Genomic DNA, 109,013 nt, shown 5'->3' on the forward strand with positions numbered 1-109,013 from the left:
GTCACCGGCGTTGAAATGTTCCGCAAGCTGCTCGACCAGGGCCAGGCCGGCGACAACATCGGTGCTCTCGTTCGCGGTGTGAACCGTGACGGCGTTGAGCGTGGTCAGATCCTGTGCAAGCCGGGTTCGGTCAAGCCGCACAAGAAGTTCATGGCTGAAGCCTACATCCTGACGAAGGAAGAAGGCGGCCGTCATACGCCGTTCTTCACCAACTACCGTCCGCAGTTCTACTTCCGCACGACGGACGTGACGGGCATCGTTTCGCTGCCGGAAGGCACGGAAATGGTTATGCCTGGCGACAACGTGACGGTTCAGGTTGAGCTGATCGTTCCGATCGCGATGGAAGAAAAGCTGCGCTTCGCAATCCGCGAAGGCGGCCGCACCGTCGGCGCCGGCATCGTCGCTTCGATCATCGAGTAATCGACTTTGGGAGGCGGCCTCGGGCTTCGGTCCGAGGCCGCTTCGCGTTTTCTGCTGCCTCTGGTGCAAGCCAGTCGTGCAGTTCGGGCAGAGCTCGGCATTTCGGTCGGTTTGACCGATTGACGGGAGGCCGTTTGCGGTGTATGTCGCCGGCCACGATCAGAATCGAGCGGTGATTTGCGCCGCGGATTCTCAGCGCTGCAGTTTTGAAGGCCTGGCAACGGGTCGAGTTCGGCAGGGCTCCTCAGGAATAGAAGAGTGACAGCGGCATCCAGGATGTCGCTGTGATTTTTGAAAATTTGGGGCCGGCCAGTCATGGTAATTCACTGTCTCTGCGTATGCGGGACGCAAGAAAAGAAACAAGGACAAGTCGAATGAACGGCCAGAATATCCGCATCCGCCTCAAGGCGTTTGATCACCGGGTTCTCGATGCCTCCACGCGCGAAATCGTGCAGACGGCAAAGCGCACCGGTGCCAGCGTCCGCGGCCCGGTTCCGCTCCCGACACGCATTGAAAAATTTACCGTCAACCGTTCGCCTCACGTCGACAAGAAGAGCCGCGAACAGTTTGAAATGCGCACGCATAAGCGCCTGCTCGATATCGTTGATCCGACCCCCCAGACCGTGGACGCGCTGATGAAGCTCGACCTGGCTGCCGGTGTCGACGTCGAGATCAAGCTCTAAGAAGGAATTCCGGCGAGAGCCGAAATAACAAGGAAGGTACGTGGCAAGACCTGCCAACGACTTCTCGAAACGGGAAACCCGAAGGTTCGGAAGGGCCGGAGTGGAATCCTTAAACAAAGAGGAAAGGTCAGGATCGCGAGATCCCGTCCGCGACTCTCAAGAGGAATGAACCAATGCGTTCAGGTGTGATTGCACAGAAAGTGGGAATGACCCGCGTCTACAACGACGCCGGCGAACATGTCCCGGTAACAGTTCTGCGTCTCGACAACGTACAGGTCGTGGCTCAGCGGACTGCCGACAAGAACGGCTACGTCGCGCTGCAGCTCGGTGCCGGCACGTCCAAGGTCAAGAACACGTCGAAGGGCCTTCGCGGTCACTTCGCAGCCGCGAGCGTTGAGCCCAAGGCCAAGCTCGTTGAATTCCGCGTCTCCGAAGACAACCTCATCGACGTCGGCTCGCAGCTGACCGCAAGCCATTTTTCGGCTGGCCAGCTCGTCGATGTCACCGGCACCACCATCGGTAAGGGTTTTGCCGGTGCGATGAAGCGCCACAACTTCGGTGGTCTTCGCGCGACCCACGGTGTTTCCGTTTCGCACCGTTCGCACGGTTCGACCGGTTCCAACCAGGATCCGGGCCGTGTCTGGAAGGGCAAGCGCATGGCTGGTCACATGGGCCAGACCCGCGTCACCACCCAGAACCTCGAAGTCGTTTCGACCGATGAAGATCGTGGTCTCATCCTGGTAAAGGGCGCAGTTCCCGGCTCCAAGGGTTCCTGGATCATCGTCCGCGACGCCGTGAAGTCGGCGAAGTAAGGGAGCCAAGCACATGGAATTGAACGTCAAGACCCTCTCGGGCACGGACGCCGGCAAGGTTTCTCTGTCTGACGAAATCTTCGGCCTGGAGCCGCGTGAAGACATCATCGCCCGCATGGTTCGCTACCAGCTGGCCAAGAAGCGTCAGGGCACCCACAAGGCCAAGACCCGCGCTGAAGTCTCGCGCACCGGTGCGAAGATGTACAAGCAGAAGGGCACCGGCCGTGCTCGTCACCATTCGGCTCGCGCCCCGCAGTTCCGCGGCGGTGGTAAGGCTCATGGCCCGGTTGTTCGCAGCCACGCCCATGACCTGCCGAAGAAGGTTCGCGCCCTTGCTCTGCGTCACGCTCTCTCGGCCAAGCTGAAGTCGGAAGACCTGATCATCGTTGACAATCTGGTTGCGGCTGAAGCCAAGACCAAGGCTCTCGTCGGCACCTTCGCGTCGCTCGGCCTCACCAACGCTCTCGTCATCGGCGGTGCCGAAATCGACAGCAACTTCAAGCTCGCTGCCGCAAACATCCCGAACATCGATGTTCTGCCGGTTCAGGGCATCAACGTTTATGACATCCTGCGCCGCGGCAAGCTCGTCCTGTCGAAGGCTGCTGTGGAAGCTCTGGAGGAGCGGTTCAAATGACGGATCTTCGCCACTACGACGTGATCGTGTCTCCGTCGATCACGGAAAAGTCGACCATGGTATCTGAGAACAACCAGGTTGTCTTCAACGTCGCCAAGGGCGCCAGCAAGCCGGAAATCAAGGCTGCTGTCGAGGCTCTCTTTGGCGTCAAGGTCACCGCCGTCAATACGCTGCTCCGCAAGGGCAAGACAAAGCGTTTCCGCGGCTTCATCGGCAAGCAGAAGGACGTCAAGAAGGCGATCGTTACGCTCGCTGAAGGTCAGTCCATCGACGTGTCGACGGGCGTCTGAGGTAGGGAACAAGAACAATGGCATTGAAAAGCTATAATCCGACGACCCCGAGCCAGCGCCAGCTGGTCATCGTCGACCGCTCTGGCCTCTGGAAGGGCAAGCCGGTCAAGGCGCTGACGGAAGGTCTGAACAAGAGCGGTGGTCGTAACAACCTCGGCCGCATCACGGCTCGCTTCATCGGTGGTGGTCACAAGCGCACCTATCGTCTGGTCGACTTCAAGCGTCGTAAGTTCGACGTTGAAGGCACCGTCGAGCGTCTGGAATACGACCCGAACCGCACCGCCTTCATCGCGCTCGTCAGCTATGCCGACGGCGAACAGGCCTACATCCTGGCTCCGCAGCGTCTTGCTGCCGGCGACAAGGTGATCGCTTCCGAGAAGGCTGTCGACGTAAAGCCCGGCAACACCATGCCGCTGCAGTACATCCCGGTCGGCTCCATCATCCACAACGTGGAAATGAAGCCGGGCAAGGGCGGTCAGATCGCCCGCTCTGCAGGCACTTACGTTCAGCTGGTCGGCCGTGATGCCGGCATGGCAATCCTTCGCCTGAACTCGGGTGAACAGCGTCTGGTCCCGGGCTCCTGCCTGGCCACCATCGGCGCCGTTTCCAACCCGGACCACGGCAACATCAATGATGGCAAGGCGGGTCGTACCCGCTGGCGCGGCAAGACCCCGCATAACCGCGGTGTCGTCATGAACCCGGTCGACCACCCCCATGGTGGTGGTGAAGGCCGCACGTCGGGTGGTCGTCACCCGGTTTCCCCGTGGGGTAAGCCCACCAAGGGTAAGCGGACCCGCTCGAACAAGTCGACCGACAAGTTCATCATGCGCTCGCGCCACCTGAAGAAGAAGTAAGAGAGGTAGTCAGAAATGGCTCGTTCAGTATGGAAAGGCCCGTTCGTTGACGGCTATCTTCTCAAGAAGGCTGAGAAGGTTCGTGAAGGCGGCCGCAGTGAAGTGATCAAGATGTGGAGCCGTCGCTCCACCATCCTGCCGCAGTTCGTCGGTCTCACCTTCGGCGTCTACAACGGCAGCAAGCATGTGCCCGTCTCTGTCAACGAAGACATGGTCGGCCACAAGTTCGGTGAATTCGCTCCCACCCGGACCTATTACGGTCACGGTGCGGACAAGAAGGCGAAGAGGAAGTAACGATGGGCAAGGCAAAAGCCGAACGCCGGCTGAAGGACAACGAGGCGCAAGCCATTGCGCGCACGATCCGCGTCAGCCCCCAGAAGCTCAACCTGGTTGCCGCGCTCATCCGCGGCAAGAAGGTCGAGCGCGCTCTCGCTGACCTGGAATTCTCCCGCAAGCGCATTGCCGGCACGGTCAAGAAGACCCTGGAATCGGCAATCGCAAACGCCGAGAACAACCATGACCTCGACGTCGATCAGCTGATCGTCGCCGAAGCCTATGTTGGCAAGTCGATCACCATGAAGCGTTTCCACGCTCGTGGCCGCGGCCGCGCATCGCGCATCGAAAAGCCGTTCTCGCACCTGACGATCGTCGTGCGCGAAGTCGAAGCCAAAGGGGAGGCCGCATAATGGGTCAGAAAATCAATCCGACAGGTTTTCGCCTGGGCATCAACCGCACTTGGGATAGCCGCTGGTTCGCGGACAATGCCGAGTATGGCAAGCTGCTGCACGAAGACCTGAAGATCCGCGCTTACCTGATGGAAGAGCTGAAGCAGGCCGGCATCGCCAAGGTGGTCATCGAGCGTCCGCACAAGAAGTGCCGCGTCACGATCCACTCGGCGCGTCCGGGTCTGATCATCGGCAAGAAGGGTGCGGACATCGAGAAGCTTCGCAAGAAGATCTCGTCGATGACGAACTCGGAAACGCACCTCAACATCGTTGAAGTGCGCAAGCCGGAGGTCGACGCAACGCTCGTTGCCCAGTCGATCACCCAGCAGCTCGAGCGTCGTATCGCGTTCCGTCGCGCCATGAAGCGCGCCGTACAGTCGGCCATGCGTCTGGGTGCCGAAGGCATCAAGATCACCTGCGCCGGTCGTCTCGGCGGTGCCGAAATCGCTCGTACCGAATGGTACCGCGAAGGCCGCGTTCCGCTTCACACCCTGCGCGCCGACATCGACTACGGCACGTCGGAAGCAGAAACCGCCTACGGCATCTGCGGCGTCAAGGTTTGGATCTTCAAGGGCGAAATCCTTGAGCATGATCCGATGGCGTCTGAGCGTCGTGCACTCGAGGGCGATGCCCAGGGTCCGGCAAGCCGTGAACGCGGTGATCGTGGCGACCGTCGCCGCGAGAACGCTTGATTGAACGCTGGCGAAAGATAAGCTCGGAGAAGTAAGAAAATGTTGCAGCCAAAGCGTACAAAGTACCGCAAGCAGTTCAAGGGCCGCATCAAGGGCGTCGCCAAGGGCGGTTTTGATCTGGCATTCGGTGAATTCGGCCTCAAGGCTCTGGAACCGAACCGCGTGAATGCTCGCGAAATCGAAGCAGCCCGTCGTGCGATCACGCGCTACATGAAGCGTGCGGGCCGTGTGTGGATCCGCGTATTCCCTGACGTTCCGGTCACGGCTAAGCCGACCGAAGTTCGTATGGGTAAGGGTAAGGGTTCGGTCGAATACTGGGCATGCAAGGTCAAGCCCGGCCGAATGATGTTCGAGATCGACGGTGTGTCCGAGGAGATCGCTCGCGAAGCGCTTCGTCTGGGCTCGGCCAAGCTCTCGGTCAAGACGCGCTTCGTACAGCGCATTGCAGAGTGAGGATCAAGCCGATGAAAGCCGCAGACGTACGCGCCATGAGCGCCGATCAGCTGAACGACGAGCTTGCCAAGCTGAAGAAGGAGCAGTTCAATCTGCGCTTCCAGAAGGCGACGGGCCAGCTTGAAAAGTCTTCCCGCATCCAGGAAGTTCGTCGTGACATCGCACGCGTGAAAACCATTGCCCGCCAGAAGGCGGCAGAAGCCAAGGCCTAAGGACCAGAAGAATATGCCGAAACGCATTCTGCAGGGCGTAGTTGTCAGCGACAAGAACGACAAGACCGTCGTTGTTCGCGTCGAGCGTCGATTTGCACATCCCTTGCTTCAGAAGACCGTTCGCCGGTCGAAGAAGTACAAGGCCCATGACGAGAACAACCAGTACAAGACCGGTGACGTCGTTTCCATCGAGGAATGCGCACCGATCTCCAAGGACAAGCGCTGGACGGTAATCGCCGCCCAGGCTTAATTTACGGACTTTCTGCGCAAGGGCTTGCACCTTGCGCAGAAATCTGTATGAAGCAGGCCACTGGCTGAGAACGCTCGGAATCGGGCGTTCTTTTTGCTTTGAGCGCACGGAAGGTCCCTTATGGGAAACCACCCTGTATTTATCTTCCCGCGCACTCTCGAAATTTATCATAAGCCCGGATAGGGGGCGTATGCCCAACCGTTCGGGTTACAACAAGAAGGCGACCTGACATGATTCAGATGCAGACTAACCTCGACGTGGCGGATAATTCCGGCGCACGTCGTGTCATGTGCATCAAGGTGCTGGGCGGCTCCAAGCGGAAGTACGCTTCGATCGGCGACATCATCGTCGTTTCGATCAAGGAAGCGATCCCGCGCGGCCGCGTGAAGAAGGGTGACGTGATGAAGGCGGTTGTCGTTCGCACCGCCAAGGACATCCGTCGCGCCGACGGCAGCGTCATTCGATTCGACAACAACGCAGCTGTTCTTATCGACAACAAGAAAGAGCCGATCGGCACCCGTATCTTCGGACCGGTTCCGCGCGAACTCCGCGCCAAGAACCACATGAAGATCATCTCGCTGGCTCCAGAAGTACTGTAAGGGAGCGGGAAGCGATGAATAAGATCCGCAAGGGCGACAACGTCGTCGTACTCACCGGCAAGGACAAGGGCCGCACTGGCGAAGTCCTCCAGGTTCTGCCGAAGGAAGATCGCGCCGTGGTGCGCGGTATCAACATGGTGAAGCGCCATCAGCGTCAGACTCAGACGCAGGAAGCCGGCATCATCAACAAGGAAGCATCCATTCACCTGTCGAACATTGCCATCGTCGGCAAGGACGGCAAGCCGACTCGCGTCGGTTTCTCGGTCGTCGACGGCAAGAAGGTGCGTGTGGCCAAGCGTTCGGGAGATGTCATCGATGGCTGAGGCAAAGTATGAGCCGCGGCTCAAGACCGAGTATGTAACGCGCATTCGTGCAGCGCTGCAGGAGCAGTTCTCGTTCTCCAACGAGATGCAGATCCCGAAGCTCGACAAGATCGTCATCAACATGGGCGTGGGCGAGGCAACTGCCGACTCCAAGAAGCCCACGGTTGCAGCGGCAGACCTCGCAGCGATCGCCGGCCAGAAGCCGGTCATCACGCGCGCCCGTAACTCGATCGCCGGCTTCAAGGTCCGTGAAAACATGCCGATCGGCGCGAAGGTTACCCTGCGCGGCGCCCGCATGTACGAATTCCTGGACCGCCTGATCAATATCGCGCTTCCGCGCGTTCGCGACTTCCGGGGCCTGAACCCGAAAAGCTTTGACGGCCGTGGCAACTTCGCCATGGGCATCAAGGAGCACATTGTGTTCCCTGAGATCAACTACGACAAGGTTGATCAGATGTGGGGCATGGACATCATCGTTTGCACGACGGCAAACACGGACGACGAAGCACGGGCTCTCCTGAAAGAGTTCAACTTCCCGTTCCGCACGTAACCGTAACGACGAGCGTAGAAAAGGAACTTCCATATGGCGAAGACAAGCGCAGTTGAAAAGAACAAGCGCCGCCGCAAGTTGGTCGGTCAGCACGCCGCAAAGCGGGCCGCGCTGAAGGCGATCATCATGAATCAGTCGCTCCCGATTGAAGAGCGGTTCAAGGCAACATTGAAGCTGGCAGATCTGCCGCGCGATGGTTCCAAGACCCGTATCCGCAACCGTTGCGAAGTGACCGGCCGTCCGCGTGCGTTTTATCGCAAGCTCGGCATGTCCCGTATCGCACTCCGCGACCTCGGCAATTCCGGCAAGGTTCCGGGCATTGTCAAGTCGAGCTGGTAAGGAGACGCGCAAATGACGATGACTGATCCGTTGGGCGATATGCTCACCCGCATCCGCAATGGCGCCGCACGCCGCAAGAGCTCGGTCAGCACGCCGGCCTCGAACCTGCGCGCCCGCGTTCTCGATGTTCTGCAGGCCGAAGGTTACATCCGCGGCTACAGCCAGGTCGATTACGGCAATGGCAAGTCCGAGCTCACGATCGAACTGAAGTACTACGAAGGTGCTTCGGTCATTCGCGAAATCGGCCGCGTCTCCAAGCCGGGCCGCCGAGTTTATGTCTCGGTCAAGTCCATCCCGCAGGTCGCGAACGGCCTCGGCATCACCATCCTTTCGACTCCGAAGGGCGTGATGGCCGATCACCAGGCTCGCGAACAGAACGTTGGTGGTGAGGTTCTCTGCTCTGTCTTCTAAGACAGCGCAGGGGAACTCCATAGCGAACAGACAGGATAAAAACTATGTCTCGTATCGGTAAGAAGCCCGTTCCGGTTCCGGCTGGCGTGACCGCCTCTGTCGAAGGCCAGAAGGTCTCTGCAAAGGGCCCGAAGGGTGAACTCTTCTTCGTCGCAAACGACGAAATCTCCGTGAAGCTGGAAGACAACGCTGTTGTCGTTCAGCCGATCAACAACACCAAGGATGCTCGTTCCAAGTGGGGCATGTCCCGCACGATGGTCGAGAACATCTTCAAGGGTGTCAAGGACGGTTACGAGCGCAAGCTCGAAATCAACGGCGTCGGTTACCGTGCCGCCCTGCAGGGCAAGAACCTGCAGCTGGCTCTCGGCTTCAGCCATGACGTCGTATACGAGCCGCCGGTCGGCATCACGATCGCTGTTCCGAAGCCGACCGAAATCGTCGTGTCCGGCATCAACAAGCAGCAGGTCGGCCAGGTTGCCGCCGAGATCCGCGAATATCGCGGTCCGGAGCCCTACAAGGGCAAGGGCGTCAAGTATGCCGAAGAGCGGATCGTCCGCAAAGAAGGCAAGAAGAAGTAAGGATCGCGCGAAATGGCAAGCAGAAAAGAAGCACTTGTTCGCCGTGCGAACCGCGTACGGCGTCAGATCAAGGCGGTGGCAAATGGCCGTCCGCGTCTGTCGGTACATCGCTCTTCGAAGAACATCTACGCTCAGATCATCGACGACGTTGCCGGCAAGACCCTTGCCGCTGCTTCGACGCTCGATGGCGGCCTGAAGGGCGAGCTCAAGACCGGCGCCGACACCGCAGCAGCAGCTGCCGTTGGCAAGCTGGTTGCAGAGCGTGCCGTCAAGGCTGGCGTGAAGGAAGTGGTCTTCGACCGTGGCGCCTTCATCTATCACGGCCGCATCAAGGCCCTGGCAGAAGCTGCCCGCGAAGGCGGTCTGTCCTTCTGATAAAGAATTTCCGCCTGAGCTTGCGTTCGGGCGGATATCCGGCCTATAGAGCCGGCCACACCGGATTCCACCTTGACCCGTCAGGGCAGGGTGGAACTTTGCGTAATCTGCCGATTGCACCCGGAAAAGAAAAAGGAAAAGGACAATGGCACAAGAAAAGCGTGGTTCGCGCGAAGATCGCCAGAACCGTGAAGAACGCGATAGCGAATTTGTCGACAAGCTGGTCGCCATCAACCGCGTCGCCAAGGTAGTCAAGGGTGGCCGTCGCTTCGGCTTCGCCGCCCTCGTCGTCGTCGGCGACCAGAAGGGCCGCGTTGGCTTCGGCCATGGCAAGGCACGTGAGGTGCCGGAAGCCATCCGCAAGGCCACCGAAGCTGCCAAGCGCGAACTGATCTTCGTTCCGCTGCGTGACGGCCGCACCCTGCACCACGACGTCAATGGTCGCCATGGCGCTGGTAAGGTTCTCCTGCGCGCCGCCAAGGCCGGTACCGGTATCATCGCCGGTGGCCCGATGCGCGCCGTGTTCGAGACGCTCGGCATGCACGACGTTGTCGCCAAGTCGACCGGTTCGTCGAACCCGTACAACATGGTTCGCGCCACGTTTGACGCTCTGAAGTCTCAGGTTCATCCGAAGGACATCGCTGCTCAGCGTGGTCTGAAGTATGCAACCCTCCAGGCTCGCCGCGCTGCCTCTGGCAACGCTGCTGACGAATAAGAGGAGTCGGATCCATGGCTAAGGCTACGAAGAAGACTGAAGCAAAGACGATCACGATCGAGCAGATCGGTTCGCCCATTCGCCGTCCGGCAATCCAGCGTGCAACGCTGGTGGGTCTGGGCCTCAACAAGATGCACCGGGTCCGCACCCTGGAAGATACGCCTTCCGTTCGTGGCATGATCCGTGCTGTCCAGCATCTCGTTCGCGTCGTCGACGAGAAGTGAGACGGGGGAAGTCATCATGAAACTGAATGAAATCAAAGACAACGAAGGCGCTTCCAAGGACCGTATCCGCGTAGGTCGCGGTATTGGTTCCGGCAAGGGCAAGACCGGTGGTCGTGGTGTGAAGGGTCAGAAGGCTCGTTCGGGCGTCGCCATCAACGGCTTCGAAGGCGGCCAGATGCCGATCTATCGTCGCCTGCCGAAGCGCGGCTTCACCAACATCTTCGCATCGGAATACGTCACCGTTTCGCTCGGCCGTATCCAGACCGCGATCGATGCTGGCAAGCTCGACGCCAAGTCGACGATCGATGCAGCGGCTCTCAAGGCAGCCGGCGTCATCCGTCGTCCGAAGGACGGCGTTCGCATCCTCGCCGACGGCGAGCTGAAGGCGAAGATCTCGGTCGAAGTTGCCGGCGCCTCCAAGGCCGCCGTCGAGAAGATCGAAAAGGCCGGCGGTTCGGCCAAGCTGCTCGAAGCAGCCAAGGAAGCCGCTGAATAAGTGACAGACAATCGCCCGGGGTGCTTCACACCGGGCGATTTTGCTCCCATATGTGAGCCTCACGATCCCAGGACGGAATGGACGTCGTTTCGTCTTCCGGGTCATCTGGAAAACAAGGGTGTGAGGCATGCGGTTGCTCGCCAACTTCTCCCCGCGCCCTGTTTTCTTAAAAAACAGTTTGAACGAACAGCCTACGGCAGCGAAAGTCGCGTCGATCTAGGTTTGCGGAGAATTTTATGGCTTCTGCAGCGGAACAACTGGCCTCGAACCTCAACTTCTCGACTTTCGCCAAGGCGGAAGATCTGAAGAAGCGCCTGTGGTTCACTCTGGCCGCATTGCTGGTCTATCGCCTCGGCACGCATATTCCGCTGCCCGGCCTCAATCCCGAAGCTTATGCCCAGGCCTTCCAGGGCCAGTCGGGCGGCATTCTCGGCCTTTTCAACATGTTTGCGGGCGGCGCTGTCCAGCGCATGGCGATCTTCGCGCTCGGCATCATGCCCTATATCTCCGCCTCGATCATCGTTCAGCTCATGACCTCGGTCGTGCCCGCTCTGGAGCAGCTGAAGAAAGAGGGCGAACAGGGTCGCAAGATCATCAACCAGTACACCCGCTACGGCACCGTTCTGCTCGGCGCGCTGCAGGCCTATGGCATTGCAGTGGGCCTCGAGTCCGGCCAGGGTATCGTGGTTGACCCAGGCATCTTCTTCAAGGTGTCGACCGTTCTGACGCTGCTCGGTGGCACCATGTTCCTGATGTGGCTCGGTGAGCAGATCACCTCGCGCGGCATCGGCAACGGCATTTCTCTGATCATCTTCGCCGGCATCGCCGCTGGCCTGCCGACCGCCATTGCCCACACGCTCGAACTCGGCCGCACCGGCGCGCTCTCGACCTTCCTGATCTTTGCGGTCATCATCGTCGCCATCGGCGTCATCGCGCTGATCGTCTTCGTCGAACGAGCCCAGCGCCGCCTTCTGATCCAGTATCCGAAGCGTCAGGTCGGCAACCGCATGTTCCAGGGCGACACCTCGCACCTGCCGCTGAAGCTCAACACTTCGGGCGTCATCCCGGCGATCTTCGCATCTTCGCTGCTGCTGCTGCCCGCAACTGCCGCAGGTTTTGCCGGCACGTCGCAGATGCCGGCCTGGGCGACCACGATCATTGCCTCCCTCAGCCACGGCCAGCCGGTCTACATGCTGATGTACGGCGCCCTGATCGCCTTCTTCGCCTTCTTCTACACCGCGATCGTCTTCAACCCGAAGGACACGGCCGACAATCTGAAGAAGCATGGCGGCTTCATCCCGGGCATCCGCCCCGGCGACCGCACGGCCGAATACATCGACTACGTGCTGACCCGCATCACGGTCATCGGCGCGATCTATCTGGTCTTCGTCTGCATTCTTCCCGAAATCCTCATCGCACGCACCGGCATCCCATTAGCCCTTGGTGGTACGTCGCTTTTGATTGTTGTCAGCGTCACCCTTGATACTGTAGCACAGATTCAGGGACATCTGATCGCCCAGCAATATGAAGGCCTGATCAAGAAGTCGAAGCTGCGTGGAGGAAAGAGGGGACGATGAGACTGATTCTGTTAGGACCGCCGGGCGCGGGGAAGGGGACCCAGGCCCAGCGGATCGTGGAGAAGCACGGCATCCCGCAGCTCTCCACAGGTGACATGCTTCGTGCCGCGGTTGCCGCCGGCACGGAGGTTGGCAAGCGCGCCAAGGCCGTCATGGACGCCGGCAAGCTCGTTTCCGACGAGATCGTCATCGCCATCGTTTCCGAGCGCATCGATGCGCCCGACTGCGCCAATGGCTTCATCCTCGATGGTTTCCCGCGCACGCTCGTTCAGGCGGACGCCACCGAAGCCATGCTGTCCGGCAAGAATCTCGACCTGTCGGCCGTGATCGAGATCCGCGTCGACGACGAGATCCTCGCCGACCGAATCGCCGGCCGCTACACCTGCGCCAATTGCGGCGCCGGTTATCACGACGAAAACCTGAAGCCGAAGGTGGAGGGCGTCTGCGACAAGTGCGGTTCCACCCACTTCAAGCGTCGTCCGGACGACAATCGCGAAACGGTACGCACCCGCCTTCAGGCCTACTACAAGGAAACCTCGCCGCTGATCGGCTATTACCACGCCAAGGGTAAGCTGCATTCGGTCGACGGCATGGGTGAGATCGATGCCGTCACCGGCGAGATCGAGGCCATCCTCGCCGGGCTCTGAACCCGGCGGATTCCAAGAATCTTCGCGGGGCCGGTTGCTTTTGGTGACCGATTCCGTTAAAGACCGCGCCAACTCGCGACATGACTGCGATCGGCGCGTTCTTCCAAAACGCTGGGAGACCGGGTTCGATCGTTTTGGTTTGTCGAGAACCCGATTTGTAATTGCGGTCCATCTGGGCCGTGTAACGAGACACCACTTGCCGGATGGCAACTGGAAGCAAGGAGAATAGGCGTGGCACGTATCGCTGGCGTCAACATCCCGACTGCGAAGCGCGTTGTTATCGCGCTGACCTATATTCACGGGATCGGCCCGAAGTTCGCACAGGAAATCATGGAGAAGGTCGGTCTTCCGGCTGACAAGCGCGTTCACCAGCTGACCGACGCTGAAGTTCTCCAGATCCGCGAAACCATCGACCGCGATTACCAGGTCGAAGGTGACCTGCGTCGCGAAACCGCGATGAACATCAAGCGTCTGATGGACCTCGGCTGCTACCGTGGCCTGCGCCATCGTCGTGGTCTGCCGGTTCGCGGTCAGCGCACGCACACCAACGCCCGCACCCGCAAGGGTCCGGCGAAGGCGATCGCTGGTAAGAAGAAGTAATTTTTCGTGGCATTGGGAAAAGGCAGTGGGCAGCAGGGTGACCTGGTGCCCACTGCCTTCATCCTGTTGCCCCGATTGGTGTAGCCGCTGGCATTACGGCGGTGCTTAGATCAACTGAAAGGAAGACCATGGCCAAGGAAGCCGCACGCGTCCGCCGTCGCGAACGCAAGAATATCTCGTCGGGCGTTGCCCACGTCAACTCGACCTTCAACAACACGATGATCACCATCACCGACGCACAGGGCAACGCCATTGCCTGGTCGTCTGCTGGTGCCAAGGGCTTCAAGGGTTCGCGTAAGTCGACCCCGTTTGCTGCCCAGATCGCTGCTGAAGACTGCGCCAAGAAGGCCCAGGAACACGGCATGAAGTCTCTGGAAGTGGAAGTCTGCGGTCCGGGTTCGGGTCGTGAATCCGCTCTGCGCGCCCTTCAGGCTGCCGGCTTCATGATCACGTCCATCCGCGACGTGACCCCGATCCCGCACAATGGCTGCCGTCCGCGCAAGAAGCGTCGCGTCTGATCATCCTTCGTCTTGCCGGGCGGGCGTTTCGCCTTCCCGGTGCTTCTCATATTCGGCCGTCACGATTGAATGGTGATGGCGAACGGAAGGTAAAATCATGATTCAGAAGAATTGGCAGGAACTGATCAAGCCGAACAAGGTGGAATTCTCCTCCTCCGGCCGCACCAAGGCGACCCTCGTCGCCGAGCCGCTCGAGCGTGGTTTCGGCCTGACGCTCGGCAACGCTCTGCGTCGCGTTCTCCTGTCGTCGCTTCGTGGTGCAGCTGTTACGGCTGTCCAGATCGACGGCGTTCTGCACGAGTTCTCGTCTATCCCGGGCGTTCGCGAAGATGTCACCGACATCGTCCTGAACATCAAGGAAATCGCCATCAAGATGGACGGCGACGATGCCAAGCGCATGGTTGTCCGTAAGCAGGGTCCGGGCGTCGTCACCGCTGGTGACATCCAGACCGTCGGCGACATCGAGATCCTGAACCCGAACCATGTGATCTGCACGCTCGACGAGGGCGCAGAAATCCGCATGGAGTTCACGGTCAACAACGGCAAGGGTTACGTCCCGGCCGAGCGCAACCGCGCGGAAGATGCTCCGATCGGCCTGATCCCGGTCGACAGCCTCTACTCGCCGGTCAAGAAGGTGTCCTACAAGGTGGAAAACACCCGCGAAGGACAGGTTCTCGACTATGACAAGCTGCTGATGACCATTGAAACCGATGGTTCGGTCACCGGTGAAGATGCAGTTGCTTTCGCAGCCCGCATTCTCCAGGACCAGCTCGGCGTCTTCGTCAACTTCGACGAGCCGCAGAAGGAAGTCGAAGAAGAGTCGGTTACCGAACTCGCCTTCAACCCGGCTCTGCTCAAGAAGGTCGACGAACTGGAGCTTTCGGTCCGTTCGGCGAACTGCCTGAAGAACGACAACATTGTCTACATCGGCGATCTGATTCAGAAGACCGAAGCAGAAATGCTGCGCACGCCGAACTTCGGTCGCAAGTCGCTCAACGAAATCAAGGAAGTTCTCGCTTCCATGGGCCTGCACCTCGGTATGGAAGTACCGGCATGGCCGCCCGAGAACATCGAAGATCTCGCGAAGCGTTACGAAGACCAGTATTAATAACAGTGAAGGCAGCCTCTAAGCCTGCCTTTCCCCGTCAAACTGCGGGCGAATGCCCGTATGTGTCAGGAAACGGCAGCCTCTGAGACAGAGCCTGCACTTAAAGGAGAATAGCAATGCGCCACCAGAAAGCCGGCCGCAAGCTGAACCGTACCGCCAGCCATCGTAAGGCGATGTTCGCCAACATGGCTGCTTCGCTCATCACCCATGAGCAGATCGTCACCACCCTGCCGAAGGCGAAGGACCTGCGTCCGATCGTCGAGAAGCTGGTCACCCTCGGCAAGCGCGGCGACCTGCACGCTCGTCGTCAGGCCATCTCGCAGATCCAGGATCAGGATGCCGTCAAGAAGCTCTTCGACGCCATCGCGACCCGTTACGCCACCCGCAACGGCGGCTACCTGCGCATCATGAAGGCCGGTTTCCGCCAGGGCGACAACGCCGCTATGGCCGTCATCGAGTTCGTTGAACGCGATGTCGACGCCAAGGGCGCAGCCGACAAGGCCCGCGTCGCCGCTGAAGCCGAAGCTGAAGCAGCGTAAGTTTCTTGCCCGCAAGGGAAGGATGAAAAAGCCGGGTGAGCGATCACCCGGCTTTTTTGCGTCTGTTCTACGAATTCGTCTATGATCGGCCGATATGCTTCGTCGCAGCTACACGGAGGCCCCACTTTGGCGGGTAGGATACGCAAAGCGGCCCAATCTTGCGTGGACGCGGTGCTTCTTCGGCTTTCGAAGTCGACCAGGATTGATGGCCTTTGGCTTGGGGCTTTCTGTGACGAAGATCAGGGCGAAGTGCTCGTGCGCGTCCAAAACGCCCTTGCTTTGATCAAAGCCCACGATGCCAAACGATACCAACGGGCAATTGCATCTTTCGACAGAATTTGGGTGTTCCCCCTCTTCGGACCGGTAGGGCAGTACGTTCCTGAACAGAGAAGATGTCTGCTCGATCCTGTCTTCGTCCTCTCTTCGTCGGTGGAAGTTGTCGCATCAACTTTGGTGCACGAGGCAACGCATGCAAGGCTAATCAATGCTGGCATCCCCTACACCTATGAAAATCGCCACCGGGTGGAGAAAGCATGCATCAGACAAGAGTTGGTGTTCGCCTGCAGGGTTCCCGGCGCTGAAGACTTGCGCAGACGTATCAACGAGAAGCTGCTTAGCAACCCTGAATTCTGGTCACGCGAAGCTTCTGCCATGCGCTTTCGTGAGGCCTACGAATCGGGTGGAGGCCTTCCAAAATGGCTTCGCAGAAGGCTATCCAAATCGGCGTGAAGTGCGACTAAGCCGATTTCCTCAGCCGTAGTTCTCTGATCCTCATCGCGTCCCCCAAGCCCTCACAGGAGATGGAACCGGCTGATGTCCAGCGCAGCAAGAGACGTCTCAATTGCCGAGCCATCATCCATGTAAACCTCCAGCTCATGGAGCTTTCCCTCGACGACATGCATAAGGACATTAACTGAAGGCCGATGATCCACTCCTTCCGTATCGAAGTAGCATCCCTCCGTGGGAACCCTCGTCTGTACTTCGGCGAGTGGACCTGACACCCGAAATTGGACACTACCGGCTGAGTCGATAGCCGACGCTTTCGCTGTTTCCAACTGGTTTCGCAACGCTTCTACACCAGGGAAATCTTTCGTCAGCAACAACTCAATGAGCTGACGTTCGTTCTTTGTCAGATCACGCCATACCTGAGACATTGCCCGTCCTCCAAAAGATCGTCAAAAGACTGAGCACCGGCAAGCATACACGAAAAGTTGAGCGACAGCCTCGCGACCGCCGTTTCGCCGTTGATCTGCGTCAATTCCGATTTTTCTGTCAGCGCTACCGTCGGCCCATCGAATTATCGATTTAGGAGAGGGTTCTCAAATGGTTGACGCATCCATTTTCAGCAACGACAGGGACAAGCTCATCATTCCCCCGCTGTCGAGTTTTTACGACCGTATCGCCCAGCCCATGGCATGGTCGATCTTCCGTCTGGCTGTGGGCGGCCTGCTGGTCATCGAAGGCTGGCCGAAGATTTTGGCGCCCTTCGCCCAGGTCGGCTTCGTCGAAAAGCTCGGCTTCTATCCCGGCTGGCTTTGGTCGCCGACGCTGGCTCTGCTGCAGGTCGTGGGCGGCCTGTTGATCGCGCTCGGTCTCTTCACCCGCCCGGCAGCACTCGCCAACGGCGTCATGCTGGCCATCACGCTTTATTTCCACGTCAGCCACCCCTATGGCGATGCCTTCCTGACCCAGGCGGGCATGGACGCTCTGAAGGCTGGCAGCGACTTCTTTACTCCGGAGGCACTGGCCAGGCTTGCCGATGGCGGCCATGGCTTCCTCCATCAGGTCCAGGGCAAGGCCGAACTTGCCTCGCTCTTCTGGACCGGCGGCGCCTTCCTCTTCGCCGCCTTCGGTGGCGGTTACCTCTCGCTCGATCGCCTGCTGTTCAGAAAGCAGTTCTGATCGCGCCGATACTGCCCCTCAAACACCCGGCGGGCGACCGCCGGGTGTTTCCGGTCCGGCCGGGCGGGCAACACTGCACTCTACCGCACGCCCCATCAGAAACGCCCGCTCCACCGCATTGTCGCTAAGGTTCGCCGCCCGCTCGAACGCCGCCCGCGCCTTCTCCATCCGACCCAGGCGAGACAGAAAATCGCCCTTTGCTGCATGCAGGGGTAGATAGTCGCTAAGCTGCGGTTCCGCCTCGATCTCGATCAACAATGCCAGACCCGTTTCCGGTCCGAACGCCATGGCATGCGCCACCGCCCGGTTCAAAGCCACCACGGGCGAGGGGACACGTTGCAGCAGCCGGTCATACAGTTTGGCACTTCTGTCCCAGTCCGTATCCTCAAACGTCACCGCCCGCGCATGCACGGCTGCAAGCGCCGCCTGCAGCGCATAGACGCCATCCTCGCCGCCCAGTCGCGTCACCCTCGCCAGGCCGTCCAGACCGCGCTGGATCAGCAATCGGTCCCAGAGCCGCCGGTTCTGCGTTTCCAGTGTCTGCGCGCTGCCATCAGGTGCCACCCGTGCCTTGAAGCGCGAGGCCTGCAGTTCCATCAGTGAAAGCAGTGCATGCGCTTCCGGCTCTTCGGAAGCAAGCCCCACCAGGATGCGTCCGAGCCGCATTGCCTCCTCGCAAAGCTGCGTCCGAATCAGGTCTTCGCCCCGGCTTGCCGCATAACCCTCGTTGAAAACAAGGTAGATCACCTCCAGCACCGAGGCGAGGCGGGCATCGCGCGCCGCGCCCACAGGTACCTCGAAGGCCACGTCGCCCTCGCGCAGGATCTTCTTGGCCCGAACGATCCGCTGCGCCACCGTCGTTTCCGGAGTGAGGAAGGCCCGGGCGATTTCCTCCGTTGTCAGCCCGCCGATGACCTTCAGCGTCAGCGCCGTACGCTGGTCGCGGGAGAGCAGCGGATGGCAGGCAGTGAAGATCAGCGACAGCCGCTCGTCGCCGATCTCGTCGTCGAGTGCGGCCTCGATGGCCGCATGCTCGTCTCTGCGGCCGGTCTCGATGTCATGGGAAAGCGAGGCCTCGTGCCGCGCCATCATCCGCCTCCGGCGCCAGAGGTCGACCGCCCGGCGTTTCGCTGTGGTCATCAGCCAGCCGCCCGGGTTGGGCGGGATGCCGGAGGTCGGCCATGTCGCAAGTGCTGAAACCAGCGCCTCCTGCGCCAGCTCCTCGGCAAGGCTCAAGTCCCCGACATATCTTGCGAGCCCGGCCACGAGCCGGACCCGCTCCATCCGATAGATGCCTTCGATGTCCCGGGCGATGGCTTCGCTCCTCTCGAGCGAAACCGAAATCGCATCTCCGTCTCGTGTCATGAGGCGGAGTATGGACTGGCTGCCCGTCCGGTCAACCGAAGACATCGCGTTCAGGCGTCGACGCTGGTCGTGTCGCCGGCTGCGGCCGCCGGGTCCATCCAGAAGATCTCCCAGACATGCCCGTCCGGATCCTCCACCGAGCGGCTCCACATGAAGCCGTGATCCTGCGGCGGGTTGGGATCGGCACGTCCGCCGGCGCTGCTTGCCGCGCTGACCACCCGGTCGACATCCGCATGGGCATCGACGGTCAGCGCCAGAAGCGTCTGGCTCGTCGCCTTGGCGTCTGCAATCGGACGGCTGGTGAAGGTCCGGTAAAAGTCATGCGTCAGGATCATCACCCCGATCGTGTCGCAGAGCATCATGCAGGCCGCATTCTCGTTGGAGAATTGCGGGTTCTTCGTCGCCCCCAGCGCCTCGTAGAAGCGGGTGGAGACGTCGAGATTGCTGACCGGCAGGTTGATGAAGATCATCTTGGCCATGAGGACTCAGCCCTTGGACTTCTGCTGGGCGGCCAGACCTTCCGCCGCGCGGTCATGGCTCGCCTGGCCCTCGGGTGTGGCGATTTCGGCGAAATCTTCCATCTCATAGAAGGGCCGGATCTCGATTTCGCTCGGCCCCAGCATCGGGTTGGGGCAGCGTTTGACCCAGGCGACCGCCTCGTCCATGTCCTTGACCTCCCAGATCCAGTAGCCGGCGACCAGTTCCCGCGTCTCGGCGAAAGGACCGTCGATCACCCGGCGGTCCGGACCGTCGAAGGCGACCCGCTTGCCCATCTTGGACGGCTTCAGCCCGTCACCCGAAAGCATGATGCCGGCCTGGACCAGTTCCTCGTTGAACTTGCCCATGTCCTCGAACAGCTTCGGCGGCGGCATGATGCCTTCTTCGCTGTCTTCCGTCGCCTTGACCATCACCATCACACGCATGTCGTATCTCCTCTCGTTCTGAAGGACCGCTTTTGCGATCCTGCCCCTCAACGAAGCAGAATGTCAGGATTCGACACGAGCGAGAAAAAAAACTTTAGCGGCGCACTTGCTTGCTCAATCTGTCGACCAGCAGCGCGGCAAGCGCGATGCCGGCCAAATAGGCGAGGATGTTCCAGAGCGAGAAGATCCGGCCGAACAGAAGAGCGCCTGCAAGCGTCAGCCGGAAGGCGTCGAGCCATGGGGTGTGATAGAGCCGAAAGACCTCCACCGCGATCGCGATCAGTGAGGCGAGGATCACCGCAAGGCGCGGTCGCTCGGGCAGGGCAACTGTCACAAGCAGATAGACCATCATCCCCCAGAGCATCGAACCGCCATATTTCACCAGTCCATAGGGCAGACCGGCTTCGTAACCGGTGAGGCGGAGCGTGGTGCCGGCGCCAATGGTCACGAGCGCGGCAAGGAGCCGCCACAGGCGCGGCTTGGTGATGGCGTTTGATCCGGTCATGCCGCTTCTGTATCCACGGGACGGCAAAACGCAAGAGAACGAGCAGGGGAGGCGAGATGAGCACAGTTACGTCTGGAGGACGCCTCGTCAGTCTGGAAAGCCTCGATCGCCTGCTGATCGATCCGCCGCCCGCACCTGCACTCTCGGGCTTCAGGCGATTCTGCGTGGAACTCCTGCTGTTCGGCATCAAGGAGGCGCGCGCCTGCCTCTTCGCCGGTCTCTTCTTCGTCTCGATCTTCGTGACGCCCCGCGAGGGCCTCTTCGGCATCCCGCGCTACGATCTGCTGCTTCTGATCGCGCTCGCGATCCAGGTCTGGATGGTCTGGGCCAAACTCGAGACCCTCGATGAACTGAAGGCGATCTGCCTCTTTCATGTCGTCGGCTTCGCGCTTGAAGCCTTCAAGACCTCGGGCGCAATCCAGTCCTGGTCCTATCCCGATTTCGCCTATACCAAGCTCTTCGGCGTCCCGCTCTTCTCCGGCTTCATGTATGCCGCTGTCGGTAGCTACATCATCCAGGCCTGGCGTTTGCTGCATGTCCAGATCCACCATCATCCGCCTTACTGGATGGCAAGTCTGGTGGCGCTTGCGATTTATGCCAACTTCTTCACCCATCACTATATCGGGGACTATCGCTGGTATATCGCCGCGCTCGCGATCGGCCTCTATGCCCGGGCGACCGTCGTCTTCCGGCCCTTTGACCGCGACCGCCGCATGCCGCTCATTCTCGCCTTCATCCTGATCGGCTTCTTCATCTGGCTGGCCGAAAACATCTCGACCTTCTTCGCGGTCTGGCACTATCCCAACCAGATCGGCGCCTGGTCGACCGTCCACATCGGCAAATGGAGTTCCTGGACGCTGTTGGTGATCATGACCTTCACCATCGTCGCATCCCTGAAGCACATCCGCGAGAAGATCTATATTCCGCAATAGAAAGGCACGTTTGCCGGCCCGTCACGCGGTGAGCGACAGCTCCGAAAACACCTGGTTCCGCCCATTGGCCTTGGCCATGTAGAGAAACTGGTCGGCGGCATTGAGCTGGTTGTCGACCGGCTCCCGGATCTGGACATTGGCGAGACCGAAGGAGGTGGTGATTGAAATCTGCGTCCCGTTGCGCAGTTCGATCGTCATGGCCTCGACCGTGCGGCGCACGCTGTCACAGAAATCATGCGCCGCCTTGTCGCTCAGCCCGCGCAGATAAAAGGCGAACTCCTCGCCCCCGAGGCGGGCTGTCATGTGAGGCGTCCCCTCGATCGCCTCGTGCAGGCACGCAGCAACCCGGCGCAGCGTATCGTCGCCGGCCTCGTGGCCGTGCGTGTCGTTCACCTTCTTGAAGAAATCGATGTCGAGCAGGGCGACGGCGCTCTCCACGCCCAGCGCCTGATCCTCCTGCATCATCGCGGCGACGGTCTCGAAGAAATGACGCCGGTTCGGCAGATTGGTCAGCTGATCCCGTTCGGCATAGTAGCGAAGGCGCTTGATCAGCTTGATCGTGTCGACATTGCTGTCGATGCGACACTGGAACTCTTCCGGCATCAGCGGCCTGTAGATGAAATCATTGGCACCGGCCTTGAGGAAGAGCGAACTCACGCGGCGATCGCTGGACGACGTCACGCCGATGATCCGGAGCTGCGAATAGGCCGAATTCTCCCGGACACGCTTGACCAGTGTGTAGCCGTCCATGTCGGGCATGTTGTAGTCGGTGATCAGAAGCTCGACATCCTTCTCTGCCGAGAGGATCGTCAGCGCCTCGGCGCCGGAGCGGGCTTCACGAACGTCGAAATTGTGCCTGGTCAACAGGTCGACCAGGCTCTGGCGCACGCTGCCCTGGTCGTCGACCACGAGCACTTTCACGTCGGCATTTCCCAGCACCCGGATGACCGTCTGCATCAGCCGGCCGATCGAGTTCTCCTCGTCCTTCACGCAATAGTCCAGGAGTTCCATCTGGACATAGCGGCTCTGCGCCTGCGGATCATGCGTCGCGGTGAACACGATCGCCGGGATGCCGGCCTTATCCAACGTCGCGAGGATATCCTCGTCGTGCCCGTCCGGCAGATGAAGGCCGGTGATGGCGAGAGTGAAGCGTGTCGTCGAAAATGTGCGCCGGGCCTCTGCAAGGCTCGTGCAATGGACGACGCTGGCCGTCGTGACCGCTTCGAGCCGGGACACGATGAGGTTTGCGACGGCAAGAGAATCCTCAATGAGCAGGATCGCCTCGACCCTCGCCGCAGGAATGCCGCGAAACGGGGCTGCGCCCCATCCGATGATGGGACCGGCATAGGTTGAGAGTTCCGCTTGGGCTTTCATGTCGGGCCGTCCTCCTGACGATCGCGGCGCAACTTGGACCCGTTGGGTTAATGCAACCTCAATATACATCCACCACAATTGAGAGTGGCGGTGTTGGCCGACGCCGGGAAACGGCCTTCAGGATCGCGCCGTGGCGCGCTTCGCTCGGCGCCTTGCCATGATCTTCGGGCGCACGAGCCGGTAGCCGAGAAGAACGGTCGCAACCGCCAGGTAAAAGGCGGGCTCGGCCGAAATCACCTTGAGTGACAGGACATAATGAAGCACTGCGACGATCAGCACCGGATAGACGAGTTTGTGCAGCCGGTTCCAGCTTGGCCCGAGCCTTCGGATCGAGGCCTGGTTCGACGTCAGCGCCAGCGGTATCAGCATCAGAAGGCCCGCCATGCCGAGCATGATGTAGGGCCGCTTCAAAATGTCGCCGGCGATTGAGGACAGTATCAGGCCGCGGTCGAGCGTCAGGTACACGGTGAAATGCGCCAGGACGTAGTAGAAGGCGATCAGACCGAGCGCACGACGGTAACCGATGAGGTTGATGCCGAACAGATCGCGCAACGGCGTAATCACCAGTCCGAGACACAGGAAGCGCAGCGCCCATAGCCCGAGAAGATGTTCGAACGCACGGACCGGGTCGGCCCCCAGTCCGCCGAAGATGCCGAGATAGAAGGCGTAGAGCCCCGGCATCAGTCCGACGATGTAAAGCAGCCAGATCGACGCCGGCTTGTAGCGGGCGGGCAGGGCCGGCAGGGTCAGGCTCGCCATCAGTAGAACTTCGCCAGGTCCATGCCGGCATACAGTCCGGCGACCTCATCGGCATAACCGTTGAACGGCAGCGTATCGATGCGCGCGCCGCCGAACAGCCCGTCCGCTTCGCCGATCCGCCGTTCCGTGGCCTGGCTCCAGCGCGGATGATCCACCGCCGGATTGACGTTGGCATAGAAGCCATATTCGGATGGCTGCAGCTTGTTCCAGGTCGACGGCGGCTCCTTGTCGGTCAGCGTGATCTTCACGATCGACTTGATGCCCTTGAAGCCATATTTCCACGGCACCACAAGCCGGATCGGCGCACCGTTCTGGTTGGGCAGCGTCTCGCCATAAAGGCCGGTCGCCAGGATTGCCAGCGGATGGCGCGCCTCATCCAGCCTCAGGCCCTCGACATAGGGCCATTCCAGTGCCTGGAAGATCCCGGCCTGTCCCTGCATTTCCTCAGGGCGAACAAGCGTTTCGAAGGCGACGTATTTCGCCGAGCCGAGCGGCTCCACCCGGTCGAGCAGTGCTGAGATCGGGAAGCCGATCCACGGGATCACCATCGACCAGGCCTCGACACAGCGCATCCGGTAGACACGTTCTTCCATCGGGAATTCCTTCAGGATCGTCTCGATGTCGATCACCTGCGGTTTGGCGACCATGCCCCCGACCTCGATCGTCCAGGGACGCGTGTTGAGCGAGCCCGAATTGCGCGCCGGATCTTCCTTGCCCGTGCCGAATTCATAAAAGTTGTTGTAGCTCGTTACGTCCTCCTTGGACGTCAGCTTGTCGTCGACCTTGTAGGCGCTCGGCTTGGCCGAAAGCGGCTGGATGAGCTGCGCAGCGCCCGCAATGGAGGGCAGCGCGGCTGCGGTCACGCCGCCTGCTGCCGCTGCGATGAACGCGCGACGCTTGAGATAAAGCGACTTCGGCGTGATGGCGCTTTCAGCGATGGGGGTAGGGCGGTAGCGGGACATGATCGACCTCGTAAAGCTCCGGTATGCCTTCGATATGACATAGGAGACGTGCGGCAGGAAAACAGAGTTTCATGTCCGGGAAAAGAAGTCGGGCAGGAACAATTTCGTGTAGGAGAAACCGAAGCGTGAGGTGTAAGAAACGCAGATCCGGCGCGACGGATGTCAGTCGCACCAGCTCAGCTTGTGACCTTCCCAGCGATGGGCAAGCCCCTGCGCGATCAGCGTGTCGCCGATGGAATGTCCGTCCTGCATCACCACCCTGAGCTTGCGACCGTACCGATCCATATCGCGCCGCTCCTGTTGCTCGAGCGTCAGGCCGCTGCCGTTCAGCGTCTGCAGCAGGGCGACTTGCGCCTGAAGGCCCAGCTGTCTCTCCCGCTCGCAGGCCGGCTGGGCAATTTCCGGCGTATTGATGTCAGAGATCCGGTATTTCACGCCGGCGAACCAGAAGGTGTCCCCGTCGACCACACAGTTGATCCGGGTCGCGGATGTGCAAATCGAGAACTTGCCGCTGATGGGTTCTGCCGCCGAAGAAACGGAGCCCGTCGTCGAAAAATCGATCATGCCGGCAGCGTCGGCGACCAGTCTTGCTGGCGCCACACCGGGACTGGGCAGTATGCCGACATAGATCGCGCCCACGCCGAGAAGCGAGAGCGCGGCAAGGCGCATGGGGATGAAGTCAATGAGGCGCCGCTGTGATTTGGGCGGCGGCGGTGGTCCGGCCAGCTTCTGCCGGGCATCCTTCAGCAACAGCACGCGGGCGGGTTTCCGGGTCATCATGACGCCTCCTTCGCCGTTAAAGATTAGGAGAGAGGTCTTGCCCCGGGCTTAACGCGATCACTCAAATGCGATCAGTTCCGCGGGATCGCGGCCGCCAAACCGTACCGAATTGCCGGATGGAGCTAGTGACAGCGGAGGGCGCTTGGCTTAGACCAGTTCCAAAATGGCCGCCTTGCCTTGGCGCCGAGGGTGCAGGCATGGCGGCGAACAAGCCATCGAGGTGACACCCATGCCCGCCTATCGTTCGAGAACCACCACCCACGGCCGCAACATGGCCGGTGCCCGCGGCCTCTGGCGCGCGACCGGCATGAAGGACGGCGATTTCGGCAAGCCGATCATCGCGGTCGTCAACTCCTTCACCCAGTTCGTGCCCGGCCACGTCCACCTGAAGGATCTCGGCCAGCTCGTTGCCCGCGAAATCGAAGCCGCAGGCGGTGTTGCCAAGGAGTTCAACACCATCGCCGTCGACGACGGCATCGCCATGGGCCATGACGGCATGCTCTATTCGCTGCCCTCGCGCGAGATCATCTCCGACTCGGTCGAATACATGGTCAACGCCCACTGCGCCGACGCCATGGTCTGCATCTCCAACTGCGACAAGATCACCCCCGGCATGCTGTCCGCTGCCATGCGCCTGAACATCCCGGCCGTCTTCGTTTCGGGTGGCCCGATGGAAGCCGGCAAGGCGATCCTGCAGGGCCGCAAGGTCGCGCTTGACCTCGTCGACGCCATGGTTGCCGCTGCCGACGACAAGATCACCGACGCCGATGTCGACGAAATCGAAAAGAACGCCTGTCCGACCTGCGGTTCCTGCTCGGGCATGTTCACCGCCAACTCAATGAACTGCCTGACCGAAGCCCTCGGCCTGTCGCTGCCCGGCAATGGCTCGACGCTCGCCACCCACGCCGATCGCAAGCGCCTCTTCGTCGAGGCCGGCCACCTGATCGTCGATCTCGCCCGCCGCTACTACGAGCAGGACGACGAAAGCGTCCTGCCGCGCACCATCGCCTCCAAGGCTGCCTTCGAAAACGCCATGGCGCTCGACATCGCCATGGGCGGTTCGACGAACACGGTCCTACACATTCTGGCGGCCGCCCATGAAGGCGGTATCGACTTCACCATGGACGATATCGACCGCCTGTCGCGCCGCGTGCCCTGCCTGTCCAAGGTCGCACCGGCCAAGCAGGACGTCCATATGGAAGACGTTCACCGCGCTGGCGGCATCATGCGCATCCTCGGTGAACTCGACCGCGGCGGCCTGATCAACCGCGATTGCCCGACCGTGCATGCCGAGACCCTCGGCCACGCCATCGAGCGCTGGGACATCACCCGCACCAATTCCGAGACCGTCCGCGAATTCTTCAAGGCCGCGCCCGGTGGCGTTCGCACCACCCAGGCCTTTTCCCAGGCTTCGCGTTGGGACGATCTCGACACCGACGGCGAAAAGGGCGTCATCCGCTCGGTCGAACATCCCTTCTCCAAGGATGGCGGTCTCGCCGTTTTGAAGGGCAACATCGCGCTCGACGGCTGCATCGTGAAGACGGCCGGCGTCGATGAATCGATCCTGAAGTTCAAGGGTCCGGCCCGCGTCTTCGAAAGCCAGGACGCAGCCGTCAAGGCGATCCTGTCCAACCAGATCGTCGCCGGCGACGTCGTCGTCATCCGCTACGAAGGCCCGAAGGGCGGCCCGGGCATGCAGGAAATGCTCTATCCGACGAGCTATCTGAAGTCGAAGGGCCTCGGCAAGGCTTGTGCTCTCGTCACCGACGGCCGCTTCTCCGGCGGCACCTCGGGCCTCTCGATCGGCCACGCCTCGCCGGAAGCAGCCCAGGGCGGGGCGATCGGTCTCGTCCGCGAGGGCGACCTGATCGACATCGACATCCCGAACCGCACGATCAACCTCGTCGTCGACCCGGCCGAACTCGAACGCCGCCGCGCCGAACAGGACGCCAAGGGCTGGCAGCCGGCCGAAAAGCGCAAGCGCAACGTCACGACCGCGCTCAAAGCCTACGCCGCCTTCGCGGCTTCCGCCGACAAGGGTGCCGTGCGCCAGCTGCCGGAGTAAGACGGCAACGAATTTCCTGGGAGGCGGTTCGCCGCCTCCCGAACATTGCCTGCCTTCGCTTCTTCCCTACGCTGGAAATCGCTTTCCCGACGGCCAGCCGCTCGCCTGAATGTCCCGTTCTCAGGAGCCGCCATGACCGTCCCCTTTAGCCTCGTCGGCATCGATCACGTCGTCTTCATCGTCGACGACATGGAGAAGGCGCTCCGCTTCTATCACGACGGTCTCGGCTGCCGACTCGGCTACAGCTATCCGGCGCTCGGCATGGAGCAGGTCTGGTGCGGCGCGGCCCTGATCGTTCTCTGGGACATCACCCATCCCGGCGGCCAGAAGGCTGCCCCGCCAGTATCAGGCGGTCGCAATGTGGACCACATCTGCATCGCCACCGGCCCCTTCGATCATGACGAACTGCGCGCCCATCTCGCAAGCCATGGCGTCACAATCGACCGCGAAGCCATGCATGGCGGCGCCCGCGGCATGGGCCATTCCTTCTACGTGAAGGATCCCTTCGGCAACACGATCGAGATCAAGGGCCCGGCCGAATATCCCGACGGCCGGGGCTGACGTCATTCCTCAGTCCCGGTAACTCGGATCTTCCTTGTCGAGGCACGACTTCAGATAGGCGAAATGCTTCTCCGCCATGCCGCGATAGGGGATCCACCCGTCCGAGGTGCCTTGCGCAATTTCATCCGAGAGCACCGCCAGCGGCTGGCCGGTCGAGAGCGCCAGGATCATGGTCTGTGCGGCCTTCTCGAAGAAGTAGAGATCCTCGAAGGCATCGGCGACGGTTTCGCCGGCAACCGACACCCCGTGATTGCCCATGACCAGTACCGCCTTGCCACGGATCATCTCCGCCAGCCGCTCGCCTTCTTCAGCCGCATCCGCGATGCCACCAAACGAGAGGTCGTATCCGATCCGCCCGAAAAAGCGCGCCGTGTTGTTGTCGAGCGGCAGGAGCGTCGGGTCTTTCAGGCAGGAAAGCGCCACCGCATAGGGCGAATGGCAATGCAGGATCACCCGCGCCTCCGGCAACATCCGGTGCAGCGTGCCATGCACGGTCCAGGCGGAGGGATCGGGCGCATTCGGCCGGTTCATCACGTCTGGATCGTCGGCATCGAGCAGCAAAAGGTCGCTCGCCTTCACCGTCGCGAAATGCTGCCAGCGCGGATTCAGCAGAAACTTCCGCCCGTTGGCGGAAACGGCCGCGCTGAAATGATTACCGACCGACTCGCTCCAGCCGAAGCGGTGGCAGAGCCTGAAGGCAGCGGCGAGGTCCTGACGCAGCGCAGTCAGCGCTGCATCGTCGAGCATGTCGTTTCCGCAAGCCGCGATATTCATGCCTTGAACCGTCCTTCCGTCGTCAGCGCCCGATAGGTCGAACGCATCTCCTCGCGATCGGCATAACAGCCGCGCAGATAGCGGTCGCCGCTGGTCGCCGAATAGGCCATGCGTCCATGGACGATCCGGTGGTTGTCGAACACCATGCACTCGCCGGCCTTCATCAGGAACCGCATCATGAACCTGTCGTCCTGCAGCATTTTTCCGAAGCGGCAGAAGGCCGGGTAATAATCGTCGAGCACGGTCTGCGGCAGGTCGAAGAGATCGGCCATGTGCTGGCTGATGGTGAGCCCCGAGACCTCGCCATGTTTGTCGAGCTCGATCACCCGCTGCCGCGAGCGCATGTCGTAGTCGTCATGCTCGCAATAGAAGGGAATGTCGATCTCCGACAAGAGCTTGAACCCCTCCGGATCGATCTCCCGGAAGGCGTTCGCCACCGCCACGCCGTCCGAATAGATGCTCATGCCGCCCTCGACGGTATTGGCCCGGCAATGCAGGAACTGGATGCCCGGCGCATGTTCTTCCGCCGGCGTATCGGTGTGAAGCTCCAGTGCCTTCGCGGTATAGGCCGTGTTGGTCGGGTTGATATGCGTCTTCACGTCGAAATATTCGCCGAAGAAGGTCGGACGCACATGCCCCATCAGCTTGACCGTCTCGGTCAGCCCCTGATCGCTGTCGGGCATGTCGGTGACGATCGTCAGACCCTCGACAATCATCGCTTCCAGCCATTCGGCGACCTTCTTCGGATCGCGCATCAACTCCGGCTGCGAGAAACGGGGAATGTCCGGATAGTGGTCGCTGAACCAGGCCTTGCGCGGCAGGTCGGCCGGGTCGGGACGATGTTTGCCCTCGGTATAAAGCGCCAGCAGCGAAAGCGGAAAGCGCGACACATGGGTTTCACCTGCCCAGCGAATGACAAGCGCATCACCCTCGATATCAGCACTATCGGCGCGCGGCGCTTCCGACAGGTGAAAAATGTCGAAGCTGCGCTCCCGCGTCTTGCTGTCGAAGGACGAGGGGCAATTGTCGCGCAGCCAGTAGTAATTGAAGTAGGCCTGTTTGCCTTCGGCAAGCGGCAGGTGAAGGCCCTTCTCGGCGAGCGTCACGGCCCCGGTCGCAACATGCATGTTCATCGCGGATTTCCTTAAGTCTGGCTGTCGAAAGAGTAGATCGGATTTGACGATCATCATCTGACTTTGCAGGCGAGACCAGACCGATTATGCTTATGCTGAGTTAAGCTGGAGGTTAAGTTGAGCCGTCTACCGCCCTTGCGCCTTCTCACCACCTTCGAAGCCGTCGCCCGGCTCGGCTCGATGCGCGAGGCAGCAAACGCCTTGAACGTCACTCAGCCCGCCGTAACGCAAGCGCTTAAGGCGCTTGAAGACCATGTCGGCGCCGTTCTGATCGATCGATCGACCCGGCCGGCAAGGCTTACCGAAACCGGTCAACAACTCGCCCGCGCCACCCGCGATGGCCTCGACCTCATCGCCGACACGATCGAGGAGATCCGCACCAGCACCGGCCTCGAAGATCAGCGTCTCACCGTCGCCTGCACCATGGGCCTCGCCACCCACTGGCTGATGCCGCGCCTCAGCGATTTCTACGCCCGCCATCCGAGTTACTTCGTCAACGTCCAGGTCCCGCCCACTGACCTGCCGCAGATCTGGCCCGGCACCGACCTCGTCCTCCGCTATGGTCGCGGCACCTGGACCGATGGTGAGACACTGCGCCTCTTCGACGAGACCGTCTGTCCCGTCGGCCGTCCGGCTCTGGTCGAAACCCTGCTCGCGAAAGGCGAGGGGCTGGAGACCGCCCCGCTCATCCATGTCCGCACCGTAGAAGCCCGCCACTGGGAAGGCTGGACCGATTACCTGGCACGCCGTGGCCTTCCCAAGCCACGCGGCCCGTCCCACATCTTTGACAACTACGTCCAGGCCGTCCAGGCCGCCCTCGACGGCCGCGGCCTCATGCTCGGCTGGCGCTCGATCACCGACGGCCACGTCGCCGACGGCAGCCTGAAACCCTGGCCCGACGGCGCGCTCGACCTCGGCACCGCCTATTTCGCGACGGTTGCGCCGGCGGCCGCAAAACGCCCGGCGGTCAAGGCATTTGTGGCCTGGCTGGGCGAGGGGACGGAGAGCGCTCTTGCAAAATAAGGAAATTAGGCAACTAGGTAAATAACGCGGGTCGCGAGTGGAGGGCTTGCTACGAAGTCGGGCGCGTTTGCAGAAAACTCTCCAGCGCCGTCACTCTTTGCCACCAATCACCGAGGTTGCGGTGCTCTGAAAACATCCCGCGCACCTCCGGGACCTCGAGCGCATAGCCGACCATCGGTGCAAGATGGAGATCCGCCAGCGTGACCGTGTCTCCGCACATCCATCGGTGCTCGGCAAGCAGACCGGCTAGAGCATTGAGTGAGATCTTGGCAATGCCACGCGCTTTCTCCACGCGCGCCTCATCGGCAACTTCCCCACGTTTCGGCTTTTCGATGCATTCCACATAGAGCCCCCAGACCATCTGCGGATAAACGTAACCATCCGCAACGCTCATGATCTGGTTCATCCGTGCCCGCAACTTTGCATCTGCAGGCTGAAGCGCCGGCCCGTCGAATGCCTCGTCGACATAGCGGGTGATGGCGCCGGTCTCAAAAAGTCGAAAATCGCCGTGCGCGAAGGCCGGTATCTTGCCGAAGGGGTGCCGGGCCAAATGGTGATCGGGTATTCCGTCTTCGGCAAAGATGTCGACCGGAACCAGGTCATGCGCCACGCCTTTTTCCAGCAGGGTCATGCGAGCGATGCGGACGTAAACGCTGTAATCGGCACCGTAGAGCTGAGGTCGTGTGCTGCTCGCAGTCTCCGTCACCTTCGCTCCTGATGCACCCGATTTGCATGTGTGTATCAATCAAAACACCTGCAGCGCGGACCGCTCGATATCGGCGCGCAGCATGGGGTGCAGACTGTTCCTTGTCGTGAGGTCTACGGTGATCGAAAGTTCCCGCTCCAGAAACTGCTGGATGCCGATGAGTTCGATCAGGGAAAATTTCTGGTCTGGATCATGATCAATGAACAGATCGGGGTCGCTCTTCGGCTTTGCCTCGTCGCGGGCCGTCGAGCCGAACACAAACAGCGCGGTCGCGTCCATGCCACGGACCGTTGGGGCAAGCCGCTTGAGATGCGATATGGCTTCAACCTGCTTCATGCAAGGATGTTAGCACACGGCACGTTGTCCGTCACTTCGCCTGCTTTGCCTCCCTCTTGTCGTAAGCAAGGAAATTCCTTACCTTCGCACGAGAGGAAACGTCATGATCACCAGCAAGCTTACGAGCAAGGCACAGACCACGGTTCCCCAAGCCGTTCGGGCGGCGCTCCGATTGAAGGAGGGGGACGCGATCGTTTACACGATCGAGCCCGACGGTCGAGTCATCCTGTCCCGCGCAGTGTCGGATCATCCATCGGAAGACCCGTTCGCGACCTTCTCCGAATGGGACAGCGAAGCGGATCGTCGCGCCTATGCTGACCTTTAAGCAAGGCGATATCATCAGGGTGCCTTTTCCCTACACGGATCGGGACACGCGCCAGCGGCGGCCCGCTTTCGTGGTTTCGCACGGTGGAATTGGCGAGGCCGGGAGCCTGTTGTGGGTCGCTATGATCACCTCTGCGGAACACCGTTCCTGGCCGCAGGACGTCCCGATCCCTGCGCATCTGGAAGCCGGCTTGCCGGCCCCATCCGTCGTGCGTCCTGTTAAGCTGGCCACCGTCGAAGCGCGAAATGTTCAGCCCTTGGGTGCAGCAGATCCGTCGGTCACAGACGCTGTCTTGGCGCAAATTGCCGAACTCTTGGGCGGGAATTAAGCCGTTCGGATCCCGTCACTTCGGCCGTTGCACGCCCTCATACACCGTCGCCAGCTGCGCCATCCGCGCCGCATAAGCGGCCGTAAGGCAGTCGACATCGCCCTTGCACTCGCCGCGCTTGGTGAGCCATTCGATCTGCTGGTCCTGCAACTCGCCACGCGCGCCCATGCCGAGCAGGCCGGACAGGAGTTCGAAGGTGGTCACCATCTTCACGTCCATGTCGTTCAGCGACAGCGTCTGGCAGATTGCCGTCTCGTCCTCGGCGAGATCGGGCTTCTTGCAGTCGAAGCTTGCGGCGTGAGCGGGTAGGGCTCCGGCCAGAACGGGTCCGGCGAGCAGCGCGAAGAGGATGGCGCGGGCGCCGGCATGGGGATCGGACATGATGACCTCGCTTGATTTGCCTGCTTTGCCAACGCCTCGCGACGCTGCATCGTTCCATGCGGCAGCCGCATGCCAGATGTTCGTGAGACATTCGTCCGTCTCTCACGATCCGGTGATGTTTTCCAAAACGCCTGTTATCGGCGCCGGCACGACCTACCTTCACCCCATGAACAGAAGAACCCTGCTCGCGGCCGTTGCCGTTCTGCCGATCCTCCCCGTCACCCGCGTCTCGGCCCAGTCGGCGCAAGTTGAGCCGGGAAGGTCTTCCGCCGATCTCGACGTGATCCGCCGGCGCATCGCGACCCTGCTGGAAGACGCTCGCCGCCTCGAGACGCTGGAAACCGTCATCGTCACCCGCAACGGCGAAACGCTCGGCGAACGCGCATACGGCAACAGCTCGCTCACCGGCTCGACCAACATCAAGTCGGCCTCGAAATGCGTCGTCTCCGCACTCGTCGGCATTGCCATCGACAAGGGCCTGCTGGATGGCGTCGACCAGAAGATTGAAACGGTCCTGCGCTCCGAATTCCCGAAAAATCCCGATCCGCGCCTGTCGAAGATCACCATCGGCCATCTTCTGTCGATGCGCGCAGGTCTCGACCGCATGTCGGGCCCGAATTACGGGCGCTGGGTCGCCAGCCGCAATTGGACGCGCTTCGCGCTGGCAGCCGATTTCGTCGATGAACCTGGCGGCGGCATGCTCTATTCGACCGCCTCCACCCATCTTCTCTCAGTCATCCTCACCAAAGTCTCCGGCAAGCCGACTTTGGCGCTCGCGCGCGATTGGCTCGGTCCGCTAAAGGGCTTCCGCATTGGTTCGTGGGATCGCGATCCCCAGGGCTATTATCTCGGCGGCAATCAGATGGCCATGACGCCACGCTCGCTGCATGCCTTCGGCGAGCTCTATCGCCGTGGCGGCGTCTCCGAGGATGGCACCCGGCTGATTTCGGAGGCCTGGATCCGCGAAAGCTGGATCCGCCGCACCAACTCCGTCTTCAATGGCGATGGTTATGGTTACGCATGGTTCCTGAAGGAGATGGGCGGTGAACAGGTCAACTATGCCTGGGGTTACGGCGGCCAGATGCTCTACATCACGCCGCGCCTCGGCCTCACCGTCGCCATGACGTCCAACGAGAGCGCGCCCTCGGCCCGCACCGGCTACCGCGACCAGCTGCACGGGCTGATGGCCGATATCATTGGCATCGTCGGGACTTGAGGCTTCCGGGGTTTATCCCCATCTGCGATCACGCTTCCTTGGTTCTGCCTATTTGCCGGCGCAGGAACCGGGTCTAGAACATCCATGATCCATTGAAGGGTTCTCGCATGCCGCGTTTCAGCCGCTCTCTTTCCCTGGCCGTCGTCATGGCCATTGCCGCTACGCCACTCGTCGGCGCACCCGTCCTCGCGCAGGACAAGGTTGTGCCGCAGAGCCAGCTTGAGATGCAGATGTCCTTTGCGCCGCTGGTGAAGCAGACCCGTGGTGCCGTGGTGAATGTCTATGCGGAGCGTCTCGTCCAGACCCGCTCCAATCTCTTTGCCGGCGACCCCTTCTTCGAACAGTTCTTCGGCCAGCGCATGCCGAACCGCACGGAAAAACAGTCTTCGCTGGGCTCCGGCGTCATTGTCGAGGCGAACGGCACTGTGGTGACCAACAACCACGTGATCGATGGCGCTGATGACATCAAGGTCGCGCTCGCCGACGGTCGCGAATATCCGGTCAAGGTCGTTCTGAAGGATGACCGCCTTGATCTGGCGGTCCTGAAATTCGATGCACCTGAAACCATGCCGACCCTGCCGATCGGCAATTCCGATGTGACCGAAGTCGGCGATCTCGTGCTGGCCATCGGCAATCCCTTCGGTGTCGGCCAGACGGTCACCTCGGGCATCGTCTCGGCGCTTGCCCGCAACCAGGTGACGGAAGGCGATTTCGGCTTCTTCATCCAGACCGATGCCGCCATCAATCCCGGCAATTCCGGCGGCGCGCTTGTGAACACCAAAGGCGAGCTGATCGGCATCAACACCGCGATCTTCTCGCGCGGCGGCGGCTCCAACGGCGTCGGCTTCGCCATCCCGGCAAACCTCGTGCGTGTTTTCCTCGATGCCGCCGATCGCGGCGATGCAAGCTTCGAAAAGCCTTATGTCGGCGCAAGCTTCGAACCTGTTACCTCTGATGTTGCGGAGGCCCTGGGTCTGAAGACCGTGCGCGGCGCGCTCGTCGTGCGCATTGCCGAAGACGGCCCGGCGGCCAAGGCGGGCCTGAAGCCCGGCCAGGTGGTCACCGCCGTCAACGGCATTCCCGTCGAACATCCGGATGCCCTCGGCTATCGCCTGACCACCGCAGGCCTCGGCAAGACCGCCGAACTGACGGTGCAGGAGGATGGCCGCGAAGAGAAGATCGAACTGACGCTCGCCGCGGCCCCGGAAACCCGCCCGCGCGACATCCAGTTGATCGAGGGCCGCAGCCCCTTCGCCGGCATGCGTGCCGGAAACCTGTCGCCGCGTCTCGCCTATGAACTGAAGATGGCCTCCGAAGTCACCGGCGTCGTCGTCACGGAAGTCGTGCGCGGCTCGCCCGCCGCCCGGCTCGGCTTCCAGCCGCGCGACATTGTCGTTGCCGTCAATGGCGAGAACATCGCCTCCGTCGACGACCTGCAGAAAATCGCCGAAAGCGATCCCGGCTTCTGGCGGGTCGAGATCGAGCGCGATGGCCAGCGCATCCGGCAGATCTTCCGATGAGTGACCTCTTCGCGCCGCAGATGTCGAAGGAAATGGCCGAGCGGCGTCCGCTCGCCGATCGTCTGCGGCCGAAAAACCTGTCGGAAGTGACAGGGCAGGAACACCTGACGGGCGAAGACGGCGTGCTCGCCCGGATGATCGCCTCGGGCTCGCTCGGCTCGATGATCTTCTGGGGGCCGCCCGGCACCGGCAAGACCACCGTCGCCCGGCTTTTGTCGGGCGAGGCGGGGCTGGCCTTCGAGCAGATCTCGGCGATCTTTTCCGGCGTTGCCGATCTGAAGAAGGTCTTCGAAAGCGCGCGACTGCGGCGTATGGAAGGCCGCCAGACCCTGCTTTTCGTCGACGAGATCCATCGCTTCAACCGCGCCCAGCAGGACAGCTTCCTGCCCGTCATGGAAGACGGCACCGTCATCCTGGTTGGCGCGACGACCGAAAATCCGAGTTTCGAACTCAACGCCGCTCTTTTGTCGCGGGCGCGGGTGCTGACGTTCAAGCCGCATGACGAGGCGAGCATCGAAACGCTGTTGAAGCGTGCCGAAGAGATTGAAACCAAGCCGCTGCCGCTGGATGCCGATGCCCGTACAAGCCTGATCCGCATGGCCGATGGTGATGGCCGCGCATCCCTCACCTTGGCCGAAGAAGTCTGGCGCGCCGCCCGTCCCGGCGAAATTTTCGACACCGAAGGTCTGGGCCGGATCGTCCAGCGCCGCGCGCCTGTCTACGACAAGGGGCAGGACGGTCACTACAATCTGATCTCGGCGCTGCACAAGGCCGTGCGCGGTTCCGATCCCGATGCGGCCCTCTACTATCTCTGCCGCATGTTCGATGCCGGCGAGGACCCGCTCTATCTCGGCCGCCGGCTTGTGCGGATGGCGGTCGAGGATATCGGCCTTGCCGATCCGCAGGCGCTGGTCGTCTGCAATGCGGCCAAGGACGCGTATGACTATCTCGGCTCGCCGGAAGGCGAGCTGGCGCTCGCCGAGGCCTGCGTTTATCTCGCGACCGCGCCCAAGTCGAACGGCGTCTATGTCGCCTACAAGGCCGCCATGCGGGCCGCGAAGGAACACGGCTCGCTTTTGCCGCCCAAACACATCTTGAATGCACCCACCAAGCTGATGAAGGCGGAAGGCTACAACGAGGGTTATCTTTACGATCACGACCAGCCGGACGCCTTTTCCGGCCAGGATTATTTCCCGGAAAAGATGGGCCGCAAGACCTTCTACGATCCGCCGGAGCGTGGCTTCGAGCGCGAGATCAGGAAGCGCCTCGACTGGTGGGCGAAGCTCCGCCGCGAGCGGGGCGGCGGCTGATTTCTTGTCCATCGTCATTTTAGTTTAAGTTGGTTTTAAGTGCTCTCCTCTAGTCTGTCCCGCCAGTAAAGGAGCAGGGTATGACGCAGAGCGGTTCACTTTCACAATTGCAGTCCGAGGGCGGTGCCCCGCGCGGTTTCGGCCTGCCTGCGCTCGTGCGGCTCTTCGCCTTCGTCCTGATTACGCTCTCTGCGTTGTCCCTGCTGTTCATCGGCTATATCGCCTCCCACAAGGCGGACGAGATCGCCGTCGACAAGCAACTGGTGCTCTTGGAGAATGTTCTGCGGGACCGTCACGGCCTGCTGGCGCGCGACCAGCTCGGGCTTGCGCGCTGGGACCGTTCCGTCAAGTACATCACCTTGAAGTTCCGGTCGTCCTACGTGGTCGAAGAGTTTGTCTCGTCGCTGTGGTATGATTTCGGGCATGAACGCAGTTTCCTGGTCGGCCCGGGTGGGCGCCTGTTGATGTCAGCCTGGCAGGATGAGGTGGATCTGACGGCGCGCGATCTCAAGGCCGACGAAGATTTGAAGGCGATTGCCGATCTGGCGATTGCAAGGCACCGGGTTCACCGTATCACCATCGAAGGCGGCTACGGCCAGAAGCCGGTCCCGGCCTCCGAGATCCATCAGGTCGCGGCTTTCGGCTATGCGGAGATCGATGGCGAAGTGATGCTCACGACGGCCATGGCGATCGTGCCTGACGACGGCGAGGTAGCATTGCCGGAAGGCGATCCGGTCGTTCTCATTTCGGCTCGCCCGATCAGTGCGGAATTTGTCAAAGATCTCAATGGACAGCTGGAATATGCCGATCTGAAGTTCAATCGAAGCGGCGATGGCCTGCTCATGATCCAGAGCGTCAGCGGCCGATCCCTCGGCAGCTTCGACTGGGACCTCTACCGTCCGGGTGCCGAGATCTGGCCCGTGGTCGTCCCCGCCACCGTTTTGCTCTGCGGCCTGCTCTTTGTCGCAAGCTTCGTGCTCGGGCGCTATATCAGCCGCCTGTCGGTCCGGTTGGAGCAGAGCGAGCGACGCAACCGTGATCTCGCCCACCGCGACGCGCTTTCGGGGCTTGCGAACCGGCTGTTCTTCGAAAAGGCGTTGAACGAGGCGGCCGACCGGCTTGCCCAGGCGCCCTTCGCGGTCGTCGCATGCGACCTCGATCGCTTCAAGGCGGTGAATGACGGCCACGGCCATGCCGCCGGCGACGAGGTGATCCGCACGGTCGCCGAACGTCTGAGCGAAGCGGTGGGGGATACCGGCCTCGTCGGTCGCGTCGGCGGGGACGAATTCCTCATCCTGCTCTCTGCCGCGCGTGACCGGACGCGTCTTGCCGCTCTTGCCAAGCGCATCATCGCTTCCGTCTCAGATCCCATCAGCCTTTCGACGGGTGCCGTGGTGGATGTCGGCATCAGTCTCGGCATTGCGACCGCACCGGAAAACGGCGCTTCGGCGCGCACCATCATGGCCATGGCCGACCGCGCGCTGTATGCGTCGAAGGAAACCGGCCGCGGCCGGGTCTTCTTCGCCGAGGATCTGGAGGCGCCGGCCGTCGGTGCGGTCGTCGATGCGGCCTGATCTCCACCGCCGCCGCCTGCTGCTTCTGCTTGCCGCGTCAGGTCTTTCGACGCTGCCGCTGGCGGGCCGGACCCTGGCGCAGCAGTCGCAACCGGCTGGGCGGTCGGGGCAGGGGGGCGGCACGGGCCTGAAGGTCATCGTGGTCGGAGCCGGGATGGCTGGCTTGTCGGCAGCAGCCGCACTAATCGAGGCCGGTGCCGAGGTCGTCGTCATCGAGGCGCGCGACCGGATCGGCGGCCGCATCTTCACCGATCGCAGCCTGGGCGTGCCGGTCGAACACGGCGCCAACTTCATTCACGGGTTCAACGACAATCCCGTGGCGAAGCTCGCCACCGAAACCGGTGCTAGGCCCTTCTTCGTTGATCAGGAACAATGGCAGCTGTTCCAGCCCGGCGGCATGGAGCCGGAGGATTTCGAGACCGACGACATCTTCGACGACATGGACGCGATTGCCGACAAGGCGACCGAAGAGGCCGATGGCGACAAGGCGCTCTCGCTGCTCGACGTCATCGAGGTGATCGACCCGGCCCTTGTCAAGGAGCCGATCGGCAACTGGGCCCTGACCGACACCTATGAAGGTGAGCTCGCCGCACCGCTTTCGCAGATCTCCGCGCTGCATTTCGATGCCGGGGACCTCTATGACGGACCGGACGCCGTGCTGCGCGACGGCTACGACACCTTGCCGAAGGCGCTCGCCAAGGGCCTGGATATCAGGCTCGGCGAAGCCGTCCGCCGCATCAAGCACTCTTCGGACGGGGTCAGCGTGGAAACCGCAAAGGGCACGCTCACCGCCGATCACTGCATTGTCACCGTGCCGCTCGGCGTCCTGAAAGCCGGCGCCATCACCTTCGGTCCGCCGCTGCCGCAGCCGCATCAGAAGGCCATCGCCGCCATCGGTTTCGGTCGGCTCGCCAAGGTCTCGGTTGCCTTTGACGAGGCTTTCTGGCCCAAGGAGACGCATTTCCTCGGCTATGCCGGCGAAACCCGCGGGCGGTTTGCCGATATGCTGAACCTCGTGCCGATCCATGGCGTCCCGGTGCTGACCATGGTCGCCAGCGGCGACTATGTCGAGAAGGTCGAGGCCATGGACGAGGCTGCGCTGCGGAGCGATGTGGCGACCGTGCTGGCCGACATGTTCGGCGACAAGGCGCGTGCGCCCAAGGCGATCGTCCGCCATATCTGGTCGTCCGACCCCTTTGCGCTGGGCGCCTATTCCTTCCCGGCCGTCGGGGCGGAACCCGCCGATCACGATGTACTGGCCGGCCCGGCCGGTCCCCGGCTTCTGCTCGCCGGCGAACACACGAGTGCTGCCTATTTCGGCACCGTGCACGGTGCGCTCGAAAGCGGCGAACGCGCGGCGGCCGCGATCCTCGCCACGCACAAGAGCGCCAAGTAAGACCGTCGATCTCGGGGAGAAGGGCAGGGCAGCCGGACGCGCCGGCTCAGGAGGCCCGCTGTTTGGGCTGGACGGCAGGTGCTGCGATCATCTTCACCTTGGATTCGGCGAGCCCGTGATGGCCTTCCATGTCGACGATCAGGTGCCAGTGGCCGCTTTCGGGGATGACGATGTTGAGCGGCGATTTCTTCGCCACGCCGCCTAAAAATTTGAAATCGAGCGTTTCCTTGAAGCGCTGGAAATTCGTCGGCGTCATCAGCCGCACATTGTTGACGGCCGACAGCGTCACCTCGATGATCGTGCCGGCGCGCTGTTCTTTCAGGTCGTAATGGGTGAAGCGGAAGGTCGGTTTGGACATTTCGCTTGAGTCTCCGTCCAGTCTTTTAAGCTATCGTAAAATACCGCGCGCCCGTTAAGGAAGCGTTGGCCGCAAGCCCGGCTGGCCGGGGCGAGGGCGGACTTTTTTGGGACTTTGTCTTCACCAAAACGAAAGCAGGGCCGGCAACGCCGACCCCGCGTTCATGTCTCGAAAGGACGGCGACGCGTTGCTTAGCGATGCGTGCCGATATTGGCTTCCGCATGGGTCTCGCCGACCTGCATCGCCTTGAAGAAGGGCACGAGCTGCCACAGGGCCGACAGGCCGACGAGAGCGTAAACGATCGTCGCCAGTGCCGTATCCTGGCCGCCGAACAGGGTGGCGACGAGGTCGAAATCGGCGATGCCGACGAGCAGCCAGTTGAGTCCGCCGACGATGACGAGAAGCAGGGTAACGAGGTTGAGGGCGCGCATGGGATTCTCTCCGTTGGTGTAGAGTAGGGCTAACAGTTTCAAATGAGATTGGTTCCGGGTGGTGCTTGCGTCTTGCGCGGCGCCCATCTCCCCCCTGGCGGGGGAGATAGCGATTTCGATGAATTAGGCGAGCGCAAGCCGCCTAAACATCAGAAATCGCAAGTGAGGGGGTCCGTTCTCCGTGCTACCATCACCGATCCCCTCACCAACAAAATCTGAGGTTTAGCCCTGATCGCTCTCAAGCCCTCGATTTTGTAACCTCTCCCACAAGGGGGAGAGGGAAAGACCAATTGTCAAAAAACCCAAGCGTCGCCGCCGGTCGGGATCATCTCCCTCCGGATGGGGCAAGCTTGTCTCGGACGAGGCGCCAGAAGCAACCTGTCTAAGGAATTATGTGGCTCCTTCCGGCGCCCCGTTCGGCGTCTATTCCCACTGCATGCGTCCCTCTGGCAAGGCGGCGACGGGCGTCGTGACGATCCTTCGATCCGTCCGACGTTCGACCGGGCGTAGGGTCCGGCGCCCGCATCACCGTGAGATGACGCTTCAGCCTGGCCGGTGGCCCGGGAGGTTCCCGCCGGATGGTGCACCATTCCGACCGGGACCCTCGCCCGGGGGATGCGATCCTGGTCATTTTCGACCTCGGTCCTCATCCCCGCCGTTTGTTTCGCCCCGCCGTCTGGGATCTTCGCGACGGCACGGGCACCTTGTCTGTGTGCCTCTGAGGCACGTCCTTCCGATCGGGGTATCCAGTGAAGAGGCATCCGACCCCGTCACCTTCGTATCCAGCCCCACGTCCGGAGGGAGACCGTTGCAGCGGGCCGGGAATTCAGGTCTGCGACAACCCTCCACCCCGGCGCCGGCCCCGCCTCGCCTGACATCGCATCGTCAGGTGTATCCGAGGGCGGGACGGGGTTGAGTCTACGAGGGTGCCAATGTGCGGGGATGAAAAAACATGTCGGGGTTTGATTTTGTTGGGAAATGTTTCGAATTCATCCCCCTTTTTTTGCCGCTGACGCCGCGTTTTTGGCCTTTGCCCCTCACCCTGCCCTCTCCCCGCAAGCGGGGAGAGGGGGGCGCAAGCGTTGGCCGTCTCGGCCTTCTCCCCGCCTGCGGGGAGAAGGTGCCCGAAGGGAGAGTGAGGGGGGGAGGCAGCGGGCGCGGTCCTATCTCCCCCCTTGCGGGGGAGAAAGCGAAATCGAGGAATTGGCCCGATCAGGGCCAAACCTCAGATTTCGCAAGAGGGGGGCTCGGTGAGGGGAGCGCCAACGGAACTGCGCCCCTCTCCGGGAAAATCTGAAGTTTAGGCGGCTTACGCGCGCCTAAGCCTTCGATTTTCCGTCCTCCCGCGCATGGGGGGAGGTGGGTGCGGCCTGGATTTCTGCCCAGCCAATGTCGTGGCGATATCCAGTGCACCGGTGGGTTTGATTGCGAGGGCAAGACGTTCGCGGACCTATCTCCCCCCTTGCGGGGGAGAAAGCGAAATCGAGGAATTGGCCCGATCAGGGCCAAACCTCAGATTTCGCAAGAGGGGGGCTCGGTGAGGTGCGCGCCCACGGAACTGCGCCCCTCTCCGGGAAAATCTGAAGTTTAGGCGGCTTGCGCTCGCCTAAGCCTTCGATTCTCCGTCCTCCCCCGCATGGGGGGAGGTGGGCGGCTCACTTTGGGGTGCAGGTCATTCCATTGCGCTGAGCATTGGCGATGCAGTCGCTCTTGTTGACGTAGGCTTCGGTGGAAGCTCCGACAATCTTGTTGTTGCCTGCCGCCTTGCGCTGCCACCGCCACCCATCGCTTTTGTAGATCTCCCAAGTATCGCCATTCCGGTCCTTGCAGCTCTCCATATCGTCCTCCCTTCGAAAGCCTTCAATGCCTAGCGGAAGCCTCTTTTCTCCGCCACGAACCAGGTGCAATCTGTGGTGGTCTCGAGAGGGTCGAATGCCGCATAGAGAAGTGCCGCAGCGTCACCGTCGTTTTGCTCGCGCCATGCGGGCCGATGCTACCTGGGCGGAGAATCGGCTGTGGCAGGTGCTGCGCGCAAAACAGCTCGGCGGCTTCAAGTTCCGGCGACAGGTGCCGCTCGACGGTTACATCCTCGATTTCGTCTGCTTCGAGGCGCGGCTGATCATTGAGGTGGACGGGCATCAACATGCGGACAGCGAGCGTGATGCGCGACGAGACGCTTGGTTTCGCTCTCAAGGTTTTCGGGTGCTGAGGGTCTGGAATGGCGAGGTCGAGGACAATCTCGATGGCGTCTGCAGCTTTATTCTCGAGGAGTTGAGGAACTGCGGCGAGTGAGGTGGCCTATCTTCCCCCTTGTGGGGGAGAACAGGATGATGGCCGAGCGCGGCGTCCTATCTCCCCCCTTGCGGTGGAGAAAGCGAAATCGAGGAATTGGCCCGATCAGGGCCAGACCTCAGATTTCGCAAGAGGGGGCTCGGTGGGGTGGGTGCCAACGGAACTGTGCCCCTCTCCGGGAAAATCTGAAGTTTAGGCGGCTTACGCTCGCCTAAAACCTTCGATTTTCCTTCCTCCCCCGCAAGGGGGGGAGGTGGGTTGAGGTCAGGATTTCTGGCCAGCCAATGTCGTGGCGAGTTCCAGTGCACCGGTGGGGCTGATTGCGAGGGCAAGACGTTCGCGGCGTCCTGTCTCCCCCTTGCGGGGGAGAAAGCGAAATCGAGGAATTGGCCCGATCAGGGCCAAACCTCAGATTTCGCAAGAGAGGGGCTCGGTGAGGTGGGGTACCAGCGGAACTGTGCCCCTCTCCTGGAAAATCTGAAGTTTAGGCGGCTTACGCTCGCCTAAGCCTTCGATTTTCCGTCCTCCCCCGCATGGGGGGAGGTGAAATTGTCTCCACTGAACTCGTCGGCTTCGACGGATTTCGTGGACTTATCGTCCTCGATATCCTTGATCTCAAGGTTCCTTAAGACGTCGCCGTGATGCATGAACGAAGCGAACTCGTTGGGCAGCAGTTCTGCTACCGAGAGGTCAAATACTGCCTTGTAAACCAAGCCTCCAATATCAGCTGCGCGCCAGGCAAGATTTGCTAAATCTCGGTAGGTGTTCTGAAAAAGCGATTGGTTGATATGTGGCCCAACATGCAACTGATCTCCATCCAGATGTGCGGCGATCGATTGGAAAGAGGGATGGGTCCCGAACTCTGAGAAGAAGTCAAATCGGTCGTTAAAGTAGGTGAAGTGTTTCGGTGCTGCTGTGGTCTTTAACTGAGATCGTCCAAATGAGCGGTAGCGCTGCTTACCTTCTAGTCTCGCCCATTTGAGCAGGTCATCCGGATTTCCAGCAAAGTGGATAGTCAGCATCCCGATCTCAGCCATGTCCCGCCCGAATGCGGCTGATTGAACGAAATATCCCGCTTCGAGCAGTTTTATCGCAGCACCGATATCGTTGACGAGACGAAACCCGAGTTGGGAGAGAGCAAGAAACTGAACCTGTCCCTCGGGATCTGGCCTTACAAAATTCTGGCGGAGAAGTGCCGCATCCACCAAAACTCCTGTGGCTTCCAAAGCAGCAGTATATTGATAAAGCGAAGAGGCGAGCCTTCGATGGCCCGCCTCCACAGAACTCGTGTCAAAGATGCTCATTGAGCGTCTCGGTCCTCAGCTGCACCCACTCGTCGCGCCACACGTATCGCACTTCTCACACGTCCCATTCCGCACCATCGTAAAATTCTGGCATTCCGAGCACATGTTGCCCGTATAGCCTTGCGCGATGGAGCGCATGCGGCGCGACGCCTCGAGCTTCTTGGCTTCGGCCTTGGCGGCCGCGGCCTCGTCCGCGGCGGCGTCGGTGAAGACGCTTTCTTCGGCGATCTCCTCGGCCAGTTCCTGGGCGCGTTCCTCGTAGTCGCGCTTGAAGGACACGACTTCAGACGTTGCGACGGCGGTGGTCACTTCCAGCTTGCGGGCGGTGGCGCCGGCGGAGAAGGCGGTGACGGTCGAGGCCTTGGCGGGGGCGGCGGTGGCGGCTCCCTTGGGCTCGGCGCCGGCGGCAGCCGGCATGTGGCTGGAGACGAGCGTCGGCTTGTAACCGCGGGTCAGGCCCTTGGAGACGACGTCCGCCTTGCCTTCCTTGACGCCTCGGCCGAGTGCGGTCGCGGAGAAGTCGGAGGTGTCGACATGGGCGAGATCGCTGCGACCGAGATAGGAGATCGCAAGCTCGCGGAAGACGTAGTCGAGGATCGACGTCGCATTCTTGATCGCGTCGTTGCCGGTGACCATGCCGGCCGGCTCGAACTTGGTGAAGGTGAAGGCGTCGACATATTCCTCGAGCGGCACGCCATATTGCAGGCCGAGCGAGACGGAGATGGCGAAGTTGTTGATGAAGGCGCGCAGAGCCGAGCCTTCCTTGTTCATATCAAGGAAGATTTCGCCCAGACGGCCGTCGTCATATTCGCCGGTGCGCAGGAAGATGGTGTGACCGCCGATCTTGGCCTTCTGGGTATAACCCTTGCGGCGGGTCGGCAGCTTTTCCTGTTCGCGGACCACCCGTTCGACGATGCGCTCGACGATGCGTTCGGTGATGGTGACGGCCTGGGCAGCGGCGGGCTGCTGGAGCAGTTCCTCCACGCCGTCCTCGTTGTCCTCGTCCTCGATGAGGGAGGCATTGAGCGGCTGGGAGAGCTTCGAGCCGTCGCGATAGAGCGCGTTGGCCTTCAGCGCGAGCTTCCAGGACAGCATGTAGGCGGCGCCGCAGTCTTCGACGGTCGCCTCGTTCGGCATGTTGATCGTCTTGGAGATCGCGCCCGAGATGAACGGCTGGGCAGCCGCCATCATGCGGATGTGGGATTCAACCGAGAGATAACGCTTGCCGATCTTGCCGCAGGGATTGGCGCAATCGAAGACGGCGAGGTGTTCCTTCTTGAGGAAGGGGGCGCCTTCGAGCGTCATCGCACCGCAAACATGGATGTTGGCGGCTTCGATGTCCTTCTTTGAGAAGCCCATGTGCTCCAAGAGGTTGAAGCTCATGTCGGCGAGCTGCTCGTCGGAGACCTTGAGGGTTTCCTTGAGGAAGTCGGCGCCGAGCGTCCACTGGTTGAAGACGAACTTGATGTCGAAGGCAGCCTTCAGCGCGCCGTTGACGGCTTCGATCTTCTCGTCGGTGAAGCCCTTGGCCTTCAGCGTCGAGGGGTTGATTCCCGGCGCCTGGTTCAGGTTTCCATGGCCGACGGCATAGGCGTCGATCTCGGCGATCTGCGATTCAGAGTAGCCGAGGGTGCGCAGCGCTTCCGGAACGGCAGCGTTGATGATCTTGAAGTAGCCGCCACCGGCGAGCTTCTTGAACTTCACCAGCGCGAAGTCGGGCTCGATGCCGGTCGTGTCGCAGTCCATGACGAGACCGATCGTGCCGGTCGGTGCGATGACCGAGACCTGGGCATTGCGGTAGCCGTGCTTTTCGCCGAGCTCGAGTGCCTTGTCCCAGGCAGCCGTTGCATGTGCGAGAAGTGCGACATCTGTGCAGTCGGCATGGATCAGCGGAACCGGGTTGACCGACAGGCCCTCATATCCATCCGCCTGGCCATAGGCGGCGCGGCGGTGGTTGCGGATGACGCGCAGCATGTTGTCGCGGTTCGGTGCAAAGCCCGGGAAGGGGCCGAGTTCCGAAGCGATTTCGGCGGATGTCGCATAGGAGACGCCGGTCATGATCGCGGTCAGAGCACCGCAGATGGCGCGGCCTTCGGCGCTATCGTACGGGATGCCCGAGGACATCAAGAGGCCGCCGATGTTCGCATAGCCGAGGCCGAGCGTGCGGTATTCGTAGGAGAGTTCGGCGATCTGGCGCGACGGGAACTGCGCCATCATCACGGAGACTTCGAGAACGACGGTCCAGAGGCGGACGGCGTGTTCGTAGTCGGCGATGTTGATCTTCTTCGTCTGCGCATCCTTGAACTGCAGGAGGTTGAGCGAAGCCAGGTTGCAGGCCGTGTCGTCGAGGAACATGTATTCCGAGCACGGGTTCGACGCGCGGATCGGGCCGGCAGCCGGGCAGGTGTGCCAGTCGTTCATCGTCGTGTTGAAGTGCAGGCCCGGATCGGCCGATGCCCAGGCGGCATAGGAGATCTTCTCCCAGAGGTCGCGGGCCTTCAGCGTCTTCATGACCTTGCCGTCCTTGCGGGCGGTGAGGTTCCACTCGCCGTCGTTTTCGACAGCGCGCAGGAAGTCGTCCTTCAGCGAGACGGAGTTGTTCGAGTTTTGGCCCGACACGGTGAGATAGGCTTCCGAATCCCAGTCGGTGTCGTAGGTCTTGAACTCGAGATCCTTGTAGCCCTGCTGGGCGAACTGGATGACGCGCTTGATATAGTTTTCCGGAACCTGGTCCTTCTTCGCGGCGCGGATTTCGCGCTTCAGGGCCGGGTTTTCGTTCGGGTCGAAGCAGGCATTGTTGTCGGCCTCGCAGTTGACGCAGGCCTTCATGATCGCCTTCAGGTGCTTGGCGACGATCTTGGAACCGGTGACGAGGGCGGCAACCTTCTGCTCTTCCTTCACCTTCCAGTCGATATAGGCTTCGATATCGGGATGGTCGATGTCAACGACGACCATCTTGGCCGCGCGGCGCGTGGTGCCGCCGGACTTGATGGCGCCGGCTGCGCGGTCACCGATCTTCAGGAAGGACATGAGGCCGGAGGAGCGGCCGCCGCCGGACAGCTTTTCGCCTTCGCCGCGGAGATAAGAGAAGTTGGAGCCGGTGCCGGAGCCATACTTGAACAGACGCGCTTCGCGGACCCAGAGGTCCATGATGCCGCCTTCATTGACCAGGTCGTCTTCGACGGACTGGATGAAGCAGGCATGCGGCTGCGGGTGCTCATAGGCAGACTTGGACTTGACCAGCTTGCCGGTGAAGGGGTCGACATAGAAATGGCCCTGGCCGGGGCCGTCGATGCCATAGGCCCAGTGCAGGCCGGTGTTGAACCACTGCGGGGAATTCGGTGCGACGCGCTGGGTGGCGAGCATATAGGCGAGCTCGTCCTTGAAGGCGGCAGCGTCTTCTTCCGACGAGAAATACTTGCCCTTCCAGCCCCAATAGGTCCAGGTGCCGGCCAGGCGATCGAAAACCTGACGGGCATCGGTTTCCGAGCCGTAGCGCTCTTCCGCGGGCAGAGCAGCGAGTGCCTTTTCATCGGCAACCGAGCGCCAGAGGAAGGAGGGAACGTCGTTCTCCTCGACCTTCTTCAGGATCTTCGGCACGCCGGCCTTGCGGAAATATTTCTGGGCGAGAATGTCCGCCGCCACCTGGCTGAACTGAGCCGGGACGTCGATGTCGGCAAGACGAAATACGATTGAGCCGTCGGGGTTCTTGATCTCGCTGATGGCCTTGCGGAACTCGATCTCCGCGTAAGCGGACTGTCCCGGTTTGGTGAAGCGACGTTCAATGCGCATCTGCCTGTGTCCCTCGATCTTGGGCGCCGGAAATCGGCGCGAAAAATGGCGTCCGTCTGCACGCGTCAAACCGCGCAGCCGGTGATTTGTTCGTCTGTCAGGTGATTCATCCGAAGACTACGGCACCCTGTATCTTGTGGTGATGGTGGCTGCAAACGCTAAATATAGTATTAACAATTTATTGCCGCCAGACATAGACCCCCGCTTGGCGGTCAAAAATCGCACAGAAATCCTAGCGCGGGCGGCGTCGTCAGAACGCCGTTCCACCTCGAAGAAAGCCGCTACAATGTTTGATGAAACCCGGCCTCGTTAATGCCCGGTCCAGTCGCCGCCGCAACAGGATCCATTAACATCGACGTGACTGATTCCGTCAAGGGGTGGTCCGTGAAGGAAATGTTAACGCTATATGTTGTGGTGGGCTGTTGTGGATAACGGGCAAAAGGCCGAAGTCACGGGAATGTCTCGCCTTTCCGACATGGCCATCGCCGACGACGCAGGGCGTCTCGCGTGTCAAGCTTCCGTCACGAATATTTTTCTGTCCGGTGGTGGCACACTAGCCATAGTGTCCGGATGCGCCGTCCACAGGCAAAACGACCGGGAATCGGGGCCGTAAAAGCTGGGGATGACGGTGGCAATACCGGGAATGCATTACATCTGTCGCGGCCTGTGATCGGGCCGTGGGGGATGTCACAGTGCGATGCAGCAAATCCTCTTATTTCAGAGGGTAATCGCAACGAATTTGAAACTTGTGCTTCCTAATTTAGCGCATGATTTGTGTGGAATGAACTCCATGCCCGGCCGCGAAGGCCGCCTGCCAGGATGGCGGGTCGTGTGGAGTCTCGTTCATGTCGATCGCCAATCTATCCATTTTGAAGAAGGTGAGCCTCGTCGTCGTTCTGATGGGTGTGGCTGCCGCCGCCATCGCCGCCGTCGGTGCCCAGGGCCTGTCCTCGCTGGGAGCTGCACTGAAGGACACCGGTGCCCGCGAGGAGGTCGCCCGCGAGGCGATGGACCTTCGTGTCGACATCATCGCCATTTCCCGCATGACCTATCAGCTGGCGCTGGCCCCCGAAAAGGCGGCGGATTTCGCGGCCGAAACCGACAAGCGTTCCGCGGAGATGCTGGCGCGTCTGCCAAAGATCGCCTCGACCGCCAATGCGACTGAGAGCCAGCTGCTCGACAAGATCAAGGGCACGCTCGACGCCTATTTCACCCAGATCCGCGAAATGGTCGCGGTTGCCGGCTCCGATGCCGGCAAGGACCCGGCCGTGATGAAGGCCGAGCTCGCCAAGGCGCTCGACGCCCAGAAGGTGGTGACCTCGGCGGTGAAGGAGTATTCGACGCTTTCGGCCACCACGCTCACGGCCTCGCGTGACAACGCGCTGGCTGCCTCGAGCTTCACCATGCTGGTCCAGATCGTAACGGCAGCCGTCTGCATCATCGCCGGCGTCGCCGTGAGCTTCGTGCTTGCGCGCCGGGGCATCGTCAACCCGATCCGCAGCCTGACGGCCGTGATGTCCGACATGGCCGCCGGTCGCCGCCCCGACAGCATCCAGGGCACGGAGCGAAAGGACGAGATCGGCGAGATGGCCCGTGCGCTCGAAGTCTTCCGCATCAACGAAGAACACATGCGTGCCATGGAAGCCCAGGAGGCCGCGCTGACGGCGCAGAGCAAGGACCTGCAGTCCTCGATCAGCGTCATCGTTGCCGCCGCTGCCGCCGGCGATTTCTCGCAGCGCATCTCCAAGGCCTATGACGATGCCGACCTGCAGCGCTTCGCCGGATCGGTCAACGAACTGGTGGAGAATGTCGATCGCGGCATTACCGAAGTCCGTCGCGTGATTGCGGCCCTTGCCGATGCCGATCTCACCCATGAGATGCAGGGCCAGTTCCAGGGCGCCTTTGCCGAACTCCAGGGCAACGTCAATCAGACCATGGCCGTGCTGCGCCAGACGATGCAGAACATCCTGACGGCTGCCGGCACGATCACCGGGAACTCCGGCGAGCTTTCGTCAGCCGCCAACCAGCTCGCCCGCCGCACCGAACAGCAGGCCGCCTCGCTCGAAGAGACCGCAGCGGCGCTGGAGGAGATCACCACCACGGTCAAGACCTCGACCCAGCGTGCCAACGAAGCGTCGCACATGGTCCGCGAGACCAAGGAAAGCGCCGGCAAGTCGGGCGATATCGTCCGCAACGCCATCGACGCCATGGGCCGGATCGAGCAGTCGTCCAGCAAGATCAGCCAGATCATCTCCGTCATCGACGAGATCGCCTTCCAGACCAACCTGCTCGCGCTGAACGCTGGCGTTGAAGCTGCCCGAGCCGGTGAGGCCGGTCGTGGTTTCGCCGTCGTCGCCCAGGAAGTTCGCGAACTGGCCCAGCGTTCCGCCAATGCGGCGAAGGAAATCAAGACGCTCATCAACACCTCGGCCGAAGAGGTGAAGGGCGGCGTCTCGCTGGTCCTGTCGACCGGCGATGCACTGCGCGAGATCGAGGACCTGGTCAACCGCGTCAACGACCATGTCGTGACGATTGCCCGTGCGGCGGAAGAACAGTCGGCCGCACTCGGCGAGATCAACACGTCGGTCAACCACATGGACCAGATGACCCAGCAGAACGCAGCCATGGTGGAAGAAACAACGGCAGCGAGCCAGGTTCTGGCTGGCGAAGCCCGCCAGTTGCAGGCGCAGCTCGCCCGCTTCCAGCTGGAGGCAGGCCAAACCGGTTCCTCGAATTACCGCACGGCCGCCTGAGCTTCTCAGCTAATTCGATAAATACCGAAAAGAGAAGCGCCGCAGTGATGCGGCGCTTCTTTCGTTTGCGTGGCGAAAGGGGCAGTATGACGCGAGATCGGCCGTCGTTTGCCGGATGGCGAGCGTGAACCGCATCGTATGATTGAGGAGGCGAGCGATCATGAAACTCTTGTTGTTGGGAGCGACCGGTTTGGTCGGCCGCCATGTCCTGGAACTGGCACTCGCTGATCCGCGCGTGACCGCTGTGATCGCACCGAGCCGGCGACCGCTTCCCGAACGACCCCGGCTGGCGGCCCCGATGGTGGACTTCAGCGCGCTACCGCAGGATCCGTCGATCTGGGCTGTGGATGCCGTCATCTGCGCCCTCGGCACGACGTTGAAGCAGGCGGGATCGCGCGAACGGTTCCGGCAGGTTGACCACGACTATGTGCTGGATATCGCACGGCTGGCCAGGGCGAACGGCGCGCGCACCTTTGTTCTCAACTCGGCAAAAGGAGCAGATGTCAGCTCGGTCTTCTTCTACAGCAGGGTCAAGGGCGAAACGGAGCGCGATATCGCTGCCCTCGGTTATGAGAGCACCGTGCTGGTGCGCCCGGGTTTGATCGATGGGGCAAGGGAAGAACCGCGCCCGCTCGAATTGTGGGCGGGCAGGTTGCTTTCGCTGTTGAAACCGGTACTGCCGCGCTCTGCCCGGGCCAATCCACCGGAGGCGATTGCCCGGGCCATGCTGGAAGCCGCCTGTTCGGCCAAGCCCGGTCTGACCGTCGTGGCCTCTCAGGACTTGCTCTAAGCAGGCCTGTCCGCGCCACCGGTCGGTCGCGGCCTCAGTTGAAACGCCCGAGCGGCAACTGGCGGGTCATATCATGCACGGCCGGCGTGCTGATCCGCCGGTAGCGTGCCTCGACGAAATTGTAGATCCCGAAGGCGGCGAGGCCGAGCGCGACGATCGCGTAGATGATGCCGCCAAACGGTAGTTCGTGCACCCAGGCCAGCGCATCGGCCATGCCCCCCGCTTGCTGCGGATCGACGGTAAAGGCGGCGTAGAGGAAGAAGACGCCGATGATGGCGAAGACGGCACCCCGGGCAACGAGCCCATAGATGGACACCAGCACGGCCGGCGAATTCTTCTCCGCATCGAGGTCGAGATAGCGGCCGAACTTGCGCTTGATCCCCTTCATCGCCGTGATAACCCCACCGATGACGAAGCCGATGCCGATGATGCCGGCGAGATAGCGCCCGAACGGCTGGGCCATCACCCAGGCGGCGAGGCCTTCTTCGCCGGCAGAGCCGCCGCCCGACATCTGGAAGGCCATGCCGAGGCTTGTGAGCGCAAGACCGGCATAGGTGACCGCACTGCCAAAGAGCGCGGCGCGGATCGCATAACCCTTCATGTCGTCATCCTGCCCGTCGGCATTGGCGAGCGACTGGGCGAGACGCCAGGCAACGAAGCCGGCGAGACCGATCCCGATCAGGGCAATCCAGACCCGGCCGAAAGGCTGCTGCAGGATGGTTTCAAGCGCCGACGTCGTATCCGCCTTGCCGCCGGCAAAACTGGAGAAGAGCGCCAGCCCCGCCACCATCAGGAAAACAATGCCGCGCGCGCCATATCCGGCCCGGGCCAACAACTGGAATTTCGATCGCGTGTTCATGAAAGCCTCTCCTTGTCTGCGGAAGGAAACGGAGGAGGAGGGGCGGGGTTCCGTCTGATCGAGTGCAGAAGAACAGGGGAACCCTTGGCGGACGGGAGGGTTACCGTCGAAGGTAACCACAAGAGGACTGGGCATGGCGAAGGAACCGGATGAGGGCGGCGGCGTGCCGCAACAGCGGACGGACTATTCCGCGCAGTCAGACAGGGGCGCCAAGCCCGGCTTTGTCCTTTCCGCCTGGTCGCTCGTGCTCGGCGGCGTTTTCATCATCCTTGTTCTCGCCGGTCTTCTCTTCATTTGAGAGCCGTCTTCTGACCGCAGCTCACGTTCAACCAAATGGTTGACAATCCGTTCGTGCTGGCGCATGTTCAACCACATGGTTGAATTACGCGAACATCCCCTCGACACGATCTTTCACGCGCTGGGCGACCAGACCCGTCGTCGCATGCTGGCTGTCCTTTCCGAAGGGGAGCGCAGCGTCGGCGAACTGGCTGAACCCTTTGCCATGTCGCTGGCGGCGGCGTCCAAGCATGTGAAGGTATTGGAAAATGCCGGACTGATCCGGCGTGAGGTGAGGGGACGCACCCATCTCTGCCGGCTGGAGCCGGGGCCGCTGGCCGGCGCCCACCAGTGGCTGAGCGCCTACGAGCACTTCTGGACCGGCCGGCTGGATGTCCTCGAGCGGATCCTGCGCGCGCAGGACGCCGCACCTTCCCGAAACGACGACAAGGACGGAGAGTGACGATGACGGAAAGACTGGATGTGAATGCCTATGGCCGACTGGCCGAGCCGCACACGCTGGTGATCGAGCGCCTGTTGCCGGGTCCCGCCTCGCGGATCTGGGGCTATCTGACCGACAGCGATCTGCGCCGGCAATGGCTGGCTTCGGGCGCCATGGACCAGAAAGCGGGATCTGCCTTCGAATTGGTCTGGCGCAATGACGAGCTGACCGAGCCGCCCGGACTGCGGCCGGATGGGTTCGGCGAGGAAATGCGCATGAAGAGCCGCGTGCTCGAGGTGCAGAAGGACAAGCGGCTCGTCTTCACCTGGGGCGAGAGTGGCGAGGTCTGCTTCGAACTCCGGCCCGAAGGCGACGAGGTGCTGCTGACCGTCACCCACAGGCGCATCTCCGACCGCGCCAACCTGCTGATGGTCGGGGCCGGATGGCACATGCATCTCGACATCCTCGTCGCACGGATCGCCGGTGGACGGACGGCGCCGTTCTGGGACGGTTGGTTGAAGCTCAAGGGCGAGTACGACAAGCGGCTGCAGGGCTGAAGGCGGACCCTCTGATGCGCGAAGCCTCCCCGGCGACGGGGAGGCCTCGTTGTCTCCTCTGAAGAGCGCGGTCTTTACGGCTGGGCCGGAGGGGCTGGAGCTGTGGGCGGCGTCGGCTGAGCATCCTCGACGGCGCCTTCAGGACTGGTCGCCGGCACGTCGGTCTGCGACGGCGTGGTGGACGGCGGCGCGAGTGTGCCATTGCCCGGATCGACCGGTGGGGCCGGGGTTGGGGCGACGGCCGGATCTTCGGCCGGGGCAGTCGCATCGGGAGCGCCGGCTTCAGGAGACGGAGCCGCAGAGTCGGTTGCCGGTGTGGCAGCGTCCGCCGCCCCCGCCGTGCCCCCATCCGGTGCAGCACCCTGCAGGGCCGTGGCGGCCGGCGAGCCCTGAGGCATCTGGTCGGTAGCAACAGGCTCAGCCGGCGGGGTGGCGCCATCGGCGGAGACACGCCAGACCGTGTTGCCGGCATCGTCTGCCACGAGCAGCGCGCCCGTGCCGTCGAAGCCGAGGCCGACCGGTCGTCCGCGGGCCTCCTCCTCACCATTCAGGAAGCCGGTCAGGATGTCCTTGGGCGGTCCGGAAGGTTTGCCGTTCTCGAAGGGCACGAAGAGCACCTTGTACCCGTTGAAATGATCCCGGTTCCAACTGCCGCGATTGCCGACAAAGGCGCCGTTGGCATAAGGACCCGGCATGCCCATGCCGTAGGAGAAGGTGAGGCCCAGCGCCGCGACGTGGCTTGAGAGGGCATAGTCCGGCTTGATCGCCTGCGCGACCATGTCGGGGCGCGGCGGATGCAGGCGCGGGTCGACATGCTGGCCATAATAGCTCCAGGGCCAACCGTAGAAGGCGCGGTCCTTCACCGAGGTCATGTAGTCGGGCACGAGGTTCGGCCCGAGTTCGTCGCGCTCGTTGACGACGGTCCACAGCGCCCCGCTCTCCGGGTTGAACGTGAGCCCGTTCGGATTGCGCAGGCCGGACGCATAGACGCGCGAGGCGCCGCTTTCGCGGTCGATCTGCCAGATCGCGGCGCGCCCCTTTTCGGCTTCGAGGCCTCGTTCGCCGGCATTGGAGTTGGAGCCGACCGAGGCGTAGAGGAAACGGCCGTCGGGGCTGAGCGCCAGATCTTTCGTCCAGTGATGGTTGATCGGACCGCCCGGGAGGGGCGTCACGACACGTGGCGGCATGGTGATTTCGTTCTGGCCGAGCGTATAGTCATAGGCGAGCACGGCATCGGCGGCCGCGACATAGAGCGTGTCGTCGGCAAAGGCGAGGCCGAAGGGGGAGTTCAAGTCCTTGAGAAGGTCGTGGCGTTCGTCGACCGTCCCGTCGCGGTCGGTGTCACGCAACAGCGTGATCAGGTTGGTGGGCTTCGCCTCACCGCCGCCGCCCGACGCGATGCTCATGATGAAGCCGCGAATGACGTCCTTGGGCCGTTCGACCGGTTTGCCGGGCGGTGCCTTGCTCTGCACGACGAGCACGTCGCCGTTCGGCAGCGTATGCAACGTGCGGGGGTTCGAAAGATCGCGGGCATAGGCGGTCACGGTGAAGCCCTCCGCGACCGTTGGCGTTTCGTCTTCGCCCCAGCCGACGACGGGGGCGACCTTGAGGTCGGGCAGGAGGCTCTGGCTGGGGTCCGGCAGCACCGGGTCCGGTCCGATCTGGCTGGAGATGTCGAAGTTGTCCTCGCTGTCGCTGCAGCCGGCAAGGGCGATGGCCAGCAGGGCGGAGGAGGCGAGGGCCGCCGCGCGAAGGGGCTTGCGGGTCGAAAACGGGGTCATGGGATCCTCCAGGCATTGGCGGTGCGGGTGCCGGCATTCAGGTAGACGCTGGTGATCATTGCGAGCAGGGTGACTGCCGAGGCGATCAGCCCGGCCGGGACGATGGCCGTCCAGCCGTCACCGGCGTGAATGAAGCTGTTGAGGAGCGCCAGAAGCAGGACGCCCACAAAGGCGAGCACCGCAGCAAGCGAGGGACGCAGCGCCCGGGTGGCGGGGCGGACAAGGTCGATCAACCCGGCAATCAAGGCGAGCGCCCCCATGACCAGGCCGAAGAACAGCAGCCAGTCGGAGAAGTTGCTCCACATCAGATGGGAGGTTCGCCAGTAGAGGATGTCGGTGACGAGCGTCAGGGTGAAGCAGACGAACGGGAAGGGGACGAAGAGTGCCGAGAACGGATAGGCATTCGACGGAGCGGGCGGGGATTGCAAAGCAGCCATTGGGGATCTCAGCCTGTCTGGAGGTGGGACATGCTTGGGATACGGCTGGCGGTGGTGTTTTGTTCCCCGGCAAAAGAAGCGCCTGCGGGTTCCTGCTCGATTGCGGCGGACCGAAACCGCATGCGTCCGAAACGAAAAAGGCCGCCCAGAAGGCGGCCTTCAAATATTCTGGTGTCGACCGTGCGTCGCTCAGCCCTTGGAACCCTTGGCGATCGGCTCCTGGTAGGTGAAGCCCATGTCCCACGGGAAGTAGATCCAGGTGTCCTGGGACACTTCGGTGACGAAGGTATCGATGGTGGGGACGCCCTTCGGCTTGGCGTAGACGCAGGCGAAATGGGCCTTGGGCATCATTTCGCGCACTTCGAGCGCGGTCTTGCCGGTGTCGGTCAGGTCGTCGACGACGAGGACGCCTTCGCCGCCATTGGTCAGGAGGTCCGCGGTCACGCCCTTCAAGACGTTCATGTCGCCCTGGTTCACGTAGTCGTGGTAGGAGGCGATGCAGACCGTTTCGATCAAGCGGATGTTGAGTTCGCGGGAGATGATGGCCGCCGGCACGAGCCCGCCACGGGTGATGCAGACGATCGCACGGAACTCCTGGTTCATGCCGGCGAGACGCCAGGCGAGCGCCCGGGCGTCGCGGTGGAACTGATCCCAGGAGACGGGAAAGGCTTTATCGGGAAGAGACATGCGGAGGGCTCCGGTGGCTTTGGTGTTTCGATCCGCGCCGCTTCGGCGCTTGTGACCGGGATCCGCGTCGCCGGCTTGCCTCAAGGCCTGCCCTAAACGCGTTTCGCGCGGCTGAACCGCGCGAAACCTGGTCTTTACAGACCCCAGTCTTTGACCTTGCTCATAGCGGGAATCCCGAGCCTCTGGCAAGGGCTTGGAACCCGGGCCGCAAGCAATGCCTTATCGCGAGAGCAGCGTCAGTGCCGTCATCGAGTCGAGCAGGGTGCGGGTGACGCCGCCAAACAACATTTCCCACCACCGCTTGTTGCCGTAGGCACCCATGACCAGAAGGTCGATGGAACTGTCGGACAGGCGGTTTTCGATGGCGATGGCAGGATCAAGGCCGCTCTTCTGCTGGCTGGTGACGGAGACCTTGATGCCGTGGCGAGACAGCGTGGCAGCGATCTCGACTCCGGCCATGTCGGCCGACTGCGCGGCAGTGTCCGTGGCATCGACGGTAAAGATCTCGACCTCTTCGGCGGCCTTCAGGAACGGCATGGCATCGAAAGTGGCGCGTGCTGCCTCGCGGGATCCGTTCCAGGCAATCAGGACCCGGCGGATCGGTTTCGGCGCGGTGAGGATATGCGGGATGAGCAGCACCGGGCGTCCGCTTTCAAAGAGGAAACTTTCCAGTTCGGAGCGGCTTTCGGAGAGCATACCCGTCTCGCCCTGCGCCGCGACAACCAGATCGGCGCAGCGTGCGCTGTCGATCAGCGCCGCAGAATTGAAGCCCGAGGACGTAACGAAGCTGCGCCATTCATGGGAGATTCCCTCGCGCCGCGCCGCATCGAGGAACAGTGTCTCGACGGCTTCCGTTTCCCGATGCGCCATGTCCTGCAGCGCCTGCACCGTCACCGGATCCGGGATTTCCATCGGCGCCACCAGCGGCACCATGGCGACCGCTTCAGCGTGAGCGCCGATCACGTGACCCTGAAACTGATTGGCCAGCGCCACCGCGAAATCGGTGACCTGGCGGGTGTTTTTCGGTGTGTCCAATACGGCAAGAACTGTCCGGTAACCCATGATCGTCTCCTCTTGCGGCCCTTAAATCGCGTCCGCGCGAGGTAAACTATGGGTTCCATCGCGCGGTTCCGCCTTGACCTCAGTCAAGCCGCGCCCGGCAAGCAGCGAGGGGTCAGGCAACCTCGCCTGTACCAAGGTCGCGCGTCGCCGCTGCGTCTTTTTCTGCCCGGATCGCCTCGATCATTGCCTCGACATCCGCAGCGGCGGCATCCAGCAGGCCCTGGACGCGGGCGCGCACGATCAGTTCGGTGGAAAAACGGATGCCGTCAAAATGCGGATAGGAGCCGATGGAGGTTTGCGGATGCGCCTTCTGGATGACGCCGAGGGCGGTTCCGATATCCCCTTCGCCGAAGGGGCAGGCGATGGACCGCGACAGGACGCGCTGTCCAGCAGGGAGCGATGCCACGACATGGGCGAGCATCGCCTGGAACACCTGCGGCACTCCGGCCATCACATGCACATTGCCGATGATGAAGCCGGGCGCGGTCGAGACCGGGTTGGGGATGTGACGGCTTCCCTCGGGCATGCGCGCCATGCGCTGACGCGCTTCGGTGAATTCCAGCCCCCGCCCGGCATACATGTCGGCAAGCAGCTTCATCGCCGCCGGATCATGCAGGCAGGCGACGCCGAAGGCTTTCGAGACGGCATCCGCCGTGATGTCGTCATGGGTCGGGCCAATGCCGCCGGAGGTGAAGACATAGGTGTATTTTGTCCGGAGCGCGTTCAGGGCTTCGACGATCGCATCTTCCTCGTCGGCAACGATGCGCACTTCCTTGAGATCGATGCCGGCCACTGTCAGCAGATCGGCGAGATGGCCGATGTTCTTGTCCTTTGTCCGTCCGGACAGAAGTTCGTCGCCGATGGCGAGCATGGCGGCGGTCTTGATCGTGGAAGTCATGAATGCATCCTATGGAATGGGCAGGCAGGGTACCGGGAGGTTACCGTTTTGTGTCTGCGAAGAGAAGTAAAGGGCATCTTTGATTGAACAGTGCGTTCGTGCGCGTGTGACTGGTCGAATGAAGGGAATGCGCTAAATGTGGCACATCCATCACGCGGCGGGGCCGCACGTCCAAAGGGAGATACGACATGGCGAAGGTACTGGTTCTCTATTATTCGGCTTACGGTCACATCGAGACGATGGCCTATGCCGTTGCGGAAGGCGCAAAGTCGGCTGGCGCCGAGGTCACCGTCAAGCGCGTTCCGGAACTGGTTCCGGAAGATGTCGCCAAGGCATCCTATTACAAGGTCGACCAGAAGGCCGAAATCGCAAGCCCGAACGAACTCGATCAGTATGACGCCATCATCGTCGGCGCCGGCACGCGTTACGGCACCGTTGCCTCGCAGATGCGCAATTTCTGGGATCAGACCGGCGGCCTCTGGGCCCAGGGCAAGCTGACCGGCAAGCTCGGCTCGATGTTCACCTCGACCGCGACCCAGCACGGCGGCCAGGAATCGACCATCCTCGGCTTCATCCCGACCTTCCTGCACCACGGCATGGTCTATGCCGGCCTGCCTTATGCTTTCCAGGGCCAGATGGGTGTCGAGCAGGTCAAGGGCGGCTCGCCTTACGGCGCCTCGACCATCACCGACGGCGACGGCTCGCGCCAGCCGTCCGAAATCGAACTGGAAGCCGCCCGTTACCAGGGCGCCCATGTGGCAAAGCTCGCTGCCAAGCTGGCCTGATCTCCGGCCAACGGATGTCACGAGAGGGCGGAGCTTCGGCTTCGCCCTTTTTGCTGCGACCGTTAAAATCCGATCCTTCGATTTCAGCGCTCGTTCAGTCCACCATGCGATTCTGCGGTCATTGAGCATTCAAGAGACTGAGGATGAGATCATGCAACAGACGGAGCGGCGGCGCCAACCCCGGTTGCGGGCATTGAAGGCTGGCCGCGCGGTCGTGGCCGGCGGTTACTCCACATTCGACTGCATGGTGCGCAACCTCTCGCCCATCGGTGCGAAGGTGGTCTTTGAGAACACGGCCGACATTCCGGCCCGGTTCCGCCTGCGTTTCCAGGACGGTACGGCGCATGATTGCGCTGTCAAATGGCGTTCGCCCCGGGAACTGGGTGTGGAATTCGTGGAAGGTGAGAAGGGCTGATCCAGGACCTCTGTCCGGTCTGTCGGATCAGCGGCGGCGTTTCGCGTCCCTGTCCATGGAAAAATGCCCGCCGAGCGACATCGTGATCAGCACGACGATGGCGACAGACTGGATGAGGATCCGATGGTCTCCCAGCGCGTGGGCCGCCGACTGATAAAGATCCCCCAGCCAATGGCTGGCAGCCCCCACGGTTTCATGGCCCAGCAGGTAGTCTGCGGATGCCCGGATGCTGAGAATCAGGAACAATCCTGCGTCACCGATATAGGCAACCGATCGCGCCATCGTCATTTGGCTCAAGTCCTCTAAAATATGATGGGTATATATTCATATATGCGGGTAATTGACACCCGCATTTGCGGATGGAGCCAAAAATGGTCTCATGGCCGATTCCGGTTTCGACGCTTGTCGCCGCTCCTCATCCCACGTCGGAAAGGGTGCGTGAGGTCGGGCGAATGCCATCCCGCGACAGGCCTCCCACGCTGGCCGGCTGTCAAAAAGCCTTCGATCAAGGGCTTGTCTTTTGGCGATAAAATCCGGAAAAGGTTCGCACGCGGACGTGGCGAAACTGGTAGACGCAAGAGACTTAAAATCTCTCGGCCTCAGGTCATGCGGGTTCGATCCCCGCCGTCCGCACCAACCTGTCGATCAGGTCTTTTTCTCCACCAGCGTAAACGGCAGTTCGAAGGGCACCGAGCGCTCGGCGGCGATGTCGTTGATCGTGTAGCGCAGGACATAGGTGCCGGGGGCCGCACCGGCCACGTCGAGGGTGAGGTGGGTGTAGACCTCCTGTGCCGGCGAATGGGCGGTGAAGGTGAAGTTGCCGAATTCCTTCTGCAGGGCGAGCGTCTTGCCCTTGTCGTCCGAGAGTTCGAGATCGACGGTGAAATGCGCCTGGTGGCGGTCGCCCTCGACCGTCGTCCATTGCAGGCCGAGCAACTCGACATAGGCGAGAAGCGGCTCGCCGGCTTCGAAGATCGGTTCCTTCCGCGCCGTGTAGGCGCGGTAAGCCGTCGGCGTTTCCGTCACGAAGAGCGCGCGCGGCACCGAGAGCGGCAGGTTCGCCGTGAAGCGGGCCATGCCGGCATGGATCGCCTCGAAGGCCCCGGCCGCATCTCCGGCCGCGGCCTTGCGCTCGGCTTCGGCCGCGGCGTCGAGGAGGGGCCCGGCGTGAAGGCTTGAAGCGGTCGGGCCGGACACGGCCGAGAGAAGGACACCGGCCAGCAGGGCCTGCCGGAGACAAATGAGCAGGCTGCGGCCTGCGCGGAACATGCTAGCCATGTGATTCTCGTCCTCCTTCCGGCTTTGTCGCGAGTGTGGAAAGATCCGCTCCCTGCCGTCAAGCATCCCGTCGCCAGACCGCACGCTTCCGCTCAAGTCCGTGAGCAGAACCGGCGGCTTGGGCACGCAAAGGATCCGTCGACGGTCTCAGGACTTCCAGAAGATCGGCACCAACAACACCAGCATGGTCAGGACCTCGAGACGCCCGAGCAGCATGGCGAGAGACAGGATCAGCAGTTCCGGGTCATGCATCATGGCGAAATTGCCGACCGGGCCGATCAGCGGACCGATGCCGGGGCCGACGTTGGACAGCGCCGTAATGACCGAGGAGGTTGCGGTGGCGAATTCATAACCGGCGAGCGCCATGGCCATCGACCCGATGGCCCAGATGAAGACATAGGCGCTGAAGAAGAGGAACACGGCGCGCTGGGTGTCCGCATCGACGATCTGGTTGCCGTAGCGGACGGAATAAACGGCGTTCGGGTAGATCAGCCGCTTCAGACCGCTGACGATGATGTTGAAGAGGATGACGAAGCGATAGGCCTTGATGCCGCCGGCGGTCGATCCCGAGCAGCCGCCCATGAAGGTGGCAAAGAAGGCGGCGGCGACGGCAAAAGGTCCCCAGAGCGTGTAGTCTTCGCTGGCAAAGCCGGTCGTCGACAGGATCGACGAAAAATTGAAGAAGGAGTGGGTAAGCGCGACGGGCAGGGCGATGCCGTTGCGCAGATGGTTGTAAAGGCCGGCGGCGAGCGCAAAGGCGACGATATAGCCGAGGAACACGAGGATCTGCGGATCGCGCAGCGCGTCCAGCCGGCCCTTCACCACCAGCACGATGAGGATCGAGAAGGGAAGGCTGCACAGCGTCATGAAGAAGGTCGAGATCCACAGGATCGTCAGGCTGTCGAAATAGGCGAAGGAGTTGTCATGGTTGCCGAAACCGGCCGTGGCGACGGTGGAGAAGGCATGCACGATGGCGTCGAAATGGCTCATGCCGGCGACGTCATAGGCCACGATGCAGGCAAACGTGATGGCGACGTAGACCGCCATGAACGCCCGGGTGAAGGTTGCGATCCGCGCGAAGGGTTTGTCGCCGATATCGGAGGATTCCATCTTGAAGAAGGAGACGCCGCCGACACGCAGGAACGGCAGGACGAAGAGGCCGAGCGCGACGATGCCGATGCCGCCGAGCCAGGCGAGCAGGCCGCGCCACATCAGGATGCCGCGCGACATCGTATCGAGGCCGGAAATGACGGTGGAGCCGGTCGTGGTGATGCCGGAGATGGCTTCGAACAGTGCCTGGGCGAAGGTCAGGTCGAGGTTCGAGAAGTAGAGCGGGATGGCACCGACGACGGAAAACACCGCCCACAACACGTTGACCAGCAGGAAGCCCATGCGTTTGGTGAAGGCCGGCGGCGGTCCGCGCGTGGCCATGGCGGCCGTCAGCGACAGACCGCCGACGAGTGCTGCGGAGACTGTGAAAACCGACCAGTCGTCGGAGCCGTAATACAGATCCACCATGGCGGGAATCAGCATGGCCGTCGACAGGTAGAGGCCGCAAAGCGCGGCGATATAGACGACGGAACGGAACAGGTTGGCGTTCAAGGAATGTCTTCCGTTGTTTGGCAGTGCAAAGAAACTTTGTCTCTGCCCGGTGTCTATGCCATAGCGGGACGCAGTCCAAAATTCAACGGAGGGACGCGGTGACGCCCAAGGAAGTCGATGACGCGCTGGAGGCCATGCGGGGGCTCTTTGCCGAAACCCCTCTGCAGCACAACGATCACCTGAGCGCGCGCTATGGGGCCGACGTCTATCTCAAGCGCGAGGACCTGACGCCGGTACGCTCCTACAAGATCCGCGGTGCCTTCAACTTCCTGCGCAAGATTGTCGCCGACAGCCCTGCCGATACCACCTTCGTCTGCGCCTCGGCGGGCAACCACGCCCAGGGTTTTGCCTATGTCTGCCGCCATTTCGGCGTGCAGGGCGTGGTCTTCATGCCGGTGACGACGCCGCAGCAGAAGATCGACAAGACCCGCACCTTCGGCGGCGAGTTCATCACCATTCGCCTCGTCGGCGACATCTTCGATCAGTGCTACCAGGCCGCGCGCGACCATGTCGAGGCGATCGGCGGTTACATGGTGCCGCCCTTCGATCACCCTGATATCATCGAGGGACAGGCAACCGTTGCTGCCGAGATCGTGCAGCAATTGCCCGACGGGGTAACGCCGGATCTCGTGGTGATGCCGGTTGGCGGCGGCGGCTTGTCGTCGGGCGTGACCGGCTATCTGGCCAAGCGGCTTCCCGCGGGCGCCATGGTTTTCTGCGAGCCTGCAGGCGCGCCGAGCCTGCGCCGGAGCCTGGAAGCGGGAGAAGTCGTGACGCTCGCCAAGGTCGACAACTTCGTCGACGGAGCGGCCGTCGCCCGCATCGGCGACCACAATTTCGCAGCCCTCAAGCATTTCCGCCCGGAGCAGGTCACGATCGTGCCGGAAAATGCGATCTGCGTGACCATGACCGAGATGCTGAATGTCGAGGGCGTCGTGCTGGAGCCCGCGGGCGCTCTGTCGCTGGCGGCGCTTGATCTCATTCCGCGCGACGAGATCGCCGGGAAGACCATTGTGGCGGTGGTGTCCGGCGGCAATTTCGACTTCGATCGCCTGCCGGACGTCAAGGAGCGCGCCATGCGTCATTCGGGCTTGAAGAAATACTTCATCCTCCGCCTGCCGCAGCGCCCCGGTGCGCTCCGGGACTTCCTCAACCTGCTTGGCCCGGAAGACGATATCGCCCGCTTCGAATATCTGAAGAAGTCGGCCCGCAATTTCGGCTCGATCCTGATCGGCATCGAGACGGGCCATCGCGACAATTTCGCCGGCCTGTTCGCCCGTTTCGAAACGGCAGGCCTCGGTTTCGAGGACATCACCGACAACGAGATCCTCGCCAATCTGATCATCTGACCTGCGCCGACCTGGCGATGCCTTGCCGGTCGAGCCAGGCAACGATCTCGGCTGCCACCGCCGCGGTCGTGCCGGGCGAATAGGTATCGCCAGCGATCACATGGTTGTTGGCGTCGCCCGTTTCGCCCGGATCGAAACGCGCATGCGGCCCACCCCAGCGACCCAAGACGGCATCGGTCAAGTCCGGGCGCACGACGAGGTCGCGCGGCGAATAGACGAACAAGGCCGGGGTTTTGATCTGTTCCACCGGGGTGAAGCTGGCAAGCCGCACGGCCTGCGCCATCGGAATCAGCGCCTCGACAGGATAGTCTGTCGTCCAGTTGTGTGCGTTCAGCGCATTGACCGGCTCGAAGCCGCGCCGGGCGCCGATCACCATATGGGCGATCTCTGCCGCAAAGGGGCCGGTGAGCAGGAAACTGCCGGAGGCCTGGACACCGTAATTGGGGGAGACCAGCACTGCAGCGGCAATTCCGTCCGCAAGTCCCGGGCGCCCGAGGGCCCATGTGGTGAGCGACGCGCCCGTCGATGTGGCGATCACCACGACCCGATCGCCAAGCAGGCGACCGATCGCGATCGCCTCTTCGAGATCGGCAATCCAGTCACCAAGCGTCGCGTGTCCCAAGGCATCGGGATCTTCGAGGCCGTGGCCTGCAAGACGTGTGAAGAAAAGGTTGGCACCGAATGCTTCTGCCACCTTGTCGGGGAGGGGGCGGATTTCAGCCGGCGAGGCCGAAAAGCCATGCACATAGACAAGCGAGATCGCCGTCTTGGAAGGCCCGGCAGGGTCGGCCCACACGATCTGCTTTGCCAGTCCCTCGCGTATGCGGCCGGCCCGTGATTCCGTGGCTTGCAGGAAGGTTTCGAGAGACGCGAGGCTTACGTCGCGAGGCAGTCCTTTTCCCCGCTCGAGAGCGAGATCGGGCGGCCGGCGGTGGATGGTCGCCAAGATGATGGCGGCAACGATGACGAAGGCGAGCAACAGTCCCATGGCGATCCGCATCTTGAAGGTTCCCCCGATCCCTCTATCCCCCGAGAGAGCTTAGCAGGTGATCGGCGGCGTGGAAGTCGTCCGGTGACTTCCGCTCTGCGGTTGCCTGTGTTAGGGACGATCTATGTCCATTTTGTCTCGCATCCTGTCGATCTTCACTGGCGGCTCCTCTGGTGCCGCTCAAGCCCCGGCCGCCGAACCGCAGACCTACAAGGACTGCCTGATCCACGCCGCCCCGATCGCCGAGGGCAGCCAGTATCGTCTCGCAGGCCGGATTGAGCGGGAGATTGACGGCCGCTTGCTCGAGCGCAGCTTCATCCGGGCCGACGTGTTCACATCCCGAGACGACGCCATCGACGGCACGTTTCGCAAAGCCCAGCAGATCATCGACCAGAATGGTCCCGCTCTCTTTGCCGATGGCGCGGAAAAACGCAGCGTCTGACGCTGTTTTTCCGATTTTTCGTTCACGCGCGCCAATCCCGCTCACGCATTGTTAATGATGCGTCGCAACAATCCACCCCGATATTCTGATGCGGGTATTTTCAGTGGTTGTTGTTTCTTTCCGTTATTTACTCGGAATTTCATCTGGCATCGTCGGGCTCTTCGCGGCAGGACAAGCTGTGTCTCAGGACCAGGCTCAGGCCGCTCTGAGGGCAGCCGATCTGGCCTGGGTTATGGCGGCCGCAGGCATGGTTATGATGATGCAGGTCGGTTTCCTCCTTCTTGAGGCCGGCATGGTTCGGTCGAAGAACTCGATCAACGTCGCCCAGAAGAACCTTCTTGATTTCGTTTTTGGCGTGGTGGGATTTGCGGCGGTGGGTTTCATGCTGGCCTTCGCACCGTCAGGCTGGCTTCCGGTCGGATCTTCCTCCGACTTCTTTCTGCTCGGCCATCTCGACAGCTGGGTGGCGGGCTTCTTCGTCTTTCAGGTGATGTTCTGCGGCACGTCCGCGACCATCGTGTCGGGAGCCGTTGCCGAGCGCATGAAGCTCTCCGCCTATGTCTGGGGCTCGATTGCGCTTTCCACGTTGATCTATCCGATCTTCGCCCATTGGGTCTGGGGCACTGCGCTCGGCCCGAATACCGGGGCCTTTCTCGCCAATCTGGGTTTCGTCGACTTCGCCGGTTCGACGGTCGTCCATGCGACCGGGGGGTGGATTTCTCTGGCTGCCTGCCTGGTGATCGGCCCACGCAGAGGTCGATTCACTCCGGAAGGCAAGCCTGTGCGCATGGCGGGGCACAATCCGGTGCTTGCAACGACCGGGGCGCTTATTCTTTTCTTCGGCTGGATCGGCTTCAACGGTGGCTCCACGCTCGCTGCCAATGCCGACGTCGCACCGATCATCCTCAACACGGTGCTGGCGGGCGGCATGGGCACCTGTGTCGGCTACGCGCTCGGCGTCTATCAGGACGGTGTTGTCATTCCCGAAAAGGCGCTGTGCGGTATGCTGGGTGGTCTCGTTGCGGTTACCGCCGGCTGCCACGTGCTCGACCCCGGTGGTGCGCTTCTGGTCGGCGGGCTGGGATCGGCCGTCGCTGTCTATGGCAACCAGTTCATCGAAGAGCGGATGCGCGTTGATGACGCCGTCGGCGCCATCTCCGTCCACGCCTTCGCCGGCGTTGCGGGGACGCTCGCGCTTGCGCTTCTGGCCCCTGTCGAGCGGCTGCCGACTGGCGGCCGCTTCGACCAACTCTACATCCAGCTCTTCGGCTCGGCCCTTAACTTCTACTGGGCCTTCGGGCTCGGTTATGCCTTCTTCTGGGGGCTCAACAAGATTACGCCCATCCGTGTCTCGGCGGAGGTGGAGGATCTCGGCCTGAACATCGCCGAGCACGGCACGCGTCTCGGCGTTGGCCATGTCGAGGATGCGCTGTCAAAGCTGGTCTCCGGCAACGCCGACCTGCACGACAGGCTGCCGGTCGACCCCGGCGATGAAGCGGAAAAACTCACGCTGCTGTTCAACCGCCTGATGGACAACATCGAACAGGAAGAGCGCCACCGCAGTGATCAGAATTCGAAGATCCGGGACCAGGAGGAGTCCGAGCGTGTGACGGCGATTGCCAATGCAACATTCGAGGCGATCGTCATGCATGAGCAAGGGATCATTCTCGACGGCAATGAACAGTTGTCGACATTGACCGGCCGTACGCTCACGGACCTGATTGGCACGTCAATCCTCGATCTCGTTGATGAAGAAGGGCGCGAGCTGCTGCTCTCCGACATGGCGCCGTCCGGAGACATCTCCCGGGAATTCAACATTTTGCATACGACGGGCGCGGTTATCCCGATCGAGGCGCGTGGCCGCAACATCGAATACAGGGGGCGCAATATCCGGATCAGCTGCCTGGTGGATCTGCGCGAGCGCAAGGCTCAGGAGGAACGGATCCGCCATATCGGCCAGCACGACCCGCTCACAGGTCTGCCCAACCGCGCCCTGTTCACCGAGAGCCTGGCAAATTACGTTGACCGGGCCAATCGTGGCTGGGGTTGCGCCGTGGTGCTTGTCGACCTCGACCATTTCAAGGACGTCAACGATCTCTATGGCCACCCGGCGGGAGACGAGGTGATCCGCGAAACGGCGCGACGCTTGAGCCGCGAGTTGGGACCACAGGACATGGCGGCGCGCCTCGGTGGGGACGAATTCGCGGTGATTCTCGCCAACGGGCATTTCGAGGCCCAGATCGAGGATTTCAGCCGTCGCCTCGTTGAGGCCTTCCGCAAGCCCTTCGACACGGGGCAGGGCGAGCGGATCAAATGCGGCGTCAGCGTCGGCGGCGCGCTGTGCCCGGACCATGCCGGAACGCTGGAGGAACTGATCGGTCGTGCCGACGTCGCGCTTTACCATGCCAAAAAATCCGGCCGCAGCACGTTTCGGATCTACAGAAGAGGTATGGATGAACTGATCGAGAAACGGCGTGCCCTGGAGGCCGACATCGAGCGCGGTCTGGAGCGCAGAGAGTTTGAACTCTATCTACAGCCGCGCGTGGCGGCCCGCAACGGCGAGGTGGTGGGCTATGAGGCGCTGGTCCGCTGGAATCACCCTGAGCGGGGCATGGTCTCACCCGTCGATTTCATTCCGGTGGCCGAGGTCTCAGGCAAGATCATCCCGCTTGGGGAATGGGTCCTGGAGGAAGCCTGCCGTCTAGCGGACATCTGCCCGCGCGGTCTGCACCTGAGCGTCAATGTATCGCCCGTCCAGTTCCGTCACCCGGATTTCCTCGCCAATCTCGACCGCATTGTAGCGGCCTCGGGCATCGCGCCGGACAAGCTTGAACTGGAGATTACCGAAAGCGTGTTGATCGACGATGATGAACGGGCCCTGTTCATCCTGAACCATCTCAAACGCAGCGGCTTCCGCATTGCGCTCGATGATTTCGGCACGGGTTATTCGTCGTTGAGCTATTTGAGCCGTTATCCGTTCGATGTGATCAAGATCGATCGCAGTTTTGTCGCAGCTCTCGGAACCGAGGAAGCATCCAACGCCATCGTGCGATCGATCATTGACCTCGGTCGTGGTCTCGGCATGCGGGTGGTGGCCGAAGGGGTCGAAACCGCCGAACAGGCCATGCATCTGAGCGAAACGGGCTGCGACGAGTTGCAGGGCTATCTGCTCGGACGGCCGTTGCCTGCGTCACAGGCCATCGTGGAGATCGCGGCTCCGGTGGCCGAGGGCCTTCGCCGTGTCGCGGAACTTGCAGCCCATCGGGACCGGCTGTTGCGTCATGCCGGTGACATGGCTGTCGTCGATACCGTCCGCGCGATGCGGGCCTGACAGACCGTTTGCCGTAACGAGGATACGAAAAGACCGGCGGGGGTGCCGCCGGTCTTCTTGCGCTCTGCTGGCGGTGGATCAGGCGGCGAGCGCCAGTTCGGCAACCTTGGCCTGCGCTGCGGCAACGGCCTTTTCAGCGGCTTCCGGACCGTAGGCGACGCCTTCGACATAGATCGTTTCGACGAGCTCGATGCCGAGGAAGCCCAGAACCGTCTTCAGGTAAGGCTCAGCATGGTTCATCGGGGCGCCCGGACCGGAGGAATAGATGCCGCCGGCGGCCAGAACGAGATAGGCCTTCTTGCCCTTGGCAAGACCGACCGGACCGTTCTCGGTATAGGTGAAGGTGAGACCGGCGCGGGCTACGTGGTCGATCCAGGACTTCAGCGACGAGTAGATGTTGAAGTTGATCAGGCCGGTGCCGATGACGATGGTGTCGGCAGCCATCAGTTCTTCAACGAGCTTGTCGGAGAGGGCGACAGCTTCGGCTTCTTCGGCGGTACGGTCATCGGCCGACTTGCGGATGGCGGCGGTGAACGCGCCGTCGACGTGGTCCAGCTGCGTTTCGACGAGGTCGCGGCGCACCAGCGTGTTGCCCTCGGAGGCGGCAAACTTTTCTGCCAGTTCCGTAGCGATCGAGTTGGACAGGGATTCCGAGCCGCGCGGGCTGGAGGTGACGAGCAGGATGGACGACATGGGCAATTCCTCGAATGATCTGGGCCCTGGGAGCAGGCCAGCCATGCATCTAGACCCGAGGAAGCATTGATGAAACTGTGATAATCTAGATCGGTCATATCGAATAACTGGATGGATGAGTTCTCGTCGCCATGGATGCCAACCCGACCCTCGACCAACTGCAGGTCTTTTTGGCCGTTGCCGATGCCGGCAGTTTTTCCGCCGCCGCGCGGCTCCTCAACCGCGCCCAGTCCGTGGTGAGTTACACGATCGGCAATCTTGAAAGCCAGCTGGGGGTGGCGCTCTTTGACCGGACGGGCACGCGTCAGCCGCGGCTGACCGACGAGGGCAGGGCCATGCTGACCGATGCCCGCCGCATCGTCGGCGACCTGCAGGTGATGCGCGCCAAGGTTCGCAGCATGCGCCAGGGTCTGGAAGCGGAGTTGTCGATCGCCGTCAGCGTTCTCGTTCCGACGCCTGTGTTGTTGGCGGTGTTGCGCGATTTCCAACGGCAGTTCCCTTCGGTTTCGCTGCGGCTGGAGATCGGGGAGCTGGGACGTCTGGTGGAACTGGTGATGAGTGGCCGCGCCACGATCGGGATCGGCGGGGCATTGTCCCGCCAGGACGACACGCTGATCGTACATCGGATCGGTCACAATTTCCTGCTTCCTGCAGCCTCGGCCGATCATCCCCTGGCCGCACACAAGGGCACGCTCTCGCTTCAGGACGTCCGGGAGGAGACGCAGATCGTCGTCAGCGATGCATCCGACCTGACGTCGGGTCGCGACTTCAACGTCTTGTCCTTCAAGACCTGGCGCGTGAGCGACATGGCGACCAAACATCAGCTGATCAAGGGTGGTCTGGGCTGGGGCGGCCTGCCGGCCTCGATCATCCACGAGGACCTGCAAGCCGGTCGGATCGTCCAACTCGATCTGCCGGCCTATGAACAGGGGTCCTACAACCTCTACGCCATTCGCCGCACGGACAATCCGCCCGGGCCTGCCGGCACATGGCTGATCCGGGCGTTTGAGGAGAGATTGTCGAACTGCCCGGTCGATCTGCAGGCGCCGCCACTTGCCCAAGCAGTTTAGGAAATCGATTCAAGCATTTGAATCGACTCCCTTCATGACGTTCAGCTGCCCTTGGCGGCGCGGCCTCAAAGCGTCAGACGGAACTTCGCGAACCCTTCGGCGCCGTCGCCGGCATCCTCGATTTTCGCTCCGCTGAACGCGGCCAGATGATCGCGTGCCTTCGGGCCCGTCTCGAAGACAACAGTGGTGTCGCCGATCGGGGCAAAGGACCAGTTGCCGTCGGCCGACGGATTGATCGTGCCCTGCTCGACGATGTAGCGGACGATGATGTCGCGGTTGGTGTCGGGGCCGACGAAGATTACCTTGTCAGCGGCGATCTCCGGGAATTTGCCGCCACCGCCGGCGCGGTAGTTGTTGGTCGCGACCGCAAAGGTCTGGCCCGGATCGATCGGCTTGCCCTCGAACTGCAGATTGACGATGCGGCTCGATTCCGGATGCACGACAACGCCATCCTTGTCATAGCGCGCGGGCTTGGTGAGATCGATCTGATAGGTCACGCCGTCGATGACGTCGTAATTGTAGGACGGGAAATTCGGATTGATCAGCGGAGCATCTTTCGCGCCCTTCTCGATCTGGTTAAAGATGCCGGCCGACATTTCGAGCCAGTTCTTCACCTGCTCGCCGGTGATCGCCACCGCCTGGATGGTGTTAGGATAGAGATAGAGGTCGGCGACATTCTTGATCGCGATATCGCCGGCGGGAACATCGGTGAAGTAATCGGCGCCGCCGCGACCGCCGGCCTTGAACGGGGCGGCGGCAGAGAGAATGGGCAGGTCCTTGTGCGGCCCGTCCTTCAGCATCTGCCGGATGTACCAGGACTGGGCGATCGAGACGATCTGGATCGAGGGATCATCGGCCACCAGGGCGAAATAGGAGTAGAGCGGTGCCGACGTCTTGCCGACGGGGGTGCGCACATAGTCGAGCGTCGCCTGATGCTCGGCAGCGACCGAGGCGACGACCTCCGGCTTGTCCTTCACGTCCGCCACGACCTTGCGATTGTCGTCACGATGGTAGATCGGCCGTGCCTCGCAGGTGAAGTCGACGATTTTCCAGCTCGACCCGTCCTTTTCGAGCAGCAGATCGATCAGGCCCATATGCGAGCCCCAGAAGCCGGCCATGACGGCCGGTTTGCCGAGCAGCGTGCCCTTGGCGGCATCCGCACCCGGAACGTTTTCGAAGTCTTTCGGGCCGGGGAAGACGAGGTGCTGGTGGCCGGTGAAGATCGCGTCGATCCCCTCGACGCCAGCGAGATAGAGCGAGGCGTTTTCCATGCCTTCGCTCTCGCCATGGCCGTCAATGCCGGAATGGGAAAGCGCAATCACGATATCGGCGCCGTCCTCCTTCATCTGCGGCACCCAGGCGCGCGCCGCCTGCAGGATGTCGCGCGTCATCGCCTTGCCTTCGAGGTTCTTCGCATCCCAGAGCATGATCTGCGGCGGCACGAAGCCGATGAAGCCGACCTTGATCGGGCTTGTGGCACCCGAACCATCGCGGATCTGCTTTTCGATGATGTGGTAGGGCTTGAAGTAGAGGGGATCCTGCTTCGGGTCGGCGGCGAGCTGGCCCTTGGTCAGGTTGGCGCAGACGAAGGGGAATGTCGCCCCCGCCAGCGTGTTGAACATGAAGTCGAGGCCGTAGTTGAACTCGTGATTGCCGAGCGTGCCGCAATCATAGCCGAGCACGTTCATCGCCTTGATCACTGGATGCACGTCGCCGGGTTTCATGCCCTTCTGATAGGCCATGTAATCGCCCATCGGATTGCCCTGCAGGAAGTCACCATTGTCGATCAGCATCGAATTGCCGGCCTCGGCTCGGATGGAATCGATGATCGAGGCGGTGCGCGCGAGACCCATCGTGTCGTTGGGTTTGTCGGCGTAGTAGTCGTAGGGCATCACATTGACATGGATGTCGGTCGTTTCCATCAGTCTCAGATGCGCCTGATTGCCCCCGGCTCGCGCGGCGTAGGGATGCAGCGCAACCAGTGTGGCCGAGGCGGCAATACCTCCCAGGAAGGAGCGGCGGCTGAAGGGGTGAAGATCGACCAATGAGGGCATGCGCTGTCTCCCGGCGATGAGCTCGTGCTGAAAGCGACAGAGGTTAGGTCGCTTTCAAGATGCTTGCACCTGTAAAATGACAGGGGTGAGACGTTGGCGTTGATGATCCACCTGCTATCTCGGGACGAGATTGCGCGGATCGCGATGGAAATTGCGGAAATAGGCGGTGATCTGAGCGACAGCATTGGTGGTCTGTTCGAATTCGAGGCCCATCTTGCCGGCGCGGTACCAGCGGACCGTGCATTCGATATGGCCGAGTTCGGCACAGCTGACCGTCACGGTCGCTCCGCGCTTCGCTTCGATCCAGCCCTCGAGGTAAAGAGCCATGCCGGTTCTGGAAATGTCGATGATACGGATGTTGAACTTCTGGCCGACGAATTCGAGCGTTCCACGGATGTGGCACCGTATGCGTTGGCTTCGGCGCCCGTCCGGGTTGAGTTTGGCAGCAAGCATTAAATTGCGCTCCGTCAAATGGATTGAAAGAAACGCGGGAAACCTCGGTCAGACGCCTTAACGGCATCTGGTCAAGGTCATTAGAATGCGAGCGAAGTCCCTAGGAGATTTTGGGTGTTTTGCCGGTTATACGGTGTGTTTACCGTTAATAGCGGGGGTTGGTAGCCTCAGCGGCTGAGCACTGGCCGCACTTCCTGGTGGAAGTTGCGGAAATAGGCGGAAACCTTGGCGATCGAATTGCTGTTCGGCTTGAACATGATGCCGAGGCGCCCGCCATAGTTCCAGCGGACGACGCCTTCGAGCAGGCCGATGTCATCGTTCACGATGACCACCGAACTGCCTGCGGCAGCATGCAGCTTGCTGGCGAGCTCGAGCGCGAGGCCGGTTCGCGAGATGTTGATGACGCGGCCATCCGCCTCCTGCTGCAGATGCCGCACCTTGCTGTCCATCCGGACCCGACTGCGGGGTGATTTGCGAACATCCATTCCGAGATTGTTGCTCATGGCTCTGTCCTGTTGAATGCAGTGACGCAACCATACAGCGCAGGCGTAAGGACCGGCTAAATCAAATCATTAGAATTTTCAGGTTTATTCTGGTGACACCAAAGTGCGGGTGATGGGAGCGGAGCCCTTCAAAGCCCCACATTGGGGCGCTCGATAATCTCCCGCAGGGCAAAGCTCGAATTGATCTTCACCACATGCGGCAGCGCCGACAGCCAGTCGCGGTGGATGCGCTCGTAATCTTCGAGATCCTTGGCCGCGACCCTGAGGATGTAGTCGTATTCGCCGGACATCAGGTAGCAGACGAGCACGTTGGGACAGCGCTTCACTGCCGCCTCGAATTCGGTGAGCGTTTTGGCGAACTGACCCGACAGCGAGATGTGGACGATCACCATCATCTTGTAGTCGATCGCCTTGTGCGAAAGCCGCGCGTGATAGCCGCTGATGACGCCGGATTTCTCCAGCATGTCGTGGCGGCGTGAACAGGCCGAGGGCGAGAGCCCGACCTTTTCGGCCAGCTCCGCATTGGTCATGCGACCGTTTTCCTGAAGCGCCTTCAGAATGGCACGATCGATGGCATCCAGTTCCGCCATTCGCAGAATTCTCCGTCAGTGATCCGTTACACGCAAGAAGCTGCGAATTCTGTCGATCCGCTCGTCCCATTTTGCAAGGACATTTTGCTGCATCGATGCTTGAATTTCCGTATCTGAAACGAAGCGGCTGCGGCCGCTGATAAAAGAGAGGAACGCTTCATGCGTGTCGGTTGCCCGAAGGAAATCAAAAACCATGAATATCGTGTCGGTCTGACCCCCGGTGCGGTCCGCGAATATGTGGCACATGGCCATGATGTCCTGATCGAAACGGGCGCAGGCGCCGGCATCGGCGCCGACGACCACGCCTACATCGCCGCTGGCGCGAAGATCGCCGCCTCGGCCAAGGACGTGTTCGAAAAGTCCGACATGATCGTCAAGGTCAAGGAACCGCAGCCCTCCGAATGGGTGCAACTGCGCGAAGGCCAGATCCTCTATACTTATCTTCATCTCGCGCCGGATCCGGAGCAGACCAAGGGTCTGATCGACTCCGGCATCACAGCCGTTGCCTATGAGACTGTGACTGACGAGCGCGGCGGCCTGCCGCTGCTCGCTCCGATGTCGGAAGTGGCCGGTCGCCTGGCGATCCAGGCGGGCGCGACCGCCCTGCAGAAGGCCCATGGCGGTCGCGGCATCCTGCTCGGCGGCGTGCCGGGCGTTCTTCCGGCCAAGGTCACCGTCATCGGTGGCGGCGTGGTCGGCCTGCATGCGGCCAAGATGGCCGTCGGTCTCGGTGCCGATGTCACCATCCTCGACCGCTCGCTGCCGCGTCTGCGCCAGCTTGATGATATCTTCCACGGCCGTGTCCACACGGTGTATTCGACAATCGACGCGCTGGAGCAGGAATGCTTCTCGGCCGATCTCGTGATCGGGGCCGTCCTCATCCCCGGCGCTGCCGCGCCGAAGCTCGTCACCCGCGAAATGTTGTCCGGCATGAAGAAGGGTGCCGTGATCGTCGATGTCGCGATTGACCAGGGCGGCTGCTTCGAGACCTCCCACGCGACGACCCATTCCGACCCGACCTATGTTGTCGATGGTGTCGTGCATTACTGCGTAGCGAACATGCCGGGTGCGGTTCCGATCACCTCGGCCCATGCGCTCAACAATGCGACGCTGGTCCATGGCCTGGCACTGGCCGATCGTGGCCTGCGCGCCATTGCCGAGGATCGCCATCTGCGCAACGGGCTGAACGTGCACAAGGGCCGCATCACCAACAAGCCTGTGGCAGATGCGCTGGGTTATCCGGCCCATGCGCCCGAAGCCGTTTTGAACGTAGCGTAAGGTCGCACTCTCCGGTCACCTTACGTTACGTCAGGGCCGCAAATTTACCGTGTAGCGGCCGATCCGGGCCGGCCTTCCCATCGGCCGGCCCGTTTTCCGTTCTTTGATCAGCCGGGCAGGGAGCCCGCAGTGGATGAGGCGAGGAGCCGCCGGTGCAGCCGACCGTCGATCAGCACCAAGCCTGCGACGATTGTCGCCATGCCGATGAAGTGTTGGGTCGCGAGCACCTCGCCGAGGAACAGCCAGCCGAGCAGGATCGCGCTCACCGGAATGAGGAAGGTGACCAGCATCAGATTGGTCGCGCCGGCCGATGCCAGGATCCGGAAGAAGATGATATAGGCGAAGGCGGTGGAGATCAGCGCAATCGCAACGAGCGCGGCAATGGTCGCAAAACCTGGCATGGCGAGCGTCCAGGGCCGGTCGATCAGGAGGGCGAGCGGGATCATCAGCACGGCCGAGGCGGAGATCTGGCCAGTCGCCGTGACGATGGGGTTGATGCCCATGGCCTTGAAACGACGGCCATAGATGCCGGCGAAGGCATAGGACAGTGCTGCCCCGAGCACGGCAAGTTCGGCCAGAAGATCCGAACCGAGGCCCGAGAGCGCTGACGGTCCGATCATCAGGGCGACGCCTGCAAAGCCCACGATTGTTCCCGCCAGCCGTCCACCGCTCATCTTCTCGTCGCGGGTCAGGAGATGCGCGACCACGACCCCGAAAAGCGGTGTGGTCGCATTGAGGATCGAGGCGAGGCCGCTCGCGATATGTCCCTGGCCCCAGACGATGAGCGAAAAGGGGATCATGTTGTTCATCAGCCCCATGCCGAAAAAGGCCGCCCAAACCTTCGGGGCACGCGGCATCGGGATGCCGGCGATCCTCAGGCCGGCGAGAAGGGCGAGCGCCGCAAGTCCGACCCGCGCAGCCACAATGGTGAAGGCCGGAAGTTCCTTCACGGCGATGCCGGTGAAGAAAAAGGAGCCGCCCCAGATGACGGAGAGACCGGTGAGCATGGCCCAGTCGCGGCCATTCATGCTTCTTTGCGTCGTCATATCCAATCTCCAGCAGGCCTTGTGGTATCGTTGTCGATGTGTGAAAAACTTAATGACCTGCTCCAGATGCCGGAGCGATCATCACTGTTTCTCGGCTTATCGCAGGAAACCTGGGCGATCGGCAAACGACCATTTCTATTCCAACGATTGAGGAAAGCTAAACCGTGAAGGTTCCGATGCCACCTCTCAACGCACTCAGGGCCTTCGAGGTGACGGCGCGCCATCTGAGCATGACCCGCGCGGCTGGTGAGCTTCATGTGACGCCGGGCGCAGTCAGCCTGCAGATCCGGGAACTCGAAACAGCACTTGGCCTGCCGCTGTTTCTGCGTCGACCGCGCGCTCTGGAGCTGACCGCCGAAGGGAAAGCATATGCCGCCCGGATCCAGGCCGCCTTTGCGCTGATCCGCGAGGCGACGGCGGAGGTGACGGCGCAACGCCGTAAGGCGACCTTGTCGGTGACCTGCACCGCAAGCGTTGCCGCCCAATGGCTGTTGCCGCGGTTGTCCGCCTTTCAGGCCGAAATGCCGGATGTCGACATCCAGATCAACAGCTCCAATCGCGTCTTCGACCTGGAGAGAGACGGCATCGACCTCGCCATTCGCCACGGCGCCGGACGCTATGACGGACTGTCCAGCGTGTTGTGGATGGATGATGCTCTCTTGCCGGTCCTCAGTCCTGAACTCGTGCGGCGCGTTGGCACCATCGAGACGGTCACCGATCTGGCGGATATCCCGCTGTTGCATGACGAAAACACCGACGACTGGCGCAAATGGCTGTCCGAGATGGGGGCGTCTGGCATTGATGGCGCGCGCGGTGCCGTCTTCAGTGGTGGCAATGGCGCCATCGAGGCGGCCCTGGCCGGCCTTGGGGTCGCTCTCGTTCGTCACGCCTTTGTCGAGCGCGAGATTGGCGCTGGACGGCTTGTGGCTCCCTTCACGCATACCATCCACCAGACCTTCGCCTACTATCTCGTCTCCCCCTTTGCAGCCCTTCGCCGCCCCGAGGTCGTTGCCTTCAGAGACTGGTTGCTGCGGGAAGTAGGACGCGCGCCGCCGGCCTGATCCGAAGCGCAAGAGGTCAGGATCCGATAGTGGCGTCATCGCAGCGCTCGATCCGGCATTGGTAGCAGTTGTTGCGGGCTGACCGGACGTGTACATAAGCGATCGCGGGATCGGCCAGCAGTCGCGCTGCACGGCCTGCGATCTCGGCTGTGGGTGTGACGGCACCCGTGCCATAGACGATCCGGTCGTCGGCGTCGTAGCCACGGACGATGTAATCCGGACTGGCAAGCATGGGTGGAAGCATGTCGGACGCGGCATAGCGCGGGCAGGGTTCGGCGTGAAGAAAGATCGGCCCGGTCTCGGCATAGGGCTGCAATGTCGGAAAGGGGCGATAGGCAAGCGTCAAATAGTCCTCGCCTTCTGCGATATCGCTCAGGCAGTGGCGGCAGGGATAGCCGCCGGGTGAGACGCGACGTTCGGGGGCAAGCCCATAGGCATCAGGGGAGCCCGCGCGATAGGCGAAGGCCTCGCGCTCGGGCATGGCAACGAAACGAATTCGAGGGGGCATGGCAGGATCTCCGTGCGGATGAAACGATGCCCATCCTTCGGCCTACGAGCCACGCCGTGCCACCCGATTCCTGCACGAGCGGGGCTGACCGCAACAGAAGCTGCCTCAACGGATGAAATCGTCGATCCGGCGCAGGGTGACGCGGCGATTGCGCCAGTCCGGCGCCTCTGTCGGAACGAGGAGAAAGTCCTCGCCGTAGCCGACCGTTTCCAGCATGCGAGGCGGAATGCCGAATTCGCGGGCGAGCACGATGCGCAGCGACGCAGCCCGGCGCTCGGAAAGGATCTGGTTCGACATGGCCGTTCCCACGGCATCGGTATGGCCTTCGATCAGGAAACGGACCCCGCGCCGTCGCCTCAGGATCTGTTCCATGGCACGCGCAATCTGTTGCACCTTTCGATATTCCGAACGCGGGATTTCCGCCGATCCGGTGGCGAAATTAATCGCCTGGATGTCGATCGAGGGGGCCGCGCGTCGCAGGTCCGGACGGCGTTTGAACTCGCTCAGCGTCACACGGTTTTGCGGTGCGATCGGGCGGATCGGTGCCGCATCCAACCGGCGGATGATCAATGCCTCGTTCGGTCCCTCCTGCCCAAGGCCGACCTTCGTCATGGCGAGCGTCGCGCAGACACCCCCCAAAAATGCACGTCTTTTCATTGATTCTCCCTCGTCCCCCAACGGCCGGAGTGTGTCAGAGCAATTGGCAATTGCAATTGGGCGTGCAGCGGGCAGACGCGGCCATTTTTGGAGCAAATCCGGCGGTGCCCCACCGGTGGAAAACGCAAGGCGGAAGGCCGCAATTCCCCGAAAAAAGCATTTCTCAAGGGCCTCGGACTTGAGGCACTGTGAGCCCGGACGAATCGGGATCGGGGGCATTCCAGATGACTTTTTTGAGAACCTGTTTTGCAATCGGCCTGGCATCGCTCGCGGCCTTGCTTGCCGTGCCGGCACCGGGCGTGCAGGCAGACGATCTGACGCCGGAGCAGATCAAGGAAGGGCAGAGGTTCATCGTGAACAACGCCCTGTTCATCCTCTTCCACGAGTCCGGCCACATGCTGGTTTCCGAACTTGAACTGCCCGTCCTCGGTCGCGAGGAGGATGCCGTGGATGCTTTGTCGTCCGTTATGTTGCTCGAAAGCGAGGATGACGAACTGAAGGCAGCCATGCAGGATGCAGCCGACGGCTGGTTCCTGATTGACGAGGCCAATGGCGACGCGCTGGATGACAGCGATTTCCTAGACACTCACGGGCTTGATCGCCAGCGCGCCTATTCGATCGTCTGCATGATGGCCGGCGCCGATGCGGACTATTTCAAGGTCTTCATCGATTCGCTCAACTTCCCGGCCGAGCGGCGCGAGGAATGCGTCGACGAATACGCCAAGACACGCGACAGCTGGTTCGGACTTTTGGAAGCGCATGAGGACGACAAGAAGACGACCAAGTTCACCGTGACCTACGAGCCGGCAAACAATGCCGACCTGCAGCCATTCGCCGACCTGCTGAAGGAGAACCAGGTCCTGGAGTCGATCGAGGCGACCTATGGCGAAGGTTACGACATTCCGGATGGGATCAAGGTGACCGGCAAGACCTGCGGTACGGAAAACGCGTTCTGGAATCCCGCCGACCGCGAGATTACCTATTGCTACGAAATGGCCGCCTATCACGCCGCCCTGATGGTCAACTATTTCGGCAACCAGAACGCCACCGCCAACGAGGATGTCGAACAGGCGGAGTCCGAGACCCCGGAAGCCGAGGCCAACGCCAATTCGGTGAAGCTGAAGTTGAAAGATTGACGGACGGAGCAGGACGGTTCAGCCGTCCCGCTTGATCAGCGCCAGAAGCTCCTGGTCGGTCATCGGATCGACCAGTGCTTCATAGGTTCCAACCGGTGAAAAGCCGAACTGCTGGTAGAGCTGCAGCGCGCGGGGATGGTCGAGCGAATTGGTGGTGACCGTCACCGTCTTGGGATTGCTCGCCCAGGCGGCATAGAGACATTGCAGCAGGAACCACTTGCCGATGCCCAAGCCCAGCGCATGCTCGAAAAGGCCGAAATAGGAAAGCTCGACGATGTCGTCGCTTTCCTGCGAGAGCTCGTAGAATCCGGCCGGTGCGCCATTCACATAAAGAACAGAGATAGACACCTTCTCGGCATGGATGATCGCTTTCAGCTGGTCATCCGGCAGACGCAGGCGCTCGTACCAGTGCCAGCGCGCACCCACCTGGCGGTGCAGGAAGCGGTAGAAGGGCAGCGGGATCTCGTGCGTGCGCATGATCGCCGTCTGGATATTGACCGGCACGGGCAGGCTGGACTTCGGCGGCGCCGTCATTTCGAGCCGCGTGACATGGGCCGTCAGCGGCCCCGATGTCTTCGATCCCAGCGGCTCTGCCTTGCCGGTGACGACGGGCGTGTCCGTCTTCGAGCCCCATTCCGACCAGGAGCCGTCATAGAGCGAATTGTCGGTATGCCCGAGGCTTTCGAGCGCCAGCGTGACCACGGCCGCCGTCACACCGGAGCCGCAGCTGGTGACCACGGGATTGTTGAGATCGATGCCGGCATCGGTGAAGATCGAGCGCAGCGTGGCGAGATCCTTGAGGCGACCGTTTTCCGACAGCGAGGCCGCAGGCACGCTGCGCGCACCCGGCATATGGCCGGAGCGCATACCGGCACGCGGTTCCGGCTCCTCGCCGGTGAAGCGACCGGCGGGGCGGGCATCGGCGATCTGCTTGCCGCCATTGTCGGCAATCGCCGACATCTGGTCGAATGAGGTGATCTTCGCCCGGTCGAACTGCGCCTCGAAGGTGACGGGCGCCGGTTCCGGCAGATCGGTCTCGAGCCTGCGGCCCTCCGCCTTCCAGCTATCGATCCCGCCGTCGAGCACATAGACGCGGCGTGCGCCCATGACACGGAACATCCACCAGACGCGCGGTGCGGAGAAGAAGCCGGGGCCGTCATAGACGACGATCGTATCCTCGGCGGAGATGCCGAGCTGGCCGACGGCCTGGGCGAAGAAGGACGGCGAGGGCAGCGAATGCGGCAGGCCGGTGGTCGTGTCGGCAATCACGTCCTGATCGAAGAAGACAGCACCCGGGATATGGCCGGAGGCATATTCGACGGCGCCGTTGCGCCCCTGTGCAGGAAGATACCAGGAGGCATCGACAAGCTTGAATCCGGGCGCCCCGAGGTTCTTTTCGACCCAATCCGCCGAAACGACGAAACGGCTTCTTTCACCGGACATGCACTTCTCCCGTAACGTTCTTCAGGCAGAAGCGTCCGGGGCTCCGAAGCGAATGCGGAACCGGCGGTTCTCCTTGCCCTTCTTTTCGATCTTGGCGATGTGAATCGCGCCGACCTCCTGGGTCTCCGAAACATGTGTGCCCCCGCAGGGCTGACTGTCAACGGCGGAGTTCTCGCCGATGCAGACAAGGGAGACCCGACCAAGGCCGACGGGCGGGCGAACATTCTTCGACTTGACGATGCCGGGATTGGCCGCGAGCTCCTCGTCGGTGATCCACTGGAGAGTGATGGGGTGATTTTCGGTCACGAGCCTCATCAGGTCTGCCGTCACCTGATCCTTGTCGATCGTCTCCGACATGTCGAAATCGACGCGGCTTTCGTCTTCGCCGACGGCGGCCCCGGTGATCGGGTAAGGGCAGACGACGGAGAGCAAGTGGCAGGCAGTGTGCATGCGCATCAGTTTGTAGCGGCGCGCCCAGTCGACATGCAGCACGAGTTTCTCGCCGACCAAGGGCAGGGGCTCACCCTCCGCCGGTCGATGCAGGATGATATCCTTCGTTGCGCCGTGGCGGGTCTCGGCGAGCGCAATCCGGCTGCCGTCCTCTCGCTCGAAGAAGCCGGTATCGCCCGGTTGACCGCCGGACGCGGCGTAGAAACAGGTCTGGTCGAGTTCGACAGCGCCGTCTTCATGCACAGCCGTCACCACCGCCTCCACCGTCGAGAGATAGAAATCGTCGCGGTAGAGGGCGGTGGTGGTCATGGCATTGCTTTCGATGGATATCATACGGTCTCGAAGGGCAGGTCGAAATCGGCGCGCTTTTCCAGCCAAGTGGGGATCGGCAAGTTTTTCGATCGCAGGAAGTCCGGGTTGAACAGTTTGGACTGGTAGCGATTGCCATAGTCGCAGAGGATCGTCACGATCGTGTGGCCTGGGCCGAGGTCCTTCGCAAGGCGGATCGCGCCGGCAATGTTGATGCCGGAGGAGCCGCCGAGGCAGAGGCCCTCGTTTTCGACGAGGTCGAAGACGATGTCCAGCGCTTCGGAATCCGGGATCTGATAGGCGAAGTCGGGCGTAAAACCTTCGAGGTTGGCGGTGATGCGGCCCTGGCCGATGCCCTCTGTGATCGAGGAGCCCGAGGATTTGAGCTCGCCGTTCTTGTAGTATTCGTAAAGGGCTGCACCCTCGGGATCGGCAATGCCGATCTTCACGCCGGGCTTCATGTTGCGAAGGCCAATCCCGGTGCCGGCAAGCGTACCGCCCGAGCCGACGGCGCAGATGAAGCCATCGACCGCACCGCCGGTCTGCTCGAAGATTTCCTTCGCCGTCGTTGCGATATGGGCGTCGCGGTTCACGGTATTGTCGAACTGGTTTGCCCAGATCGCGCCGTTCGGTTCGCTTTTGGCAAGCTCGGCGGCAAGACGGCCGGAGATCTTCACATAGTTGTTCGGGTTCTTGTAGGGCACTGCCGGCACTTCGACGAGCTCGGCGCCGAGCAGCTTCAGCGCGTCCTTCTTTTCCTGGCTCTGGGTCTCCGGGATGACGATCACGGTGCGATAGCCAAGTGCCTTGGCAACGAGGGTCAGCCCGATGCCGGTATTGCCCGCCGTGCCCTCGACGATCACGCCGCCGGGGCGAAGCAGGCCACGCCGCTCGGCGTCACGGATGATGAAGAGTGCTGCGCGATCCTTCACCGATTGGCCGGGATTGAGGAATTCGGCCTTGCCGAGAATGGTGCAGCCGGTCGCCTGGGAGGCGCCTTTCAGCCGGATGAGGGGCGTGTTGCCGATCGCCTCGAGCACGGAAGGGTGGAATGCCATGATGTCTGCCTTTTTTGTCTGACGCGGACACTAGAACCAAAAGCGCGGGGAAGAAAACCGGAAGACCACATGAATTTGTCCTTTTGGACAAGATTAGGCGGGCGAAACGGTCTGCGCGGGATTGAACCGGTCTTTTCCGCCTCGGGGCCGTCAAAGGCAAGGAATGGCTTTTCGCTGTGGGCCGAGGGGAGGGAAAATGCGTTCGGGGGAGGGGGCTAGTCCGGAAAGCGCCAGTATATTCCCTGAGATTTGTTAACTTGTTGAAATGTTACGTCCCTAATCAATGGGGGTCTCTCACTGTTGCGGATCAGTCTACCAATATCAGCTACTATCGTCCTCTCATCTGCAAAATAGCTATGGTTATAGCCAAAGGCGTAGTCGCTCACCGATGACGCATCAATTGAGTCTATATGATTCAAAAGCAAGGGACCATCGCTTGGTACGTCGCCTGCTCTCGGTATGTCTGCTGAAAGAAACTTCGAGGCAAGTAGTGCTTTGTCATTCGATGAGGCATATAGTGTGACTCCGTCCGAGAAGACAGACAAGGAGGTTGCCAAGCTCAGAAAATTGTCACGGTCTACATCGGGTGCGGCTAGAATAATTTCTGAATACGGCTTCGTTGCGTTTTCAGTTGGGGTGTCCATTTCGCCTAGCGCTTCGAGCAGCGCAATATTTCCCATGCTATGGGCAATTATACTTATGTGTTCAATATCGGGAATATCTGCGATAAAATTGAGAAATTCCGCCAGTCTTTTGCGGGTTTGTTGAGCACTATTTGAGTCGTACATATAACCTGACAGAGAAACTTCGCCTTTAGAGGGCCAGCTGTATATGCAAGGAAGTCCGTCGAAATTCATGTCCCAAGAGATTTGTGCTGATGTATAAAGTGCGTCGTCAAAACTCATATTAAATCCATGAATGAAAATCATGGCGTGATTTTTATATAGTTCGGATCTCGATAAAATGGATTTTGATTCTGATATGATATTTTCTTTGTCTAATTCTTGAATTTTCTTTATAACGAAGTGTTTGGTTTCGTCTTCTTTTTCGATGTTTATTCCAATATAATTATACCATTTTTTCTCTGGTCTTTCAATTTTTCCGAACTTGTGCACGGCCACGGGGATGGAAACTTTCGCAAATCCCATTGTGAGCACAGAGGCGCGCCCAGACGTGAACTGCAGGCGATCCTTGAATTCTTTTTGTCGGTCGCTTGCAAAGCAGACGTCTATTGCTGGCATCTGTCCTTCGCCGCCGTCACAGGCCGCTACTGTACCTGTTGGGACGCCTTTGCATGCCTCCTCTTTCGTGACCCAACCAGCGTCTATGACCACATTCAGGTTTTCCTTGGTGATCGCTATTGGCGCAACTAGCAATGCATTCCTATAGCTCTCGTCGCCGTCCCCGTAAGGTGACTTTGTGATCCCGGTAATCTCATTTGGCGATACTCCAAGCGAAAGTTGTGCTGCCACATCCGCAACTCGTTTCCCGAGCTCTCTGTCATCCTTGAAGATCGTCACCGTTTGTGTGCCGTTCGCAATCCTCTCTAGGGCGGCTTTGTCAGCGCCGCCTCCGGATACGGCAACAGATCCGGCCAGTCCCTGTTCTGCCAGCGCAGCTATCACGCCAGAGGCAAGTTGGTCATCGGAAGACATGACCGCGTCGACTGAGTTGTTGTTTGCGGTCAGGAAGGCCTCCATATTCTTTTGAGCCGCTTCAGGCCGCCAGTCATCTGAATTGGCGTCTCCAACCACTTCGATTGATCCGCGATCGATCAACTTCTGGAGCACGTCTAGCTGCCCGCGCATCAATAGGTTTTCTCGCGGGTCGTTCTCGTCTCCTTTTATGAATACATAATCGCCTTCTGGTTGTTCATTCAGCATGGCTTGAGCCTGAAGACGCCCGACTTCTACCTGGTCAAAATCTGCATAGATAACGCCTTCGAGGGGTATGGAAACGCCATAGCTCACGACCGGAATGCCCGTTGATGTTGCTGCCCTTAGTGAGGGCGTAATGGATTCCACATCGATTGGCTGGATTATGATCGATTTTACGCCTTTTTCTATGAGTGCTTCAATGTCACTTATTTGTTTAGTGCTAGAGCCAAGCGCATCGACCGGATAGTATAAGTTTCCCTGTGCCTCAATGGAATATTTAATTACAGCTTCTAGGGTTCGATTCTTTTCTGCGGAAAGATTATTCCAAGCAACCCCAATCAATTTATTGGAGGCTAACGAAGGGTTGCACACAACAAGATAGGAAATTATGAGGAATGCTACAATTTTAGACATCGCTGTGACCAACCCGAGCTAAATAGACTGCATCCAACAAGGCTGACGGCCAAATCCTGCCGCGCCATGCCCTGATACTATGCCTATTTGAATCCGATTGCTAGCGTTGGTTGCTTTGGCGCGGTGAGGTGTATTTTGAGTCGTTTTGGTAAAACGGCGAGTTGCAATGAGTGATGCCACGCGCGCCCACCCCTCACTCCGCCTTCAACCCCTGAAACGCCGCCATCGCCGTGTCCCTCGCCTTGCCGTGATCGACGATCGGCTTGGGATAGGTCTTGCCCAGGCTGACGCCTGCGTCCTTCAAGACCGCGAAGGGCGCATCCGATGGTTTGTGGATGAATTTGTTCGGCATGTCCTTCAGCTCCGGCACGAAGCGGCGGATGTAAGCCCCTTCGGGATCGAATTTCTCGCCCTGGCTGGTTGGATTGAAGATGCGGAAGAAGGGGGCGGCGTCGGCGCCGGAGCCCGCGACCCATTGCCAGCTGGCGGCATTCGAGGCCGGGTCGGCATCGACGAGCGTGTCGCGGAACCAGCGCTCGCCTTCCCGCCAGTCGACAAGCAGGTCCTTGATCAGGAAGGAGGCGACGATCATGCGCACGCGGTTGTGCATCCAGCCGGTCTGCCAGAGCTGGCGCATGCCGGCATCGACGATGGGATAGCCGGTCTGGCCCTTTTTCCATTTGTCGAGCAGCCCTGGATTGTCGTGCCAGGGAAAGGCGTCGAACTTCTCGTTCCAGTTCTGGGTCGCGAGATCGGGGAAATGGAAGAGCAGGTGATAGGAAAAATCGCGCCAGACGAGTTCCTTGCGGAAATGGATGTAATCTTCGGCGGAATAGTCGTCCGAAAGACCGCGGGTCGCGTGCCAGACGGAGGCCGGCGAGATTTCGCCGAGCGCCAGATGCGGCGAGAGTTTCGACACATGCGCTTCGCCGGGAAAGTCGCGGCGGGTGCGGTAGCCCTTGAGGCCGGTCGCGACGAAATCCGCAAGCCGCTTCTGTGCGCCCTCTTCGCCAGGCTGCCATTCGGCCTCGAAACCCTTGGCCCAATTGGGCTTTGTGGGAAGGAGCGACCAGTCCGAGAGCGTGTCGCTCTTCGGCCATTCATCCGGCGCGGGAACGCGGCTGGGGGCAGGGATCGGCTCCGCCGGTTCGCCCGATCCGTCCAGCGCCTTCCAGAAGGGCGTGTAGACGCGGAAATTGCCGCCGGCAGCCGTCTTCAGCTTGGTCGGTTCATGCAGGATCTGGCCGGCGAAGCTGCGCACGGTGATGCCGCGTTCGGTGAGGCCAGCCTTGATCGCCTTGTCGATGGCAATGCCCGGCGGATCGTAACGGCGGTTCCAGAAGACGGCATCGGCGCCTGTTTCTGCAATCAGGGTCTCAAGCACCTCGGCCGCTGGTCCACGACGAAGGACAAGGCCGCTGCCGCCTGCCTTGAGAGATGCGGCGAGCGAGGCAAGCGAGTGATGCAGCCACCAGGCTTGCGCCGCACCGAGCGGGCCGGTGCCGGCCTCGGACGGTTCCAGGATATAGACCGGAATGACTGTCGTGCCCTCGTCCACGGCGGTGGCGAGCGCAGCGTTGTCGGACAATCGCAGATCCTTGCGGAACCACAAAAGCACGGTTTTGGGACGGTGGTGGTTGGACTCGGCGGGCATGGCAATCTTCTTGTCATTGGCTTTGCCAAAGCCATACGTATGCCGCCGGCAGAAAGATCACGCCTGGTTCAGCTTTTATCCGCTGCGGTGCGTTGGAGGGGCTGCCAGATCGGAGAATACGGATGCAAGGACATAAAGCGCCTCAGGCGCCTCGACCACCGCCGCGCATGCGCTCCTGTTCGGCGCGAAGCAGCGCCATGATCTTCTCGGCGTTTTCGCGCACATAGAGGCGATGCAGTTTTTCGGCGACGGGGGCGGTGGTCAGAAGACACGTATAGCCCTCCCGCTCGTACCAGCGGAAATCCACCACATTGTCCATGTTCACGAAGAGGGGGAAGCCATCCCCGTCATGAAGCTGGAGCCACATCGGCCTTTTCTCCTGCATGCCTGTCTGTTGATCAGGGAGATAGCAGCCAAAGGTGAAGGAGGGGTTTCCCATAAGCCGTCGATCGCCGCACGATGGGTGAATTCGGGACAGAGCTTCAAGCGCTGTCGGGAGCGGGTCATGACGGGGGTGAGGCTCGGGCCGGGTTTCGCGCGGGCCGGCAACCATGTCTTTCCAGACCATCCGCCGCCCCGTCTTCGCCCCTCGGCAAGGCTGGGTGCCGCCCTGACAAGGGGCAAGCCCGAGGTGGCGGACCACCGAAAAACAAAAGGCCTGCAGCGGGTTTCCGCGCAGGCCTTTTTAGAAAGAGATGGCTCCCCGGGCCGGATTCGAACCGGCGACCTGTCGATTAACAGTCGAATGCTCTACCGCTGAGCTACCAGGGAACAGCCGCTTGGCGCGGTGTGAGCGGGGTAATACTGATGCGCGCTCCGTTTGCCAAGCGGTTTTTCAAAAAAAATGTCATCGGCTTGTTTTTATGTGTGGATCACCCATCTGGTAGGGAGGGAAAAGAGACCGCAGATCGTTGCAAATGCAGGAGTTCGAGACCTTGGCAGAACGACGTTACCGTATCGACACGGCGCGTGGCCGCCTGGTGCTGGGCCGGTATGAAATTCCGATACCCCGCTCCAAGGCCGGCAGAATCGCGACGGGTTCGGCGCTGATCGGTGGCGGGCTCTTGGGATTCCTGCCGGTGTTGGGCTTCTGGATGGTGCCGCTCGGCTTTGTCGTGCTCTCGCATGATCTCGCTTATGTGCGCCGCCGCCGTCGCCGCGCAGCCGTATGGTGGCGCCGCCGGAAGGCTGCCCGGCCGCCGCATGGGCGTGATTCCGCACGCTGATGTCACCCGACATGTCTTAGTGAAATGCTTCTCTTCTGCAATCGGCGTAGAAGAATCACTCCAACCGGCGACACCGAACGGCGATCCTGCCCAAACGTTCCCCGAGAAGAAGGCGAGGACGGATGATCACTCTCCCGCTGGCGGAGACCCCGATGATACTCACGCCACAGGATTTCAGCGTCATGGAAGAAGCAATGCGCGGCATCGGCGCTTCGAGCGCGGGTCGCGACCGCGACAGCCACCGCGAAGCCGTCGGCAAGGCGGTGATCCGGCTCTACACGGCCGGTGTGACGGACCCGATCAAACTGGCGGAGGCGGCAGACACGATGTCCGCGACGCGTCTGCTGGATCGGCGGGGGTGAGCGGATGACAGGCGGCGGCCGTGCCCTGAGGCCGGAACGGCTGCCTGTCGAAAAACCTGCGATTCCCGAAAATGCCTCTTGCGGTTTTTTTAGATCGCGTCTAAATCCGCGCCACCACACGCTCTTTTCTACCGGACGGCCTCGTGGCGGAGTGGTTACGCAGAGGACTGCAAATCCTTGCACCCCGGTTCGATTCCGGGCGAGGCCTCCATTTTTCTCCATGAAGCAATAGACTGACGAACCATGCGCATTCGGTCGATCGATGCGTGGCGGACGCGTGCGGATCCCGATTGCCGCCTTCTCTTCGGCCAATTCTGTGCCGATCCCTGCCAGGGCGCAGATAGGCCCGAAACTGGCCGATAGCGCCGCTTGTCCCTTGGCGCCTGCTGGCGCAGGTCATGGACATTGTCCATATCGGGAAATCTCAAGATGCGTGCCGTCACCTCTTTTATCGCCCTCACCATGTTTGTCGCCGCACCCTTTGCCGCCTCGGCCGAGACGCTGTCTTTCACGCTCGAGAACAAGACGCCGAACATGGTGGTCCAGGTGCATGTTTCGCCGGCCGACGGCGGCAAGAGCATCGAACTGTTGCGCAAGAAGGGGCTTTATGGCGGGAAGTCGCGGCAGCTCACCATTGATGACGGCACCGATGCCTGTGTCTACAGGATCCGCATCGTCTTCGAGGACGACAGCTTCTACGATCTGCGCGACAAGGTCGATTTCTGCGAAACTGGCAGCTACACGATCGAAGATTGATGTTGTTTCGGCCGGTTGGGCGGGGGCTGCGTTGATAATCTGTTCCCGAAGCCTGCCCGTGACTTGAAAGGCGCTCGCCCTGCAATTAAGACACGGTGGAAAACCCGACCGGCCGAAATGGGGCGACAGGACATGATGGATTACGCAGCAGCACGCACCAAGATGGTGGACAACCAGATCAGGACCACGGACGTCACCTCCCATTCGGTGCTGACGGCCTTTCTTTCGGTGCCCCGCGAAGCATTCGTTCCAGCCGAGCTGAAGCTGCTCGCCTATATCGACGAGGACATGCAGGTGGCCCCGGCGGCGAACGGCAATCCGGCCCGCTACATCATGGAGCCGTCGCCGCTGGCCAAGCTCCTGCAGCTGGCAGCGATCACCAAGGACGACCTCGTTCTTGAGGTCGGCTGCGGCGCCGGTTATGCGGCAGCCCTTCTGTCGCTGCTGGCCGGCTCGGTCGTTGCGGTCGAATCGGATGAGGCGCTGGTGCTGCGGGCGACCGAAAAGCTCTCCTCTCTCGGCTATGACAATGTTGCCGTCGTCGCAGGCAAGCTCGATGCCGGCTATCCGGCCGAAGCGCCGTATGACGTGATCTTCGTCAATGGCGCCGTGGAGCAGATGTCCGATGCGCTGCTTGCACAGTTGCGCGAAGGCGGCCGGCTGGTGGCTGTGGTCGGCTACGGCAATGCGGCGCGCGCCCGTCTTTACGTCAAGGCCGGCGGTACGGTCTCCTTCACCGAATATTTCAACACCTCGGTGAAGCCGCTGCCGGGCTTCCGCAAGGCGGCCGAATTCGTCTTCTGACGGTTCTCTCCCCGATGTCTCGAAGGCCCGCCCTGCGCGGGCCTTTTGCATTTTGGCTCAACAAAGCTGTGCATCACAGCAATTGCCGGCGCCGGCGTGATTTTTTTCCGCAGGCGCGTATCCTAGGGTGACCGCGAATCGGCTGGCGGCGAGATCGTCGCCGATGATCTTGAGGACAACGGGGATTAGTATGGCTCAGCCAAGCGTAGCGCGTGAACCGTCCATGGAAGAGATTCTGGCGTCGATCCGCCGGATCATCGAAAGCAACGACCCGGCATCGGGCGAGACCTTTGCCAGCGACGGCGATGAGGGGGATGTGAACGCCCTTGCCTCGGCAGCGCGCGAGGCCGACGTCGAATTCGGCTATGAAAGCCTGGACTTCACGCCCGCCAATGATCCGGGTCCTGTCGTTCCGACACCGCCGCGCGTGGAAGCGCAGGTGCAGCCGGAGGCCTCCCGCAGCGTCTCGCTTGCAGACCTCGCCGCCCGGGTCCGTTCGGCCTCCGAGCGCACGGAGCGTCCGCTCCAGCAGACTGTATCCGTTTCGCCGTCGCCGACGGTCGCCCCGCCTGCCGCGCAGCCCACTATGACCCAGCCTGACATGCCGCAACCGCGCGGTGAAAGCCCGCTGATGACGGCGCGGCTTGCCGAGCTGCGCGCCCCGCAACTGCGCCCTTCGATTTCGGTCGAGATCAAGCAGGCGCCCGCGTCCGTCGCGCGGCCGCAGCCGATGACATCTGCGCCGGCAGACGAGGCGCCGCTCACCGCCGCGCCAGCCCATTCGCAGCCCGCCGTCATGGCTCAGCCCGCACCCGCTGCCGTCAACCGGGCGCCGGCCGTTGAACCCGAGCGCCGGGACATGCCTGAGCTTCGGCTCGAGATGCGCCGCGAAGAGCCGCGCGCGCCGTCCTTCGATGCCATTGCCATGCATCTGGCCGCCGAACCCAAGCCGGAACCGGCGATCGAGGATGCGCCGCGTGCGACCGCTGGCTCCGATCTGACGGCCCTCGTTTCGGCCGCGACCGTCGAACATGTCTCGCGCTCCTTCTCCGATCTGGCCGCCGCGATTGACGGTCACGAGCGTCGCTCGCTCGACGAGATGGCCGAGGAAATGCTGCGCCCGATGCTGAAGGACTGGCTCGACGACAACCTGCCGACGCTGGTGGAGCGCCTCGTGCGGGAGGAAATCGAACGCGTCGCCCGCGGCCCGCGACGCTGACTGTATCATCCCTCGGGATCAAGGGCCGCTCGCAAGAGCGGCCTTTTTTATTGACTTGGTTTTGCCAGTCCTATTTACCAAGCCACATCCAGAACTCGAAAAATCCGGTCGGAAAATGCTCGAAAAGACCTATGATTCAGCCGCCGTCGAACCGAAGATCGCGAAAGCCTGGGAGGAGGCGGACGCCTTCCGCGCCGGCGCCAACGCCAAGCCGGGCGAGGACACCTTCACCATCGTGATCCCGCCGCCGAACGTGACCGGTTCGCTGCATATGGGCCATGCGCTGAACAACACGCTGCAGGACATCATGGTCCGCTTCGAGCGCATGCGCGGCAAGGATGTGCTGTGGCAGCCGGGCATGGACCATGCCGGCATCGCCACCCAGATGGTCGTCGAGCGCAAGCTTGCCGAAAACGGCCAGAATGTCAGCCGCCGCGACATGGGCCGCGAGGCCTTCATCGACAAGGTCTGGGAGTGGAAGGAAGAATCCGGCGGCCTGATCTTCAACCAGCTGAAGCGGCTCGGCGCCTCCTGCGACTGGTCGCGCGAACGCTTCACCATGGACGAAGGCCTGTCCAAGGCCGTCCTCGAAGTCTTCGTCTCGCTCTACAAGGAAGGCCTGATTTATCGCGGCAAGCGGCTGGTCAATTGGGATCCGAAGTTCGAGACGGCGATTTCCGATCTCGAAGTCGAGAACAAGGAAGTCGAAGGCCATATGTGGCACTTCAAGTACCCGCTCGCCGGTGGGGAGACCTACACCTATGTCGAGAAGGATGAAGACGGCAACGTCACCTTCCAGGAGGAGCGCAACTACATCTCGATTGCGACGACTCGTCCGGAAACCATGCTCGGCGACGGCGCGGTGGCCGTCCATCCCTCGGACGAGCGCTACGCCGCGATCGTCGGTAAGCTCTGTGAAATCCCGGTCGGGCCGAAGGAGCATCGCCGCCTGATCCCGATCATCACCGATGAATATCCGGATCCGAAATTCGGCTCTGGCGCGGTGAAGATCACCGGCGCGCATGACTTCAACGACTACCAGGTGGCCCGCCGCAACAAGATACCGCTCTACCGTCTGATGGATACCCAGGCGAAGATGCGTGCCGATGGTGAGGATTATGCCGTCTACGCCGCTCGCGCGCTCGAGATCGCCAAGTCTGGTGAACTGCCGAGCGAGGCCGAGGTCGACGACATCAACCTCGTTCCCGACGAGTATCGTGGCCTCGACCGCTATGAGGCCCGCAAGCGCATCATCGATGCGATCAATGCCGAAGGCCTCGCCGTCACGGTGAAGGACGCGGAAGGCAATGATGTGCCCTTCGTCGAGAACAAGAAGATCATGCAGCCCTTCGGCGACCGCTCCGGCGTCGTCATCGAGCCGATGCTGACCGACCAGTGGTTTGCCGATGCCAAGGCGCTGGCCGAGCCGGCGATCGCTTCCGTTCGCGAAGGCCGCACCAACTTCGTTCCGAAGAACTGGGAAAAGACCTACTTCGAATGGATGGAAAACATCGAGCCATGGTGCATTTCGCGCCAGCTCTGGTGGGGCCATCAGATCCCAGCCTGGTATGGCCCGGATGGTCAGGTCTTCGTCGAGAAGACCGAGGAAGAGGCGCTCGACGCTGCCGTCCAGCACTATCTTGCCCATGAGGGACCGTGGAAGGCCTGGGTTCAGGAGAAGCTCGAGAACTTCGCACCCGGCGAGATCTTGACCCGTGACGAGGACGTGCTCGACACCTGGTTCTCCTCGGCGCTCTGGCCTTTCTCGACGCTCGGCTGGCCGGACAACACGCCGGAACTGGCGAAGTATTACCAGACCGACGTCTTGGTCACCGGCTTCGACATCATCTTCTTCTGGGTCGCCCGCATGATGATGATGGGCCTGCATTTTATGAAGGACGAAGACGGCAACCCCGTCGAGCCCTTCCACACGGTCTATGTGCACGCGCTGGTTCGCGACAAGAACGGCCAGAAGATGTCGAAGTCGAAGGGCAACGTCATCGACCCGCTGGAGCTGATCGACGAATATGGCGCAGACGCGCTGCGCTTCACGCTGGCGATCATGGCAGCCCAGGGCCGTGACGTGAAGCTCGACCCGGCCCGCATTGCCGGTTACCGCAACTTCGGTACCAAGCTCTGGAACGCCACGCGTTTCGCCGAGATGAACGGCGTGAAGGCGGATCCGAGCTTCTTGCCCGAGACGACGTCGCTTGCGATCAACCGCTGGATCCTGACGGAACTTGCGCGCACCGAACGCGAAGTGACGGAAGCGATCGAAAGCTACCGTTTCAATGATGCGGCCAGCAGCCTCTACCGCTTCGTCTGGAACCAGTTCTGCGACTGGTATTTGGAACTGTTGAAGCCCGTCTTCATGGGCGAGGACGAGGCAGCCAAGAAGGAAGCGCAGGCCTGTGCGGCCTATGTGCTCGAGCAGATTTACAAGCTGCTCCATCCCTTCATGCCCTTCATGACGGAAGAGCTCTGGGCACATACGGCGGGCGAGGGTGCTTCGCGCGATACCCTGCTCTGCCATGCCGACTGGCCGGCCCCGGAATTCTTCGACGACAATTCGGCCGCCGACATAAACTGGCTGATCGACCTCGTCACCGGCATTCGCTCGGCCCGTTCGGAAATGAACGTGCCCCCCGGCGCAACGGCCCCGTTGGTTGTTGTCGGTGCCAATGGCGTGACCCAGGAGCGTCTGATCCGCCATGACGCCGCAATCAAGCGACTGGCCCGCGTCGAGACGATCACGGTCGCCGATGTCGCACCGAAGGGGGCGGCCCAGATCATCGTGGGCGAGGCGACCGCCTGCTTGCCCTTGGGCGCGCTGATCGATCTCTCGGCCGAAAAAGCCCGTATCGAAAAGGCGATTGTCAAGGTGGACCAGGAAATGGCCCGCATTGCCGGAAAGCTGAACAACGAAAAATTCGTTGCCAATGCGAACCCGGAGGTCGTGGCCGCCGAGCGTGAGCGCCATCAGGAGCTTGAGGTGCAGAAGGCGAGCCTGGAAACGGCGCTCAAGCGTGTTCTCGAGGCCGCATAACCGTCTTCAGCATGAATGGATTTCCAAGGGCCAGGCCGCAACGCCCGGCCCTTGTTCATTTTCAGCTGAGTGCAAAACCGACCGTCCGCAACCAAAGGATCGATTCAGAACGGTAAGCGGATATCTTTCCAGCATTTTTTCCCTTTACGGCCGATCGCGCCATGAGGGCAGGGCAGGCTCTACGAAGGACGGCGTTGTGGCGACAGCGCAACAGCGCGGCGCTGATGTGGTAGATTGTTTCGCGAGCGATAAAAAAATAGGCGATTGACGCAAAATTCATCCAAAGGGGCGGCATTTTGACGTGCTCGTCAAATGGATTACGTAAAAATTTCGCGAATTGAGGGCGCGGCTGACAAATGGAACCCGATTGTCATTCTGTCGCACATGTCTAGTATGGCAAATCACAGTTTTGCCTGAATTGGGGAGAGACATGGCGAACAACCTGAAAAAAACGACCGCCCTCGGACTGATCGCCGCTTGTGCCTTTGTGGGAGGAGCACAGGCAGGTGGCTTTTCGCGCGGCGAAGCCGACACGGATATCCTCTACGAGGACGGCACGGTGGCTGCGCGCGGCGGCTATGTCTACGTGATGCCGCAGCGCGGCTATGAGACCATCGACGGTGCGGCTACGAGCGATGGTGACTTCACCAACAACTACTCGGTGCCATCATTTGCTGCAAAGTTTCGGGTATCCGATAATTTCTCATGCGCATTGACCTATACGGAGCCTTTTGGTGCCTCGTCAGAATACGGTGCTGATGCCCAGCAAGCCGATCGCGATGCTGACGTTGCGTCGCCAGGCTGGCCCTTTGGGCCGTTTGGCAACGCCGTGATTGAGTCCGGATTTGAAAGCACCGAGCTGGGTGGCACCTGTGCCGTTAACTTTGGTGTTGGACCGGGTCAGCTCTATTTCATCGGTGGGGCGTTCACGCAGTCTTTCGATTACACCGAGGTGAAAGACTTCGGTACGCTGAATCTTCAGGATGATAATGCTTTCGGTTATCGTCTTGGCGCCGGATACGAGATTAAGGAATATGCCCTGCGGGCGGAGTTGATGTATCGCTCACAGGTTGACCATGATGCCGAAGGAACTTTCTCAAGCAGTGCTCTGCTTCAGTCCCTTAATCCCCTGATCCCGTCGCTGTTGCCTGCAACGGGCACAGGCTCGCTGCCTCAGTCTCTCGAACTTAGCCTGCAGAGCGGCATTGCGCCCGGCTGGCTTGCATTCGGCTCGATCAAGTGGACAGACTGGAGTGTTCTTCAGACACTGAATTACACCATCACCGGACTGGGTCCGCAGACCAAGGACTTCTTCTGGCGCGACGGCTGGACCATCTCTGGCGGTATTGGTCACCAGTTCACCGAGACGGTCTCCGGCGCGGTGAGCCTGACCTGGGATCGTGGCGTCGGCACGGGTGCGGATATCATGACCGACACCTGGACGATTGGTGCAGGCACGCAGATCAAGGCGGGTCCGGGCGTTGTTCGCCTTGGTGCGGCCGCGACCTATCTGACCGAAGGGTCGCAGTCGACAGCTGATGGCGCCGACTTCGATGCGACCGTCGGCGGCGACTGGGCCTATGCGGTGAGCGCCTCCTACAAGATTTCCTTCTGATCTTTCATTGACGCAAGTCTGATCGAAGCCCGGCTTGCCCGGGCTTCTTTCGTTTGACCGGTCGGCACCGGGCTTTTCAGCTTTCCGGAATGTGATGATTCTGCAACAGAGACTCTATCCTTATCGGCGGTTCCGGGTTGCGCCCGATTTGTCCATTTCCCGCCACAAACGAAGAGCACCTCTGCTGCCAAGAGACGGCGGGGCGCTGTTTCAGGCGGGTGACCTTCGGGTGGTGTGTGAGTTGAGAATGAGCCTCAGGGGCGAAAATAAGGTTCGAATACAAATGGTTTCGGTCGCTTTCGGGGGGCGGTCGGTGGTTCTGGAAAAAACGCGGACGCGGAAAATATCCGATGTCCCAGTCTTGCCGGAAATCGGTTCTACTCTCTTTTGCATGCAAAACGGAAAGCAACGACGGCGCTATGGTCGCCGCGGTGAAGGGTACGGTTATGAACCGTCCGTTCACGGATTGAATGTTATCTTCACACCGGACGCATTTGGTCTGGCCATGGCGGCGGGGCGGGTGCTCTGATGTCAGTCATGTCTTGGAAGAACGACGCAACCATGCGCATAAGGGACTGGAAGTCTTCGGCTCTACTTCTGACGGCGACCGCATTTCTGCTGTCGCTGAGCCCCTCCGCGCAGGCCTTCGACATCAACGCCGGCGTCAGCAAGGAATCCGGCCCTTTCGACCTCTTCAAGTTCGGCTTCAACGCCTACAAGAAAGGCCAGAAGCAGGAAGCCGTCGAAGCCTATCGCTACGCGGCCGAAAAAGGCCATACCGGATCGCGCTGGGCGCTCGCCAACATGTATGCCGCCGGTGACGGCGTCGTCGAGAACGACTTCGAAGCCTTCAAGATCTATGCCGAGATCGCCAACCAGGGCATCGAGCCCGGCTCGGAAGACACCGGCTTCTTCGTCAATGCGCTTCTGTCGCTCGCCCGTTATTATCGTCAGGGTATCCCTGAGACGCCTGTAAAGGCGGACCTCGCCCAGGCGCGGCAGATCTATTTCCAGGTGGCATCGACCTTCGGTGTGCCGGAAGCACAGTTCCAGTTGGCCCGCATGATTCTGGCCGGCGAGGGCGGCAGCGTGAACGTTCAGCAGGCCAAGAAGTGGCTGAACCTTGCACGGAAGAGCGGCCATGCCGGCGCCATGTCTGTCTTCGGCAACGTGTTGTTCGAAGAGGGCCAGACGGTTCGCGGCCTCGCCTTCCTGACGGCCGCGCTGGAGCGGTGCAATCCGAAGGATTGTCCCTGGATGCAGGATCTGCAGGAACGTGCCTTCTCCCTGGCCTCGGAGGAAGACCGGCGTGTTGCCGTGGTGCTCGCGCCAAAGGTCTACGAGCAGGGGGACTGAGTTGTCCTGACGATGTTGAAATGAAAATGGGCGCCGCGGCGCCCATTTCCGTATGGGATCAAGGCGCGCCCATTCAGAACGCGAAATGCCCGACCACGGGCACATGATCCGAAGGCTTTTCCCAGGCCCGAACATGCTTCTCGATGTCCGTCGAGCGCAGACGATCAGATGCTTCGGGCGACAGCATCAGGTGATCGATGCGGATGCCGTTGTTTTTCTGCCAGGCACCGGCCTGATAGTCCCAGAAAGAGAAGAGCGGTGTCTCGTCATTGGTGGCGCGCACGGCGTCGATAAAGCCGAGGTTTTCCAGTCGGCGGAAGGCAGCCCGTGTCTGCGGCAGAAAGAGCGCGTCAGTGACCCACTGGCTCGCATCCTTGGCATCATGCGGTTCCGGGATGACATTGTAGTCGCCTGCGAGAATGAGCGGCTCCTCGAGTGCCATCCGCTCGCGCGCAAAGGATTCAAGCCGCGCCATCCAGGCGAGCTTGTAGGGGTATTTGACTGGATCGTCGGAGGGGTTGCCGTTCGGCAGATAGAGCGAGACGACGCGCAACACGGCACCTTCGACAGAGAAGACACCTTCGATGAAGCGGGCCTGCTCATCCGTATCGTCGCCGGGCAGACCGCGGTTCACTTCATCCGGCTTGATCTTGGAGAGCAGCGCCACGCCGTTGAAGCCCTTTTGGCCATGGGTCTCGACGTGATAGCCGAGCGCCTCGATCTCGCCACGCGGAAAGCCTTCGTCGACCGACTTGATCTCCTGCAGGCAGACGATGTCGGGCTGGCTATCCTTCAGCCACTGGCACAGGTTCTCGATGCGCGCTTTGACGCCGTTGATGTTCCAGGTGGCTATTTTCATCATCACTCACACGGAGAAGCTGGTGCCGCAGCCGCAGCTCGCCACCGCATTGGGGTTCTTGATCTGGAACGACTGGCCGAGCAGATTGTCGACGAAGTCGATCTCGGAGCCGGCCATGTAGATGAGCGACATGGGATCGATAAGCACAGTGGCGCCATCGCGCGTGATCACGATGTCGTCGCCGGCCGGCTGGCCATCCAGGTCGAACTTGTAGGAAAAGCCGGAACAGCCGCCGCCTTCGACGGAAACGCGCAGCGCCTGCTTGTCCGCTTCTGCGGCGACGATCGCTGCGATTCGCTTCGCAGCGGCTTCGGAAAGGGTGACGGTCTCGGTGCTCATTCGGCCTCCTGCCGGGTTCAAGGCCCGGTGAAAACGGTCTTTTCGTCGCAAATCACCGCATTGTCACGCAAAAACGCGATTTTTGATCCGGCGGGGCGGTCCGAAACCGGTTCGGAACCCGCATCGCCTTGCGGCTTTGTCCGCTATAGGTATGAAGGCACAAGAGTTGCGTCAATGGGGAGCAGGCGGCACGCGCATGACGATCGATCAAGCAGCACTGGGTTTCGGCACCGGGCAGCGGGCGATATACGCCACCGACCCGTGGAAAAGCCGTGGCCGGCTCTTCCAGGAAGGCGGAAGCCTGACCCGCTCCGAATTCCAGCGCGACCGCGACCGGATCGTCCACACGACAGCCTTTCGCCGCCTGAAGCACAAGACCCAGGTCTTCATCGGTCCTGATGGCGACCATTATCGCACGCGGCTCACCCACACGATCGAAGTGGCCCAGATCGGCCGTGCGCTGGCCCGCGCTTTGAAGCTCGACGAAGATCTGGCGGAAGGGGTGGCGCTTGTTCATGACTTTGGCCACACGCCCTTCGGCCACACCGGTGAGGATGCGCTGCATGAGGTGCTGAAGCCCTATGGCGGTTTCGATCACAATGCCCAGTCATTGCGCATCGTCACCAAGCTCGAACGGCGTTACGCCGATTTCGACGGGCTGAACCTCACCTGGGAGGCGCTCGAAGGGCTAGTCAAACACAATGGTCCGCTGCTGACGAAGGACGGGCAGGGGACGCGTGGTCCGGTTCCGCAACCGATCCTCGATTATTGCGAGATCCACGATCTGGAACTGGCGAGTTTCGCCGGGCTCGAGGCCCAGGTGGCAGCCATCGCCGACGACATCGCCTACAACACCCATGATATCGACGATGGCCTGCGGTCCGGCTACCTCACCTTCGAAATGCTGGAAGACGTGCCTTTCCTCGCAGGGCTGATGAAGGAAGTGCGCGATCGCTATCCGCATCTCGATCCTGATCGCTTCACCCACGAGATCATGCGCCGGCAGATCACCCGCATGGTCGAGGACGTGATCGGTGTCGCTCAGGACCGGTTGAAGACAGTCGAGCCGCAAAGCGTCGAGGATATCAGGGCAGCCTCGATGACGATTGCCACCTTCTCCGATCAGATGGCCGAGACTGATAAGGCGATCAAGAAGCTGCTGTTCAGCCGCATCTACCGCCATCCCGACATCATGCGTATCCGCGCGGCGGCGGCCGAGATCCTGACGGACCTGTTCAAGGCCTATATGAACGACCCGACACTGATGAAGAGTCACTTCTGGGTCAACCATATCTCCGGTCTCAATGACGGGCAGAAGGCACGCCATGTCGCCGACTATCTGGCCGGCATGACCGACACCTATGCGGTGCGCACCCACCGCGAGCTGTTTGACCGGACTCCGGAATTGCGATAGGCAGCCGACAAAATTCTGAATGGACACGGGTGCTCGGCACCCGTGCGCAGGGACACGCCATGAACCTCTTCGCCGACTTCGAAACCCGGATCAAAGCAGCGCTCGACGAGATCGAGGCGGTGCGTGAGAAGCGCGACAGCCTCGACTTCAGCCGTATCGTCGTCGAGCCGCCGCGTGATGCAAGCCATGGCGATGCCGCGACCAATGCCGCGATGGTGCTCGCCAAGGGCATGGGCATGAACCCGCGTGCGCTGGCCGACCTGATCGGCGAGAAGCTGAAGCAGGACCCGGACGTCGCCGAAGTCGGCGTTGCGGGCCCCGGCTTCATCAACATCCGCCTGTCGGTCGCCTATTGGCAGCGGCTGCTCGCCACCATGATCGATCAGGGCACGGATTTCGGCCGCTCTTCGGTCGGCAAGGGCCACAAGGTCAATGTCGAATATGTCTCGGCCAACCCGACCGGACCGATGCATGTCGGCCATTGCCGCGGCGCCGTGGTCGGTGACACGCTCGCCAACCTGCTCGGCTTTGCCGGCTACGAGGTGACCAAGGAATACTACATCAACGATGCCGGCGCACAGATCGATGTGCTCGCACGCTCCGCTTTCCTGCGCTACCGGGAAGCCCTCGGTGAAGATATTGGCGAGATACCCTCGGGCCTTTATCCGGGCGATTATCTGGTACCCGTCGGCAAGGCGCTCGCCCACGAGTATGGCACCAAGCTCCTGACCATGCCGGAAGACGAGATGCTGGCCATCGTCAAGGATAAGGCCATCGACGCGATGATGGCGATGATCCGGGATGATCTCGCGACGCTGAACGTCCATCACGACATCTTCTTTTCCGAGCGCACGCTCCATGCCGGCAATGCCGCAAAGATCCGGACCGCGATCAACGACCTGACTTTCAAGGGCCATGTCTATCGCGGCACGCTGCCGCCGCCGAAGGGCCAGCTGCCGGAAGACTGGGAAGACCGCGAGCAGACGCTGTTCCGCTCCACCGAAGTGGGTGACGACATCGACCGGCCGCTGATGAAGTCTGACGGCTCCTACACTTATTTCGCGGCCGACGTTGCCTACTTCAAGGACAAGTTCGATCGCGGCTTCTCCGAGATGATTTATGTGCTCGGCGCCGACCATGGCGGTTACGTGAAGCGGCTGGAAGCCGTCAACCGGGCCGTGTCGGAAGGCAAGTCGAAGCTCACTGTGCTGCTCTGCCAGCTGGTCAAGCTCTATCGCGACGGCGAGCCGGTGAAGATGTCGAAACGCTCAGGCGATTTCGTCACGCTGCGCGAAGTGGTCGAGGAAGTGGGCCGCGATTCGGTGCGCTTCATGATGCTTTACCGGAAGAACTCCGAACCGCTCGACTTCGACTTCGCCAAGGTGACGGAACAGTCGAAGGACAATCCTGTCTTCTACGTGCAGTATGCCCATGCGCGTTGCATGTCGATTCTGCGCCAGGCGAAGGAAGCTTTCCCGGACCTCGAGATCGAAAAGCTCGACCTCGCCGGTGCCGTATTGGGACAGATCGAAGATCCGACGGAACTGTCGCTCGTTGCCAAACTCGCCGAATATCCGCGGATTATCGAGGCGGCCGCACTGTCGCAGGAGCCGCATCGACTTGCATTCTACCTGCATGATCTGGCAAGCTCGCTCCATGCGCATTGGAACAAGGGCAAGGATTCGCCCGAATTACGCTTTGTTAACGATAAACATAGAGAATTAACCATCGCCAGGCTTGGGCTGGTGCATGCTGTCGCCTCCGTGTTGAAGTCGGGACTGGCCATTACCGGCACCGAAGCACCGGTTGAGATGCGATAACAGCGTCACCAATTCCCCACATTGCGCTGGCAGGCGTATGGTCGCGTAAGTGAGTGGAAAACGGTATGGTACAGCAGCAGGCTGCAAACAGCATTCGGTCGCAGGGCGACGGCTTCGCGGATGACGATCCGCTGGCGGAGCTTGCCCGAATTGTCGGCTTTGATCAGCCGCTGAAGCGCGAGCCCGTGATGTCGTTGCCGCCGGTGCCGGATATGGCGTCGGCAGAATTCAATCTCGAAGACGAGCTGATGCGGGAGTTCGAGGGCTACGAGCAGCCGTCGTCCGCCCTGTCGGAGATGCGTGCGCCCGAGCCTGTGGTCCCGCATGCGCCTTCGCCCGTTTCGGTTCGTGAAGAGCCGAGCTTCGCCCCCGCATCGCCGGCCTTCGGTGTTGATGTTCCTTCTTACGAGCCTCCGGTGCCTGTACCTGCCATCGAGCAGTTTGAAGAGCCGGCTGCGATTGCGCATGAGCCTCCGGCCCCGGATGTGGCGATTTCCTATGATCTGGCCGACGAACTGGAACTCGCAGTTGCGGATGCCGACCTTCGGCCTGCGCCGGCCGTGCAGGCCGAGCCGCCGCGTCTTCGGCTTCCGCTCGCAAATTTTTCCGCTCAGGTGCAGCCGGTTCGTCGCGCCGAGCCGGAGCTTTCGCAGCCTCCGGAGGTCCTTGCGCCTGAGGTTGTTCCGCCGGTTGCGGCTGCGTCCTTTGTTGAAGAGCCTGTAGCGGTTTCACCCGTCGCGCCTCGGTCGCAGCCAGCCTCTCATTCTTCTTCCGCCGAGGAGCCGGTGTTCGAATGGGAAACCGGGGCTTTCTCCTTCGCGCCCGCCGAGAACACCGCGCCGCACAGCGTCCTGCCGAATTTTGCTGGTTCGGCGACCGCAGCGGATCGCGCAGTGTCGTTCGCGGCGCCGAAGGTCGATGCGGGTCCTGAGGTCGCTGCGCGCACCGAGCCGGATTTTTCGTTCGACTTCTCCGCCGATCTGTCGCTGGACGAGGGTCTGGACGTGGCGCCCGAGCCCATCAAGGCAGTGCCTGAAAAGAGCGTGCCGGTCCCGCTGGCCGATGACGATTTCGATCCTTTCGGTGATCAGGATTTCGAGCTGAAGCTCGATGAACTCGATCTGGCACTTGATCTTTCTGAGATCGAGCCCGTCTCTCCTGCCAGTTCCGTGACGGCAGTTGCCACGCCCCTGTCCAGCGAACCTGTGTCGCCGACCTATTCGACGGCCGCCGTTTCTGCTGCTGTCGCCCCGGCGATTTCTGCTGCCTGGGCGGCTGCTCCGGCGCGCAGCGAACCGGTGGTGGTGCCGCGCCGTGTTGAGCCCGAGATGCGGGTTTCTCCCGATGCGACGGCCTACCGCCCGTCTGTTGTGCCCACTCCGACGGTCACGCACTCTGTTCAGCCGCAAGCCCCGCAGCCTGCCATCCAGCAGGCCTATGTGCCCCCGAGCTATTCCGTCGACGACAGCTTCGGTTTCGATCCTTCCGAGATTTCCGAACAGGACGAGCAGCTTGAGAGCGTCGGCGCGCTCGACGTGCCGGAGGTGCCGGTCACCGAAACCCGTGCGGCAGCGCCGGCCCAGTCCGAATATGACATCGACATCGATGCTGAGCTTGCGACACTCTTTGAAGAGCCGGTTGCGCCACAGCCGCCGGTAAAGACGCTGGGCGCAAGCCGCGTCGTTGCCGACGCCGCGCCGGCCCGTTCCGCCGCGGCTGCACCGCTCGATGATTTCGATGCTTTCGAAAAGGCGCTGGAAGAAGACCTGCGCAGCTCGCTCAGCACGGCGCGCGCGATCGATCCCGAAAGCCGTGGCCACATCACGATTGCCGGCGAAGCCCAAGGGTTCCGCTTCCGTCGCATGAAGCCCTATCTGATGACCGGGACCGCTGTGCTTCTGCTGCTCGCTGGTGCTGGCGGCCTGTACGCCTGGCTCGGCAACGGCACGGTCGGCAGCCTTTCGGGCGGCGAGCCGCAGATCATTGCGGCCGACAAGACGCCGGTAAAGATCGTGCCGGAAAACCCGGGCGGCAAATCCGTGCCGAACCAGGACAAGGCCGTCTATGACCGGGTCGCCGGCAATGGCGTCGAGGATCCCAAGCAGACCAGCCTGATTTCGTCGGAAGAAGAGCCCGTTGACGTGGTCCAGCGCACGCTGATCCCCGAAAACATGCCGCTTGAAGGTGAAAACGAAGCTGCCGCGACCCCTGTGGGCGAAACGGAAGACCCTCGTCTCCTGCCTGACGGTCAGCCTCAGGAAACAGCCGCTGCAGCGGAAGATCCGGCCACGATCACGCCACGCAAGGTGCGAACCATGATCGTTCGTCCGGATGGCACACTGGTGGCGCAGGAAGTTCCTGCCGAAGCCGCACCTGCAGCTGCCAACACGTCCCCGTCTGCAGCCCCAACGTCCAGCCCGGCCGTTCTCGCGGCACCGAGCGTCCCTGCCGCAAAGACGGACGATGCGGTGAAGACGGTCGAGACACGGGTCGTGAACCCGAGCGCCCCGACTGAAGCGGCCGCTGCATCTCCTGCGACAACTGCCGCTGCTCCGGCGATGACGGCTACGGCTCCGGTTACTCCGCCGACAGCGGCATCGGCACAGACGGCCCCGCAGACGGTGGCCGAAATCGCTGCCGCATCGACCGCAGAGACGGATACCGCTCCGGCCGTCAAGGCTCCGATCCCGACCATGCGTCCGGCGGATCAGCCGGTCAATGTCGTCGGCACGGTGACCGATCAGGGCAATCTCCGTCCGTCGCAGCCGGCCGCGACGCAGGCACCGGCTCCGACCGAGACGGCAGCCGCCACGCCCGCAGCGGCGCCCGCTGCTGCACCGGCTGGCAGCTATGGTATCCAGATCGCTTCGCTGCCGTCTGAAGCCGAAGCACAGCGCAGCTATCGCAGCCTGTCGTCGAAATTCGGACTGCTGTCCGGCAAGCCTTACGAGATCCGCCAGGCCGACATCCCTGGAAAGGGCACCTACTACCGTGTCCGCATCGTGGCCGGCAGCAAGGACGCGGCCGTGGCACTCTGCGAGCAGTATCGCTCCGCTGGTGGCACCTGCCTGGTTTCAAAGTAATCGACTGCGCACTCTTTGACGAAAAATCGAGGCGGGACCGGGTGTTCCGCCTTTTTTCTTGTGCATGACCCTCATCCTTCGTCCGCCGAGACCTTCGGCTTTTCTCACACCCCCGGTATGATTCGCCCATGTCCCAGACCTCTTCCCCCGCCAAAGCCATGATCCTCGGTTGCCTCGGCCATCGCCTGACGGCAGACGAGAAGGCCTTTTATCGCGATGAACAGCCCTGGGGCTTCATCCTTTTCGGCCGTAATATCGGCGAAGCCGAGCAGGTGAAGGATCTCGTCGCCGAAATGCGCGAGACGGTCGGTGGTCGCAACGCGCCTGTGCTGATCGACCAGGAAGGCGGACGCGTCCAGCGCATTCGCGAGCCGATCGCCCCGCGTTATCCCTCCGGTGCCGAACTGGGCGCGCTCTACGGCGTCGATCCCGAAAAGGGCCTGCGCGCCGCCTGGCTGATGTCGCGCTTGCATGCCTTCGATCTTCACCGCCTGGGCATCAATGTCGATTGCCTTCCCGTCCTCGATGTTCCGATTGCCGGCGCGAGCAATGTCATCGGCAATCGCGCCTATTCCAACGATCCGTTTGTGGTCGCGAAGATGGGACAGGCCGCAGCGGACGGGTTGAAGGCGGGCGGCGTGCTGCCTGTCATGAAGCACATGCCAGGCCACGGCAGAGGCATGGCCGACAGCCATCACGACCTGCCGGTGGTCACCGTGCCGCGTGCGGAACTCGAAGCGCATGATTTCGTGCCGTTCAAGGCGCTGGCGCAGGAACTCATGGGCATGAGCTGCCATGTCGTGTATACCGACATCGATCCGGATTTCCCGGCCTCGACCTCACGCATCGTGACCGAGGAGATCGTCCGCAAGGCGATCGGTTTCGAGGGTCTGCTGATGTCGGACGATATTTCCATGAATGCGTTGAAGGGCACGATTGGTGAGCGTGCTGTCCGCATTGCGGCAGCCCTCGATGTCGTCCTGCATTGCCATGGTCACATGGACGAGATGCAGGCGGTGGCGGCGGCCGTCTCTGAACTTTCGGGCAAGGCGCGGGCACGGGCGGACGCCGTGGAGGCAGCATTCACCACGCCCGATAACGCCGACGAACAGGCATTGCGCGAGGAGTTCCAGACCTTGATGGCGGTCTCCTGATGGCGCGCGGCCCCGTCCATCCCACCGTAATCAACCGGCCCTCGAATGCCGAGACGCCGGCGCCGACGCCGATGGACAGCCTCTGGCAGGACAATGCCGAGGAACGGGCCGCAAGCGACCCTGCATTGCTGATCGATGTGGCCGGCTTTGAAGGTCCGCTCGATCTTCTGCTGTTCCTGGCCCGCAACCAGAAAGTCGACTTGGCACGGATTTCCGTGCTGGCGCTGGCAGAACAGTATTTGCAGTTCATCGAAAGCGCTCGGCGCATCCGGATCGAACTCGCCGCCGACTATCTGGTCATGGCGGCCTGGCTCGCCTATCTGAAGTCTCGCCTGCTGATCCCGCAGCAGGCCAAGGACGACGGCCCCTCTGGTGAAGAGATGGCCGCAACGCTCGCCTTCCGGCTGAAGCGCCTGGAAGCCATGCGCGACGCGGCCTCCCGCCTGATCAACCGCAACCGGCTGGGTCGCGATGTCTTTGCTCGCGGTGCGCCGGAGCACGTGCCCGCCCGCGCCGAAAGCGCCTATGAGGCCAGCCTCTACGATCTTCTCTCGGCCTATGCCTCGTTGCGTCAGCGGCAGGCGGTCACGCAGGTGACGATCGAACGTCGTCGCGTCTGGTCGCTCGCCGATGCGCGCGGCATTCTGACCCGAATGATCGGCGAAATCTGCGATTGGACGGCACTTGATCAGTTCCTGATCCGTTTTCTGGCTTCGCCCGAGGATCGCGTCACCGCCATTGCAAGTGCCTTCGCCGCCTCGCTGGAACTCGTGCGCGAAGGCCGGCTGGAGATACGCCAGGAGGGTGCCTTTCAGCCGATCTACATGCGAAGCGGCCCAAAGGCCGAAGCGCTCCACGCGGTCGAGTGAGGGGCCATGAGCGACATTGAGGGGGCATCCCTGGATCAGGAGACCGAACAGGGCGACGAGCACGTCGTCGACGAAGCGACGGTCGCCCGTCGTGAAGCCGAGGCACTGAGAATTGCCGAAGCCCTGGTCTTCGCTTCGGCTCAGCCGGTTTCGACCGGTTTCGTCGAGGAACGGCTGCCGCGCGGCGTTGATGCCCGCACGGTGCTGAGCCGCTTGAAGGACGACTATGCCGGTCGCGGCGTCAATCTTGTGCAGGTGGATGATCACTGGGCCTTCCGCACCGCCGCCGATCTTTCCTTCGCCATTCGCAAGGATGAGACGGAGGTGAAAAAGCTGTCGCGTGCCGCGCTCGAGGTCCTGGCGATCATCGCCTATCATCAGCCGGTAACGCGTGCTGAAATTGAAGACATCAGAGGGGTGCAGACCTCGAAGGGCACGCTCGACGTGCTGATGGAAGCCGGATGGGTGCGCTTCCGCGGTCGTCGTCGCTCACCGGGGCGCCCGGTCACGCTCGGAACCACGCGTGATTTTCTTGATCATTTCGGGCTTGAGGAGCTGCGTGACTTGCCGGGCCTGGAAGAGCTGAAGGGGGCAGGGCTGCTCTCGGGCCGCATCCCAGCCAACTTCAACATTCCCATGCCGCTCGGCTCCGATGACCTCACCGAGGAGGAAGACCCGATCACCCAGCTTGATCTGGAGGAACTCGGCCTCTTGACTCCGGGCGGTGAAGCAGAGGAATAGGGTCAGCTTTAAACTGGTAACCGGCCAAGCACGGTTCTTGCGCGTTCGGCATGGCCGTTGTGGTGAGGACCGACCGGCCGGACGGACGACGGAATGAACCCAGCGAAGACCAGACACGGGAACGGTCAACGGACGGCGGGCGTGACATTTGCCGCACGTCTGACCTTCGAGGATATCCGACACCGCTATCACGGAAAAGAAACCATCCGCGGCCTGTCGCTGACGGCAGAGCCGGGTGAGGTGCTGTGTCTGCTGGGTCCATCGGGATCCGGCAAGACGACGCTCTTGCGCATTGCCGCCGGCATTGAAGCGCAGACCAGCGGACGGGTGCTGATCAACGATCGGGAGGTCGCAGGGCCCGCCGGCTTTCTGCCGCCCGAAAAGCGCGGCATCGGCCTGATGTTCCAGGACTTCGCGCTCTTCCCCCATATGAGTGTGCTAGATAATGTCCGCTTCGGTCTGACGGCGCTTCCAGCCAAGGAAGCGATTGCCGAGGCAGGGGTAGCCCTCGAACGGGTGGGGCTGTCGCATTATGCCGACAAATATCCGCATGCGCTTTCGGGCGGCGAGCAGCAGCGTGTTGCGCTCGCGCGGGCTCTCGCTCCGCGCCCCAGCGTTCTCCTCATGGACGAGCCGTTTTCGGGCCTCGATTCGCGGCTGAAGGACACGGTCCGTGCCGATACGCTTGCAATTTTGCGTGAGACCCGCGCGACCGCCGTCGTCGTCACCCATGATGCGGAAGAGGCAATGCGCATGGCCGATCGCATTGCTCTCTTGAAGGATGGCCGCCTGGTCCAGGTCGGCAGCTCCGACGATCTCTACCGGCGTCCGCGCGACATATTCGCTGCGGCGTTCTTCTCCGAGATCAACGAGTTCTCGGGCCGGGTTGCTGGCGGTCGGGTCGAAACCCCCTTGGGCAGCGCCGATTCCGGCGCGATCGCCGAGGGCGCGGATGTCTCCGTGGCGGTTCGGCTCTCCGGTTTGTCGGTCAAGGAGAGCGGCGGAGCAATTCCCGCCCGCATCGTTGCCCGGCGCTTTCTCGGGGTCGTCGAACTGCTTGATCTCGCGGTTCCCGGCACGGAGACACCGGTGCGCGCCCGCATCCGCGCGGACATGTTGTCGCCGGGCATCCGCGACGTGACGATTGCGGTTGAGCCCAAGGACATTTTGGTGTTTGAAAAGCCAACAGAAACCCCCTACATCGGGGAAACGACAATCTAAGGAGTGGCAGGCATGGGTTCGTTTAGCATTTGGCACTGGATCATCGTCTTGGCGATCGTCCTGCTTCTCTTCGGGCGTGGCAAGATCCCCGAACTCATGGGCGACGTGGCCAAGGGCATCAAGAGCTTCAAGAAGGGCATCAGCGACGAGGACGACAATGATGCGCCCTCGACCACCGCTTCGTCGAAGACC

General features: G+C 61.6%; 117 protein-coding genes and 3 tRNA genes (1 of these 120 running past the window's edge). 74 read left to right on the plus strand and 46 right to left on the minus strand.

Translation table 11 applies throughout. The annotated features are described in order from the left end of the window. The 29 genes from ACT53S_RS14160 to ACT53S_RS14300 form a co-directional block, all read left to right on the plus strand. Positions 1 to 420 (plus strand): EF-Tu C-terminal domain-related protein (locus ACT53S_RS14160; protein ID WP_476067492.1); only part of this gene is annotated, 420 nt, incomplete at its 5' end. A 374-nt stretch (positions 421 to 794) separates the two neighbouring features. After that, on the plus strand, positions 795 to 1,103 hold the full coding sequence (gene rpsJ / locus ACT53S_RS14165) for a 30S ribosomal protein S10 (RefSeq protein WP_009109911.1): 309 nt from the start codon (positions 795 to 797) through the stop codon (positions 1,101 to 1,103). A gap of 173 nt (positions 1,104 to 1,276) precedes the next feature. Beyond that, the gene (gene rplC / locus ACT53S_RS14170) at positions 1,277 to 1,915 is read left to right on the plus strand and encodes a 50S ribosomal protein L3 (RefSeq protein ID WP_113378251.1); all 639 of its coding nucleotides are present in this window, start codon (positions 1,277 to 1,279) and stop codon (positions 1,913 to 1,915) included. Positions 1,916 to 1,928: 13 nt separating this feature from the next. After that, a complete protein-coding gene (rplD, locus tag ACT53S_RS14175; protein WP_113378250.1) occupies positions 1,929 to 2,549 on the plus strand; it encodes a 50S ribosomal protein L4 in 621 nt (206 codons plus the stop codon). Continuing rightward, entirely contained in the window at positions 2,546 to 2,839 is a 294-nt protein-coding gene (locus tag ACT53S_RS14180) for a 50S ribosomal protein L23 (protein ID WP_062282880.1), read from the plus strand. The genes rplD and ACT53S_RS14180 overlap by 4 nt, the downstream gene beginning before the upstream one ends. 17 nt (positions 2,840 to 2,856) lie before the next feature. Next, positions 2,857 to 3,693, plus strand: coding sequence for a 50S ribosomal protein L2 (rplB, locus tag ACT53S_RS14185; RefSeq protein ID WP_113378249.1), 837 nt, complete (start codon positions 2,857 to 2,859; stop codon positions 3,691 to 3,693). 15 nt (positions 3,694 to 3,708) lie between these two features. Next, entirely contained in the window at positions 3,709 to 3,987 is a 279-nt protein-coding gene (gene rpsS, locus ACT53S_RS14190) for a 30S ribosomal protein S19 (protein ID WP_062282885.1), read from the plus strand. Between the two features lie 2 nt (positions 3,988 to 3,989). Next, entirely contained in the window at positions 3,990 to 4,379 is a 390-nt protein-coding gene (rplV, locus tag ACT53S_RS14195; RefSeq protein WP_062282888.1) for a 50S ribosomal protein L22, read from the plus strand. Then, positions 4,379 to 5,110, plus strand: coding sequence for a 30S ribosomal protein S3 (rpsC, locus tag ACT53S_RS14200; RefSeq protein ID WP_113378248.1), 732 nt, complete (start codon positions 4,379 to 4,381; stop codon positions 5,108 to 5,110). The genes rplV and rpsC overlap by 1 nt, the downstream gene beginning before the upstream one ends. Positions 5,111 to 5,149: 39 nt before the next feature. Then, positions 5,150 to 5,563 (plus strand): 50S ribosomal protein L16, encoded by a 414-nt coding sequence (gene rplP, locus ACT53S_RS14205; protein ID WP_015915745.1) that lies wholly within the window; start codon positions 5,150 to 5,152, stop codon positions 5,561 to 5,563. 11 nt (positions 5,564 to 5,574) lie between these two features. After that, positions 5,575 to 5,775 (plus strand): 50S ribosomal protein L29, encoded by a 201-nt coding sequence (rpmC, locus tag ACT53S_RS14210; protein ID WP_028735898.1) that lies wholly within the window; start codon positions 5,575 to 5,577, stop codon positions 5,773 to 5,775. A 13-nt stretch (positions 5,776 to 5,788) separates the two neighbouring features. Further along, positions 5,789 to 6,025 carry a 30S ribosomal protein S17 gene (gene rpsQ / locus ACT53S_RS14215; RefSeq protein ID WP_113378247.1) on the plus strand — a complete coding sequence of 79 codons (237 nt, stop codon included), beginning with the start codon at positions 5,789 to 5,791 and terminating at the stop codon, positions 6,023 to 6,025. Positions 6,026 to 6,255: 230 nt separating this feature from the next. Further along, on the plus strand, positions 6,256 to 6,624 hold the full coding sequence (gene rplN / locus ACT53S_RS14220; protein ID WP_006728677.1) for a 50S ribosomal protein L14: 369 nt from the start codon (positions 6,256 to 6,258) through the stop codon (positions 6,622 to 6,624). Between the two features lie 14 nt (positions 6,625 to 6,638). Next, on the plus strand, positions 6,639 to 6,947 hold the full coding sequence (rplX, locus tag ACT53S_RS14225) for a 50S ribosomal protein L24 (protein ID WP_113378246.1): 309 nt from the start codon (positions 6,639 to 6,641) through the stop codon (positions 6,945 to 6,947). After that, positions 6,940 to 7,497 (plus strand): 50S ribosomal protein L5, encoded by a 558-nt coding sequence (rplE, locus tag ACT53S_RS14230; protein WP_113378245.1) that lies wholly within the window; start codon positions 6,940 to 6,942, stop codon positions 7,495 to 7,497. The genes rplX and rplE overlap by 8 nt, the downstream gene beginning before the upstream one ends. A 33-nt stretch (positions 7,498 to 7,530) precedes the next feature. Then, positions 7,531 to 7,836, plus strand: a complete 306-nt coding sequence (gene rpsN / locus ACT53S_RS14235) for a 30S ribosomal protein S14 (protein ID WP_113378244.1) — start codon at positions 7,531 to 7,533, stop codon at positions 7,834 to 7,836. A gap of 12 nt (positions 7,837 to 7,848) precedes the next feature. Continuing rightward, positions 7,849 to 8,247 carry a 30S ribosomal protein S8 gene (rpsH, locus tag ACT53S_RS14240; protein ID WP_113378243.1) on the plus strand — a complete coding sequence of 133 codons (399 nt, stop codon included), beginning with the start codon at positions 7,849 to 7,851 and terminating at the stop codon, positions 8,245 to 8,247. 44 nt (positions 8,248 to 8,291) lie between these two features. Beyond that, positions 8,292 to 8,825: a 50S ribosomal protein L6 gene (rplF, locus tag ACT53S_RS14245; protein ID WP_113378242.1), complete on the plus strand. Its 534-nt coding sequence runs from the start codon at positions 8,292 to 8,294 to the stop codon at positions 8,823 to 8,825. A 12-nt stretch (positions 8,826 to 8,837) separates the two neighbouring features. Further along, the gene (rplR, locus tag ACT53S_RS14250) at positions 8,838 to 9,200 is read left to right on the plus strand and encodes a 50S ribosomal protein L18 (RefSeq protein WP_113378241.1); all 363 of its coding nucleotides are present in this window, start codon (positions 8,838 to 8,840) and stop codon (positions 9,198 to 9,200) included. Positions 9,201 to 9,345: 145 nt separating this feature from the next. Next, positions 9,346 to 9,915 carry a 30S ribosomal protein S5 gene (gene rpsE / locus ACT53S_RS14255; RefSeq protein WP_113378240.1) on the plus strand — a complete coding sequence of 190 codons (570 nt, stop codon included), beginning with the start codon at positions 9,346 to 9,348 and terminating at the stop codon, positions 9,913 to 9,915. Positions 9,916 to 9,929: 14 nt separating this feature from the next. After that, a complete protein-coding gene (rpmD, locus tag ACT53S_RS14260) occupies positions 9,930 to 10,139 on the plus strand; it encodes a 50S ribosomal protein L30 (protein ID WP_113378239.1) in 210 nt (69 codons plus the stop codon). A 16-nt stretch (positions 10,140 to 10,155) separates the two neighbouring features. Then, positions 10,156 to 10,635 carry a 50S ribosomal protein L15 gene (gene rplO, locus ACT53S_RS14265; RefSeq protein WP_113378238.1) on the plus strand — a complete coding sequence of 160 codons (480 nt, stop codon included), beginning with the start codon at positions 10,156 to 10,158 and terminating at the stop codon, positions 10,633 to 10,635. Between the two features lie 236 nt (positions 10,636 to 10,871). Further along, positions 10,872 to 12,212, plus strand: coding sequence for a preprotein translocase subunit SecY (secY, locus tag ACT53S_RS14270; RefSeq protein ID WP_113378237.1), 1,341 nt, complete (start codon positions 10,872 to 10,874; stop codon positions 12,210 to 12,212). Next, a complete protein-coding gene (locus ACT53S_RS14275) occupies positions 12,209 to 12,859 on the plus strand; it encodes an adenylate kinase (RefSeq protein WP_476067493.1) in 651 nt (216 codons plus the stop codon). The genes secY and ACT53S_RS14275 overlap by 4 nt, the downstream gene beginning before the upstream one ends. A 231-nt stretch (positions 12,860 to 13,090) precedes the next feature. Further along, positions 13,091 to 13,459, plus strand: a complete 369-nt coding sequence (gene rpsM, locus ACT53S_RS14280; RefSeq protein ID WP_113378235.1) for a 30S ribosomal protein S13 — start codon at positions 13,091 to 13,093, stop codon at positions 13,457 to 13,459. Positions 13,460 to 13,587: 128 nt separating this feature from the next. Beyond that, the gene (rpsK, locus tag ACT53S_RS14285; protein ID WP_112641742.1) at positions 13,588 to 13,977 is read left to right on the plus strand and encodes a 30S ribosomal protein S11; all 390 of its coding nucleotides are present in this window, start codon (positions 13,588 to 13,590) and stop codon (positions 13,975 to 13,977) included. 97 nt (positions 13,978 to 14,074) lie between these two features. After that, a complete protein-coding gene (locus ACT53S_RS14290; protein ID WP_062282933.1) occupies positions 14,075 to 15,085 on the plus strand; it encodes a DNA-directed RNA polymerase subunit alpha in 1,011 nt (336 codons plus the stop codon). Between the two features lie 116 nt (positions 15,086 to 15,201). After that, positions 15,202 to 15,624 carry a 50S ribosomal protein L17 gene (gene rplQ, locus ACT53S_RS14295; protein WP_113378234.1) on the plus strand — a complete coding sequence of 141 codons (423 nt, stop codon included), beginning with the start codon at positions 15,202 to 15,204 and terminating at the stop codon, positions 15,622 to 15,624. 162 nt (positions 15,625 to 15,786) lie between these two features. Then, a complete protein-coding gene (locus ACT53S_RS14300) occupies positions 15,787 to 16,353 on the plus strand; it encodes a hypothetical protein (protein WP_476067494.1) in 567 nt (188 codons plus the stop codon). Positions 16,354 to 16,415: 62 nt separating this feature from the next. Here the strand turns inward: ACT53S_RS14300 and ACT53S_RS14305 are convergent, their stop codons facing one another. Next, entirely contained in the window at positions 16,416 to 16,778 is a 363-nt protein-coding gene (locus ACT53S_RS14305; protein ID WP_476067495.1) for a DUF6984 family protein, read from the minus strand. A gap of 169 nt (positions 16,779 to 16,947) precedes the next feature. Here ACT53S_RS14305 and ACT53S_RS14310 point away from each other — a divergent pair, with 169 nt between their 5' ends. Next, positions 16,948 to 17,526 (plus strand): DoxX family protein, encoded by a 579-nt coding sequence (locus ACT53S_RS14310; protein WP_476067496.1) that lies wholly within the window; start codon positions 16,948 to 16,950, stop codon positions 17,524 to 17,526. Positions 17,527 to 17,544: 18 nt separating this feature from the next. Here the strand turns inward: ACT53S_RS14310 and ACT53S_RS14315 are convergent, their stop codons facing one another. The 4 genes from ACT53S_RS14315 to ACT53S_RS14330 form a co-directional block, all read right to left on the minus strand. After that, a complete protein-coding gene (locus tag ACT53S_RS14315; RefSeq protein ID WP_476067497.1) occupies positions 17,545 to 18,891 on the minus strand; it encodes an RNA polymerase sigma factor in 1,347 nt (448 codons plus the stop codon). Between the two features lie 50 nt (positions 18,892 to 18,941). Continuing rightward, a complete protein-coding gene (locus ACT53S_RS14320; RefSeq protein ID WP_476067498.1) occupies positions 18,942 to 19,370 on the minus strand; it encodes a VOC family protein in 429 nt (142 codons plus the stop codon). Positions 19,371 to 19,376: 6 nt separating this feature from the next. Then, complete coding sequence (locus tag ACT53S_RS14325) at positions 19,377 to 19,814, minus strand: YciI family protein (protein WP_476067499.1); 438 nt, start codon at positions 19,812 to 19,814, stop codon at positions 19,377 to 19,379. A gap of 94 nt (positions 19,815 to 19,908) precedes the next feature. Continuing rightward, positions 19,909 to 20,319 carry a ribosomal maturation YjgA family protein gene (locus ACT53S_RS14330; protein WP_476067500.1) on the minus strand — a complete coding sequence of 137 codons (411 nt, stop codon included), beginning with the start codon at positions 20,317 to 20,319 and terminating at the stop codon, positions 19,909 to 19,911. 56 nt (positions 20,320 to 20,375) lie between these two features. Here ACT53S_RS14330 and ACT53S_RS14335 point away from each other — a divergent pair, with 56 nt between their 5' ends. Then, a complete protein-coding gene (locus ACT53S_RS14335; RefSeq protein WP_476067501.1) occupies positions 20,376 to 21,251 on the plus strand; it encodes a DUF817 domain-containing protein in 876 nt (291 codons plus the stop codon). Between the two features lie 21 nt (positions 21,252 to 21,272). On the opposite strand, the gene ACT53S_RS14340 is transcribed toward ACT53S_RS14335, so the two are convergent. The 4 genes from ACT53S_RS14340 to ACT53S_RS14355 all read right to left on the minus strand — a co-directional run bounded on the left by ACT53S_RS14340 (position 21,273) and on the right by ACT53S_RS14355 (position 25,123). Next, positions 21,273 to 22,625, minus strand: a complete 1,353-nt coding sequence (locus ACT53S_RS14340) for a GGDEF domain-containing response regulator (protein ID WP_476067502.1) — start codon at positions 22,623 to 22,625, stop codon at positions 21,273 to 21,275. 117 nt (positions 22,626 to 22,742) lie between these two features. Continuing rightward, positions 22,743 to 23,384: a protein-methionine-sulfoxide reductase heme-binding subunit MsrQ gene (gene msrQ / locus ACT53S_RS14345; protein WP_113378227.1), complete on the minus strand. Its 642-nt coding sequence runs from the start codon at positions 23,382 to 23,384 to the stop codon at positions 22,743 to 22,745. Next, positions 23,384 to 24,346: a protein-methionine-sulfoxide reductase catalytic subunit MsrP gene (gene msrP / locus ACT53S_RS14350; protein ID WP_113378226.1), complete on the minus strand. Its 963-nt coding sequence runs from the start codon at positions 24,344 to 24,346 to the stop codon at positions 23,384 to 23,386. Before msrP ends, msrQ begins: the two co-directional genes overlap by 1 nt. Before the next feature lie 162 nt (positions 24,347 to 24,508). Further along, positions 24,509 to 25,123 (minus strand): thermonuclease family protein, encoded by a 615-nt coding sequence (locus ACT53S_RS14355; protein ID WP_476067503.1) that lies wholly within the window; start codon positions 25,121 to 25,123, stop codon positions 24,509 to 24,511. A gap of 232 nt (positions 25,124 to 25,355) precedes the next feature. Between ACT53S_RS14355 and ilvD the strand changes: the two genes are divergently transcribed. Continuing rightward, positions 25,356 to 27,191 (plus strand): dihydroxy-acid dehydratase, encoded by a 1,836-nt coding sequence (ilvD, locus tag ACT53S_RS14360; RefSeq protein WP_476067504.1) that lies wholly within the window; start codon positions 25,356 to 25,358, stop codon positions 27,189 to 27,191. 132 nt (positions 27,192 to 27,323) lie between these two features. After that, positions 27,324 to 27,752 carry a VOC family protein gene (locus tag ACT53S_RS14365; RefSeq protein WP_476067505.1) on the plus strand — a complete coding sequence of 143 codons (429 nt, stop codon included), beginning with the start codon at positions 27,324 to 27,326 and terminating at the stop codon, positions 27,750 to 27,752. A gap of 9 nt (positions 27,753 to 27,761) precedes the next feature. Here ACT53S_RS14365 and ACT53S_RS14370 read toward each other — a convergent pair whose 3' ends face one another. Both ACT53S_RS14370 and ACT53S_RS14375 read right to left on the minus strand, forming a co-directional pair. Beyond that, entirely contained in the window at positions 27,762 to 28,526 is a 765-nt protein-coding gene (locus ACT53S_RS14370; protein ID WP_476067506.1) for a class II aldolase/adducin family protein, read from the minus strand. After that, positions 28,523 to 29,659 carry a TauD/TfdA family dioxygenase gene (locus ACT53S_RS14375; protein ID WP_476067507.1) on the minus strand — a complete coding sequence of 379 codons (1,137 nt, stop codon included), beginning with the start codon at positions 29,657 to 29,659 and terminating at the stop codon, positions 28,523 to 28,525. The genes ACT53S_RS14370 and ACT53S_RS14375 overlap by 4 nt, the downstream gene beginning before the upstream one ends. A 117-nt stretch (positions 29,660 to 29,776) precedes the next feature. Between ACT53S_RS14375 and ACT53S_RS14380 the strand changes: the two genes are divergently transcribed. Beyond that, positions 29,777 to 30,682 carry a LysR substrate-binding domain-containing protein gene (locus ACT53S_RS14380; protein ID WP_476067508.1) on the plus strand — a complete coding sequence of 302 codons (906 nt, stop codon included), beginning with the start codon at positions 29,777 to 29,779 and terminating at the stop codon, positions 30,680 to 30,682. A 49-nt stretch (positions 30,683 to 30,731) separates the two neighbouring features. Here the strand turns inward: ACT53S_RS14380 and ACT53S_RS14385 are convergent, their stop codons facing one another. Beyond that, positions 30,732 to 31,388, minus strand: a complete 657-nt coding sequence (locus ACT53S_RS14385; protein WP_476067509.1) for a glutathione S-transferase family protein — start codon at positions 31,386 to 31,388, stop codon at positions 30,732 to 30,734. Between the two features lie 39 nt (positions 31,389 to 31,427). Then, on the minus strand, positions 31,428 to 31,724 hold the full coding sequence (locus tag ACT53S_RS14390) for a nucleotidyltransferase family protein (protein WP_476067510.1): 297 nt from the start codon (positions 31,722 to 31,724) through the stop codon (positions 31,428 to 31,430). A 103-nt stretch (positions 31,725 to 31,827) separates the two neighbouring features. Between ACT53S_RS14390 and ACT53S_RS14395 the strand changes: the two genes are divergently transcribed. Together ACT53S_RS14395 and ACT53S_RS14400 are read left to right on the plus strand one after the other, a co-directional pair. After that, complete coding sequence (locus ACT53S_RS14395; RefSeq protein WP_142069395.1) at positions 31,828 to 32,049, plus strand: type II toxin-antitoxin system PrlF family antitoxin; 222 nt, start codon at positions 31,828 to 31,830, stop codon at positions 32,047 to 32,049. Then, positions 32,036 to 32,377, plus strand: a complete 342-nt coding sequence (locus tag ACT53S_RS14400; RefSeq protein ID WP_476067511.1) for a type II toxin-antitoxin system PemK/MazF family toxin — start codon at positions 32,036 to 32,038, stop codon at positions 32,375 to 32,377. The genes ACT53S_RS14395 and ACT53S_RS14400 overlap by 14 nt, the downstream gene beginning before the upstream one ends. A 15-nt stretch (positions 32,378 to 32,392) precedes the next feature. Here the strand turns inward: ACT53S_RS14400 and ACT53S_RS14405 are convergent, their stop codons facing one another. Beyond that, the gene (locus ACT53S_RS14405; protein ID WP_113378219.1) at positions 32,393 to 32,758 is read right to left on the minus strand and encodes a lysozyme inhibitor LprI family protein; all 366 of its coding nucleotides are present in this window, start codon (positions 32,756 to 32,758) and stop codon (positions 32,393 to 32,395) included. A gap of 166 nt (positions 32,759 to 32,924) precedes the next feature. On the opposite strand from ACT53S_RS14405, the gene ACT53S_RS14410 reads away from it, so the two are divergent. The 5 genes from ACT53S_RS14410 to ACT53S_RS14430 all read left to right on the plus strand — a co-directional run bounded on the left by ACT53S_RS14410 (position 32,925) and on the right by ACT53S_RS14430 (position 39,774). Next, complete coding sequence (locus tag ACT53S_RS14410; protein WP_476067928.1) at positions 32,925 to 33,974, plus strand: serine hydrolase domain-containing protein; 1,050 nt, start codon at positions 32,925 to 32,927, stop codon at positions 33,972 to 33,974. 107 nt (positions 33,975 to 34,081) lie between these two features. Beyond that, positions 34,082 to 35,494 carry a DegQ family serine endoprotease gene (locus tag ACT53S_RS14415; protein WP_174238488.1) on the plus strand — a complete coding sequence of 471 codons (1,413 nt, stop codon included), beginning with the start codon at positions 34,082 to 34,084 and terminating at the stop codon, positions 35,492 to 35,494. Next, complete coding sequence (locus tag ACT53S_RS14420; RefSeq protein WP_476067512.1) at positions 35,491 to 36,804, plus strand: replication-associated recombination protein A; 1,314 nt, start codon at positions 35,491 to 35,493, stop codon at positions 36,802 to 36,804. Before ACT53S_RS14415 ends, ACT53S_RS14420 begins: the two co-directional genes overlap by 4 nt. 80 nt (positions 36,805 to 36,884) lie before the next feature. Beyond that, complete coding sequence (locus ACT53S_RS14425; RefSeq protein ID WP_476067513.1) at positions 36,885 to 38,378, plus strand: diguanylate cyclase domain-containing protein; 1,494 nt, start codon at positions 36,885 to 36,887, stop codon at positions 38,376 to 38,378. Beyond that, positions 38,368 to 39,774, plus strand: a complete 1,407-nt coding sequence (locus ACT53S_RS14430) for a flavin monoamine oxidase family protein (RefSeq protein WP_476067514.1) — start codon at positions 38,368 to 38,370, stop codon at positions 39,772 to 39,774. Before ACT53S_RS14425 ends, ACT53S_RS14430 begins: the two co-directional genes overlap by 11 nt. A gap of 46 nt (positions 39,775 to 39,820) precedes the next feature. On the opposite strand, the gene ACT53S_RS14435 is transcribed toward ACT53S_RS14430, so the two are convergent. From ACT53S_RS14435 to ACT53S_RS14445, 3 genes are all read right to left on the minus strand, one after another. Continuing rightward, positions 39,821 to 40,132 (minus strand): DUF1883 domain-containing protein, encoded by a 312-nt coding sequence (locus ACT53S_RS14435; RefSeq protein ID WP_110793227.1) that lies wholly within the window; start codon positions 40,130 to 40,132, stop codon positions 39,821 to 39,823. 191 nt (positions 40,133 to 40,323) lie between these two features. After that, entirely contained in the window at positions 40,324 to 40,563 is a 240-nt protein-coding gene (locus tag ACT53S_RS14440) for a DUF378 domain-containing protein (RefSeq protein WP_476067515.1), read from the minus strand. Between the two features lie 1,655 nt (positions 40,564 to 42,218). Beyond that, positions 42,219 to 42,401: a YegP family protein gene (locus tag ACT53S_RS14445; protein WP_476067516.1), complete on the minus strand. Its 183-nt coding sequence runs from the start codon at positions 42,399 to 42,401 to the stop codon at positions 42,219 to 42,221. A gap of 94 nt (positions 42,402 to 42,495) precedes the next feature. Between ACT53S_RS14445 and ACT53S_RS14450 the strand changes: the two genes are divergently transcribed. After that, positions 42,496 to 42,855 carry an endonuclease domain-containing protein gene (locus ACT53S_RS14450; protein WP_476067517.1) on the plus strand — a complete coding sequence of 120 codons (360 nt, stop codon included), beginning with the start codon at positions 42,496 to 42,498 and terminating at the stop codon, positions 42,853 to 42,855. Between the two features lie 503 nt (positions 42,856 to 43,358). On the opposite strand, the gene ACT53S_RS14455 is transcribed toward ACT53S_RS14450, so the two are convergent. Both ACT53S_RS14455 and ACT53S_RS14460 read right to left on the minus strand, forming a co-directional pair. Then, complete coding sequence (locus ACT53S_RS14455) at positions 43,359 to 44,159, minus strand: hypothetical protein (RefSeq protein ID WP_476067518.1); 801 nt, start codon at positions 44,157 to 44,159, stop codon at positions 43,359 to 43,361. 15 nt (positions 44,160 to 44,174) lie between these two features. After that, positions 44,175 to 47,951, minus strand: a complete 3,777-nt coding sequence (locus ACT53S_RS14460) for a vitamin B12-dependent ribonucleotide reductase (protein WP_476067519.1) — start codon at positions 47,949 to 47,951, stop codon at positions 44,175 to 44,177. An 845-nt stretch (positions 47,952 to 48,796) separates the two neighbouring features. On the opposite strand from ACT53S_RS14460, the gene ACT53S_RS14465 reads away from it, so the two are divergent. Then, entirely contained in the window at positions 48,797 to 50,704 is a 1,908-nt protein-coding gene (locus ACT53S_RS14465; RefSeq protein ID WP_476067520.1) for a methyl-accepting chemotaxis protein, read from the plus strand. Positions 50,705 to 50,864: 160 nt separating this feature from the next. Further along, on the plus strand, positions 50,865 to 51,494 hold the full coding sequence (locus ACT53S_RS14470; RefSeq protein WP_476067521.1) for an NAD(P)H-binding protein: 630 nt from the start codon (positions 50,865 to 50,867) through the stop codon (positions 51,492 to 51,494). 34 nt (positions 51,495 to 51,528) lie between these two features. Here the strand turns inward: ACT53S_RS14470 and ACT53S_RS14475 are convergent, their stop codons facing one another. Continuing rightward, on the minus strand, positions 51,529 to 52,353 hold the full coding sequence (locus ACT53S_RS14475) for a DUF1206 domain-containing protein (protein WP_476067522.1): 825 nt from the start codon (positions 52,351 to 52,353) through the stop codon (positions 51,529 to 51,531). Between the two features lie 133 nt (positions 52,354 to 52,486). Between ACT53S_RS14475 and ACT53S_RS14480 the strand changes: the two genes are divergently transcribed. The 3 genes from ACT53S_RS14480 to ACT53S_RS14490 all read left to right on the plus strand — a co-directional run bounded on the left by ACT53S_RS14480 (position 52,487) and on the right by ACT53S_RS14490 (position 53,628). Further along, the gene (locus ACT53S_RS14480; protein WP_476067523.1) at positions 52,487 to 52,651 is read left to right on the plus strand and encodes a hypothetical protein; all 165 of its coding nucleotides are present in this window, start codon (positions 52,487 to 52,489) and stop codon (positions 52,649 to 52,651) included. A gap of 75 nt (positions 52,652 to 52,726) precedes the next feature. After that, on the plus strand, positions 52,727 to 53,092 hold the full coding sequence (locus ACT53S_RS14485; RefSeq protein WP_113377637.1) for a metalloregulator ArsR/SmtB family transcription factor: 366 nt from the start codon (positions 52,727 to 52,729) through the stop codon (positions 53,090 to 53,092). A gap of 2 nt (positions 53,093 to 53,094) precedes the next feature. Continuing rightward, entirely contained in the window at positions 53,095 to 53,628 is a 534-nt protein-coding gene (locus ACT53S_RS14490; RefSeq protein ID WP_476067524.1) for an SRPBCC family protein, read from the plus strand. Between the two features lie 74 nt (positions 53,629 to 53,702). Here ACT53S_RS14490 and ACT53S_RS14495 read toward each other — a convergent pair whose 3' ends face one another. The 5 genes from ACT53S_RS14495 to ACT53S_RS14515 form a co-directional block, all read right to left on the minus strand. Then, positions 53,703 to 55,409 carry a PQQ-dependent sugar dehydrogenase gene (locus ACT53S_RS14495; RefSeq protein WP_476067525.1) on the minus strand — a complete coding sequence of 569 codons (1,707 nt, stop codon included), beginning with the start codon at positions 55,407 to 55,409 and terminating at the stop codon, positions 53,703 to 53,705. After that, positions 55,406 to 55,846, minus strand: coding sequence for a DUF2231 domain-containing protein (locus ACT53S_RS14500; RefSeq protein WP_113377322.1), 441 nt, complete (start codon positions 55,844 to 55,846; stop codon positions 55,406 to 55,408). The genes ACT53S_RS14495 and ACT53S_RS14500 overlap by 4 nt, the downstream gene beginning before the upstream one ends. A gap of 189 nt (positions 55,847 to 56,035) precedes the next feature. After that, positions 56,036 to 56,533, minus strand: coding sequence for a xanthine phosphoribosyltransferase (gene gpt, locus ACT53S_RS14505; protein WP_110793217.1), 498 nt, complete (start codon positions 56,531 to 56,533; stop codon positions 56,036 to 56,038). Positions 56,534 to 56,752: 219 nt separating this feature from the next. After that, on the minus strand, positions 56,753 to 57,595 hold the full coding sequence (locus ACT53S_RS14510; RefSeq protein WP_142069366.1) for a universal stress protein: 843 nt from the start codon (positions 57,593 to 57,595) through the stop codon (positions 56,753 to 56,755). Between the two features lie 112 nt (positions 57,596 to 57,707). Then, complete coding sequence (locus ACT53S_RS14515; RefSeq protein WP_476067526.1) at positions 57,708 to 58,493, minus strand: competence/damage-inducible protein A; 786 nt, start codon at positions 58,491 to 58,493, stop codon at positions 57,708 to 57,710. Positions 58,494 to 58,681: 188 nt separating this feature from the next. On the opposite strand from ACT53S_RS14515, the gene wrbA reads away from it, so the two are divergent. Together wrbA and ACT53S_RS14525 are read left to right on the plus strand one after the other, a co-directional pair. Continuing rightward, positions 58,682 to 59,278: an NAD(P)H:quinone oxidoreductase type IV gene (gene wrbA, locus ACT53S_RS14520; RefSeq protein WP_142069362.1), complete on the plus strand. Its 597-nt coding sequence runs from the start codon at positions 58,682 to 58,684 to the stop codon at positions 59,276 to 59,278. A gap of 151 nt (positions 59,279 to 59,429) precedes the next feature. Next, positions 59,430 to 59,693: a PilZ domain-containing protein gene (locus ACT53S_RS14525; RefSeq protein ID WP_113377326.1), complete on the plus strand. Its 264-nt coding sequence runs from the start codon at positions 59,430 to 59,432 to the stop codon at positions 59,691 to 59,693. 27 nt (positions 59,694 to 59,720) lie between these two features. Here the strand turns inward: ACT53S_RS14525 and ACT53S_RS14530 are convergent, their stop codons facing one another. Beyond that, on the minus strand, positions 59,721 to 59,981 hold the full coding sequence (locus ACT53S_RS14530) for a hypothetical protein (RefSeq protein WP_476067527.1): 261 nt from the start codon (positions 59,979 to 59,981) through the stop codon (positions 59,721 to 59,723). Positions 59,982 to 60,243: 262 nt separating this feature from the next. On the opposite strand from ACT53S_RS14530, the gene ACT53S_RS14535 reads away from it, so the two are divergent. Beyond that, positions 60,244 to 60,329 (plus strand) — tRNA-Leu (locus ACT53S_RS14535). A gap of 9 nt (positions 60,330 to 60,338) precedes the next feature. Here the strand turns inward: ACT53S_RS14535 and ACT53S_RS14540 are convergent. After that, positions 60,339 to 60,971 carry a hypothetical protein gene (locus tag ACT53S_RS14540; protein ID WP_476067528.1) on the minus strand — a complete coding sequence of 211 codons (633 nt, stop codon included), beginning with the start codon at positions 60,969 to 60,971 and terminating at the stop codon, positions 60,339 to 60,341. A 147-nt stretch (positions 60,972 to 61,118) separates the two neighbouring features. Further along, positions 61,119 to 62,573, minus strand: a complete 1,455-nt coding sequence (locus ACT53S_RS14545) for a TrkH family potassium uptake protein (protein ID WP_142069360.1) — start codon at positions 62,571 to 62,573, stop codon at positions 61,119 to 61,121. 134 nt (positions 62,574 to 62,707) lie between these two features. On the opposite strand from ACT53S_RS14545, the gene ilvA reads away from it, so the two are divergent. Beyond that, positions 62,708 to 63,922: a threonine ammonia-lyase gene (ilvA, locus tag ACT53S_RS14550; protein ID WP_476067929.1), complete on the plus strand. Its 1,215-nt coding sequence runs from the start codon at positions 62,708 to 62,710 to the stop codon at positions 63,920 to 63,922. Here ilvA and ACT53S_RS14555 read toward each other — a convergent pair. Next, entirely contained in the window at positions 63,915 to 64,922 is a 1,008-nt protein-coding gene (locus ACT53S_RS14555; protein WP_476067529.1) for an alpha/beta hydrolase, read from the minus strand. The two genes, ilvA and ACT53S_RS14555, sit on opposite strands and share 8 nt — an antisense overlap. A 112-nt stretch (positions 64,923 to 65,034) precedes the next feature. Here ACT53S_RS14555 and ACT53S_RS14560 point away from each other — a divergent pair, with 112 nt between their 5' ends. Beyond that, positions 65,035 to 65,352 carry an HlyU family transcriptional regulator gene (locus ACT53S_RS14560; protein WP_476067530.1) on the plus strand — a complete coding sequence of 106 codons (318 nt, stop codon included), beginning with the start codon at positions 65,035 to 65,037 and terminating at the stop codon, positions 65,350 to 65,352. A gap of 178 nt (positions 65,353 to 65,530) precedes the next feature. After that, positions 65,531 to 68,683, plus strand: coding sequence for an ammonium transporter (amt, locus tag ACT53S_RS14565; RefSeq protein WP_476067531.1), 3,153 nt, complete (start codon positions 65,531 to 65,533; stop codon positions 68,681 to 68,683). Positions 68,684 to 68,761: 78 nt separating this feature from the next. On the opposite strand, the gene ACT53S_RS14570 is transcribed toward amt, so the two are convergent. Then, positions 68,762 to 69,376 carry an FMN-dependent NADH-azoreductase gene (locus ACT53S_RS14570; protein WP_113377332.1) on the minus strand — a complete coding sequence of 205 codons (615 nt, stop codon included), beginning with the start codon at positions 69,374 to 69,376 and terminating at the stop codon, positions 68,762 to 68,764. Between the two features lie 131 nt (positions 69,377 to 69,507). On the opposite strand from ACT53S_RS14570, the gene ACT53S_RS14575 reads away from it, so the two are divergent. Next, a complete protein-coding gene (locus ACT53S_RS14575; protein WP_113377333.1) occupies positions 69,508 to 70,446 on the plus strand; it encodes a LysR family transcriptional regulator in 939 nt (312 codons plus the stop codon). Between the two features lie 65 nt (positions 70,447 to 70,511). Here the strand turns inward: ACT53S_RS14575 and ACT53S_RS14580 are convergent, their stop codons facing one another. The 4 genes from ACT53S_RS14580 to ACT53S_RS14595 form a co-directional block, all read right to left on the minus strand. Next, positions 70,512 to 72,500, minus strand: coding sequence for a bifunctional 2',3'-cyclic-nucleotide 2'-phosphodiesterase/3'-nucleotidase (locus tag ACT53S_RS14580; RefSeq protein ID WP_476067532.1), 1,989 nt, complete (start codon positions 72,498 to 72,500; stop codon positions 70,512 to 70,514). A gap of 114 nt (positions 72,501 to 72,614) precedes the next feature. Then, positions 72,615 to 72,953: a PilZ domain-containing protein gene (locus tag ACT53S_RS14585; protein ID WP_476067533.1), complete on the minus strand. Its 339-nt coding sequence runs from the start codon at positions 72,951 to 72,953 to the stop codon at positions 72,615 to 72,617. Between the two features lie 167 nt (positions 72,954 to 73,120). After that, positions 73,121 to 73,456, minus strand: coding sequence for a PilZ domain-containing protein (locus ACT53S_RS14590; RefSeq protein ID WP_113377336.1), 336 nt, complete (start codon positions 73,454 to 73,456; stop codon positions 73,121 to 73,123). 128 nt (positions 73,457 to 73,584) lie between these two features. After that, on the minus strand, positions 73,585 to 74,046 hold the full coding sequence (locus ACT53S_RS14595; protein WP_476067534.1) for an Lrp/AsnC family transcriptional regulator: 462 nt from the start codon (positions 74,044 to 74,046) through the stop codon (positions 73,585 to 73,587). Positions 74,047 to 74,205: 159 nt separating this feature from the next. Between ACT53S_RS14595 and ald the strand changes: the two genes are divergently transcribed. After that, the gene (gene ald / locus ACT53S_RS14600; protein ID WP_476067535.1) at positions 74,206 to 75,324 is read left to right on the plus strand and encodes an alanine dehydrogenase; all 1,119 of its coding nucleotides are present in this window, start codon (positions 74,206 to 74,208) and stop codon (positions 75,322 to 75,324) included. Between the two features lie 107 nt (positions 75,325 to 75,431). Here ald and ACT53S_RS14605 read toward each other — a convergent pair whose 3' ends face one another. Continuing rightward, positions 75,432 to 76,370, minus strand: a complete 939-nt coding sequence (locus tag ACT53S_RS14605) for a DMT family transporter (protein WP_476067536.1) — start codon at positions 76,368 to 76,370, stop codon at positions 75,432 to 75,434. Between the two features lie 176 nt (positions 76,371 to 76,546). Here ACT53S_RS14605 and gcvA point away from each other — a divergent pair, with 176 nt between their 5' ends. After that, positions 76,547 to 77,431, plus strand: coding sequence for a transcriptional regulator GcvA (gcvA, locus tag ACT53S_RS14610; RefSeq protein WP_476067537.1), 885 nt, complete (start codon positions 76,547 to 76,549; stop codon positions 77,429 to 77,431). A gap of 16 nt (positions 77,432 to 77,447) precedes the next feature. On the opposite strand, the gene ACT53S_RS14615 is transcribed toward gcvA, so the two are convergent. Both ACT53S_RS14615 and ACT53S_RS14620 read right to left on the minus strand, forming a co-directional pair. Beyond that, positions 77,448 to 77,939 carry a DUF1203 domain-containing protein gene (locus tag ACT53S_RS14615; protein ID WP_476067538.1) on the minus strand — a complete coding sequence of 164 codons (492 nt, stop codon included), beginning with the start codon at positions 77,937 to 77,939 and terminating at the stop codon, positions 77,448 to 77,450. Between the two features lie 105 nt (positions 77,940 to 78,044). After that, the gene (locus ACT53S_RS14620; RefSeq protein WP_113377342.1) at positions 78,045 to 78,596 is read right to left on the minus strand and encodes an OmpA family protein; all 552 of its coding nucleotides are present in this window, start codon (positions 78,594 to 78,596) and stop codon (positions 78,045 to 78,047) included. A 224-nt stretch (positions 78,597 to 78,820) separates the two neighbouring features. Here ACT53S_RS14620 and ACT53S_RS14625 point away from each other — a divergent pair, with 224 nt between their 5' ends. Then, a complete protein-coding gene (locus ACT53S_RS14625) occupies positions 78,821 to 79,732 on the plus strand; it encodes a DUF4344 domain-containing metallopeptidase (protein ID WP_142069330.1) in 912 nt (303 codons plus the stop codon). A gap of 18 nt (positions 79,733 to 79,750) precedes the next feature. Here ACT53S_RS14625 and sseA read toward each other — a convergent pair whose 3' ends face one another. The 7 genes from sseA to ACT53S_RS14660 all read right to left on the minus strand — a co-directional run bounded on the left by sseA (position 79,751) and on the right by ACT53S_RS14660 (position 87,708). Further along, positions 79,751 to 81,175 carry a 3-mercaptopyruvate sulfurtransferase gene (sseA, locus tag ACT53S_RS14630; protein WP_476067539.1) on the minus strand — a complete coding sequence of 475 codons (1,425 nt, stop codon included), beginning with the start codon at positions 81,173 to 81,175 and terminating at the stop codon, positions 79,751 to 79,753. 21 nt (positions 81,176 to 81,196) lie between these two features. After that, positions 81,197 to 81,934 carry an alanyl-tRNA editing protein gene (locus ACT53S_RS14635; RefSeq protein WP_476067540.1) on the minus strand — a complete coding sequence of 246 codons (738 nt, stop codon included), beginning with the start codon at positions 81,932 to 81,934 and terminating at the stop codon, positions 81,197 to 81,199. Positions 81,935 to 81,954: 20 nt separating this feature from the next. Further along, positions 81,955 to 82,992, minus strand: a complete 1,038-nt coding sequence (locus tag ACT53S_RS14640; protein WP_476067541.1) for a cysteine synthase A — start codon at positions 82,990 to 82,992, stop codon at positions 81,955 to 81,957. Between the two features lie 215 nt (positions 82,993 to 83,207). Then, a complete protein-coding gene (locus tag ACT53S_RS14645; RefSeq protein WP_476067542.1) occupies positions 83,208 to 85,283 on the minus strand; it encodes a substrate-binding domain-containing protein in 2,076 nt (691 codons plus the stop codon). 193 nt (positions 85,284 to 85,476) lie between these two features. Then, the gene (locus ACT53S_RS14650; RefSeq protein ID WP_476067543.1) at positions 85,477 to 86,937 is read right to left on the minus strand and encodes a cryptochrome/photolyase family protein; all 1,461 of its coding nucleotides are present in this window, start codon (positions 86,935 to 86,937) and stop codon (positions 85,477 to 85,479) included. A gap of 142 nt (positions 86,938 to 87,079) precedes the next feature. Further along, entirely contained in the window at positions 87,080 to 87,304 is a 225-nt protein-coding gene (locus tag ACT53S_RS14655) for a hypothetical protein (RefSeq protein ID WP_142069316.1), read from the minus strand. Between the two features lie 329 nt (positions 87,305 to 87,633). Next, positions 87,634 to 87,708 (minus strand) — tRNA-Asn (locus ACT53S_RS14660). 146 nt (positions 87,709 to 87,854) lie between these two features. On the opposite strand from ACT53S_RS14660, the gene ACT53S_RS14665 reads away from it, so the two are divergent. From ACT53S_RS14665 to exoR, 9 genes are all read left to right on the plus strand, one after another. After that, the gene (locus ACT53S_RS14665; protein WP_142069315.1) at positions 87,855 to 88,163 is read left to right on the plus strand and encodes a hypothetical protein; all 309 of its coding nucleotides are present in this window, start codon (positions 87,855 to 87,857) and stop codon (positions 88,161 to 88,163) included. Between the two features lie 122 nt (positions 88,164 to 88,285). Continuing rightward, complete coding sequence (locus ACT53S_RS14670) at positions 88,286 to 88,525, plus strand: hypothetical protein (RefSeq protein ID WP_476067544.1); 240 nt, start codon at positions 88,286 to 88,288, stop codon at positions 88,523 to 88,525. A gap of 137 nt (positions 88,526 to 88,662) precedes the next feature. Next, positions 88,663 to 88,736, plus strand: a tRNA-Cys gene (locus ACT53S_RS14675). Positions 88,737 to 88,954: 218 nt separating this feature from the next. After that, complete coding sequence (locus tag ACT53S_RS14680) at positions 88,955 to 89,281, plus strand: hypothetical protein (protein ID WP_476067545.1); 327 nt, start codon at positions 88,955 to 88,957, stop codon at positions 89,279 to 89,281. 132 nt (positions 89,282 to 89,413) lie between these two features. Further along, a complete protein-coding gene (locus ACT53S_RS14685) occupies positions 89,414 to 90,085 on the plus strand; it encodes a protein-L-isoaspartate O-methyltransferase family protein (protein WP_476067546.1) in 672 nt (223 codons plus the stop codon). Between the two features lie 190 nt (positions 90,086 to 90,275). Beyond that, positions 90,276 to 91,304, plus strand: a complete 1,029-nt coding sequence (locus ACT53S_RS14690; protein WP_476067547.1) for a PopZ family protein — start codon at positions 90,276 to 90,278, stop codon at positions 91,302 to 91,304. 115 nt (positions 91,305 to 91,419) lie between these two features. Next, positions 91,420 to 94,350, plus strand: coding sequence for a valine--tRNA ligase (locus ACT53S_RS14695; RefSeq protein WP_476067548.1), 2,931 nt, complete (start codon positions 91,420 to 91,422; stop codon positions 94,348 to 94,350). Between the two features lie 430 nt (positions 94,351 to 94,780). Next, positions 94,781 to 95,965, plus strand: a complete 1,185-nt coding sequence (locus tag ACT53S_RS14700) for an OmpP1/FadL family transporter (protein ID WP_476067549.1) — start codon at positions 94,781 to 94,783, stop codon at positions 95,963 to 95,965. A gap of 528 nt (positions 95,966 to 96,493) precedes the next feature. After that, a complete protein-coding gene (gene exoR, locus ACT53S_RS14705) occupies positions 96,494 to 97,321 on the plus strand; it encodes an exopolysaccharide production regulator ExoR (protein ID WP_476067550.1) in 828 nt (275 codons plus the stop codon). A gap of 73 nt (positions 97,322 to 97,394) precedes the next feature. On the opposite strand, the gene xth is transcribed toward exoR, so the two are convergent. Together xth and erpA are read right to left on the minus strand one after the other, a co-directional pair. Beyond that, positions 97,395 to 98,180, minus strand: a complete 786-nt coding sequence (xth, locus tag ACT53S_RS14710) for an exodeoxyribonuclease III (RefSeq protein ID WP_476067551.1) — start codon at positions 98,178 to 98,180, stop codon at positions 97,395 to 97,397. A 6-nt stretch (positions 98,181 to 98,186) separates the two neighbouring features. Beyond that, on the minus strand, positions 98,187 to 98,519 hold the full coding sequence (gene erpA / locus ACT53S_RS14715) for an iron-sulfur cluster insertion protein ErpA (RefSeq protein ID WP_113377359.1): 333 nt from the start codon (positions 98,517 to 98,519) through the stop codon (positions 98,187 to 98,189). Between the two features lie 196 nt (positions 98,520 to 98,715). Between erpA and ACT53S_RS14720 the strand changes: the two genes are divergently transcribed. From ACT53S_RS14720 to ACT53S_RS14755, 8 genes are all read left to right on the plus strand, one after another. Next, on the plus strand, positions 98,716 to 99,933 hold the full coding sequence (locus ACT53S_RS14720) for a deoxyguanosinetriphosphate triphosphohydrolase (RefSeq protein WP_476067552.1): 1,218 nt from the start codon (positions 98,716 to 98,718) through the stop codon (positions 99,931 to 99,933). Positions 99,934 to 99,992: 59 nt separating this feature from the next. Then, positions 99,993 to 101,753 (plus strand): arginine--tRNA ligase, encoded by a 1,761-nt coding sequence (argS, locus tag ACT53S_RS14725; RefSeq protein WP_476067553.1) that lies wholly within the window; start codon positions 99,993 to 99,995, stop codon positions 101,751 to 101,753. Positions 101,754 to 101,818: 65 nt separating this feature from the next. Beyond that, entirely contained in the window at positions 101,819 to 104,836 is a 3,018-nt protein-coding gene (locus ACT53S_RS14730; protein ID WP_476067554.1) for an SPOR domain-containing protein, read from the plus strand. 128 nt (positions 104,837 to 104,964) lie between these two features. Further along, positions 104,965 to 105,990 carry a beta-N-acetylhexosaminidase gene (nagZ, locus tag ACT53S_RS14735; RefSeq protein ID WP_476067555.1) on the plus strand — a complete coding sequence of 342 codons (1,026 nt, stop codon included), beginning with the start codon at positions 104,965 to 104,967 and terminating at the stop codon, positions 105,988 to 105,990. Continuing rightward, positions 105,990 to 106,859: a segregation and condensation protein A gene (locus ACT53S_RS14740; protein ID WP_476067556.1), complete on the plus strand. Its 870-nt coding sequence runs from the start codon at positions 105,990 to 105,992 to the stop codon at positions 106,857 to 106,859. The genes nagZ and ACT53S_RS14740 overlap by 1 nt, the downstream gene beginning before the upstream one ends. A gap of 6 nt (positions 106,860 to 106,865) precedes the next feature. Further along, on the plus strand, positions 106,866 to 107,600 hold the full coding sequence (gene scpB, locus ACT53S_RS14745; protein ID WP_476067557.1) for an SMC-Scp complex subunit ScpB: 735 nt from the start codon (positions 106,866 to 106,868) through the stop codon (positions 107,598 to 107,600). A 93-nt stretch (positions 107,601 to 107,693) separates the two neighbouring features. After that, on the plus strand, positions 107,694 to 108,821 hold the full coding sequence (locus tag ACT53S_RS14750; RefSeq protein ID WP_113377365.1) for an ABC transporter ATP-binding protein: 1,128 nt from the start codon (positions 107,694 to 107,696) through the stop codon (positions 108,819 to 108,821). 12 nt (positions 108,822 to 108,833) lie between these two features. Then, on the plus strand, positions 108,834 to 109,013 hold the 5' portion of the coding sequence (locus ACT53S_RS14755) for a twin-arginine translocase TatA/TatE family subunit (RefSeq protein ID WP_113377366.1). The gene runs 30 nt beyond the window's last position; the window shows 180 of its 210 coding nt (coding positions 1-180); its start codon is at positions 108,834 to 108,836; its stop codon lies off the right edge, out of view.

It is taken from the genome of Allorhizobium sp. DMC15 (genome assembly GCF_056314065.1).

What these genes read in the sequence shown, in the direction of transcription:
- ACT53S_RS14410 (WP_476067928.1), top strand. Translation starts at nt 32,925, where the DNA reads ATGAACAGAAGAACCCTGCTCGCGGCCGTTGCCGTTCTGCCGATCCTC.
- ACT53S_RS14465 (WP_476067520.1), top strand. Translation starts at nt 48,797, where the DNA reads ATGTCGATCGCCAATCTATCCATTTTGAAGAAGGTGAGCCTCGTCGTC.
- ACT53S_RS14645 (WP_476067542.1), bottom strand. Translation starts at nt 85,283, where the DNA reads ATGTCTAAAATTGTAGCATTCCTCATAATTTCCTATCTTGTTGTGTGC.
- rplO (WP_113378238.1), top strand. Translation starts at nt 10,156, where the DNA reads ATGAAACTGAATGAAATCAAAGACAACGAAGGCGCTTCCAAGGACCGT.
- rpsK (WP_112641742.1), top strand. Translation starts at nt 13,588, where the DNA reads ATGGCCAAGGAAGCCGCACGCGTCCGCCGTCGCGAACGCAAGAATATC.
- ACT53S_RS14290 (WP_062282933.1), top strand. Translation starts at nt 14,075, where the DNA reads ATGATTCAGAAGAATTGGCAGGAACTGATCAAGCCGAACAAGGTGGAA.
- ACT53S_RS14595 (WP_476067534.1), bottom strand. Translation starts at nt 74,046, where the DNA reads ATGGCGGAACTGGATGCCATCGATCGTGCCATTCTGAAGGCGCTTCAG.
- ACT53S_RS14730 (WP_476067554.1), top strand. Translation starts at nt 101,819, where the DNA reads ATGGTACAGCAGCAGGCTGCAAACAGCATTCGGTCGCAGGGCGACGGC.
- gpt (WP_110793217.1), bottom strand. Translation starts at nt 56,533, where the DNA reads ATGTCTCTTCCCGATAAAGCCTTTCCCGTCTCCTGGGATCAGTTCCAC.
- ACT53S_RS14605 (WP_476067536.1), bottom strand. Translation starts at nt 76,370, where the DNA reads ATGACGACGCAAAGAAGCATGAATGGCCGCGACTGGGCCATGCTCACC.
- rpsQ (WP_113378247.1), top strand. Translation starts at nt 5,789, where the DNA reads ATGCCGAAACGCATTCTGCAGGGCGTAGTTGTCAGCGACAAGAACGAC.
- rplB (WP_113378249.1), top strand. Translation starts at nt 2,857, where the DNA reads ATGGCATTGAAAAGCTATAATCCGACGACCCCGAGCCAGCGCCAGCTG.
- ACT53S_RS14615 (WP_476067538.1), bottom strand. Translation starts at nt 77,939, where the DNA reads ATGCCCCCTCGAATTCGTTTCGTTGCCATGCCCGAGCGCGAGGCCTTC.
- wrbA (WP_142069362.1), top strand. Translation starts at nt 58,682, where the DNA reads ATGGCGAAGGTACTGGTTCTCTATTATTCGGCTTACGGTCACATCGAG.
- ACT53S_RS14330 (WP_476067500.1), bottom strand. Translation starts at nt 20,319, where the DNA reads ATGACCGGATCAAACGCCATCACCAAGCCGCGCCTGTGGCGGCTCCTT.
- ACT53S_RS14525 (WP_113377326.1), top strand. Translation starts at nt 59,430, where the DNA reads ATGCAACAGACGGAGCGGCGGCGCCAACCCCGGTTGCGGGCATTGAAG.
- ACT53S_RS14340 (WP_476067502.1), bottom strand. Translation starts at nt 22,625, where the DNA reads ATGAAAGCCCAAGCGGAACTCTCAACCTATGCCGGTCCCATCATCGGA.
- ACT53S_RS14390 (WP_476067510.1), bottom strand. Translation starts at nt 31,724, where the DNA reads ATGAAGCAGGTTGAAGCCATATCGCATCTCAAGCGGCTTGCCCCAACG.
- ACT53S_RS14275 (WP_476067493.1), top strand. Translation starts at nt 12,209, where the DNA reads ATGAGACTGATTCTGTTAGGACCGCCGGGCGCGGGGAAGGGGACCCAG.
- ACT53S_RS14430 (WP_476067514.1), top strand. Translation starts at nt 38,368, where the DNA reads ATGCGGCCTGATCTCCACCGCCGCCGCCTGCTGCTTCTGCTTGCCGCG.
- rpsJ (WP_009109911.1), top strand. Translation starts at nt 795, where the DNA reads ATGAACGGCCAGAATATCCGCATCCGCCTCAAGGCGTTTGATCACCGG.
- ACT53S_RS14355 (WP_476067503.1), bottom strand. Translation starts at nt 25,123, where the DNA reads ATGACCCGGAAACCCGCCCGCGTGCTGTTGCTGAAGGATGCCCGGCAG.
- ACT53S_RS14570 (WP_113377332.1), bottom strand. Translation starts at nt 69,376, where the DNA reads ATGTCGTCCATCCTGCTCGTCACCTCCAGCCCGCGCGGCTCGGAATCC.
- rplV (WP_062282888.1), top strand. Translation starts at nt 3,990, where the DNA reads ATGGGCAAGGCAAAAGCCGAACGCCGGCTGAAGGACAACGAGGCGCAA.
- ACT53S_RS14415 (WP_174238488.1), top strand. Translation starts at nt 34,082, where the DNA reads ATGCCGCGTTTCAGCCGCTCTCTTTCCCTGGCCGTCGTCATGGCCATT.
- rplQ (WP_113378234.1), top strand. Translation starts at nt 15,202, where the DNA reads ATGCGCCACCAGAAAGCCGGCCGCAAGCTGAACCGTACCGCCAGCCAT.
- ACT53S_RS14325 (WP_476067499.1), bottom strand. Translation starts at nt 19,814, where the DNA reads ATGCGTGTGATGGTGATGGTCAAGGCGACGGAAGACAGCGAAGAAGGC.
- ACT53S_RS14320 (WP_476067498.1), bottom strand. Translation starts at nt 19,370, where the DNA reads ATGGCCAAGATGATCTTCATCAACCTGCCGGTCAGCAATCTCGACGTC.
- ACT53S_RS14530 (WP_476067527.1), bottom strand. Translation starts at nt 59,981, where the DNA reads ATGACGATGGCGCGATCGGTTGCCTATATCGGTGACGCAGGATTGTTC.
- ACT53S_RS14590 (WP_113377336.1), bottom strand. Translation starts at nt 73,456, where the DNA reads ATGAGCAACAATCTCGGAATGGATGTTCGCAAATCACCCCGCAGTCGG.
- rpsH (WP_113378243.1), top strand. Translation starts at nt 7,849, where the DNA reads ATGACGATGACTGATCCGTTGGGCGATATGCTCACCCGCATCCGCAAT.
- rpmC (WP_028735898.1), top strand. Translation starts at nt 5,575, where the DNA reads ATGAAAGCCGCAGACGTACGCGCCATGAGCGCCGATCAGCTGAACGAC.
- ACT53S_RS14635 (WP_476067540.1), bottom strand. Translation starts at nt 81,934, where the DNA reads ATGACCACCACCGCCCTCTACCGCGACGATTTCTATCTCTCGACGGTG.
- sseA (WP_476067539.1), bottom strand. Translation starts at nt 81,175, where the DNA reads ATGTCCGGTGAAAGAAGCCGTTTCGTCGTTTCGGCGGATTGGGTCGAA.
- ACT53S_RS14405 (WP_113378219.1), bottom strand. Translation starts at nt 32,758, where the DNA reads ATGTCCGATCCCCATGCCGGCGCCCGCGCCATCCTCTTCGCGCTGCTC.
- ACT53S_RS14485 (WP_113377637.1), top strand. Translation starts at nt 52,727, where the DNA reads ATGGTTGAATTACGCGAACATCCCCTCGACACGATCTTTCACGCGCTG.
- ACT53S_RS14580 (WP_476067532.1), bottom strand. Translation starts at nt 72,500, where the DNA reads ATGCCCTCATTGGTCGATCTTCACCCCTTCAGCCGCCGCTCCTTCCTG.
- rplR (WP_113378241.1), top strand. Translation starts at nt 8,838, where the DNA reads ATGGCAAGCAGAAAAGAAGCACTTGTTCGCCGTGCGAACCGCGTACGG.
- ACT53S_RS14470 (WP_476067521.1), top strand. Translation starts at nt 50,865, where the DNA reads ATGAAACTCTTGTTGTTGGGAGCGACCGGTTTGGTCGGCCGCCATGTC.
- ACT53S_RS14460 (WP_476067519.1), bottom strand. Translation starts at nt 47,951, where the DNA reads ATGCGCATTGAACGTCGCTTCACCAAACCGGGACAGTCCGCTTACGCG.
- ACT53S_RS14335 (WP_476067501.1), top strand. Translation starts at nt 20,376, where the DNA reads ATGAGCACAGTTACGTCTGGAGGACGCCTCGTCAGTCTGGAAAGCCTC.
- ACT53S_RS14370 (WP_476067506.1), bottom strand. Translation starts at nt 28,526, where the DNA reads ATGAATATCGCGGCTTGCGGAAACGACATGCTCGACGATGCAGCGCTG.
- ACT53S_RS14435 (WP_110793227.1), bottom strand. Translation starts at nt 40,132, where the DNA reads ATGTCCAAACCGACCTTCCGCTTCACCCATTACGACCTGAAAGAACAG.
- ACT53S_RS14695 (WP_476067548.1), top strand. Translation starts at nt 91,420, where the DNA reads ATGCTCGAAAAGACCTATGATTCAGCCGCCGTCGAACCGAAGATCGCG.
- ACT53S_RS14510 (WP_142069366.1), bottom strand. Translation starts at nt 57,595, where the DNA reads ATGGGTTACCGGACAGTTCTTGCCGTATTGGACACACCGAAAAACACC.
- ACT53S_RS14420 (WP_476067512.1), top strand. Translation starts at nt 35,491, where the DNA reads ATGAGTGACCTCTTCGCGCCGCAGATGTCGAAGGAAATGGCCGAGCGG.
- rplF (WP_113378242.1), top strand. Translation starts at nt 8,292, where the DNA reads ATGTCTCGTATCGGTAAGAAGCCCGTTCCGGTTCCGGCTGGCGTGACC.
- ACT53S_RS14540 (WP_476067528.1), bottom strand. Translation starts at nt 60,971, where the DNA reads ATGGCTAGCATGTTCCGCGCAGGCCGCAGCCTGCTCATTTGTCTCCGG.
- exoR (WP_476067550.1), top strand. Translation starts at nt 96,494, where the DNA reads ATGTCAGTCATGTCTTGGAAGAACGACGCAACCATGCGCATAAGGGAC.
- ilvA (WP_476067929.1), top strand. Translation starts at nt 62,708, where the DNA reads ATGCGGGGGCTCTTTGCCGAAACCCCTCTGCAGCACAACGATCACCTG.
- scpB (WP_476067557.1), top strand. Translation starts at nt 106,866, where the DNA reads ATGAGCGACATTGAGGGGGCATCCCTGGATCAGGAGACCGAACAGGGC.
- rplN (WP_006728677.1), top strand. Translation starts at nt 6,256, where the DNA reads ATGATTCAGATGCAGACTAACCTCGACGTGGCGGATAATTCCGGCGCA.
- ACT53S_RS14720 (WP_476067552.1), top strand. Translation starts at nt 98,716, where the DNA reads ATGACGATCGATCAAGCAGCACTGGGTTTCGGCACCGGGCAGCGGGCG.
- ACT53S_RS14750 (WP_113377365.1), top strand. Translation starts at nt 107,694, where the DNA reads ATGAACCCAGCGAAGACCAGACACGGGAACGGTCAACGGACGGCGGGC.
- xth (WP_476067551.1), bottom strand. Translation starts at nt 98,180, where the DNA reads ATGAAAATAGCCACCTGGAACATCAACGGCGTCAAAGCGCGCATCGAG.
- ACT53S_RS14425 (WP_476067513.1), top strand. Translation starts at nt 36,885, where the DNA reads ATGACGCAGAGCGGTTCACTTTCACAATTGCAGTCCGAGGGCGGTGCC.
- ACT53S_RS14455 (WP_476067518.1), bottom strand. Translation starts at nt 44,159, where the DNA reads ATGAGCATCTTTGACACGAGTTCTGTGGAGGCGGGCCATCGAAGGCTC.
- ACT53S_RS14625 (WP_142069330.1), top strand. Translation starts at nt 78,821, where the DNA reads ATGACTTTTTTGAGAACCTGTTTTGCAATCGGCCTGGCATCGCTCGCG.
- gcvA (WP_476067537.1), top strand. Translation starts at nt 76,547, where the DNA reads ATGCCACCTCTCAACGCACTCAGGGCCTTCGAGGTGACGGCGCGCCAT.
- ACT53S_RS14515 (WP_476067526.1), bottom strand. Translation starts at nt 58,493, where the DNA reads ATGACTTCCACGATCAAGACCGCCGCCATGCTCGCCATCGGCGACGAA.
- secY (WP_113378237.1), top strand. Translation starts at nt 10,872, where the DNA reads ATGGCTTCTGCAGCGGAACAACTGGCCTCGAACCTCAACTTCTCGACT.
- ACT53S_RS14400 (WP_476067511.1), top strand. Translation starts at nt 32,036, where the DNA reads ATGCTGACCTTTAAGCAAGGCGATATCATCAGGGTGCCTTTTCCCTAC.
- nagZ (WP_476067555.1), top strand. Translation starts at nt 104,965, where the DNA reads ATGTCCCAGACCTCTTCCCCCGCCAAAGCCATGATCCTCGGTTGCCTC.
- ACT53S_RS14680 (WP_476067545.1), top strand. Translation starts at nt 88,955, where the DNA reads ATGCGTGCCGTCACCTCTTTTATCGCCCTCACCATGTTTGTCGCCGCA.
- ACT53S_RS14310 (WP_476067496.1), top strand. Translation starts at nt 16,948, where the DNA reads ATGGTTGACGCATCCATTTTCAGCAACGACAGGGACAAGCTCATCATT.
- ald (WP_476067535.1), top strand. Translation starts at nt 74,206, where the DNA reads ATGCGTGTCGGTTGCCCGAAGGAAATCAAAAACCATGAATATCGTGTC.
- msrP (WP_113378226.1), bottom strand. Translation starts at nt 24,346, where the DNA reads ATGTCCCGCTACCGCCCTACCCCCATCGCTGAAAGCGCCATCACGCCG.
- ACT53S_RS14620 (WP_113377342.1), bottom strand. Translation starts at nt 78,596, where the DNA reads ATGAAAAGACGTGCATTTTTGGGGGGTGTCTGCGCGACGCTCGCCATG.
- ACT53S_RS14305 (WP_476067495.1), bottom strand. Translation starts at nt 16,778, where the DNA reads ATGTCTCAGGTATGGCGTGATCTGACAAAGAACGAACGTCAGCTCATT.
- ACT53S_RS14655 (WP_142069316.1), bottom strand. Translation starts at nt 87,304, where the DNA reads ATGTGGCTCCAGCTTCATGACGGGGATGGCTTCCCCCTCTTCGTGAAC.
- ACT53S_RS14375 (WP_476067507.1), bottom strand. Translation starts at nt 29,659, where the DNA reads ATGAACATGCATGTTGCGACCGGGGCCGTGACGCTCGCCGAGAAGGGC.
- ACT53S_RS14315 (WP_476067497.1), bottom strand. Translation starts at nt 18,891, where the DNA reads ATGACACGAGACGGAGATGCGATTTCGGTTTCGCTCGAGAGGAGCGAA.
- rplD (WP_113378250.1), top strand. Translation starts at nt 1,929, where the DNA reads ATGGAATTGAACGTCAAGACCCTCTCGGGCACGGACGCCGGCAAGGTT.
- ACT53S_RS14585 (WP_476067533.1), bottom strand. Translation starts at nt 72,953, where the DNA reads ATGCTTGCTGCCAAACTCAACCCGGACGGGCGCCGAAGCCAACGCATA.
- ACT53S_RS14685 (WP_476067546.1), top strand. Translation starts at nt 89,414, where the DNA reads ATGATGGATTACGCAGCAGCACGCACCAAGATGGTGGACAACCAGATC.
- ACT53S_RS14640 (WP_476067541.1), bottom strand. Translation starts at nt 82,992, where the DNA reads ATGGCATTCCACCCTTCCGTGCTCGAGGCGATCGGCAACACGCCCCTC.
- rplE (WP_113378245.1), top strand. Translation starts at nt 6,940, where the DNA reads ATGGCTGAGGCAAAGTATGAGCCGCGGCTCAAGACCGAGTATGTAACG.
- ACT53S_RS14500 (WP_113377322.1), bottom strand. Translation starts at nt 55,846, where the DNA reads ATGGCTGCTTTGCAATCCCCGCCCGCTCCGTCGAATGCCTATCCGTTC.
- rplP (WP_015915745.1), top strand. Translation starts at nt 5,150, where the DNA reads ATGTTGCAGCCAAAGCGTACAAAGTACCGCAAGCAGTTCAAGGGCCGC.
- rpmD (WP_113378239.1), top strand. Translation starts at nt 9,930, where the DNA reads ATGGCTAAGGCTACGAAGAAGACTGAAGCAAAGACGATCACGATCGAG.
- ACT53S_RS14700 (WP_476067549.1), top strand. Translation starts at nt 94,781, where the DNA reads ATGGCGAACAACCTGAAAAAAACGACCGCCCTCGGACTGATCGCCGCT.
- ACT53S_RS14490 (WP_476067524.1), top strand. Translation starts at nt 53,095, where the DNA reads ATGACGGAAAGACTGGATGTGAATGCCTATGGCCGACTGGCCGAGCCG.
- rpsE (WP_113378240.1), top strand. Translation starts at nt 9,346, where the DNA reads ATGGCACAAGAAAAGCGTGGTTCGCGCGAAGATCGCCAGAACCGTGAA.
- erpA (WP_113377359.1), bottom strand. Translation starts at nt 98,519, where the DNA reads ATGAGCACCGAGACCGTCACCCTTTCCGAAGCCGCTGCGAAGCGAATC.
- ACT53S_RS14480 (WP_476067523.1), top strand. Translation starts at nt 52,487, where the DNA reads ATGGCGAAGGAACCGGATGAGGGCGGCGGCGTGCCGCAACAGCGGACG.
- argS (WP_476067553.1), top strand. Translation starts at nt 99,993, where the DNA reads ATGAACCTCTTCGCCGACTTCGAAACCCGGATCAAAGCAGCGCTCGAC.
- ACT53S_RS14740 (WP_476067556.1), top strand. Translation starts at nt 105,990, where the DNA reads ATGGCGCGCGGCCCCGTCCATCCCACCGTAATCAACCGGCCCTCGAAT.
- ilvD (WP_476067504.1), top strand. Translation starts at nt 25,356, where the DNA reads ATGCCCGCCTATCGTTCGAGAACCACCACCCACGGCCGCAACATGGCC.
- msrQ (WP_113378227.1), bottom strand. Translation starts at nt 23,384, where the DNA reads ATGGCGAGCCTGACCCTGCCGGCCCTGCCCGCCCGCTACAAGCCGGCG.
- ACT53S_RS14555 (WP_476067529.1), bottom strand. Translation starts at nt 64,922, where the DNA reads ATGCGGATCGCCATGGGACTGTTGCTCGCCTTCGTCATCGTTGCCGCC.
- ACT53S_RS14180 (WP_062282880.1), top strand. Translation starts at nt 2,546, where the DNA reads ATGACGGATCTTCGCCACTACGACGTGATCGTGTCTCCGTCGATCACG.
- rplC (WP_113378251.1), top strand. Translation starts at nt 1,277, where the DNA reads ATGCGTTCAGGTGTGATTGCACAGAAAGTGGGAATGACCCGCGTCTAC.
- ACT53S_RS14690 (WP_476067547.1), top strand. Translation starts at nt 90,276, where the DNA reads ATGGCTCAGCCAAGCGTAGCGCGTGAACCGTCCATGGAAGAGATTCTG.
- ACT53S_RS14365 (WP_476067505.1), top strand. Translation starts at nt 27,324, where the DNA reads ATGACCGTCCCCTTTAGCCTCGTCGGCATCGATCACGTCGTCTTCATC.
- ACT53S_RS14495 (WP_476067525.1), bottom strand. Translation starts at nt 55,409, where the DNA reads ATGACCCCGTTTTCGACCCGCAAGCCCCTTCGCGCGGCGGCCCTCGCC.
- rpsN (WP_113378244.1), top strand. Translation starts at nt 7,531, where the DNA reads ATGGCGAAGACAAGCGCAGTTGAAAAGAACAAGCGCCGCCGCAAGTTG.
- ACT53S_RS14650 (WP_476067543.1), bottom strand. Translation starts at nt 86,937, where the DNA reads ATGCCCGCCGAGTCCAACCACCACCGTCCCAAAACCGTGCTTTTGTGG.
- ACT53S_RS14560 (WP_476067530.1), top strand. Translation starts at nt 65,035, where the DNA reads ATGTCCATTTTGTCTCGCATCCTGTCGATCTTCACTGGCGGCTCCTCT.
- ACT53S_RS14575 (WP_113377333.1), top strand. Translation starts at nt 69,508, where the DNA reads ATGGATGCCAACCCGACCCTCGACCAACTGCAGGTCTTTTTGGCCGTT.
- ACT53S_RS14450 (WP_476067517.1), top strand. Translation starts at nt 42,496, where the DNA reads ATGCCGCATAGAGAAGTGCCGCAGCGTCACCGTCGTTTTGCTCGCGCC.
- ACT53S_RS14665 (WP_142069315.1), top strand. Translation starts at nt 87,855, where the DNA reads ATGCAGGAGTTCGAGACCTTGGCAGAACGACGTTACCGTATCGACACG.
- ACT53S_RS14395 (WP_142069395.1), top strand. Translation starts at nt 31,828, where the DNA reads ATGATCACCAGCAAGCTTACGAGCAAGGCACAGACCACGGTTCCCCAA.
- ACT53S_RS14670 (WP_476067544.1), top strand. Translation starts at nt 88,286, where the DNA reads ATGATCACTCTCCCGCTGGCGGAGACCCCGATGATACTCACGCCACAG.
- ACT53S_RS14475 (WP_476067522.1), bottom strand. Translation starts at nt 52,353, where the DNA reads ATGAACACGCGATCGAAATTCCAGTTGTTGGCCCGGGCCGGATATGGC.
- ACT53S_RS14445 (WP_476067516.1), bottom strand. Translation starts at nt 42,401, where the DNA reads ATGGAGAGCTGCAAGGACCGGAATGGCGATACTTGGGAGATCTACAAA.
- ACT53S_RS14440 (WP_476067515.1), bottom strand. Translation starts at nt 40,563, where the DNA reads ATGCGCGCCCTCAACCTCGTTACCCTGCTTCTCGTCATCGTCGGCGGA.
- rpsC (WP_113378248.1), top strand. Translation starts at nt 4,379, where the DNA reads ATGGGTCAGAAAATCAATCCGACAGGTTTTCGCCTGGGCATCAACCGC.
- rplX (WP_113378246.1), top strand. Translation starts at nt 6,639, where the DNA reads ATGAATAAGATCCGCAAGGGCGACAACGTCGTCGTACTCACCGGCAAG.
- rpsS (WP_062282885.1), top strand. Translation starts at nt 3,709, where the DNA reads ATGGCTCGTTCAGTATGGAAAGGCCCGTTCGTTGACGGCTATCTTCTC.